This window comes from Shewanella sp. SM55, from assembly GCF_025654025.1.
Classification (GTDB): Bacteria; Pseudomonadota; Gammaproteobacteria; order Enterobacterales; family Shewanellaceae; genus Shewanella; species Shewanella oncorhynchi.
In genome coordinates this window covers 57672-173014 of record NZ_JAKKRS010000003.1, presented here as the reverse complement: position 1 = coordinate 173014, position 115343 = coordinate 57672, and the positions used below count along the sequence as shown (strand labels likewise).

Sequence of the window (115343 nt, the reverse complement as noted above, 5' to 3'; positions counted from 1 at the left end):
CGCACCTCTTCATCCGTCGCGCTCGGGCGACCATAACGTATGTTTTCGACTAATGAATCGTTAAACAACACGGTATCCTGCGGCACTATGGCGATGGCACGCCGGAGCGCATCTTGGGTGAGATGGCGGATATCTTGTCCATCGATTTTAATCGCACCTTGGTCCACATCGTAAAATCGAAATAGCAGTTTAATCAGGGTCGATTTACCTGCGCCACTATCACCTACAACAGCCACCTTTTTACCGGCTTCAACCTTAAAGCTCACGTCCCGCAGAATTTGCCGCTCATCGTAGCTGAAATTAACATTTTCAAATATCAACTCACCCTTAGTGGGTTGAAAATCGAGTGCTTGGGGTAAGTCGACTATCATAGGATGTTTATCGAGCAGGCTAAACATGCGCTCAATATTGGCTAACGCGCCGCGAATTTCGCGATATACAAAACCTAAGAAGTTAAGGGGTAAAAAGAGCTGCATCATAAACGCATTAATCAACACAAAATCACCTAAGGTCATATCGCCATAGGTAACTCGGTAAGCCGCCAGCGCCATCATAGCAGTCATAGCCAAAGCGATAATCACAGCTTGTCCACCATTGAGCGCAAACAAAGATAAGCGGTTTTTACGTTTAGCGACTTCCCACTGTTCAAGCGCTTGGTCATAGCGCTGCGACTCATACTTCTCATTATTAAAATACTTTACCGTTTCATAGTTCAGCAAGCTGTCGATGGCGCGGGTATTCGATAACGAGTCAGCCTTGGCCGCATCACGTACATACTCAGTACGCCATTCGGTCGCGACCACAGAAAAAATAATATAAGCCAGCACAGCAACAAAAGTGATTGCCGCAAACGCAATGCCGTAGTTATAGAAGAAAATGCCAATCACCATGACAATTTCGAGCAAGGTCGGCACTATGTTGAACACCATAAAACGCATGAGGAAACTCACGCCGCTGGTGCCGCGTTCAATATCACGGGAGAGGCCGCCGGTTTTGCGCTCTAGATGAAAATCGAGGTCAAGTCGGTGTAAATGGTCGAATACTGCTAAGCCTAAACGGCGGATCGCCCGCTCGGTTACGCGGCCAAACAAGGTATCGCGGATCTCCCCCGTAATCGCCGTTAGTAAACGTACCGCACCATAGGCCAACACTAATCCTACGGGCACACTGAGGGCTTGCGCGGTTTTATCGGCATCTAAGGTGTCGACCAAATGCTTCAGAATAAAAGGTAGAGCCACGCTGGTCAGCTTAGCGATGATGAGGCATGACATCGCCAGCGCAATACGGCCTTTGTATTCCAATAAGTAAGGCCAAAGCAGTTTCATGACGTGCCAGTTTAATTTATCGACTGGACCTTCAAAATATAACGTTGGGCGCATAAGACATAACCTTGAATGAGTTATGCCAATTGTAACAGTTCACACCGAACATAAGCTAAGCGAAACTAGCAAAGTCTGAATAAAATCAATCAGATTTTCCTGACAGACAAATAGACTTATTCACGACATACTCATCTGCTATTTTGATTGTATTTAAAGCCAAAACATCATACTTACGCATTACACTGGCGTATTCACAATAAATGAATTTATACTAATTTGTGTTCAGGCATGTACCGTTTTACTTAACCTCAGAGCCGTATGTAAGAGGATAAGAGTGCAATGGAAGAAGACTTGGCACAAAGTTGCTGCTGTTGATTATTTTTGCCGTTTTGCCCAAAATGCCATGGAGGCGGTTATACAAATCAATAGAATTTGTTAACCTCTACGCGCTAGATTTTGCGATTCATACGCCCAAGTTCTAGCGAGAACATTAAGACAAACAAATTAAATTAAGATCAAAGGAAGCTTTATGTTGGATTCCGCTAAAGTTCAATACCCGCCATTACCACTGATCCAAACTTGGGTGTGGATGATGATCGAATCAGGCAATCCAGAGATACAAGATAAAGGTAGAAACAACCTTATTGCCGCCTTTGGTAGCTTAGCCAAAGCAAATGAATACATTGTTGAAATAAGCAATAAATAGATAAAACAAAGGCGCCGGGATAGCGCCTTTGTTTTTACTTAACCCGCAATCGTTAACGGCTAACTCAGGTATAGTTGCGGCTTATGTTCGCTCGAGCAGACAATTAAACCTGACGGCGTTCGATAATGCTTTGATTCAAAATGGCTAACAGACGCTCGGTATCATCCCAACCAATACACGCATCGGTAATACTCTGCCCATAGCATAACTCTTGACCTTCAATAAGATCTTGACGACCTTCCACTAAATGGCTTTCTACCATAACACCAAAAATAGCAGTATTTCCCGCCGCCACTTGACCAGCGACATCTTCAGCAACCACTAACTGACGTTGATACTCTTTACTACTATTCGCATGGCTAAAGTCGATCATGATGTTGTCGGCAAGCTTTGCTTTTAACAATTGCTGGCTAATCTCAGTGACATGCGGCGCGCTATAATTAGGCTCGCGGCCACCCCGTAAAATAATGTGGCAATCAGGATTGCCCTTAGTCGAAACGATCGCCGAATGGCCCAACTTAGTCACAGATAAAAAATGGTGTGGTGCATTGGCAGCACCTATCGCATCAATAGCAACTTTGATCGTGCCATCAGTACCATTTTTAAAGCCGACCGGACAAGAAAGACCCGAGGCTAACTCTCTGTGTACCTGAGATTCTGTCGTACGGGCGCCAATGGCTCCCCAGCACATTAAATCAGCCATATATTGTGGGGTGATCATGTCAAGAAACTCACCCGCGGTTGGCATACCGCTGTCGTTCAAATCCACTAATAATTTACGGGCGGTGCGTAAACCATCATTGAGTTTAAAGCTGTTATCCATGTAAGGATCGTTAATCAGCCCCTTCCAACCCACTGTGGTTCTTGGTTTTTCAAAATACACTCGCATCACAATTTCGAGTTGATCTTTATAACGTTCACGCAGTGAGACCAAACGCTGTCCATATTCCAACGCAGCTTTGGGATCGTGGATAGAACAAGGGCCAATCACCACTAAGAGACGATCATCAGACTTAGCCAGAATATTATGGATACTATTACGCGCATTAAACACAGTCGCAGAGGCTTTTTCGGAAGCAGGAAATCGTTCAAGAATCGCGATAGGTGGAAGTAACTCTTTTACTTCTTTAATGCGAACGTCATCATTTTGGTAATACATAATTTTACTGCTCCAACGCTGGTGTTTTAGGCTATTTCTATCGCTGCGATAAGGGATCTCAACTGCAATACTGGGTTCAATTTATCGAGTCTCAGGCGCCAATGCAACCAAGTTGTCTCCATTTCAAAAAATCAAATATAACTTATTGTTTTAATATATTTTAAAAAAATCAAAATTCAAATATGCCAGCTAACTCACAGCCTTGATGAACAAAATCGAATATGGCGGATAAAAAGGAATAAACATATTTGCTGCAAGTGTATTTAGGCGCCCTATGTTAGCAAGCAAAGATGTTTACCCGTAATAAGCTTAATTGATGTATAGAAAAGAGCGGGCAAATGCTAATGCTGTAACATGACTTGTAACTTGCTCTGATAGCGTTGACGCTCTGACTCATCTCGGCTCAAAGCCAAGGCTTTATCCATATTCAGTTTGGCACGCTTTTCGTCCCCCAGCGCCCAGTAGGTTTTAGATAAACCGAAGAAGAACTCATGACGATAATCCGCTTTTGCCAACGCCCTTTGATACCAAGCCAAGGCTTCATCGTATTGATGCTCATCATAGGCTTGCTGCCCCATGTCATAGTAATAATAGGGATTACGTATTCGCGCTAATTCAAGCACTTTATTAATTTCGGCCCATTCATCAAGCCGCCCCTGCTCCCCTAAAATCAAGGCTAAGTTATAAAGCGTTGTCAGATTTTTCGCATCAAACTTGAGTGCATAGCGATAAACCTGTTCGGCCCGCTTTTCATCACCTTTATGCCGGTAAATAATGGCGAGCGTGTTGAGTGAAGGAACAAACTGGCCGACTTTTAAACCCACTTTAATCAAGGCATAGGCCCTGTCTAAATCACCGTTCACCAAAGACTCTGCCGCCATATTGTTGTAAAACATGCTGATTAAGGTCTGCCGATCCACTTGGGTTTTACCGTATCCCCGTAGAGCTCGCTCTGGCATAAAGTCCACTAAAACTGCGGTAGATGACACATAAACTGAATGTGCGTTTTCAGGTGGAAGTAAGCGTAAATTCACATGCCCATTGATTAAATAGAAATCACCTTGCTTATCCCATACGGGTTCTATCGCAATATCTTGATACTCAGCACTCACATTCAATATGTCCGCTAACGCAGAAGTCATGACCACTAAAGACATGCAATTACCCGCCCTTTGGGCATAGGTTTCACGGGCAATTTGGGTCAGATTATCTTTATATCGAAAATCAATGTTAGCGCTATTGGTTTGACTCGCATTGATATAACTAGCTAACCATTCATTGGCTAACATGTTGTTATTGTGTGACAAAGTGTATATTCCATAGCGACGTTTTACGTCTGTTACGACCTCGGGTGGCAGATAAAAAATATCCGCAACAGAAGGAATATCGGCCACAAGGGTAAACAGTGAATCGGCAAGTAACGACTCAAGATCCGACGGATTAGGCTCAATGGTCGTCGAGCTACAAGCAAACAATTGACTGAATACAACGCTCAAGATCGTACTCAAGTATACGGCTCGGAATAGTTTCGACATACGTCCTCCCACACCATTAGCTCCTATTTGAGCTTATTACAAATGGCGAAAAAGACGACATAAAATGGTTACAAAAAATAATAATCGCGATCGATTGAAAATAATTGCAAATAATTTAACGAATTAACTATTGCGAAGGTCGGTCAACTTCTATGTATAACTCACGCTGCTGATAATCATACGGCCGATAGTTATGCTCTCCACAGGTAAAATGTCGATAGGGTTTCATGACCGTAACGCAACCTGAGGGTAAAGCCTGCAGAATTTGGATTTGCTGCTGGCGACGAAGTGACTCCTGCCATTCAAAATCCTTGAGCACTTGATCACGCACGGCAAAGGCATCGACAGGCTCACTTGAGCGATTAACGATCACTTCTCCTGCAAAGGCAGAAACCGATATCCAGCCAGAAATGACGATAAGACTTAGTCGCGAAAATTGACCTATTGTTTTTATATTCAAGCTCATAGAACACTCCTTAATTTATGCAAGAAAACAGAATTGCTCAGTAATTAAGCTTATGACCCTGTGCTAAAACTTCAATCACAGTGATTACCCATAAAAAAGCAGAGCCTAGGCTCTGCTTCACTATCCCTCGATCCAAGCTAAGCATCAAGGTGAATCACGCATTAATGTGCAAGTTTAATCAGCCCGCATTTTTGACCGTAACAAACTCAGGATAGGCATCAATACCGCAGTCAGAAGCATCCATACCGTTGTATTCTTCTTCCTCAGTAACACGGATCCCCATGGTTATCTTAATCACATACCAGACAGCAAATGATGAGCAGAATACCCAAGTGAAAATGATCGCTGCACCCGTCAACTGTCCGGTAATAGTTGCATTGGCATTGGATAATGGCACACACATTAAACCAAGGAAACCAGCCACACCATGTACTGAAATCGCACCGACGGGATCATCGATCTTAATGCGATCTAAGCCCACAATCGAGAAGACCACCACACCGCCCGCCACTAAACCAATCACACCCGCCATTAACAATGAAGGCGAAAGAGGATCTGCCGTAATTGCCACTAATCCAGCCAGAATACCGTTAAGGATCATGGTCAAATCCGCTTTACCCCAAATCATCTTACACACGATAAGCGCAGAGATAGCACCAAAAGCCGCTGCGGTATTGGTATTCACAAACACTTTCGCCACTGAGCTTGCATTCGCCGCATCCGACACCATTAATTGCGATCCGCCGTTAAAGCCAAACCAGCCCATCCACAGAATAAACATACCTAAGGTTGCCATTGGCAAGTTAGAGCCTGGAATAGGATTCACTTGACCATTAGGCCCGTATTTACCCTTACGCGCACCGAGTAATATTACGCCAGCAATCGCCGCGGTCGCCCCCGTCATATGCACAATACCGCTACCAGCAAAGTCTACAAAGCCCAGTTTAGCGATAAAACCTTGGCCCCAAGTCCAATAACCTTCTACTGGATAGATAACCGCTGTCATCACCACAGAAAAGAACAAGAAAGCCCACAACTTCATCCGTTCCGCCACAGCACCAGAGACAATTGACATCGCCGTTGCCACAAATACAACTTGGAAGAAGAAGTCAGATTCTAATGCATGGCTCGCATCTGCTGATTGCGAACCAATTAAGGTGCCAATTGACGGTAACCAGCCACCTTCAGTGTTATCCACATACATGATGTTGTAGCCAACCAACAGATACATCACACAGGCAATCGCGTACAGCACAACGTTCTTAGTTAAAATTTCAGTGGTATTTTTAGAGCGAACTAAACCCGCTTCTAACATAGCGAATCCCGCCGCCATCCACATGACTAAAGCGCCAGAAATCAAAAAGTAAAAGGTATCGAGTGCAAAGCGTAGTTCAATGACTGTGCCGCCTAATTTCGTTAATTCTTCCATTGTCAGCCCCTTATAGCGCTTCAGTATCAAGTTCACCCGTACGGATACGGATAGCATGTTCTAAATCAACGACGAAGATCTTACCGTCACCAATTTTCCCCGTATGGGCCGCAGTGGTAATTGCCTCAATCAACATGTCGAGATTTTCAGCCTTAGTGGCAATTTCTAGTTTTACTTTTGGCAAAAAATCCACCTGATACTCGGCGCCGCGATACAACTCTGTATGCCCTTTCTGACGGCCAAAACCTTTCACTTCGGTCACCGTCATGCCCTCAATACCAATTCCGGCGATAGCTTCACGGACATCATCCAACTTAAACGGCTTGATGATAGCGCTGACTAGTTTCATCCTGACCTCCAAAAAACGCGATTGTTATTAACTTGTATCAAAGGTAATTCAATCATTAGGCCAACAATTTAATCTATTGATTATTATTGGTTTAAATTATTTAACACTATTTTTTAAGGTTAAAAATGCACCATAATCGAGCACTAACTGGTGCGATGCACTCTTTTAGTGAGCAGTTTAAGTGCGACAGCTATTCGACCTTAGGCCTATTGGTAACAAGGTTAAATTAGGGTCTACTGGGGGAAGCGTAAAACGAGATGAAATCTGAGCATCACAACACAAGTTCTTAGACAAAAGCGAAGATCATCACTAAGACAATCATCAAGCGCAGAAGGAAGGCCCGATGTTAAAACCAGAAGAATGTGTTCTCGTTATCGTCGATGTGCAAGGAAAACTTGCACAAATCATGGATAACAGTGACAAGCTGCATCAACAACTACAGACCTTAATCCAAGGCGCACAATTATTTGAAATTCCAATACTGTGGTTAGAACAGCTACCCGATAAACTCGGAGCAACTAGCCCTGAGCTGCAAACTTTACTTGCGAAAACCAGCTCACCCATTGCCAAGCAGCATTTTAGCGGCTGGCACTGTGACGCGTTTGCAAAGGCATTAACTAAGACGAATCGCAAACACGTCATACTCGCGGGTATTGAAACCCATGTGTGTGTTTACCAAACCTGTTGTGACCTTATCGAACAGCAATATTCGGTGCATCTCGTCGCAGATGGCGTCTCGTCACGCAGTGCCGATAATAAAAAACTGGGTATTCAGATGATGACGGCCAGAGGCGCCTTATTAACTAACGTGGAATCGCTATTATTTGAATTACAACATCAAGCCCAAGGCGAGCGCTTTAGGGCATTATTAAAACTGATCAAATAGCGACTTAGCCCGTGGTATTTCTTCAGCCAGCATGACCAACGCCTGACATTACTCGATATTTTTTCCATAAAAAAGCCCCCACTGAGTCAGCGAGGGCTTTTGTTTGCATGAGGGGTTAGCTCATATCGAAAACTCAACCGCGATTGATTAAAACCTACTTATAAGTGGCTTCGCGTTTTTTCGCTTCTTCATCCCACTTAGGTAATATGTCTTTCTTAAATGCTTCTTTCTCAGCATTCATCTTTTTCATGTCCATACCTAAGGCTGCTTGTGCTTTAGCTTTAGTAGAGATATCAGGAATCGCAACAGGATCTGTGATGCCTTTTTTACCGAGTAATTGCGCTAACTTAACACGAGCATCAGCAGCTTTACTTACCGAAGTTCCCAGAATACGCAATGCTTCATCCGGTGCGTGAGCTGCAACACCATGGGAAGCAATCGCTAAATCCCAACGCCATTGTGAGTGGCGAATATCTGTCAGTATGGGTTTCATTTCTTCTTCAGTTGCGCCAGCTTTCCACGCAGCCTCTGCTTCAAAGTGTGCTTTGACTAATTGCTCTTCCGCTTTCAACTTCATTTCTTTGACTTTGGCTTTACGCTCATTAGTCACGCCAACCAAAAACTCTTTAGTCTGGCTATGGCAAGTTGCACAGGTTTCTTCAAAACGGTCGAATGGATTGCCCACTTTATGATCGGTAAACTTCTTACCTTCAGCACTGGTCACTTTTGGCATGTGACAGTCAACGCAACTCACATTATTCATGCCGTGAATACCCATTTTCCACGTTTCATACTCTGGATGCTGGGCTTTTAACATTGGTGTCTTAGAAAGGGCGTGTGTCCAATCAGAAAATTGGATTGAGTCATAGTAGACTTCCATTTTTTCAACTGTTGTACCCATATCCCAAGGGAATTTAACAAAATTCTTTTTGTCGTCAGTTTTCTCAAAATAATACTCAACGTGGCACTGAGCACATACCATTGATTCTTTATCTTGTTTAGACGCTTTGCTGAAAGGTGTACCTATAGCTTCAAAAGCACGGTCTGCATAAGGGCGTGAAATACGTAACTTTGGAGAGCTTTTTTCATGGCAATCACCACAACCAATGGTATTTGTCACTTCAGGGCCACCCTTTGACCACTTACCTTTGAAGTAACCATCTTCGCCTTGCTCTTCAATCAAGCGAGGTACGTCAGGGCTCTTACAGCTCCAACATGCCATCGGCATAGGACCATCTTCCGCATTAGCGGGTGCACCTGTACGTAGCGTGTTGCGTACGTCAGTTACCGCATACATGTGGCCGCGTGGTGCATTATAATCTTTAGCAAAACCATAACCCGCCCATAAGATCACCATATTAGGATCTTGTGCAAGTGCATCCACTAGTTCTTCACTCTTTGCGGTATCATGCCAGCTACTGTATTGATTATTAAATTTATCTTTATAAACTTCGTTGCGAGGCTCTGTTTTATCACTCGCCATTGCGCCCGCTGCCATGAAGCTGGCGGCAACCAGTGCACTCAGTGCAAAGGACTTACCTGTCATCTTCTTCATCATCTCATCTCCGTGTTGCATTATTGTTGTAAATCACGACATCTCCATGGTCAAACTTAGTGATTTAACCCTGCTAAAAATATACCTCTTAGGGGGTATCTAGGTTGAAGTTTGCGCTAGATCAAAATGTAAAGGTGTTGTTGTTCACATTTCTATACTTTTGTTAATGTATTACATTATTTTCTAATGTAAAAACCACTGCAAAGTGCCATAACAGCGGCCATCAAAATGAACAGCGGATTAATGAAACGAGGTAGTCTCACCTCAAAAATCTTAGGATTAATGTTAGTACTTATTCTGCTCTCTAGTAGTTTATCGACTTTTGCTATCATCAATTTGTCCTACAGCTTAGGCGACGCCAAGGCGATTAATGCCTCAGGGTCGCTGAGGATGCAAAGCTATCGGTTAATGTTTTACGCCAACTCAGGCAGTGATGCTGCGCAGGATAAAATCACCGAATTCGAAAATACGCTCTATTCCGACACGTTAAAGCCCTCGGAAAGTTGGTTTAGTCCGCCAGAAATTGCCGCTCAATATCAGCTTGTCATCGATAAATGGCTGGTGATGAAACACTACATAGAACAAGAAAACTCCCGCGATTATGTCGCCTCACTGAAGGACTTTGTTGATACCATAGATTTACTGGTGCTAGAGATGGAGCACTACGCCGCCTTTAAACTCAGGCTCCTTGCCGCCAGCCAAATATTAGGCTTAGGCGTCATGCTCATTATCGCTTTTGTGGCCGTGCGTTTTACAAAGAAGAAAGTGGTGATCCCACTGCAAAAACTGATGGAGTCGGCGAATACCATTTCTAAAGGTAATTTTGAAATTGAAATGCCCGAGACCGAATATATTGAACTCACAGCGCTGACCCATGCCCTACAAAAAACGGCTAAGGAACTCGCGACGCTTTATGGCAACCTAGAATCGCAGGTAGCAGAAAAAACCTTAGCGCTGACAAGGGCCAACAACGAGCTGGCATTCTTATATGATAACCTACTGACATTAAACGCGAATAAACTCGATTATAAGGCGCTCAAGGCGGCGCTGAATCAGTTAAAAGGCTATGAATCACTCGACTACCTAAGACTCATTATCCAGTATCCCGAGCAAGAGCTTGAAGTGATTGAGGCCGATGGCGGCTGGCCAGATATGACTCAAGAGAGCACCCGTTTTCCACTGCAATTTGAGCAGGCTAATTTAGGCTATTTAGAGTTAATTGCCGCTCAAACACCCAATATCGCCTTGTTTAACAATTTCGCAATTATGCTGACGCGCTCAATCGTGATCCACAATGCCACAGAGCAAAGACAGCAACTGGCGCTAATGGAGGAACGTGGCGTAATTGCCCGAGAGCTGCACGACTCTTTAGGTCAAGTGCTATCTTTCCTAAAAATCCAAATTAGCTTATTACGCAAAAACTTAGATTGCAGTTGCCGCAGTCCAATCGTTGAGGCGCAGCTAACCGAAATCAACGAAGGTGTAAGCACTGCCTACGTGCAGCTCAGGGAGTTACTATCCACCTTTAGGCTCACAATTAAAGAACCCGATCTAAAAAGTGCTTTAGAGGCTATGCTTGAGCAACTCAGGACAAAGACGAATATAAAGATAACCTTAGACTATAAACTTGCGCCACAATGGCTAGAGGCAAAGCAACACATCCACATACTGCAGATCACGCGAGAAGCGACGTTAAACGCCATCAAACACGCTGAGGCCAGCCTCATTAACATCCATTGCTATAAGGATGACGAGGGTATGGTCAATATTGATGTTTGTGATAACGGCATAGGTATTGGACATTTAAAAGAACGAGATCAACATTTTGGCATAGGTATAATGCATGAACGAGCCAGTAAGCTTTCAGGTAAAGTCGTGTTCAGCGACAATGATTTAAAGAAATTTAAACCTGCTATGACAACCACGACTGAGCAAGGATGCAATGCACAAGACGACGCACTCAAACCTAACAGCCCATTAAACCTTGTGCACCACAGCAAAGGGTCAAGTGGCACTAGAGTGACGCTTATTTTCCCATCTCAACAGGAGCCTTCAAATGGGTAAACCTTATTCCGTACTGGTGGTCGATGACCATCCCCTCTTGCGCAAAGGCATCTGCCAGCTCATCGCTTCAGATCCTGACTTCAGCCTATTTGGCGAAGCCGGTAGTGGTTTAGACGCATTAACCGCAGTGGTCACCGATGAACCCGACATCATATTACTCGATCTGAATATGAAAGGCATGACAGGCCTAGATACCCTCAACGCCATGCGCCAAGAAGGTGTTACCTCACGCATAGTAATTCTCACCGTTTCCGATGCAAAACAGGATGTTATCCGTTTACTTCGTGCTGGAGCCGACGGCTATTTGCTCAAAGATACTGAGCCAGATTTGCTGCTCGAAAAACTCAAAAATGCCATGCTTGGCCACAGGGTGATCAGCGATGAAGTCGAAGAATACCTTTACGAACTTAAAGATGCGACCGATGAACAAGAATGGATTTCGAGCCTAACCCCAAGGGAGCTGCAAATTCTACAGCAACTGGCGGAAGGCTTAAGTAATCGCATGATTTCAGAGCATTTACACATTAGTGAGGGCACAGTTAAAGTGCACGTGAAAAACCTACTGCGTAAAGCCAATGCTAAATCGAGAACCGAAATGGCGGTGCGCTACCTTAATAATTAAAGATACGAAAATGAGCTTGGTATCGCGAAAACAATAAAGGCAATCCCATGATTGCCTTTATGTTTTTATCAAATAGAGATTAAATAAATGATTACAAACCTTTCTCAATAAATTGCTGCCAACTCAATAGCGCCAGCTCAAAATCCTCTAGGCCACAATAAGCTTCTGACTCAGCATCATAGAGTGACATAGCCTCTTCCAATTCATATTCTTGCTCAAAGCCTAAGGCATTGGCAAAGACTCGGGCCTGTTCACGCTCTAACTCTAAGGTAAAATCATTACCAACAAGACGCCATGAACCTCGTTTATCGGCTTGAATTTCTTTTATCACACCCAACACTTGCTGAATTTTAGCTAACTCAGTCCCTAATTCTTCCGTAAACCATTGCCCAAGCACTTCATGATCCATGCTAAAGCTAGCCAAAAAAGTGCCAGTTAAACTGTTACGCCGAAATTCGTATTCCATTTTATTGTCTCTTTGATCTAAGCCTACTAATGCTAATTTTAACCTATCCTTGGCTAAGTTGCTTGCATCCCTCAGCACATCAAATTTATGTCAATTTACGTTTTTCTCATGTCGTTAAGCATAAGTACTGACTTCATTTTCATGACAAAATCAGTTAGTTTGTTTGGATGATTTTGAAAGTTAAATGGAATGCGATATGCACGAAGGGTTTATCTACAGTTTAGTGCTCAGCGGCGCCCAAGCGGGTTCCACCTTGAGCCTAGAACAGATCGAAAAATGGGATCCTCAGGATGGCCTACTCTGGTTACACCTTCGCTATCGCAATAAAAAGGCACGCCACTGGATACTCAATAGCGGTCTGCCTAAGGTCGAAAGTGATGCCCTACTCGCCCAAGACACTCGCCCCCGCGCTGTGATTACAGGTGAAGGTATATTACTCGCATTACGCGGCGTTAACCTCAACCCCAATTCAGCTCCCGAAGACATGGTGGCCGTGCGTATTTATGCCGATAAACAGCGGATCATTTCCACCTGCGATCGCGAGTTACAGTCGGTCAAAGATGTCGCCGAGCTGATCCTTGAAGGAAATGGGCCTACAACTACGGGGGACTTTATCGTCGCAATCTGCGAGCGACTGACCAATCGTAAAGTCGAGTTTATTGATAAATTGGAAGAACAGCTCTCTGATTTAGAAGAACTAGTCGTCTCAGGCAATGTGAAAGATTTACGTACCGATATCGCCGAACTGCGCCGTCAAACTGTAGCCATTCGCCGCTATTTAGCCCCACAGCGCGAAGCATTCTCGAAAATGATTTCCGAGCAATTCAGCCTATTTAAAGATACTGAGCGACTCAAGCTGAGGGAAACAAACGATAAACTTATCCGCACCATTGAAGATCTCGATGCCCTGCGCGATAGGGCTAATGTAACTCAAGAAGAATTACTCAGTCAGCAATCGGAGCAACTCAACAAACGCTTATATTTCTTATCCTTAGTGTCAGCAATCTTCTTACCGTTGGGCTTTTTAACAGGCTTACTTGGGGTCAATATTGGCGGGATACCGGGCGCGGACAACACTTGGGCCTTCGCCACCTTCTGCGGCATATTAATCTCACTCGTCGCCCTGCAAATGGCGCTGTTTTATCGATTTAAGTGGTTATAGCCACCTTAACACAACAAAGCCAATCAATTAGGATTGGCGTTGTTTTCGTTCATTCTTATAAGCTGAATGTTATGAGCTAATGCTTATGCTCTAAGCGGGCGATTATGTCGTTGGCAACTCAAACACATGAGTCATGACTTTATAAAGCTCTGTTCCTTGGTGCACAGACGCCGAAGCAAAGTGCAAAATCGGCACGCAGTCCTGCGGTAAACTGACCGTCTTTAGCTCATCCGCTGTACCGTATAAATCCATACGCAGTAAATTCACTAAGGGCTGTCCCGCTGCCAGAGGTTCACCCACAGGCGCGAGGTATTCCACTAATCCAGCACTTGGCGCGTGATACTTTTTATAGTCCTTAAGGTAACAACCAAAGCGCTGCATTTTAGCGGGCGCAACGGTTTCAGCTATTACGCCTCGGTGGCTTAAATATGCCAAAATCCCTTGTGCATCAACCCGTGCATCCTCAAGACAGACGCGCTCTTGGCTCGCCAATTCCAAGGTTAACGCTGACACTGTAACCCCTAAATCGCGCCCTTGAGATTTTGCAAAATCACTCAATTGCCACCAAGGACAAAACGCCGCCTCATCCATGGCGCCACCAAAGGCATTGGGGATAATGAGCGTATAAGGGATCGACAAAAACTGCGCAGCAGCTAAGTCATATTCAGGACAATACAAGTGCTTACAAGACTTAGGACCTGTGTGCAGATCGAGCACTATATCCGCGCCATGGGCCATAATCTGCAGGTTAACCGCAAGTCTATGACCCGTGGTGATGCCCCATTCATAACGCAATTTTTGCTGACAAGCTTCAACCAAAGTACTGCGATAGGCTTGGATCAGCTCGCTATCACTCAGCTTGGCATGTTCCCCATACCAAGTCGGCAAATCGATTGCATGATTCAAATACTCACGATTCCAGTTCGCGCCCGTAATAGGATCAAATCGGCCAAGGGTAAACTCACCACTTTTTTGGTTGATCCCGAGTGGATTGGCCAATGGCACTAAAGTGATTTCGCCGCGGATGTCACAGTGTTCAAGCTGCTTCATCAACTGATAAATCACCGCATTACCTTGAACTTCAGCACCGTGGACATTGGCCTGAATATACACTTTGGGGCCATTCGCCTTATCGTCACTCGGTTTGAAATGGTAGATAGGCAAGGTGAGCGCTTGCCCTGCGGCAAGCTCCCCGATTTGCAGAGACGATGTTGTCGGCAACATACTAAACGCCTTCGAACAGATTTTGATGCAGCGATTTAACCACTTGCGCCGCTTCCGCTTCGGCCACTAACACACACAGGTTATGTGGGCTGGCGCCTTGGCAAATCATCCGCACATTGTGTGGCTCTAACACTTCAAACACACGACGACAAATACCCGGCGTCGTCGCGATGCGGTTACCGATAATCGCCACTAAGGCCAATCCATCTTCAACTCGCACACGACAATGCTGTGATAATTCTTGCAGCAATGCCTCACTCAACAGACCTTGACCACTTGAATCTGAACCGGTTTTATCGAGGGTTAGAGACACATTCACTTCTGATGTGGTAATCAAATCCACACTGATCTTATGTCGCGCTAATGTCGCAAAGGTTTCCGCTAAAAAGCCCTGCGCATGCAGCATTTGCAAGCTGTGAAGATTTAACAGGGTTTGATCGCGGCGCAAAGCCACAGCACGGAATAAGGGCGCATCTTCCACTTGATGACGGATCCAAGTCCCGCCTTTTTCAGGCTCTTTACTTGAACCCACAAACACTTGAATTTGCTGACGAACGGCAGGAAGAATAGTCGCAGGATGCAATACCTTGGCACCAAAGGTCGCCATCTCGGCAGCCTCATTGAAACTGATCTCGGCAATCGGAAAGGCATTGGGCGCAAGGCGAGGATCTGTTGTATAAATCCCAGCGACATCGGTCCAAATCTCGACCGCTGAGGCGCGTAACGCTTCGGCTAACAGTGCAGCAGAATAGTCACTACCACCACGACCTAACGTGGTCGTTTGACCGGCTTCATCGGCACCGATAAAGCCTTGCGTGACAATCACTTGTTCCGCTAATAGTGGCTGTAGATAATCACGAGCTAGAGTCGCAATCTGTTCAACCTGAGGTTCAGCGCGGCCAAAGTGGCTGTCAGTACGTAATACTCGGCGCACATCGAAGGCACTTGAGTTGACACCTTTCTCACGGATCACCGCCGAAAACAACGCCGAAGAACATTGCTCACCGAGGGACAACAACTCATCCATAGTCGCTTTGCTGCGTTGTGATGCAAGCGCTTCACTCAATACCGACATACGACTCAATAATTTATCTAATGCGGCGGCCACATCGTTAGGACGACCGAGCTTATCTAAAATCGCATATTGAATTTGGGCAATTTGTTTTAATCGCTGTAATCGGCCATCGTCGTTGATCGATTCTTGGGTCAATTCCACTAACAGATTAGTCACGCCGCTCGAAGCGCTGACCACGACTAAACGGCAATGAGGATTAGCTAACACTATGTCGGCACAGCGATTCATAGCGTTATAGTCGGCAACTGAGGTGCCACCAAATTTTGCGACAACGAGGGACATTAGCGCACCTCCGTGAAACACGTAGGGCAAAAAATAAATGCAGATTGAATAAAATATTGATTAACTAACATGATCACACTCCGAACTGACTTCGTTCGAAGAGCCTGGTGCTCAATGATAACGCACCCCAAAAGAAGGGAAACAGCAATCGTCACCAGAAGCTCTCCACCAATTACAGGTGACAATCGTCAGGATTCAGCCTGAGCGACCGACATAAACATGCAGCAACCATATCTATGCCTCGGCGTTAATCTCCCTCATCAGTCATCGCTGGAGTTTGTGCTCCTCTGACCGACTACCTAGTTAACGCTCCTCTTCTGTTCCTTTCCTAGGAAAGGGACGAAAAAAGTAGCAATAAACCCCTAATGAAGTCAATGCTAATTTCATAACAAATGAACAATTTAAATAAAATCTTTTGAAAACAACTAAATGTTCAAATCGGGTAGCTCGTATACCAGCTGCACATAATCTCTAAATTTGCCTAAACACACTTCATCATGTCCATCCAAGGTGCAAGGCACTAAGCTCACATCCCCTTGTTCGACAACATAAATCGCATATTGATTAAATTTCTTACCCAATTGCAATGCCATCGTTCTATCGATAAACACGGCCCAACTTTTTTCCATGTGGGATAAATCCGGTGCTGCGCCCACTAAAGCACGATAAGGGCTACCGAGTAATTCAATTTCACGGAGAAGTTGGCGATCGAGTAAACGGTTTTGGCTAGGAGAGAGAAGCTTTGAAGCGGGATTATGAGCGGTAATAACAGCAAAGGAAAAATCACAGGATAATGCTTGAGTCAGCAGAAACAACGGCGCTTGGTAACATTGCCACAAATTTTGAGTCGTATTGTCCATTGGTAGTCTAGTCGAAAAATGAACCCAAGCTAGTGTAGCAGAGTGATTGTAAAATCCAAAGAGGCGTGAACTGGCTCACAGGAATAAGAAATACATTAGTTATACTAATCAATAGCTAAAGTAAATATCATGGTAAAAACCCCTGCTCACCTAAAATTTGTTAACATTTCATTTGTTAACAAATGACTAAAACGAGTACAATGTACGTACTGGTGAGTTGAAACAGATTGAGCAAGATGCTTATCGTTCAATACAGTTTGTTACATATATCGCTTAAAGTAACGTGAACTGACCGGGCATCTGTTTAAAATCTGTTCTACATTTGATTTGTCTTTTAAACATTTAAAAAAAACAATAGTTAAGGAACTTATTCTAACTATTGCTTATCGAAGTTGGTACTGATTACGTTTTCTCGTATTACACTTAAACGTGCACTTAATCTACATCCAGATATAGATGTCACCGTAAAGATTTTCCTTTTGAGCACAAAGCAGTTCAAGGAAGTATCAACGCTTTTATGAATATAAGAGCCCGAAGTAAGTTGCTCTTATTGGTTAGTATAAACTGATTAAAATTTAGGTAAATAATATGCAAAATCCGCACATTCTGATCGTTGAAGATGAAGCCGTTACCCGTAACACGCTGAGAAGTATTTTCGAGGCAGAAGGGTATGTGGTAACTGAGGCCAATGATGGCGCAGAAATGCATAAGGCTATGCAGGAAAACAAAATTAACTTGGTCGTTATGGACATTAACTTGCCAGGTAAGAATGGTCTATTGTTGGCACGTGAACTACGTGAAATCAACAACATCGGTCTTATCTTCCTGACAGGTCGTGACAACGAAGTCGACAAAATTCTTGGACTTGAAATTGGCGCGGACGATTATATTACCAAGCCGTTCAACCCACGTGAATTAACGATTCGTGCTCGTAACCTTCTGACTCGTGTCAACAGCGCTGGCGCTGAAGTCGAAGAAAAGAGCTCAGTAGAATACTACCGCTTCAATGATTGGAGCTTAGAGATCAACAGCCGTTCATTAGTGAGCCCACAGGGTGAATCTTACAAACTGCCACGTAGCGAGTTCCGCGCTATGCTGCACTTTGTTGAAAACCCAGGCAAAATTTTGACTCGTGCCGATCTACTGATGAAAATGACTGGCCGTGAACTTAAGCCACACGATCGTACTGTAGACGTGACTATCCGTCGTATCCGTAAGCATTTCGAAAGCTTACCAGATACGCCAGAAATCATCGCGACTATTCACGGTGAAGGCTATCGTTTTTGCGGTAACTTAGAAGGCTAATCGCCCGCTAAGCAACATCCGCATTAATTGGTTTGATAAGAATCGATTCAAAAAAACCAGATCCTAGGATCTGGTTTTTTTATGCCTGCTATTTGGCGTTTTTCAACTGCCTATCGAGGAAATCTGCCAGTGAGCGATATAAGTGATTACGTACTTTCTCGCCACGCATCGAATGTTTAGATCCAGGATAATCGATCATCTGGAATAATTTCCCTTCATCCTGCAACGCCTTATAAACCCGAGTGCTGTTTTCAAACAAGACGTTATCATCGGCCATGCCGTGATACATCAACAGACCCGATTGATAGTTTTTCACATAAGGGAACACGCTGCTGGCTTCATAACCTTTTTCATTCCCCTCAGGATGGGCTAAGTAACGCTCAGTATAATGGGTGTCATATAAGCGCCAGTCGGTTACAGGTGCACCCGAAATCGCGGCTTTAAAGTAATCCGGCGCCTTAAATAAACTCATCAAGGCCATGTAACCGCCGTAGCTGTGGCCGTAAATCGCTACATTATCGGCATCGACAAATGGCAGACTCCGTAAATAGTCCACTCCCACTTTTTGATCCTTGACTTCAGCTTCACCCAAATGACGGTAAATCACTTGCTCAAACTTTGTGCCCCTGTGGGCGCTGCCGCGGTTATCCAACTGGAACACCACATAGCCTTGTTGCACCAGATACTGGGTAAAGTAGTCCTGCTCGGTCCAACTGTTGGTCACTAACTGTGCGTGCGGCCCACCGTAAACCCGCACTACGACAGGGTATTTCTTGCTCGCATAGAAGGGAACAGGTTTGAATAAACGGGTTTGTAACACTTGGCCATCTTCGGCTTTCAGTTCACCAAATTCAGGGATTTGCCACAGACCCGCATAGTCATATAAAGGATGGCCTTGCTTGACTTCATTTTGCTCAACCCAAGCCAGTTGTTGGCCCTTGTCACCGTGTAAACTGATCTGCGGTGGCTGAGATAAGCTATTGAAATAATCCAGATACACACTTTGATTGTCGGCAAACACAGGATCGTGCATGCCCGCTTGCTTGCTTACCCGCTCAACCTTGCCACCCGCTAAAGGCACGCGATAAAGTTGTTTCTCGATTGGCGTATCTTTGCGGCCAGTGAAATATACCCAACCAGCGGTTTCATCTATGTATTCCAACGCATCGACAGCCCACTCGCCCTGAGTCAATTGCGTTTTGAGTTTACCTTTTAAGTCAAACAGATACAGATGATTAAAACCATCACGCTCAGATGCCCAAATAAAAGCCGATTGCTGCTTTAAAAAATGCAGATCGTTATTGAGATTAACCCAAGCGTTACTGCGTTCTTTCACTAAGGTTTTTGGCTTAGTCAGTGAATCTAACGCCACCAGTTGCAAATCTAGCTTATGTTGATCGCGACTCTGCCACTGGAACGACAAATGTTTGCTATCGGGCAGCCAATCGACCCGCGGCAGGTAAATATCTTTGCTATTGTCTTCGCTGTTCTCTTCGCGCAGGGTCACCCAATTGATAGCCTTATCTTTTAACGTGACCACACCGAGGGCGATATCGACGTTGTTTTTGCCGGCATAGGGATAGCGCTGCTCAGTAAGTTTAATACCATCAGCATAGATTTCGTTACGGGTTACTTGCTCGACACCGGACTCATCAATACGGGTAAAGGCGATGGCCGATTCATCGGGCGCCCACCAATAACCTGTCATGCGATCCATTTCCTCCTGAGCGACAAACTCGGCCATGGCATTTTTAATCGCCCCGCCGCCATCGCTCGTCATAGCTTGGAGTTTTTTGGTCGCCAGATCTAACACATACAGATTTTGATCCCGCACGAAAGACACAAAATGTCCCTTGGGCGATAGGCGCGCATCTGTGGCAAACCCTTCGCCAATGGGAAGTTGGCTGACACTGTTATCCACTAATGAAAAATAATACAGATTACCAGCAGCCGGAATTAATAGCGCTTGGCTATCATCGGCCCAGAAGTACTCCATAATGCCTTCACCATAAATACGTTGGCGTTCGCGGCGGGCCTTTTCTTCATCGGATAATTCATTGCTTGCCAACTTATCGGCATTGAGCAATAGGCTAGATTTTCCCGTCTTTACATCCATCTGCCAGAGATCATAAAAGTTTTGATTGTCTTTACGGCCCGCAAGATAAGTGACACGCTGACCATCGGGTGACAATTTCAAACCTCGAGGACTGGTGCCTGCTAAGGCGGGCGAGGCGTTCATTCGCTCAATCGTCAGTGGCTGTTTGCCGCCTTCCATTGCATAAGCTGGGGTAATTGAAAACATAGCTGTCGAAATCATGGCCATTTGGCTCGCTATCAGTAGGGGAACGGCGCGCACCTTAAGTGAGCACGCAGGGAACCAAGTTAACCTATTTTTAATCATTATTATTCCTTGGAAACATAATCGCCTAAGATGTCAGCGATTAAAAACAAGCCGACATTGTGCCAGAGGCAAACCCTAAATAGAAATAGCATGCAATATGCCGATACAAATTAGGCCCTTGCGCCAAGCCCAATCCAAATAATCCCAAAAAGCCCTAATATTCGCTAAAAGCATCAGCAACATCGCTGAAATTGTCGACTAACTGAGTTATCATTCGCGGCAAATAACGAAATTGACCTCATTGTTGAACCTCTAAAGGACATAACATGCAGACTCTGGCCCAGCACCTGACCTCACAGGCAGTGAACGACTCCCTCTCCCACCTAATTTTAACCTTAGCCGACACCTCAAAAGCCATTAGCCATGCCGTTCGCCACGGTGCACTTGCGGGCGTGTTAGGCGCGACTGAGCAAGAAAACGTCCAAGGTGAAACCCAGAAAAAACTGGATATCATCACCAACGACATGCTCAAAGATGCCTTAAAAGCTGACGGTACAGTGCGCGGTTTAGCGTCGGAAGAAGAAGATCATGTGGTTGAAGTCAGCCGAAATGGTCAATATCTGGTGTGTTTCGATCCACTTGATGGTTCATCTAATATCGATATTAACTCATTAGTCGGCACCATTTTCTCCGTCCTGCCCGCCCCTGCTGGCGAGCTGACTGAAACTAGTTTTTTACAATCTGGCCGCGCACAATTAGCCGCAGGTTATGTACTTTATGGTCCATCAACCATGCTGGCATTAACCACAGGCCAAGGCGTGCAACTGTTTACTTTGCACCCAGAAACCAATGAGTTTTTACTGACGAATGCCGCCATGAGCATTAGCCCAGACACAGCCGAATTTGCCATTAACATGTCGAACCAACGTTTTTGGGAAGCGCCAATGCAAACCTATATTGCCGATTTACTGCTCGGTAAAATTGGCCCACGCGAAAAATCATTCAACATGCGCTGGATTGCGGCCATGGTCGGCGATGTACACCGCGTGCTATCACGTGGCGGTATTTTCACCTACCCAACCGACAATAAAGATCCTAAAAAACCGTACAAACTGCGCTTGATGTACGAAGCCAATCCAATGGCTTTCTTAGTCGAACAAGCTGGCGGTAAGGCTTCTACCGGTTATGAAACCATTTTGGATATTCAACCAACACAAATTCACCAACGTGTTGCCGTCATCCTAGGCAGCAGCAACGAAGTCGACGCTTGCCTGAGCTACCACGGTATTGATTACAGCGAAGAGCCAAATATAGAGTAAGCCGAATCGCTTAGATTTTGATTTTTATGATGAAAGCCACTGACCACAGTGGCTTTTTTGTCGCAGAATGCGACATTTGGGTTTTATACGGCTTTACCGCCGGAGTAATTGCGGCCTTACGGCCGAGAAGTTTAACGTCATGGGGCTTCACCCTCAATCAATTGTGATGATTTGTTTGGTGTCTCGCGAACAAAGTTATCGCTGTGAATCGCGATTAATAATTACGGCCTAACGGCCGAGGTGAATCAAAGTCGTGGTTCTTCAACCCACACCCGACCAAGGAGGACTGCTCGTCCTATCCTCCTTGGATTCTCCAAGACGCCCCTAGCGAAGTTACATGCATTGAATACTGGCTTCGTGCTTATTCGAAAATCGCTAACGCTTCCGATGGGGCGTCCCTTCCCCCCGAAAGCTACGCAGACGTCCTGTCTGGGTCACGCGATTTTCTTCAACGCCCTTCAGCAACTTCGCAGGGGAAGGTGAACTTCTGTAACTTCTGTGTTGGCTGTAACTCCCCAAAGATTTGTACTTTCCCATCTTTGAGCTACGTTAACGTTTAGCGATTTTTGTCTTTATCTTTCAATGGCAAAGTGGGTATTATGAGGCTGATTATTATCAAGTTATGAATGGATGCTGTTGATAAATGATTCTAAAAACTAAAACACTTCAAAATTCCCAAACACCACAAACGATTGCGGGTCAAAAACAAGAACAGGATGTTGCCTTCTATTTACGCCGCGCCTTCAAAGATCATCCAGAAGTGTTGGTTATCAATGATTTTCGATTCACCTTTAATGACGAAACCGCGCAAATTGATCATTTAATCATTTACCCCTATGGCTTTGTTTTAATTGAATCTAAAAGCATAAAAGGCCATGTGGATGTGAACCAACAGGGTGAATGGACTCGCAGTCACGGAAGTAAATGGTTTGGTATGCCGTCTCCTATCAAGCAAGTTGAACTACAACAAGCACTGCTTAAAGAAATGCTAAAACAGCATAGAAGTGAAATTCTAGGAAAATTACTTGGTATAAGACAACAAAGTTTTAGTATGCGTTGCTGGAACCATGTGTGCGCGGTCTCAAGTGATGCGGTAATCAACAGAGATACTATGCCAACGACCATTTCTGAGTTGTTAGTTAAAACAGAGTTTTTAGTCGATAAACTTGAAAAAATCATGAATCTTAAAAGTAAGTTCATGCGCATTATAAATGTAAGCGACACCCGCCCCGACTTTAATCAACAAGAACTCAATTCCATTACCAATTTCTTAATCGATCGACATATAGAACCACATAAATCAACCAATGAAATAACGCTCCCGCAGACACAACAAGTCAGAGAGCCTATCGCACACTTTGAAGTTAACAAAGCAGTTGAAGCTCAAACCCAAGCAATAACGCAATCTACTACACACAGCATTCTTAGCTGTAAACATTGCGGAGAATCAACAAACTACACCCCAATGTACGGTAAGTTTGGTTACTACATCAAATGCAACCAATGCACTAAAAACACGCCAATGAAACAAGCCTGCCCACAGTGCCAAAGCAAAAATATCAAAATAAAAAAACGCAATGAGATTTACACTCTAACATGTAAAGATTGCAATCATGACCAGCGAATTATTTAGAAATGATAAATTATTAATGAGACAATAAATAAAGAACTTTTTCAACGCTAAAAATTGCTAAGATTTAACTAAAATCAATTAGGAGTTTTAATAATGAGTCGTTGGCAAGAACAATTTGACATTCATCCATTTCAAAAACTTTGGCTTGAATTAAAAGAAAAGCTCGAGGACATACAAGTTGACGATGAAAGCATTACAACGGATGTGGAAGAGGTGGCTCGATTAAAAAAGGTTGTAAACTACCTTGATCAATTAATTAAAGTAATAGATCAAGAACTTGTACCAACTTCAACATGGACAAACTTCTACAACCAATGTCAACCTTGTGTGATGGAAGTGGCAAATTACTATAACAATAGAAATATTCAACATATTGTCAATGCTAATACTAATGCAGATAATCTACTAACTTATGTTAGACCGTATGTTGTAGAGTCAGGAGAAGCAGCGCAAGCTGCTCATGCTGGATTTCGTAGTTATCAAAAATCCATTTCTGATGGGCTAAAAACATTTAAGCATCAAGCTTTGGAATACCATAGAGAATTTAAGGATGTCTCAGATGAATTTATAGAACAAAAAAATAAATTCGAAAATCAGTTTAAAGAGTTAAAAGCTACACATGAAGATATTGAAACGTTAAGGCAAGAATACTTTGATGGCACTGAATATGAAGAAGCAATTCAAACTAAAATAAATGAGATGGTATCAACTCTAGAAAAATACTACCAACAAATAACTGAATATCACTCAGAACTATTGGAAAACGGCAGCGATTCAATTATATCGCAAGTATCTTTAGCAAAAGAAGATGTTAAAAAGCAAGCTAAAGAAATTGATGAATTACTCCATAATGCTGAAAAACAGCTCTCATATTTAAGTACATTTTATAATGATGTCATAGGAAGAAAAGATAAAGATGGCAATTCTATTGGAGGGTTGAAAAGTGAAATAACATCAAGACAGAAAGACCTAGACGATTTCAAAACTAAACAAGAAGACAGATATTTAGCACTCAATGAGCAAATTGAAGAACTCCTCCCCGGCGCAACCAGTGCAGGCTTAGCGGCTGCATATCGAGCAATGAGGAAATCATTTGCAAAGCCAATAAAGCAATATTCTATATTGTTTTACCTTTCAATCTTAATTCTGTCCATAACAGCTTTTATTTCTACAATTGACAGTCTCTGGACTGCAAACGAAGTAATAAAATTTGTTGATGTTACGGACATTAGAAATTTATTGAGTAACTTCACTCATAAATTACCCATAATTTTACCTGTATTATGGCTTGCACTTTTTGCTTCAAAACGGAGAAGCGAAGCGCAACGACTTCAACAAGAATATGCACATAAAGAAGCCTTAGCAAAATCTTATCAAAGCTTCAAAAATCAAATCGATAGCTTAGGTGAAGAGAGAAAAGAGGAACTACTTCATAAACTACTGAGTGCAGCTATTGATGCAGTTGCTTCAAATGCTTCTGACACTCTGGATAAGAAACACGGTGATAAAACTCCAGCACATGAAGGTTTAGATAAAACAGTCAGTTCATTAGCAAAAATTAAAGAAATATTTAAATAAGGGTTTTAAAGTAAACAAGTGTAAATATATTTACATACTAACGAAAGATGGGACATAACTCTTTTGGGATTAACGGCCAACACCGAGATCACAGAAGTTCACCCTCCCCTCGGAGTTGCCGCAGGGCATTTGCGTTCGTTGCGTGAGCGAGGCATGGATGCCGAGATAGCGTCAGTCGAATCAGGGATGAGCGTCTGACGCGATAGCATAAGGACGCTAAATGCCCAAGGGGCTTTCAACTCCGTTGGGAGCGTCTTGGAGAATCCAAGGAGGATAGGACGAGCAGTCCTCCTTGGTCGGGTGTGGGGTGAAGCCCCACGACTTTGATTCACCTCGGCCATTAGGCCGCAAAGCCAAAATCTACACAATAACCCAAAGATAACCCACTAATTGCTAGCACACAGATTTTGCTGAATCTTCCAACGGCGCTGCATCACAGGAATTGAAAAACCATAACAAAACACCACGATTAGAGGCTGAATTTGAAAGCTCAGCTCGGGCCAGAGCATGAAAGCTGCCACACAGGCTAAGGTGCGCACTATCGCATGCACTATGGCCACCTTTTGCGCAGCTAAAACACCGTGGACTAACCACATTAAACCTGTTTGCACCGCAAGGGCGAAAGGCAAAGCTAGATAATTTTCCATAAAAAAGGGAATACTGATGCTAAAGGTTAAAAAACTCATCCCCATCGCAGCGAGAAACACAGTCTCAAACCAATTACGCTCAGCGCTTTTCTTAAACGAGATATTCTCGCCCGTCAGCCGCGAAATACCCATGGCAAGGTAGATAATAGAACCAGTACCGATAAAGACCGCCATCACCAACTGCGAAGGAGATAATACAAAGCTCAATACAAACAATAAGCTCCACACAATCATGCCGGATAAGGGCATAGCTAAAGCACGTTGTTGACGGTATTCGATTAATTGTTGGTCCAGTGATTTATGTTGCATGATTAAGCCTCCTTGTTTAGATGACTTAAGTATCTGCGTAAAATGTCCATCACGGCAGTGTGAGTTGTCAGCAATCTAGGATGACAAATGTCACCTCCTTCATCAAAGCCCTAAATACCGAGAAAAATGATTATCCATGGCTGAATTTGCTTGGTATTAGGTTGAAAAAAGCGACGATCAGACATATCAAAGGCAGTGCAAATTAAACGATGTGGCGCCACTAACACCCAAATAGGGTTAAATAACTACAGAGGTTACAAAAAAAACACAATAACAGCATATAACTCACGCCCTTGTGATTGGGTAATAGCGCGCATAAAGTGCATTATGTTACTGTTTTAGTCATTAGTGACTCGATTTTTTACCGCATTTTAGATAAAGGGTTTAATGGATTATGGAACAAATATTTGAAAAATTAATGTATGCATCGCGCTGGATTATGGCGCCAATTTATTTGGGACTCAGCTTTGTTTTATTAGGCTTAGGCATTAAATTCTTCCAAGAGATCTTCCATATTCTGCCGATCATTTTTGAGATGACGGAAGTGGATTTAGTGCTGGTGACCCTGTCCTTGATTGATATCACCCTCGTGGGCGGCCTGATTGTGATGGTGATGTTTTCTGGCTACGAGAATTTTGTCTCGCAGCTGGATGTAGGCGAAGACAGTGAGAAGCTAAGTTGGCTGGGTAAATTAGATTCAGGCTCACTGAAAAACAAAGTGGCGGCGTCGATTGTGGCGATTTCGTCGATTCACCTACTGAAAATCTTTATGGATGTGAAAAATATCGATAACGACAAAATCATGTGGTATCTGTTAATACACATCACCTTTGTATTATCAGCGTTTGCCATGGGCTATCTGGATAAAATTACTCGCACTAAGTAATGGGCTAACATAGTTGATGCCAACCTATCAACGCATCAATACCAGCATAGTGAATATAAAAAAAGCCACTGTTTTCAGTGGCTTTTGTTTTTATAAAATACGACTTAATGGCACATTAACTCTTCGCTGACTCAAGCTGATGCACTTTCTCGGTTTGATCCACTATGGTCAACACCGCAGTATCACCAACCACGTTACAGGATGTCAGCACCATATCAATAATCCGATCTAAGGCCGCCACTATGGCAAAGGCTTCTATCGGTAAACCCATTTGATGGATTAACACACCTATCATCACCATGCCGCCACCGGGAACACCACCCGCACCGACAGATAATAGGAAAACACTAAATAACAGCGAAGGCAATTGCTCAGTGGTAATGGGCATGCCAAAGGCGTTGGCGACAAAGAAAATCGCAATAGTGATATAAATCGCCACACCGCCCATGTTCATGGTCGCACCCAGCGGTACGCCAAAACCAGCAACAGCACGGTTCACGCCTAACTTGTCCGTTAAAGTACGCATGGTCACGGGAATAGTCGCATTTGAACTTGCAGTCGAGAGTGAAAACAGCACTTGCTCTTGGGTCTTCTCGCGGAAGGTTTTGGCTGAGATTGGGGTAAATATCCCCACTGCCATAGGATAAACCACAAAAATCCACAGTAGCAGCAGCGCGAGGATCAGCACCATATACTCAACCACACTCATAAACACACCTGCATCTAAGGTCGCGCCGAGTTTAAACATCAAGGCAAATACACCATAGGGCGCAAGACTCATCACCACAGAAATCAGTTTCATCATGATTTTATTGGCGGTTTGAAAACCTTGGACAGCACCCGCAACATGCTCCCCAAGGGACTTAATCACACCGCCAAGCAACAAGGCCATAAAGATCACTTGTAGCATATTGCCCGACATAAAAGCCGTCACAGGATTACGTGGGACTATGTCGACAACTAATGCCATCAGGCTTGGCAATTCAGTAGCGGTAATGGCTACACCATCCGTGCTGCTCATATCTACACCTTTACCGGGTTCGAGTAGCAGTGCCACTAATAATGCGGTCGCAATTGCGACAAAGGTATTGATGATATAAAAACCGAAGGTCTTACCGCCCAAGCGGCCAAAACTTTTAAGATCTTGCAGCTCACAGACACCACAAACGATGCTCACAAACACGAGTGGCACAACCAACATCATGATCATATTGACGAACATAGTGCCAACGCCACCGGCAAGCTCCACTAAATTGCCCGAGAAAAAACCGATATCGTTTAAGAAGTATTGCACTATTGTGCCGAAAATAAGGCCGGCAAACAGACCAATAAAGATCCGCGTCGAAAGTGATTTCATCATGCTTGTGATTTCCCCAGAAAGGTCATTTATTTGTTATTCATCTTCCATGATGAGCACAATTGCCAATCCATTTTTGGCTCAGGCGGGGATAGTGAAACATGCTAGCAGTTAATTCAATGAATAAATTTCATTTTTTCATCTTGAATTAAGTTAACACCATCACAGAAAAATAGTAACAAACTGATTTTAAAGCATAAAAAATTTATAAGCACAATATTTGAGCACTAACAAAATATATTTAAACCAGTATAAATAAACAAAATAAACACCAAATAACATCAAATTAAACATATAAGAAACAATAGCCAGATAAAACTCAGACTTAATAACTGAATTTAAATTTATAACAGGATTTAAAACCAGTTGATTACAGTAAAGCAGAGAGATGAAAGGGATGACAGCTAAATATATGGCACTAACACTAGTTCAAGTCCGTGAGCCAGCAGGTGTTGCTGTTTGATACTAATCTGGTGTTGATTTAGCCAAACGGCTAATTTTTGCCAATGCTTTAACTCGGTATTTTGTAAATACTTAACCTGTTTCGCTTGCTTGTCGAAATCATCAGTAGAATTAATTTGTGCTATTGCCAATAACTCAGCAGGTGCTGTCAGCGCAAGTTGTGGCACAAGGCAATGGGTCACGCCCATTAAAGTATGGGCGATTTGTAACCCTGCGGGATCTAAGTCGGTAAAGGCAATGATCGGTAATTTATTTGCCATCGCTTGCAAAAAATGCCGCACGCCAATCGGGGAATGATGACCGCTACCTCGGTAGATAACCATCACATGAGTTAAATCCTGTGGTAAACGCGCTTGATAGATAACATCAAATACATCCAAATTTTCAACCACTAGGATGGCTGCGACATTGAGTTCATGGCAATGCTTTTGTGCTTCATCCAAAGGAATTCGCAGTGATGTGCGAGTTGAAATCCCAGTTGGTGAAGATTCGAAACCTAGATACTTCATCAAAACGTATTCGGCTTCGGGGCGGATCTTAGCGAGCTTTTCATCGTGACTTTTGGCGGACATCGCCATGCGATCGACATTAAAATCAAGCTGCCTTAAATCAAGCCCCATTAACGCCAACACGCTTTGCCTTAGCAGTTCAAAATCTTTGGGCGCAAAACACAGATACTTTTCGGATCCGTCTAACTCACCCACTTCTAACTCGCGGTAAATAGCGCGCCAGTTAGCCGTGAGCTTAACCTTGGGAGAACGCTTAATAAAAGCGTTCTCCAACAGTTGTAATTGTTGTTGGCCTAGGCGAGCCATAACTCAACATCGCGAATGATAAAGTTGCCGCTATAGATGGGATGCGGTTCGCCCAATGGCTCAAGCTCAAAATACGCTTTGTGCTCATCGGGCAGACCTTCGTAGCCACCAATCACTTGATAAATCCAGCTTTCAGCGTCCCAAGGCAGTGCTTTATCCGCCAGATATTCCAGCGCCGATTGGCGCAGGCCAGACTCAATCACATCGACGAAATACTCATCCACCGCTTGTTTGAGCGGATTATCCGGCACATCAAAGTCTTCACTTTGGGTGATAGAAACGGACACATCATGCTCACGAACCGCCGCAATCACGGGATGACGGCTGATAGCTTTAATGTGCGCGACTATGCCCATCAACTCCAGTTCTTGGCTGGCGTTATGCACATCTACCGCAGCAGGCGCGAGCAAGATTTCAGCGCGATTGAATAGACTCGGGATTTCCTTGTGGGACACATGGTCTGCAGGCCGATAATCCGGATGCAAATCAGTGTAGAGCAACCAGCCCTTGAGTAAACGGGTACGGCCACGGATTTGTCTGAAGCGGCCTAAGAGTTCGAGTAAACGCCCCTGCACTACGCTCAGTTCCTGGGCGCAGTCGCTCATAGTTTCCTGCAAAGTCGTCACTAAGAGCTTGCGCAGTTCACGGATATCGCCAGCAATTTCGCCTAGCTCACTAAACTGGAACATCTCTAAGCCATTAAGCAATTCAGACACTTGGCTTTGAGCTAATTCGTTTTCGCGGATCTTAGCGTTGATCGTACCAACGTAACCGAACTCGTTATTAATGCGGCCCCAGAGCACCCGGATTGAATAACGCAGACTGTCGGCGAAACTATAAACATGCTCGCTTAAATCTGATAAATAGGCCTCGGCCGCGCTGTAATCTGAGCTATGACGCGCCTCTTTGTAATGGTCGGCCAAGGTTTTAATGGTCGCTAAGGCGGAGCCGACATTAGAGTCGATTTGGCGATTGCGCTCGTCACTTAAGCCTTCTTCGAGCAAGGCTCGCACAGAACGCTTAAGCCGCAGCTCCTGATCTGGCTCTGGCCGCCATAAAATCCCCGCCTGTTTAAGCTTTTCGACCACGCTTGGATCGTGCGCATCCTCATTAAGAGAGCCCGCCAAATAGGTGTCCATAATGATGTCAGCATGGCGACCTAACTGCTTGAGCAGTTTCACACCCGCCTGATGTAAGTTACTGCTCATCATGGCCTCCTTGGTCACAGCTTTTACCTAGGTTTAACAGTGCCAACATTAGATTAAGTCCCGCTGGGTCGCTGTTTCCGCCTGCGCTTCTAGGCTTAAACCTTCAGTTTCGTCGATAAACCGAATGACTTCATACAAATAATCCAGCTTGCCCGTGGCGATATAGATTTGCTTCTCCGCATTGGGGCGCACTAAATAGCCGAGTTCGACTAAGCGTTTGAAGACTAATTTGATTTGCGCATCGCTGTTGGTACTAGTCGAGCCAAATAGACGATATTGGCTGAGTTTGGCTAACTGCTCACGGAACGCAGGCGTGTCTTCGATACGGCTTTGCAGCTCGGTTAAACGCACGGGCGCACCTTCGCTCAGCGGCGCATCTTGGCCACTGGCTTCTTGCACTAATACCAACCATTCCACCAGCGGGATCAATGCCTGACAGATATCTTTAAACTGCGATGAAATCACTTTGCGCTCGCTATCGCCGAGCTGCAAATAACCGCAGAAGAACACATCACCTTCGGCGGCAGACGCCACGGTACGGTTGATCTGGTTTAAGTAGGCTTCAACCCGCTCGCGGGTGCTGCTATTTTTAAGGGCGCGCCAGCCTTCTTCATTGGTGGTGCGGCAAATAAACTCGCCCTTGAGTAACAGCTCAATCAAAGCGCCAGTGCCAACTAATACGGTTTGGGTTGCATCACTCATTAGATGGCCTCCTTCGACAAACGCTTGTTCAACATGTCTGCTATTGGGTTGACCTTAGGTTTTACCACCTGCAACTTCTTAGTTTGTTTGTTGATAATGTAACGGTTGGCGAACAAGTTCAGCACCTCAGACTCAGGGTTCGGGAAGGCGCCCAGCACACAAATATTGTTGTTTTCGCAGGCGTCGAAAATCTTCTTCACGTTGGTATGGTGCAAAGTGCCCAACTCATCAATTGGCCAGTGAATGGTCACATCGGCGCGTCCACGCAGCAAGCGCGTGAATGCCAACAAGAACTTACACAAAATCAGATACGCCATACCGTGACTTGAGGATTCGTTAAGCTGTCTGTCGGTGCGGATAATTAAGTCACTGTTACCTTCTTTAAGGCGCAGCTCGATTTCCAGTAACTTAGAGATTCCCCCCGTTAATGCGGCACGGCCGATAATGTCTAAGGCGCGGCGCATGCTGTTGGTGTAATCCTCATCGGGCAAGCCATTAAAACCATCGGCTTTCCAATGTTTAAAGGCTTTGACGAACTGTTCAAGCTCAGGCCAGAACTCTAACTCGCTGATGCGCGAACGAATACGTACAGCCGATTCAGACACGCCATCGAGGAATAACTCTTCGCCCACTTCGCGGGTAATACGCGCACTTTGGGAGGCAATGCGGCGGTCGATATCGGCTAACACATCGTAGAAAGCGGTTAAGTCGACACCAAAAATCCGTCCTTGCTCACGCAGCGCAGTAATCGATTGCGGCACGATCACGTTCAGCAATTGCTCAAGCTGTGGCACTAACTTACGGTAATCCAGCAGACGAATACCTTTATCGTTGATAAAGCTCGATTCTTCGCGGGCACGCTCCCAGGTTTCCGCAAGGCCAGAACCTGACTTGCTGGCGATCACTGAGTCAAAATGCTCCACATATTGCTTCACCGAACCCATCAGGTAATCGCGTTTCAGCAGCAAATCTTCACCTTGGCGCAGACGCTCGCCTAGGCTGCCTTGGGCTTCTTCGTTATTGGTCGGTAACTTAAGCTCGGCGAGTTTACGCATTACGGCACGTAACTTCGTTAAGTTTTCAGAAGCTTCAACCTGCGCCGCATCGGACGCTTTACGCTCGGTTTCAAGTTGTTGACGGCGAGTCTTAACATCCTGAGTTTTCGCCTTAAGCTGTTGATCGATTTCCGATACCGCGCGCTTCACATCGCTAAGCTGAGTTTGCAGTTTAGGTTTGCGCGCAAGCCAAGTGTGCTGATACCAATCGTCGAAGCGCAGTACGTCGCTGCGACGCTGCTCGGCGCGGCTAATTTTAGTTTCTAAATCACGAATTTGTTGCTTGAGTTTGAGGATATTATCCTCATCCACACCGCGGGATTTAAGCTCGTTTTTGTACCAAGTCTCACAGGCTTTCTGCTCGATTTTGGCACTTTCGCGGCGTCCTTCAATGGTCGCTTTAATTTGGCCGAGTTGGTTGTCGAGCGCGCCGATGACTTCCTGCCAATAGGCATTCTTTTCCATGCGCGCTTCTAGCGCTTGCTCTTTTTGATCTTCGAGCCAGAGTTCGTGCTGATGTTTAAGTTGTTTTAGCTCACCATCGAGTTGAGTCAGTCTTTGTCCCGCATGGGCTTTGCGCTCGCTCAATGCTTTGTTGATTTTCTCTTGCTCGCTGCGCTTTTCATCAAATAGGCGACGCAGATCGTCACGGCTATTTTTGTACGCCGTGCGGGCAAAGGTCAGTTCACGGCTGAGATTATCCAACTCGCCATTAATGGCCACCAGCTGAGATTCGGCCTCGGCCTGCATTTCTTGGGCACTAGTGTGGGCTTCTTCGGCTTTGCTTAACCGAATACGCAGCTCTTGTTCGGAGGCGGCATATTCAGGCACATCGATCGCTTTAAGATCTAAATGTACGCCAAAGAATGCTTCGCTCGATTCAGTCACTAAGCTTGGATGTAAATCAGTGCGATGCAGTAGTTCAGGTGCGATCACTTTCCCTAAACTTTGCTCCCAGCCTTGGGATTCTTTACGCAGAAACTCCAATAGGGTGTGGGATTGCGGGAACAGCATGTGGTGCAGTTCATCCAACGCAGTTTGACGCTCGTTCACCCTTAAGGTGGCGATACGCAAGGCTTCGTTGGCTTGGTCACGTTTGGCTCTGAGCTTGCGTTCATCGCTGCTTAAGCGTTCAACCTTGGCATTGCAGCTTTCTTGTTCTTCGTCGGCGCGGTGAATACGTTCGTCGAAAATCGCTAGACTTAGCTTTTCTTCTTCGGTGTAAGTCACACCATCGACACGCAATTTAAGCTCGGCGGCAGTGAGTTTGAATTGGTATTCCTGCTCGCTAAAGCTAGCCTTGCCCGCATCCATTTGGTTGCGCCATTGCAGCTCTAGGGCGTCAATATCGGTGCGCGCCACTTCACGTTGTTTATCGCGGGCTTCACGCTGCTTGTCTTGGTCGGCATGCAAACCTTCAAGCTCGCGGTTTAACTGCTCGCCAATCTTACTGCGACGAGCATTGTAGGCCGCCTCAATGTCTTGGTGCTTCTCGGTTTGCAGCTTATGGCGTTCACTTAGGTTTTCAACATCGGTGCGCCAGTTCGGCAGCATCTCAAGATCGGCCTTGGCTTGCTCTATGTTCGCATCTAAAAAGGCAGCATGCTGATCTTCAATGGCATCGAGCTCATACTCGCACTTTGCCACATCGCCCTTAGCTGCCGATAAATCGAGATTGAGCTCATCGCGCTGCTCTTTCCATTCATCATCGAGCAATCTTAGCTTTAAATTCAGTTCTTTAGATAAGGTTTGCTGAATATCTTGACGATCGGCTTCTAAGGTTTCATCGTTGCGATAACCACGGGATAAACTCGATAAACGCAGTTCGGCGCTAAGTAGTTGGTTAAATTCTTGTTCGAGTTTTTCAAACTCAGGACGAATAACTTCAAAGCCTTGGATAAGTTGGCTCTCACGGATCCACGCCTCAACGCGCTGCGGGTTTAAGCGTGAGCTGGGCGGATTAACCCCGTCCTCCTCTAAAATGGCGGCGATCATGGATTTGACCGTCTCCATCTTGCCTTCTTTGGAGTGCACCGCTTTGGCGAGTTTTTCTATGTGGCGCAGCGAATGCTCGCCCTCACACAGGGCAAATTGGCGTGCATAACCGCGTAGTTCACTGCGGTTGCTGCCCGTGCTTAATAGGGTGCGATCGTTTTGAATAATGGCGCGATATTCACGGGTATTAAGCAAATTAGTGGTGGCGATGCCGGCACGTTTTAAATCACGGCCTAATTCCGCCATGGTGTGGCACAGAATAGTGTCGCCATTTTGCGATTTAATATAATCGCTTAGCTCAAAACCTTTGGCGATAAAGCGATAGTTAACGCCCTTACCATCGCCCGCCGAGGCCAACACGGCTTGATACAGTAAGCCATCGGCCTTTTGATATTCGTAAATGATGTAGCTTGAATCGTGTGGCAAATACCAACGCTCGAAACTGTCGCGGGTCGAAGGCACCACTCGGCTTGGGTATTCGCCATAAAAAACAGGGACTAGACGTTGTAATGTCGTTTTACCCGAGGCGTTAGTACCACAAATGTTGGTATGACCATTGAGGGCGAGTTCCACCACGCCCGGAAGGTGCGTATCAATCAGCACAATACGAATCAAGCTTGCCATTTCATTCCTTATGCAAAAAGGAGAGTCTTATCTAAGCTGCAGAAGCTTCTACACAAATAAGAGAAAACAATCCAAGAGGGCCACTGACGTTAAAATCGTCACTGTAAATAAACACTTTAAAAAAGTGATGTTAAAAATCGTGGCCTAAAAATAGTGCCCCTAAAATAAGGCAATCACAGTGTATTGGCAATTAAGCGGCGATGCACTAATGCCTTGGCTCACATCTCAGCCCATTACTCAGCAAAAACATAACCCTATAGCTAGGCTCAAATCAAACGGCCAATGATACGACAACTTAGCCAAAATAGGCGGCTAACAAAGCGGCAATTAGCGCGATAAAAGGTAAATTCCAGCGGATTTATTCGAGACGCAGGCGTTCGGCGATCCGGCTGTAGATCAGCATCATTTCCGCCAGCGATCCCACTTGCATGCCTTTCATCAAATTGGCACGGTGGATCTCAACCGTGCGCATGGCAATACAGAGACTATCGGCGATCTCTTGGTTCTTCAGTCCTTGGGCAATCAGGTTGAGTATTTCCCGCTCCCTTGGCGTGAGCGCTTGATAAGTCTCAAGATACTGATTGTCTTGATGATGCGCCTTGGTATGTTCCAACGCTTTGACAACCGCTTCGGCTAACTTAGCGCCATCGGCGGGCTTTTGGAAAAAATCCACCGCACCTAATTTAAGCGCATCTACCGCCATTGGCACATCGCCATGGCCGGTGAGATAAATCACCGCTAGCGGACTATTTTTTGCCACTAATTCAAAATGCAACTGCTGACCACTCAAACCCGGCATACGCACATCGACTAGCGCACAACCCGGTAATGTTAAGTCAACTGTGGTAAAAAAGGCTTCGGCGCTATCAAAGTCGGTGATCTTAAGGCCATAACTTTCAAGCATAAAACGCAAAGAACGACGCACTGAGTCATCGTCATCGATTAAATACACAGGTAAGGCAAGACTCATTATTGTGCTCCATTAGGTTCAGGTTTACGCGGTATAGCCACCTGCGCTTGGCAACCGCCACCCATAGCACTTTCTAGGCTAAACGTACCACCATGGCTCTCGGCAATATCACGGCAAATCACTAAGCCTAAACCTAACCCCTCTGATTTAGTGGAATAAAATGCTTGCATCAGCAGACTGGTCTCTTCGGTTAACCCTGTGCCATTATCTGTGACTGTCAGCAAGAGCGTGCATTCTTGATAGCGAAGATCGATATCGATCGTGGGTGTGTATGGCTTTTGCGTGATGCTCTGTTCGGTGCCACTGGATTCAAGCTCTAACCGCTGAACGCAGGCGTCAAAGGCGTTTTTCAGCAAGTTAAGCAACAACTGCTGCATGCCAACTTCATCGAGGGACTGTAAATAGGGTTCACCATTTACATTGACGGCAAGGTTTATCTGATGTTGTTCAAACTCATAGGCGAGCAGTGGCACAGTATCATTGACCAACTCATGCAGATACAAAGGTTGTTTCGACACAGGTCGCTTCTTCAGTAAATTACGTAAGCGACTGATAATATTGTCGGCGCGCGTGACTTCCTGCTGGATCAGCGCCAATACAGATTGCAACTCCTCAGGGCTCGTCCCCCGCTGTAATCGCACTTCGGCGCCATGACAATAATGGCCAATCGCCGCCAAAGGTTGATTGAGTTCATGGGAGAGACTCGCGCCAAGCTCACCCGCGATAGCAATACGTTGGGCATGTTCCAGTAACGCACGGTTTTCATTGAGCTGGCGCTGAGTGTTAATCAACTCACGGCCGCGGCGGCTAAAGCGGTATTCAAGCCAAAAATGATACACATTGAGTAAAACCAAAATCCCCAAAACAAGCCAAGCCCATTGTTGATGTAACTTGATCCACTGCCACGCCCTTTGCCACCATGGTGCCTGCAAAGGATGCATATCGAGATCTTTAAGCAGTTGATCGATCGCAAGCTGACTCACGGCCGTGGTCCAGCCCGCAGAATCAGCAGACTTAGCGGCGAGATGATCTTCAGGCAGCGCTAGCAAAGCTTGAGTCACACTTTTAGCCAGAGACTGGGAGGCGCGATTGGTCTTTGCCATAGACCAGTTGGGATAAAGGTGAGTCGATACTTGGCAATTAAATCCCGCAGGCGCTTGATTATCGAGCACTCGATAATGGGCGATATTAATAAGACCTTCCGTCTGCATCTGCTCAAGCTGACACACAGGCACCACAGCCGCATCCAGTCGATTATCTTTCGCCGCATCATCACCACTTTTTTGATCATCTAACTGATACAACAAATTATCTAGCGGGAACCCCAGCGGAATGATCTCTCCCACAAAGCGAGGCAAATCTATGCCCTTTAGCTGCGCTTCGTACACTAAGGTCAAGTAACCACCAAAGGCATTTTTCGATACGATCCCGAGTCGACGTCCCTTAAGATCACTTAAGGTGTGATAAGGTGAATCGGCGCGCACCACCAGCGCCGAGCCCACTTGCATTGCCGCGCCATTATTTAACGGACTGCGCAGGGTCGCCAACCAAGTGAGGGAATATTGCCGCGCCAGCAACACGGATTGCCCTGGGTTGGTGATCACAAAATCGAGCCCTTGGGTTTCAACGCCCTTAGCTAGCTCATCGAGGGTGAGAGGGTGTAACCTAAAGTAACTGTTGGGAATTTGAGTTTCGAGCCACCCCATCAAAGGTTGCCAGCGGTTGATGGTTGCCTTATAACCGCGGATGGCTAACACGCCAACATCGACCACTTGATAACTGGGCTCTTCGATAGCAACTTGAGCAACAACCTCAGGGTCAGTTAATCCCGAATGCGCACTTTGATTCAGTGGCTCCGCAGCAAACACCTTAACCGAAGCCAGCAAGCATAGGAATAACACTGCGTTCCTTGGCTTTTTTCTCGGTATTGCCACGGAATGTGGAGTGCTCAGAATCGATAACGGCCACTTGACCGATACAGCTAAGCGAAACACAGTTTTCATCATCCTCAATAACATGAAGTGCAATCCTTTATCCCCAGTCACTCACACTAAAATCAAGTTCAACTCAAGCTAAGAAAAGGCCAAACTCAAGTAACAAAAAATAAAACCCTAGCATTTTGAAGGCTATTCTAACGGATATTTGTTGCGCTAGATCAAGTCCACACCCGATATGTGGAAAACCACTATAGTTATGCCGCCTCCCCTTTTACAGAATGCCTGTAAACCTCGCCATAAACCTTAACTCTAGGTCTATGAGCCAGTTTATTCGCCATCTGCAAGTAGTGAAGGAAATCTGTATGGACAAGAGTAAACGTCAGTTTCTCGGCAAAATGGCCAGCGTCAGTGTTGGCGCCGCACTCATCCCTGTCGTGCAAGTGTATGCACAGGATGATAAGCGCAGCCCTCAAATGCACAGTGCCAGCGAAGGCCAAGTGGGTAAACGTTACGGTATGGTAATTGACTTGCGCCGCTGTGTGGGCTGCCAAGCCTGTACCGTCGCTTGCACTATCGAGAATCAACCACCCCTCGGGCAATTTCGCACCACAGTGCAGCAGTATGAAGTCTCGCAGCAGGAAGATACCACTCCGCCTGCGTTTTTAATGCTGCCAAGACTTTGTAATCACTGCGAAAACCCGCCCTGCATCCCAGTTTGTCCTACGGGCGCGACCTTCCAGCGCAAGGACGGCATAGTGGTCGTCAACAATGAATGGTGTGTTGGCTGTGGCTACTGTGTACAAGCCTGCCCCTATGATGCGCGCTTTATCAACCACGACACCAATACCGCCGACAAATGTACCTTCTGCGCCCACAGATTGGATGCAGGATTACTGCCTGCCTGTGTCGAAACCTGCGTAGGAGAAGCCCGTGTGATTGGCGATCTGAATAATCCCAACAGCCAGATAAGCCAACTGCTCGCCGCCAACAAAACCGATATCAAGGTGCTCAAACCGACGGCCAACACTGCGCCACGGGTGTTCTACATCGGCATGAGCAGCGCTTTTGAGGACAAGATTAGCGGCCAAGCCCCCGTTAGAACCTTACTTACCGATACTGGCGAGGAGATCCACCATGGTCATTAAAGAAATCTTTACCCCAGATATCGCTATTACTTGGCTACCTTGGGCAGTGCAATACTTTTTTATGATGGGGCTCGCCTACGCCAGCGTATGGGTAGCGACAATACATTTGTTTAGCCAACCCAAACCCGATGACAGATTGCTGAAGCTCTGCGCCTGTTTAATGTTAACCGCAGGCATAGTCGCTCCTATCGCCTTACTCGCCGATTTACACCAACCGCTGCGGGCTTGGCATTTTTATGCGCAAGTTCGCCCTGATTCTTGGATGTGGTATGGCGCCTTTTTACTGCCCGTATTCTCGGGCACCAGCGCAGTGTTTGCTTGGCTGCTACTGCGTCAATATCTGCCTAAGCGCACCACGAATCAAGACTCAGATTGGGTGAATAAAATAGGCCAATTACTGAGATTCGGTGATTGGAACAGTGACAAATTCATCAAGCCGATCGCACTGATCACGGCCCTGAGTGCCTGCAGTATCGCCCTCTACACTGGCATGGAAACCATGGCCATTAAGGCGCGGCCACTGTGGCATACCTATTGGCTGCCACCTTTGATGGCAATGAGCGCCCTGCTCGCCGCCTGCGGCACTTTGGTGGTATTGAATCGACTATTAAAGGGCTACCAACAGCGCACCCAAGACAGCCTATTACTCTGGGTAAGAGCCAGCTTTGGTCTGTTCGCCCTATGCCTTATCGGCTGGGCGTTATTCGATAAGGGCTCGGCCCCCGAAGCCGCATTATTGCTTGAAACCAGCCCAAGCTGGCAACTGGCCGCGATTTGGGTGCTAATCACACTCGCCGTGCTGGCACTGATGCTCGCCATTCGTCACTTACCCAATGTGGCAATGCTAATCGTCAGCCTCACGGCCATTCACCTTGCGTGGGGATTTCGCTGGATAGTGCTAATTCAAGCGCAAACCGATCCTAAATACGGCGCGGGGACTTATCTCTATCAACTGCCTTGGGGACCTGAAGGGCTATTAGGAATAGCTGGTACCTTCGGCCTCTGGTTAGCATTAATGGCGCTGGTCTCCGAACTTATTCGCCAAACGCCTGCGGCAAAACTTGCTCGCTGAGCACCCAAATAGTTTACAGAATTAAGGAGTCCATCATGGATAAGAGTAAACGTCGTTTTATCAAAGGGGCCGCTGTAACGGGTGGTGTGGGATTATTTGCCGCGGGTTATAGCCATACATTAGCGCAAATAGGTAAAGGTGTCGTCAATGGTACCTCAGGAAAACCAACCCAAGATCCGCTGCACGGCAATTCCTTAGCACCTGAATACAAAGTCGATTTACAGTCAGGCCAGTTAATCAGCAATGACGATCAACGCATCGCCAATACTATGTGCTTAGGTTGCTGGACCAAATGCGGCGTGCGCGCTCGTATCGATCAAAAAACCGATAAAATCATCCGTATCAGCGGTAATCCTTATCATCCGTTGTCATCGCGGGAACATATCGATTTCGATACGCCTATCAAAACCGCCTTTGTTGGGCTTAGCGCCTTTCAAGAACAAGGGCTGCAAGGACGTTCCACCGCCTGCGCCCGCGGTAATGCCATGCTAGAACAATTAGATAGCCCACACCGCGTTACCCAATGCCTTAAACGCGTGGGTAAGCGCGGCAGTGGCCAATGGCAGAGCATTAGCTTTGAGCAATTGCTGAATGAAGTCGTCGAAGGTGGTGATTTATTTGGTGAGGGCCAAGTCGAAGGCTTAAGAGCGATTCGTGATATCGCCACGCCGCTCGATACCAATAATCCAGAATACGGCCCTAAGGCCAACCAGTTACTGGTCTCAAACGCATCAGATGAAGGCCGCGATGCCATTATCAAACGCTTCACCTTCAACAGCTTTGGCACGCGCAACTTTGCCAACCACGGCGCTTACTGTGGATTTACCTACCGTGCTGGAGCGGGCGCTTTATTGGATGATTTGAAAAAATACGCCCACTTAAAACCCGATTGGGACCATAGTGAATTTTTACTATTTATCGGCACTTCACCGCAGCAATCGGGCAATCCCTTTAAACGCCAAGCAAGACAATTGGCTAACGCGCGGGTGAATAACACCAATTTCAGTTATGTGGTGGTGTCGCCCATGCTACCCAATACCTCGAATCAACCTTGCGCGGGTAACAATACTTGGCTGCCGATCCGCCCCGCCACCGACTCGGCACTCGCCATGGGCATGTTGCGCTGGATTATTGATAATCAGCGCTACGCCGCCGATTTTTTGAGTGCGCCCAATGTCGATGCAGCAAAAGCATCAGGTTACCGTGGTTTTAGTAACGCAGGCTTCTTGATCGTCAGCGAACCTACCCATCCAAGATATGGCCAATATCTCTTTGCCAGCGATCTTGGCTTACCTTTCGACGGCAAAGCCTACGGCGAGCAAGACTCGCAGTTGGTTGTCGATGCCGCGAGTGGCAAGATAGTTTTGGCGAGCCAAAGCCTGAAAGCCAAGCTCGACGTTGACCAAAACGTCGACACACCTAAGGGGATGATTGCGGTTAAATCTAGCTTCCAACTGTTAAGTGAAGCGGCGCAGAGCTTCGAGATGGCACACTATGCCAAGGAGTGCGATATCAGCGAGGCGCAAATTATCGCCCTCGCGGATAAATTTACCAGCCATGGCACTAAGGCTGCGGTGATCTCCCACGGCGGCACAATGAGCGCCAATGGTTTTTATAGCGCGTGGGCAATCATGATGCTCAACGCCATGATAGGTAATATCAATTTAAAAGGTGGCGCATTAGCTTCCGGCGGTTCCTTTCCCGCCTTTGGTAAAGGCCCAAGGTATAATCTGCTGGAGTTTGACGGCATGGTCGAGCCTAAGGGCGTATTCCTATCGCGATCTAAATTCCCCTACGAGAAAACCTCAGAGTATCGCCGTAAAGTCGAAGCGGGCGAATCGCCTTATCCTGCAAAGGAGCCTTGGTTTCCGATTTCATCGCCCTTGCTTGGCGAACATTTAACGGCGGCGGTGCACGGTTATCCCTATCGACTCAAAGCATGGATTAACCACATGGGCAATCCGATTTATGGTCAAGCGGGCCTAGGTGAAGCCATTGGTGAACAACTGAAAGATCCCAAAGTGCTGCCACTGTTTATCAGTATCGACAGCTTTATTAACGAAACATCGGCGCTATCGGATTATATCGTGCCCGACACATTAACTTACGAGTCATGGGGTTGGAGCCCTTCTTGGCATGGGACTCTGACGAAAGAAACGACAGGTCGCTGGCCGATTGTCGAACCAAGGGTCACAAAGATGGCCAGTGGTGATGTGGTGTGCATGGAGTCTTTCTTGAGCCAAGTGGCGATAAAACTGCAACTACCTGGCTTTGGCGAAAATGCCGTTAAGGCAGCAGATGGCAGCTTACATCCGTTAACGCGCGCAGCGGATTACTCACTCTATGGTGCCGCCAACGTGGCCTATTTGGGTAAAGCCATCGCCGATATCAACGCTGAGGACATGTATCTTAGCGGTGTGAGTCGTATCCAAAGTGAGCTCAACGCCAGACTCAAGCCAGATGAAGTCAAAAAAGTTAGCTACTTATTTGCCCGCGGCGGCCGCTTTGAAAATATGAGCGGTGCACGGGATGAAGTAGGGAATCCAACCAAGGTTTGGCCAAAACCTATGATGCTGTGGAATCCCGAAGTGGGCAGTCGCCGTAACAGTCTCACAGGGGAATTTATGAGTGGCTGCCCACGCTTATATCAACCCGCATTAGCCAATGGCACCCCGCTCGATAAGGCGTTTAATAAATCACAATGGCCTTTGCTGATCAGTAGTTACAAATCCCACACCATGAGCTCTATGAGTATTGGCTCGGATCGTTTGCGCCAAGTGCACCCTAATAATCCAGTACGACTGAACGAGAAGACCGCCAGTCGACTTGGGATCAGCACAGGTGACACGGTCAAGATCAGCACGCCCAACGGCAGCGTGATTGCCTTAGTAGAATGTGTTGCCGGAGTGCACCCTGACTGCATCGCTATCGAACACGGTTATGGTCATAAGGAACTCGGCGCGCGGGACGTAGTGATCGACAACCTTAAAATCGCCGCCAATCCGCTGATCCGAGTCGGCATCAATATGAACGACTTGAATCTGTTTGATCCGAGTCGCCACGGCCGCTACCCGCTGGTAGATTGGGCAAGTGGCGCTTCGGCCAGACAAGGGCTACCAGCTAAGATTGAAAAACTAAGCTAACCGCCGAGCATAGATGACACTTAAGAAGCTGCCCTTTGGCAGCTTTTTCTTTAGCGTTAATTCAATCTGATTAAGCCTAATCGCATCATTAATGCTTTCTAGCTATGCCTATTCGTGAATAAACCGAGGAATAGTGATCTTTTTTACTCAATTTAGGTATATAGATCCCGATCACGCGTTTCATAGAAATAAACCACATATTAAAATCACAGCTATATTTATCAGTATATCTAGCTCGAAATATCGAGCTTTCAATAAAGAACTGCAGTTTTTGAGTCAGTTAGACTCATCAGGAGTATCTCAGTGTTCAACTCTTCATTACGTAAAAGCCTAGAAGTGAGCGAAAGTAAACGCCAAGAGGCGGAGTCGATCATCGACTCGATTAAGCACAGTATTGCCACAGTAGAATTTACGCCTGATGGGATAATTCTCGATGCTAATACGTTGTTTTTAAAAACGGTAGGTTATTCACTTAATGAAGTCGTAGGCCAACATCACAAACTATTTTGCTCAGCGGCTTATGGTAATTCTGCTACCTACCAGCAATTTTGGAGCAATCTAAAAGCAGGTCATCCACAGGAAGGCAATTTTGCACGAGTGAATAAAAATGGCCAAGAGATCTGGCTTAGAGCCACTTACTTCCCCATAAAACAGGCAGGTAAAGTCGTTAAAATAATGAAAACAGCCGTTGATATCACCCAAGATAAGCACCAACTTGACGACCAAGCGGCCATTTTTAATGCCTTGAATCGCTCGCAAGCCATTATTGAATTCACTACCGATGGCACGATTTTGAAAGCCAATACTAACTTCTTAAAGACAATGGGCTTTAGCAAAGAGCAGATTATTGGTAAACACCATCGTATTTTCTGTTTTGATGAGTTTTATCGACAAAATCCACACTTTTGGGACGATCTAAAGCAAGGTCGATATAGCAGCGGTCTCTTTGAACGTAAAAATGCTTATGGCGATTCGATTTGGTTAGAAGCAGCATACAATCCTATTATGGATGAGCAAGGTAAAGTGGTTAAAGTGATTAAATTTGCGAGCGATATCAGCAAACGGATCGAGCAAAGCCACGCTGTACGTGAAGCCGCCAATATTGCACTGACCACGTCACAACGTACCGTCGAGCAAGCAGAACAAGGCGTACATTTACTCAATGCGACCGTAAATACCTCTAATGCTATTGCCGAGCAAACCCATAAAGCGACCTTGGCGATAACTCAACTCAATGAACAATCTCAAAGTATTCAAGCGATAGTCGCAACCATTAGTTCGATTGCCGATCAAACTAATTTACTAGCATTAAATGCCGCAATTGAGGCCGCACGAGCGGGGGAACAAGGCCGAGGTTTTGCCGTTGTCGCCGATGAAGTAAGGCAGCTTGCTTCCAGAACCAGTAAATCAACCAGTGAGATTGCCGCCGTCGTCACTAAAAATACACAACTCACCACAAGTGCAACTAGCATGATGAACGAAGTTGAAGGTATTGCACTGGAAGGAAAACAACAGTTAGCGGAGGTAACATTGGTGATGGGAGAAATACGTAGCGGCGCGGAAAACGTCTCAGCAATCGTGTCGCAGCTATCAGTCAATAACAATTAATTGCTAGCATTTAATCGCGCTATCAAGGATTGCATGGCGCTTTATCTAAAAGACAAAACGCCAACCTATTGCTTTTACGTCAATCAATAATCAGTTTTACGACCTTCATAGGTGGCGCGCATTTGCTGTACAAGAACCTCATCGTAAGCACGTAATCCACTCATCACTAAGGTTTTGATACCTGTGCCAACTAAAGTGTCGCCACTGTGTAATTCAAAGTGCAATGTCACATCGCCACGTTTACCATCGATTTTTAAATCTTGGCCAACGAGTGATAAGGTCACTTGCACAAAATCGAGGGTGGTTAAGTCAAACGACATACTTTCGTAAATCACTAAAGGCCGTTCTGGGTTGATCATCACTTGATGTTGTTTCATCAAAGGGATCAGGATATCGATAAAATTATGCCCAGAGAAAGCAACATATTGACGAATAAAGGATTCGGTCTGCGCATCGCAGCAACTCACATCGCCATGACGGCTGACATTAAGATAGGTTTTTTCACGACTATCGCGAATCGAAAAACTCTCGCTCACTTGTTCAGGGAATTGCAGTTCGACGCTATCCCCCACCATACCCGCAAAGCTAAACTTCATGCTCTGGCTCAAACCATATTGAGTCAATACTAGGGCAAACAGTAAATCTCCCGGTACGCAAAAGCGTTTTGCCCCCACATCGTGGATAGGATTAAAGTCCTGCGCAATTTTCTTCGCGAAGTCACTGGCTTGTTGTGCTGAAACGGAAATAGCTTGATTTTGCTTAGAAAAATAAGGCGCTAGAAACATATAAACTCTATTTGTAATAACTCAATACAGGGATGGATAACAAAATTATCACGAGTTTACCTTAAATTAGGTATTTAACTCACCCGATGACTTGACCCACGTAAGGCGTACAAAGTAACACCCTGCCCACATTTGTAAAGCCAAACAAATGACAGGGGTATCAGGATCTGTTGACGTTTCAGGTTCATTCTGCAGATATTAGGCGGAATTTTATGCAAGATAGAGCCTTTATGGCGTGATGACGCGACATATAACAGCCGATAATGCCGCAGAAATGTTAGCTAAATAAGGCCGTTTTCATCACTCGTGACTCATTTAAAATAACTCAACATCATTTATCGTTTGGCGAGCAATACCTTGTCAGAACAAATAACATCTAAAACGTAAGTATTGCCTAGCCACCGATAAGCCAAGGAATAAATCGTTAGACCTTTTTAAATTCACGCTTTAACTGAAAACCATCGTCAGTGGCTAACTGCTCTAGCACTTCGATACGCTGACGAAGGATGGCTAACTCGGTCTGAAAAGCTTGGTTTTCGGCCACTTGCTCACGCGTCGACACACCTTGTTTGTTGCGGATTTTCATTATAGCGACCACATATCCACCAACAATTGCGAGTATTGGGATAAGTAAAGCGAGGGCACCAGTGTTCATAGTCATTTCCTTTATCTATTGGCGTTATCGTTATCAAGCTCAACATTTAGATCTGCTTATGACGCTTAATCAATGTCAAAGTCAGAACATGGAAATAAGTATGCGCAAGACAAACGCAATCAACCAGTGACAAAAGTCATGAGATTTAGCGAAAAAGTGTCATTCCTTATCAAAACTATCCACAACAATAGCGCCCATAGAGGCTGGCATAGTGATCACTATGATCCGTTTTATAGAGGTTAGTGGATCCTCAAAAAATGGCACTTTATCGAGGCAAAGCAGCACGAGGAAAACCACGAGGGCTGTGAGCAAATACGCCACCACGATACGAAAAATAAACACAGGAACGCGGGAAGCAATATTCTGTTGGAACACGCTGTGATAGGTGAATACCCCAAGAAAGAGCAGCGATAAACTAAAAAGCATACCGATATTCAATAAAGGTAAAGTCTCACCGAGATGCCACGCTTCCTCAGAAAATGCAACGGGGACCGCAAGGGCAAAAGCCCCTACGCAAACTTGACTCGCATCTTCGGTGTTAAAACTAAATTTCATGCTGATCGCTCCCTAATCTTCCAATCTATTTGATTAGTCGAAAATAACGTTCGGTGAAGATGCGCTTATTACTGGGGTATTAAGTGCGATACAGCACTTTAACCACATGCCAGCCAAACTTGGTTTTCACTATATGTGGCACCAGTAATTCACCTGAAAATGCAACCTTATCGAACTGTGGCACCATTTGGCCTTTTTTGAACTCGCCTAAATCGCCACCTTTTTTGGCCGAGGGGCAAGAGGAAAAACGCTTAGCGAGCACAGCAAAATTAGCACCATTATTCAGCTGCTTAACAATATCCTCAGCCTGTTCTTTGTGTTTAACTAAAATATGCACAGCGGCAGCGGTTTTAAACATGTCATTTCTCACTTTGGATTAACGTCCCGTGCAAAGGGAAGATTGGCGCCCCGAGTTTGTCCTCGATCACACCACTTCCATCGGCACAGGTTCTACTGACTAAAAGGTTTTAGATCCAACGCATAAGTGCGTTATTGGCCCATTATCGACCCTATTAACCTAGAAAATTTTCTGCCACCACTGCAAAGGGTCGCCGCAGTTATTCACAGGACGATAGGTCGCAGCTAATGCCGGAAGCGCATCAACATTGCTGCAAGTGGATTCCTTAGCCACACCTGTATCTCGGTCAAAAAAGCCCTTCACTACGCCGTTCACAGGGATTGAGCGCAGACTAATAGGTGGACGTTCCTTTAAGAAGGCAAGATACACGGCCATGGCGCCACTACTACCATACAAGCTGGTTTTACCGTTATCGTCACGACCAACCCAAATGGCGGCGACATTACGCTCATCAAAGCCCGCAAACCAAGAGTCGCGGCTGTCGTTACTGGTGCCAGTCTTACCCGCAAGTCCAACACCAGGGAAGGCATTACCTAAACGTGTCGCCGTTCCCGTATTCACCACTTGCTGCATAGCAAATTGAATTAAGAAATCTGTCTCAGGAGCTATAGCTTGCTCTTTAGGCAATCGCGTCACTGGCAATGGGTTCTTATCAGAATCTAGCACAGCGGTCACTGTGGTTAACTTACGGTAAACACCGCTATCAGCTAAGGTTTGGTACACTTGCGCTACCATTAATGGCGAGCCATTGACGGCGCCGAGTAACATGGAGGGATACTCGTTTAACGGCTCCTGCCAACCCGATTTAGCCAATGTTGTGGCGACCGCATCCACACCCACAGCAATTCCAAGATTTACCGTCGGTACGTTCATCGACTTTTTCAATGCCGTTAACAAAGGCACCTGACCACTGAACTTCTTATCAAAGTTTTGTGGTGACCATGTCTTACCTTGCTCACTTTTCAAGGTAATAGGTTGATCTTTAAGAGGTGTCGCTAAGGTAAATTGGCTATTAGGTGCCAGAGCCGTAGCATACACAAAAGGCTTAATTAACGAGCCAATAGGACGACGAATTTCAACCGCGCGGTTAAAGCCATCAAATCCTGGGGTTTTATCGCCGACCATAGCCGCAATACCGCCCGTGTATTTGTCGGTCACGACCATACCAATCTGCAATGATTTATTGCTCTTATCTAAGCTTTTGAGGGTTTGAGTCACCGCAATTTCGGCGGCTTCTTGGGCCATAGGATCGAGCGTGGTATAGATTTTCACCCCAGATTGCTTCAATAGCGCATCGCCATAACGCTCGTTCACTTCCTGTTTTACCAGAGCGAAGAAGGACGGCAATTTCTGGTGTGCTGGTTTATTGAGATTACGGATCCCTAAGGGGGACTCTACCGCCACCTTGTACTCAGCCGTGGTTAAATCCCCCGCATCCATGAGTAAACGCAATACTAGATCACGGCGTTCTTGAATACGATCCGGATATTTCCATGGATTGTAGTAAGACGGTCCCTTAATCGCAGCCACTAAGAATGCCTGCTGGGAAATAGTCAACTCACTGATAGGACGGCCGAAATAGAAACGTGAGGCCAACCCCATACCATGGACGGCGCGGGATTTATCCTGCCCCATATACACTTCGTTAAGATACGCTTCGAGGATTTCGTCTTTGCTGTAACGAAAATCAATAATGACCGCCATTAAGGCTTCGCGCACCTTACGCAGCAAGGAACGCTCACTCGAAAGGAAAAAGTTTTTCGCTAACTGCTGAGTTAACGTCGAGCCACCTTGCACAGTGCGACCGGCGCTGATGTTCACAAAAGCCGCGCGCGCAATCGCGAATGGATTCACACCATGGTGTTCATAAAAACTACGGTCTTCCACCAGCAGTAACGCCTGCACGATCGACTTTGGCATTTCTTCGGTCGGCACAAACAGCCTGTCTTCACCGTCGCCAGTAATAATGCGGTCGAGCAATACTGGCTCAAGGTGGAATATGGCGAGTTGACGCTTGTCTGAGACTCGAGTGACCGAACTGATGCCATTGCTGTCGAAGCTGATCATGACTCTTTGTTCGACTTGATCGCCTTCTGGATGCAAAAACGGTCGACGCCACAATTCAATACGAGTGCTCGAAGCCGAAAACTCTCCCACTTGGTGCGGGTTAGCGACTTTGCGATAGCCGAGCAACTTAAGCTCAGCCATCATTTGCGGATGGCTGACTGCCGCACCAGGGTACAGCGCCATAGAACGACTAAACACCTGTGCTGGCAAATGCCATTTTTGGCCTTCAAATTTTTGCGCAATAATTTGATCAAGATAAATGCTGTAAAAAGTCACTACAGCTAATCCAGCCAAGCCTAATTTCCAACTGATAGACCAAATTCGTCGAAATAAACCGCGGCCATGATTAGCCCGACGGGAAGCGGGTGATTTTTTTGTCGTCTTAGTTGTCATATCTACTTCATCATTCATGCATTTAAAGACATCAGCCATAGGCACAAAGCTAACGTGGTGCGAATCAAAGTGTTTCATAACAAAATGTTATAAAACCAGCGGCATGGTGCTAGGGCTGAGCTAAACCCAAGGTTTTCTTCTTGGTAAATTTTGTCGGCAGTGTATTCACAGGATCGTCTGGCCACAGATGTTTTGGATATCGACCGCGCATTTCCTTTTTCACTTCCACATAAGGTCCCTGCCAAAAGCTGGCTAAATCTGCCGTCAAGGCTAATGGACGCTGGGCTGGAGAGAGTAATTCCATCGTCACCTTTAGTTTGCCCTGCGCCAACATAGGACTCTGCGCCATGCCAAAGGTTTCTTGCAGACGCACACGCAGCAGCGCACGCCCAGACTCGTCGTATACTATTGGCGCAGAGGTACCGGTGACTAACGGCCAGGAAGTTGGCAATAACTCGTCAAGACGCTGTTTCTGCTGCCAGCTCAAACAGTTTGCCACAAAACCAAAGCAATCGAGCTTAACTAATTGCTGCAGATTATTCACATTTTCGAGGTAAGGCGCCAGCCAAGTTTCTAGGCTCGCTAATAATGCTTCATCATCAACCTTGGGCCAGTCACTGCCCACGTCGAACTCAGTTGCCAATTTGAGCCTGTGTTGAAACTGTTCTAAGTTAGCGTTCCAATTGAGGATTTGTAATCCTTGCTGGCGAATATAGCCCAGTAAGGCCGCGACAATCTGCTTACGTTCAGGCTTAGCAATCGTCTCGGTTTTTACTAAAATTTGTCCGACCTTGTATTGGCGCTGCGCAATTACTCGACCTTTAGCTTCATCCCAGCCACAGATCTCATGAATATCCAGTAAACCTTTTAGCTCGCGGTCGAACAAGCTTGGCTGAAGCTGACTCGCTAAGTAAATCCGCCCAGCGTTTCTGCCTTCAGTTTCTTGAAAATCCGCCACCACCATCCACGGCGTTTGCGCCAATGCATCATCGGCTGCGAGCACGACGCCAGTACCATTGGCTAATTGGTAGCCCTCAACACCGCGAGCTTTAGCAATACGATCCGGATACGCAAGTGCTAATAACAACCCCACATCGCTGTGGTGTGCATGGGTCGCTATCTTAGACAAATCCGCCGCTAATCCTAGCTTTTTCTGCCACTGTTTTGCCTGTTGCCCAGCTTGTCCATGACAGGCAAAGTGCAGGTAATTCATGATATCGGCGCCCTTTTTAGGCAAACCGCGCGCCTCTAAAACCCCCGACAACAAGCAGGCCAAACTGCCCAATTGCGTTGCTTGTTCGTTAGCATTATTGACTCCCCCATTGTTTGCGCCCAAACTTTTTGCGCCCAATAACATATGAGCAAGCCTTGGGTGACACCCTAGCTCGTAGGCCGCTTTACCATGGGGAGTGAGTTTATTTTGAGTATCGACCATGCCTAAATCTTGTAACAGTTTCCACGCCAGCGCCTCATGCACACTAGGTGGCGGCGTTAACAACATCAAGTCGCTAAAGGATTTTGCGCCCCAGTAAGCACAATCGTGGGCCATAGCCACCAGATCCGCTTGGCTGATCTCGGGTTCATCGGCCCTGAGCATGCGGCCATGTTCTTCTTGGCTCCACAGGCGAACGCACACACCCGCTGATAAACGCCCGGCGCGACCACTACGCTGAGTTGCGGAGGCTTGGCTTATACGTTTCAAGCCTAAGCGGGTGACACCGGTTTTAGGGTTAAAACTCGCTTGTCGTTTATAGCCACTGTCGATGACAAACCCTATTTCTTCAATAGTTAAACTCGATTCCGCCACGTTAGTGGCTAGCACAATTTTGCGCCTGCCATCTATAGTTGCAGCGATCGCGCTATCTTGCTCGGCACCTGAAAGTTCACCATAAAGAGGGCAAATCAAAAAGGCATCGTCCGCTAAGCGCTCACGCAAAAACTGCTGTAATCGTAAGATCTCCCCTTTACCGGGTAAAAACACGAGCACGGCATTATTGGCAGCAGTTTTATCAACACCGGCACTGCTGCTGGCCGAGACCAGTTCGAGCACGCAGCGGCCGAGGTGATCGATCCAATGCTGCTGAGTTGGCACAGGGCGATATTCGATGTCGACAGGAAAACTCCGGCCTTCGCTGTGCAAGGTCACCGCTTCTGGCATGAGTTCAGCTAAGGCAAGACCAGATAGAGTCGCTGACATAGCTAATATCTTTAAATCGTCCCGCAGTGAAGCTTGCACTTCGAGCGCTAGGGCAAGACCTAAATCAGTGGTGAGGTGACGTTCATGAATTTCATCGAAGATGATCATTCCAATCCCAGTTAACTCGGGATCTTGTTGGATCATTCGCGTCAGAATGCCTTCGGTGACAATTTCTAAACGGGTATTGGCACTGATTTTAGCTTCACCGCGGACGCGATAGCCGACTTCTTGCCCCACCTTTTGCTGGCGACAGCTGGCAATATAGTGCGCCACACTACGCGCCGCGACACGCCGCGGTTCGAGCATTAAAATGCGTCCGCTGATTTCTGGCCAATCCAACATAGCCAAAGGTAACGCCGTTGATTTACCCGCACCTGTCGGTGCCTCGAGGATCACTTGAGCGTGACGAGAAAAAGCCGCGCGCAGCGGTGCTAATAAGCTATGAATAGGTAGAGAGTTCAAGAAAAAGACATCAGCGGCCAAGACAGGGCGTCAGTGTACTAACAATCGGCTTTGAGTACCATTTCGCAGCAAACATTATCAAGTCAGTGCTGACATAAGTAACAGCTCAAGGCTGCCATGCCCAAGATTACAGCTGTGGATAGGGAGCAAAAATCTCACGCTTTTCGAGCCAAGGTTGACTGAGCCCTGACTGTAGTTCAGCTAAGCGTATCGGTTTATTGATGGCGTAACCTTGAGCATAGTCGACGCCTAAGGCTTGCAATTTCCACCCTATTTCTTGGGATTCGACAAATTCAGCAACCACATCAAACCCCATATCTTGACCAAGTTGGCAGATGGATTTTACGATCGCCTGATCCGCAGAGTCTTCGCAAATATTGACGACAAATTGGCCATCAACCTTTACAAAATCCACATTGAGGCGCTTAAGGTAAGCAAAGCTAGAAAAGCCTGCACCAAAATCATCGAGGGCTAATTTACAATTGAGTGGACGAAGTATCTCGAGTAACTTTGTCGCTTGATCAAGCTGACTCACAGCCGCGGTTTCAGTGATCTCGATGCAAAGCTTATCCACCAGCTCAGGTTCGGCCATCAAACGCATTTCTAGCCAATTCATAAACTCATGATCGCCCAAAGAAGTTGCCGACAGATTCACAGACACTAGATCCAATTGCTGCCAAATATCTAAATGACTACCACCCCACTTGAGCAAATTATCGATCACCCAAAGATCAACCTTAGAAGCCAAGTTGTATCGCTCGGCGGCGGGTAAGAAGATAGCTGGAGACACTATAGTGCCGTTAGTCTGCACCATACGCAGTAGGATCTCTAAATGTAAGCCAGTTTCCTCGCGGTTTAACGGCACTATGCTTTGAAAATAAAGCTCGAATTGGTTTAATGCGAGTGCGCCGACGATATCTACAGAGGCCATCATCTCGGTGTAGAGACGGTTCATTTTAGGATCGCTCGCACTGTATAAATGCCAGCCATTTCGGCCTTGATCCTTCGCCAATCGACAAGCAGCATCAGCTTGACTCATGACGGTATAAATATCGGCGGATTTTTTATCTAGCCTAGCAATCCCCATACTGACACTGACATTGTGACTACGACTTTCCCAAATAAACTCATGATTTGCTAACTGGGTACAAATCCGCTTAGCAATCTGTTTCGCAGAGTCCACATTGCAGTAATGCATCAGGATACCAAACTCATCGCCCCCTAAACGGGCAACAATATCGCCTTTACGTACGAGCTGTTTCAAACGTAATGCGACTTGGCAAAGCAGCTTATCCCCAGCCTGATGGCCACTGATATTGTTAATGACTTGGAATTGGTCTAAATCGAGAAACGCCACGCAAATAGGCATATCATCGTGGGCATGTAGTAGGTTTTCTAATAGGGCTTCGAAATGTAACCGATTGGGCAATCCTGTGAGCGCATCATAATTGGCATGGAACGACAGCTCATCGGCTAAGCGGTACTTTTCACTGACATCTTCGGCAATCATGACTAAAGTATCTTTATCGCCGCTAATCTGGCTAAAACTCAGTTTCAACCAAGTTAATTGATGAATTGATTTTAAAGGTAATTCACACCAAGCTTGACCGAGCACACCTTCTCGTACCACATGTAAGGTATCAGTTAGCATGGCGTGTTCTTCCTCACGCACCATGTCGAATAAATCATAGCCATGTTGAATTGGCAGGGTTTGCAGAGCGACTTTATTCAGCATAGTCAATTGATCATGCTTATCTAACAAGGCGCAAGCTAAGGGCAACTGGTTGAATACTTCACAGTATTTATGTTCACTGGCAAGCATGCTTAAAGCAATACGCGTCAATTCCATCGCAGAGCCAATCATCACAGCGGCGTGATTAAACTCACTTATAAACTCTTCGCTCCATTCACAACATTCTGAGCAATTAACGGCCCCCAAGGCAATACGGGTTTCGCCAAACACGACTGGCGGCAATACTAATAGACTCTTGACGTCCCAATCCCTTAATAAAGCTCGCTCAGCCTGAGCATCGGCAGGTAAGGTATTCACATCAGCCAGATTTAATAGACGCGGAGTACGGACAAGAGAGCGAAAAAATGGCATTCGTGCCAAGGGCCAGACTCGGGTTTGTTGGCCTTGGGCAAATTGAGGTTTTAAATACAGATTACGCGTGCGTAAACGATCCAGTGACTGGCTTCCGGTTAATACAAATACCCCGTCACAATGCAGTTGCAAAGTAATAGTCTCAAGCGCTCTGTCAACATTCTGCTCTAAGGTTTCTAGCGGGGATTCACTAAAAATACTGACCAAAGCCTGTTGGAGTGGATTAGCTAAACCTACTGACATGAAAAGTCTCTTCCTTACCTAAAAATCCATTTAAGGTATTATCGACGTGCATTAAGTATAGGCTCACAGTGAATTAAACGTCTGCTTGAGTCACAAATTAGCTGATAAATTCAACAGCTAGATTAACGCTCAAATGCGCTTAACGTCAAAGTGTTCGCTGAGATAATCCATATTAAGCCCTCCAAAAGGATGATAAACCGATGCAACAAAGGCTATTCCTCGGCTTCGCTCCCACAGATAGTCAAAGGGTATATCTAAGTGAATTGCAGCAGCAATTGATATGCCATCTTAATCTTGAGGCGAAAGCGGTGAGTGTCAGCAATCTGCATTTAACGCTCTGCTTTATGGGTCAAGCTAACAACGAGCAAAAAATCGCCCTCCTTGATGCGGTTGACCGCTTAGTGAAGCCAAGATTTAGCGTTCGGCTTAACCAGCTCGATGTATGGCCTAATGCGCAAGTATGTTGCTTGAAAGGCGATGATATTGAGCCTCCGTTAGCGCAATTCGCTAAACAGACGCAAGAAATTGCTGACCGACTGCAATTGCATCGGAATGAGCACAACTTTTGCCCGCACATCAGTTTATTTAGAAAAGCAAAACAATGGACACTAGATGAGTCGGCTTTATTGCAACTCAAAGGTATGAATACGCTGACGTTAACGCCCGATAATTTGCATTTATACCATTCAAAAAGCACAAGCACGGGTGTCGAATATCACATCCTAGATTCTTGGGCGCTCGGTGAGCCTTAAATCAAAAACAAAAAGCCCGAGTATCCACTCAGGCTTTATTTTTCAATTTATGAATCAATCCATTAATCAATACTAGAATAAAAATAGCAGTTAACTAAGAGAGCTATGATGAAGAAAGCCCTATTCGAGTAAACGTAAGGTTTCGCGATAGGCACGCTTTTGCTCGTAGGTTTGTAACCGCAGCATAAACTCATCAGTCTTAGTCATTTCAGCATTCATTTTCAACGCTTCGATCGCTTTCTGCTGCGTCGAAATAGCAGCACCAAAATCACCTAACTCCGCATAAGCCGCGGCTAAATTATCAAGATTTGTAGGATCGTTTTCATTCACTTTGAGTAATTTTAAGGACAACTCGACCGCTTTATTGCCATCACGATATTCTGCTTCGGGGCAAGTTGCTAAAATCCACGCCACATTACCCAAAGCAACATCATCACCCACTTGGGAAAATTGCTCGACCGCTTTACCGCAGTTGCGCTGCACACCGTCACCGCCAGACGCATAAATAAAGCCTAAACGGAATTGAGCCCAACGACTACCCTGCTCACTCAACGCTTTATACCAATGCTCAGCGACTGACAAGTCACGCTTGATCAATTGGCCTTCAAATGACAGATCCGCTAAGGTTTGCTGCGCTTTTTCATGTTGTTGTTCGGCGGCAAGTGAAATCCAGTGCAATCCAGTCGGCACTTCTTGCGACACAAAACGTCCGGAGAGATACATTAATCCCAGCAAAAATTGGGCATCGGCATCACCTTGCTCTGCCGTCACTTGAATATGCACAAACTTACTGGCCGCAAGTTCAGCTGCTGGCTGCGGGATAGAAAATGCGTGCGCCGCAGAGCTCAGCCCTATTGTTAAGCTTAAACCTGCACCTAAAACCCATAATCTGTATTTCACTTGCTTACCTCTCTTAAAAACAACTGCCCTCAAAGTTAGCCAGAATTAACCCCATAAGTCGAGCCTAAATACACACAAACCTCAGGATAATGGGGGAAGCTAAGCCAAATGGAATGTCAAATTTAAAAAGTGAAACATGTTATTGTGTAATTTAGTGGCATATTTTATTCATAATCTATAATAAAACTGCTGAAATAGACTGGTAAGATGTGATTAACTCGACAGAGTTAAGTGAATCCAGCGAGTTTCATATCGATTTAGTTGACTTAAATCACTAAAGTAGCAAAATAAGCTCTAATTTTAGATGGTTAATTGCATTTATTCACTTATTCTAAACTAAGACTTCCATCAAGTTTTTGTGAGTTTAATTGACGTAAAATGCTTATTTAGAATACTCTTACTTTCGTTTTAATCAATCGAGGAACACCAACATGGCTCTGATTGGTAAGCCAAAACCTGATCCAACTTTGGAATGGTTTTTATCACACTGTCACATTCATAAGTACCCTGCAAAGAGCACTCTTATCCATGCTGGTGAAGACTCAGATACCCTTTATTACATAGTAAAAGGTTCTGTAGCGGTATTGATTAAAGATGAAGAAGGTAAGGAGATGATCCTTTCTTATCTGAATCAAGGTGACTTTATCGGTGAACTAGGTTTGTTTGAAGAACAAGCCGAACGTACCGCTTGGGTTCGTGCTAAGCAAGCTTGTGAAATCGCTGAGATTTCATATAAGAAATTCAGACAGTTAATTCAAGTTAACCCTGAAATTCTGATGAAGCTGTCTGCACAAATGGCCTATCGCCTACAAAGTACCAGCCAGAAAGTGGGTAACCTTGCATTTTTAGACGTTGCAGGCCGTATTGCTCAAACTCTATTGCATCTGGCTAAACAACCTGATGCTATGACACACCCTGATGGCATGCAGATTAAGATCACTCGTCAAGAAATAGGTCAAATTGTTGGCTGTTCACGGGAAACTGTGGGTCGTATCTTGAAGATGTTAGAAGAACAGAATTTGATCCAAGCTCATGGTAAGACAATCGTGGTATACGGTACCCGTTAAGTTAGTCTTCAGCTTGATTTAAGCCTGCCTTATTAAAGTGGCCTAGAATAAATTCTAGGCCATTTTTTATTGGGGAGCTCAAATGAAACGGCTGTTTTTAATCTGTTTTTTCAGCCTATTCACGCTGGTGCATCCAATAATCTTGCATGCCGAACCTATTGAATTAGAACATTATCAAGCCAAGGCGTTAGTTAACTCTGGGCAAATATTGTCCTTAAACGGTACACTCGCCGTAGTGAACCAATTTTGCCAAGGTGAACTAATTGATGCTCATCTCTATCAAGAAGATCATAAATGGCGCTATGATTTGCAAATCAAAGTTCAGCGTGGCCAAATCGTTAATCTCAGTATTGATGCAACTAATGGTCAAGCCGATCAATCAATAGCACTACCGAGCGAATGTCGAAAACATGAAACTGTTACTCGTTGAAGATAACCCAATGCTAGTCACCGAGCTGGAGAAACAACTCAAACTCGCTGGCTATGTAACCGATATTACAGACAAAGCGCTTGAAGCCGATTATCTGATCAAAGAAACCCAATACGATTGCGTAATCTTAGACATAGGTTTGCCCGATGGCAACGGCCTCGAACTGCTCGAAGGCTGGCGAAATCAAGGGATCAGCACTCCAGTTATCATGCTGACGGCCCGCAGCCAATGGCATGAAAAAGTAGAAGGTTTTAATGCTGGCGCCGACGATTACTTAGGTAAACCTTTCCACGCACAGGAATTATTGGCCCGAATCCAAGCTTTAATCCACCGTGCACATGGTCGTCTAAACACCTCAAGTAAACAATTGAGTTATGGTGGCGTGGTTTTAGATGAAGCAGAACAAACGGTAAAAGTGGCCGAGCAACTGTATGAACTCACAGCAATGGAATTCAGGCTGTTAAAAATCTTCCTCATGTCACCTAAGAAGCTGCTATCTAAGACGCAGCTAACTGATAAGCTCTATCAGTTTGACGATGAAAAAGAGAGCAATGTGGTCGAGGTTTATGTCACCCATCTACGCAAGAAACTGGGTAAAACCACGATCGAAACCCGTCGCGGCCAAGGTTACATCTTCCACGGCATTATTGAATGATCTCGATCCGCACTAAGCTCAGTTTATGGTTAACTGGCTTACTCGTGTTAGGTACTGTAATTGGACTGATACTGTTTGAGTCCATGCTACGTCAGGCCTTCCACGACTCTATTATCAATCGCTTAGAAGAAGATCTCGAACATATCATGCTGGCAACCCATATCCATGATGGGGAGATCAGCATAGATCAAAGCCAGCTTTCCAGTTTCTACAAGCCCGCCTATTCAGGCCGTTATTTTCAGCTTAACCTGCCAAATGAAGTGATTCGCTCACGCTCCCTGTGGGATATGCAGTTAGATATCGAGCCACTAGCACCGAATCAAACCCGCGTCTGGCAAGCTAAAGGGCCAAAAAATAACGATATGCAGTTGTTATCATTAGGGTTAAATTCCAGCAGTGCCAATGTCAGCGCTACCTTAACCGTTGCGCAAGATTTGAGTATCGGTAGACGCGTGTTTAGCGAGGTTTATGGCACTAAGCTTGGTGTCAATCTGGCGATGTTAGTTGCTATGATCGCGGGGATATTCTTGATCCTACGTCAATCATTTAAGCCAGTTAAGCACATACAGCACGCACTTTCTCGGCTAAGACAAGGGGAAATTAACGCGCTGGAGCTCAATAATATTCCTCCCGAAGTACAACCATTAGCAAAAACCTATAATGAACTACTTGAGTACACAGCCAAGCAAATTGAACGTAGCCGCAATAACTTAGGTAATTTGAGCCATGGGCTCAAAACGCCACTTGCCGTGATGCAGCAACAGGTTGAAGCTCTTGGCCTCAAAGATCCTGAAACTGCCATTGCCCTGCAGCAGCAACTTGATTCGATTCACAAGATGGTCGAGCGTAAACTGGCTGCGGCGAGGATCACTGGCGACATGCTCCCCGCTGCGCAATTGGTGATCCCTAGGGATTTACATAGCCTAGCCAACACGCTAAATAAGGTTCACCGCAACAAGTCCATTGAATGTGATTTCGAACTCGATCCCAATATTCTCAGACTGCCTATTCACAGGGAAGATGGCATGGAGCTCTTAGGCAACCTGCTAGACAACGCCTTTAAATGGGCCCAGAGCCGAGTCAGCATTCAGCTATCGCGTCAACAAGAGCGTCTCTGCCTTTGTATTGATGATGATGGTCCAGGGGTTGCTGATGATGAGCTAGATAAGCTCACACAAAGAGGAACAAGGCTTGATGAGTCTGTGATGGGTCACGGTTTAGGATTATCAATAGTGAAAGAAATTGCCGAGCAATACGAGATTGAGCTGCAGTTTAATCATAGCACTCGCTTAGGTGGATTGAGGATCGAGCTGACCTTTAGCTAGCCCCAGAGTATGCCAATCGTATTAAATGCCTTGTTTGAAATATCCATAAAAAACGCCATCGAATTGATGGCGTTTTTTATGCAGAAAGCAATTTGAGGACGTTAGGCTTTATTCACATTGGTGCTTTCAAAAATCTTGTCGGCAGACGCCGCCACAAAGCCTGTGTAGAGCTCGCCATTAGCCATAGGATAACGTAGCGCAAACTCATAGAAACAGCTTGGGATTTCCACTGTCGCGTCAGTAAATTCAACACCAATCTTATCAGCCATAGTCGAAGACTGTTCTAACAAGACTTCTGGCGAACCTTTGATCTCACCACCTGAACTATTGAGCACAAAGCCCGCTTGCTTCAGTGCTTCATTCACTGACTCTAAAGTCTCAAAACCGTCGAGGTGATTGATAGACACAGTGAAATGGTTAGCGCGGTAACCAAAAGCCGCTACCCAAGCTGCATATTCACTCTCAGTTAATAAGTCCTGATAGGTTTTAGCATCTAAAGACCAATGACGGCCTGAGTAAATAAAGTTGTCCGCCGTTGTCGCTGCTGCATCCACTTGGGCGATTAAGCCTTGAATAGTTTTTTGCAACGCAGGGCTAAATTCTTCAACCAACAGCTCAGAGATAAACACTTTAGGCTGAGTCGAGTCTGGATGTTCAAAATGCTTAGCGATCAGTTTTTTCTGTTCAAACTTATAATCACCGCAAGGTACATAACCTAGCGAAGTGAAATGCTTAGCCAGCACGTCCAAATTCACCTTAGCGATATTGAAAGTACGCAGGGCAATATGGTCGTTGATGATCGGTTTACCATGACCCAACAACGCGTGCACTTTTGCCGCTGAAGGGGTCATTTGAATATAGTCTTGCCACAGAGCGGCAAATAACGCGTTGATGTCGGTATGCATAAAAACTCCTTTTATTGTGCTGCGGTTATTGCTGTTATTTTGCCGCAAACACTAAATGTAACGACCTAAATGCTACTGTTGTAGCGTCTACACATACCCACAGTAGAAACTCAAGTAACGTTACTGCTTGTTATTAAAAAGGAAGAACATTAGTCCTTCCTCCTCTTTCCCACATATTCTTTACCGCATAAAAGTCAAATCTCTACCCGCTTACAAGCTCAAACCTGGGCTTAATGTCGCGGGTAAACTCACGGCATCAGCCTCGACCGAAGCGACAGGATAAGCACAGTAATCGGCGGCATAGAAAGCACTCGCTCTGTGGTTACCCGAAGCCCCTACGCCACCAAAAGGTGCCGCGCCAGATGCGCCAGTGATTTGTTTGTTCCAGTTAACAATGCCAGCACGAATACGCGCGAGGAAATAGTCATAATCTTCACGGCTATCGGCAAGTAATCCCGCAGACAAGCCGTAACGCGTTTGGTTAGCCAATTTGATCGCTTGATCGAAATCACTGTAACGCACCAGCTGCAGTAGAGGTCCAAAGTATTCTTCATCCGGCAATGCATCGATCGCTGTCACATCGATAAGGCCAGGAGACACTAAGCCTGTACCCGCTTCTAGATGGGTCAACTCGACCAAAGACACACCGCCCAAGTTCAGCAAATTCGCCTGCGCCGCAACCATACCCTTAGCGGCAGTTTCAGAAATCATTGAGCCCATAAAAGGTTGTGGCTGCGCATTCCAAGGACCGACTTTAATCTGTTTAACCGCATCGACTAACATGGCAATCAGGGCATCACCCTGCTCGCCTTGCTCGACATATAAACGGCGCGCACAAGTGCAACGTTGACCCGATGAGATATAAGCCGACTGCAAAATATCATGCACTGCGGCCTTAATATCCTGCACACCTTTGATGATCAGTGGGTTATTACCTCCCATCTCAAGTGCTAAAATTTTGCCCGGATGACCCGCATATTGTTGATGCAATACATGACCCGTGCGTGAGCTACCGGTAAAGAACAGACCATCGAGCTGCGGGTGAGAAGCCAGTGCCTTACCCGTATCAACCTCACCTTGGACTAAGTTAAGCACGCCAGCAGGCAGACCCGCTTTATCCCATAGGCTGACCATCAGCTCAGCGACTTTAGGCGTGAGCTCTGAAGGTTTGAAAATCACCGTATTCCCAGCCAGCAGCGCAGGGACTATGTGGCCATTCGGCAAATGACCAGGGAAGTTGTAAGGACCGAACACCGCCACAACACCGTGGGGCTTATGGCGGATAACCGCACGTCCTGCTGGCGTATCGTTGGCTTCTGTGCCCGTACGTTTATTGTAAGCCGCAGCCGATAAAGCAATTTTGCCTATCATGGCGCCGACTTCGGTCGCGGTTTCCCACTGAGGTTTACCCGTTTCTTGGGCAATCGTTTCAGCCAGTTCCGCTTTATTGGCTTCGAGTTGGGTGCGATACGCTTCAACTATGGCTAAACGCGCATCGAAACCTAACATAAACCAATCAAACTGTGCGGCGCGCGCGGCATCAACGGCGGCATTAACTTGTTCTGCAGTGGCCGTTTTACCGGTCCAAATAGATTGTGCATTGGCAGGGTTAATTGAGGTCACGTCATGACCTTTGCCAGCATGCCACTGGCCTTGAATATAATGTGTCATTGGTTATTCCTACATTGCCAAAATACGGATTTGATCGCCTTTTGCGAGTAGCAAACCCGCAGCCAGCTCAGGGCTAATGATGATATGTTCGGATTTGTCGTCCACGGCCAGTGCAGCAGACGTCGCTCGGTAATTGGCTAATTGGGTATTTGAGATAATAAATTGAGTGTCGGCTTCGACCATGTCACCAATATCGACGGTCAATAAACGACTTTCACGCACGCCGCGAATGTCCGATAAACGACACTCTACAGTTGGACCACCATCAAAAATATCCACGTAACCGCGGCATCTAAAACCTTCGGCCTGCAGCAGACTTAATGCCGGACGGGTATTGGTATGCACTTCGCCAATCACTTTCTGCGCTTCTTCCGGCAACAGACATACGTAGACAGGATTTCGTGGCATCATTTCGGCCATAAATGCCTTTTTACCTAAGCCAGAAAGATAATCCGCCTGAATAAAATCTATGCCTAAAAAGTGTTTTTGCAACCAACCATAAAAAGGTGAATGCCCCTCAGCGTCGCTTACACCGCGCATTTCGGCAATCACAGTTTCGCCAAAACGCTTCGCATGTTGAGCTAAAAACAGAAAGCGACTGCGGGATAACATGCGGCCATTGTTGCCCTTGCGATATGCTTCACGCAAAAACAGCGTGCACATCTCAGCAGCACCAGTGTAGTCATGGCAAAGGGTGAGTGTTTCGACCTCGTTACGCACGTCAATTTGCTCAGAATGATAGACTTCGGTACCAAGTCGATAATGGTAGAACGCATCTTCCATTCCCACCGCCGCTTCGATGGCGCACGTTCCCACCACTTCACGGGTATCGGTATCTTCCAGCACCATTAGATAACCTTCATCGAAGGGAGTCTCTACGGCTTTGACGAATGAAGCTTCTGCTCGAGCAATTTTATGTCTGAGCAGATCCGCATTCACAGGTAATGACGTAAAACCATGACCAGACTCTTCGGCAATTTGATATAAGGCCTCAAAATCACCAGCCTGAATAGGACGTATGATTAACATCTTAGTGTCTCCTCACTTTGGCTTACCGTGCATCAAGGCACCTCTCTTTAAAAAGACAGGCAGTGATGCAGGTAAGTATTCCCTGACAAAAAAGGAGTGCGAATAAATTCAGCACTCCTTTGGTCATTTAGGCGGCAGCTATGCTCGCCACAGCACGTTCAAAACGAGCTAGACCTTCAGCAATATCTGCCTCAGGGATCACCAGAGAAGGAGCAAAACGCACCACGTTAGCACCCGCCATCAGGCTCATTAAGCCTTCAGCGACAGAGGCCACCAAAAAGTCGCGTGAACGACCTTGGTATTGTTCATTAAGAACGGCCCCTAAGAGTAAACCTTTACCGCGTACTTCTGAAAAAACATGATATTTTTCATTGATTTTGTTCAAACCATCACGCAATAACTGCTCGCGATGTTTTACGCCATCTAACACTTCAGGTGTGTTCACTACATCTAACACTGCATTACCGATAGCGCAGGCTAATGGGTTACCACCGTAGGTAGAACCGTGAGTGCCCACTTTTAAATGCTCGGCAATCTCAGCCGTTGTCAGCATAGCTGCGATAGGGAAACCACCACCGAGCGCTTTAGCTGTGGTTAAGATGTCAGGCACGATTTCAGTACCCATGTAAGCGTAAAGTTCACCAGTACGGCCCACACCCGTTTGGACTTCATCAAAAATCACTAGTGCATTGTGCTTATTAGCCAATTCACGCACGGCTTTTAGGAATGCAGGATCGGCATCGATAATACCGCCCTCGCCTTGCAGCGGCTCAAGCATGATGGCGCAAGTCTTATCCGTTACTGCGGCTTCTAAGGCGGCAACATCGTTAAATGGCAGGTGAGTAATGCTCTGCGGCTTAGGACCAAAGCCATCGGAATAGGCAGCTTGTCCACCGACACTGACAGTGAAGAATGTACGGCCGTGGAAAGCTTTATCGAACGCTATGATTTCATCTTTCTCAACGCCATGTTTTTCTAAGGCATAACGACGGGCAAGTTTTAATGCGGCTTCGTTGGCTTCGGCGCCAGAGTTGGCAAAATACACTTTGTCGGCAAACGTGCTATTAACTAATTTAGTCGCTAATGCCAAGGCAGGCTCATTCGTCATTACGTTTGACAAATGCCATAATTTTTCACCTTGTGTCTTAAGAGCATTCACAAGGGCTGGATGACAGTGACCTAAGCAATTTACCGCAATACCGCCAGCAAAATCGATAAACTCGTTGCCCTCTTGGTCCCAAACTCGGCTTCCTTCGCCACGAACAGGGATCACGGCAGCAGGCGCATAATTAGGCACCATCACTGCGTCAAACTGGGCACGGTCCAACTTCATATCAACGCTCATTCTTCTTCGTCCTTTGTGTTTGTTTAACGGCGCCTTGCACCGTCAGAGTCCCATAGGTATCTTTATCTAGAGTTAGTGATACTGGGATTGCTTGTGTCTATTAATAACCATTATTAGCGAAAATGTGATCAAAATACCAGTTTTTCACAAACATCAATCCACGCACTTCCACCCAAAGTGCATAAAGATTGCAGTTTAAGAACTATACAAGCGGTTAAGCCCATGGCTTGCAGCATAATTAGTCAGAAAAAAAGTTATTTGCCCCTCATTTTGCTAGCTATTCACTGAATGTGAATAACTACACCATTTTAACGAATCAAGTGTGAAAGCACAAAATGGCCAATTTTCGACCTCACTTCAAGGGCTTCGGGCAATAAATTGAACAAGGGAAACACATGGGGCATGTTAGGGTAAAAACAGCCCGTTATCTCACCACCACAGGCTTTTATTTGGGCGACTAAACGTTCAGAATCCTGTAATAATAGCTCCCGCGTACCCGCAATCACTAAGATGGGCGGCAGGTCTGCCAAGTTCCCCTGTAAGGGGGAAACTTTTGCCGACATAGGATCGGCCCCCGCAAGATAAGCGCCACGTAAGCGCAGCAATGCCTCTATGGTGAAGAAGGGATCGTCGGCTGCGAGTATCAACTCAGTATCCCCCGTAAGTGCTAAGTCTAACGCGGGCGATAGTAAGATACAGGCGGTCGGTAAAGGCAGGCCTAAACGCTTTAATTCCAGCAACAAACTCAGGGCTAAATTGCCGCCCGCCGAGTCACCCATGAGGATCAAATTCTCCGTGCCTTTCAGCTCAATTAACCGCCTATAGGCTTCAAGCACATCATCAAATGGTGCGGGGAAAGGATGCTCAGGAGAGAGACGATAATCAGGAATATAAGCATCTAATTGACAACGCTGGCAGATATCTGCGACTAATCTTGCATGGGCATGGGGCGTTTTAAAACAGAAGCCTCCGCCACGGATATAAAACAGACTTCCAAGGCGAGAAGGTTCGTTGAGAAGCACATAATGTAACAAGTTTGAGTGTTGTAAGGGGATGGTAGCGCTGACTAACTTATCCGGCCAAGGGAGCCAACGTCTATCAAGCTCAAGCAACTTTTCACGCACTTGCGCTAAGGGCATTTTGGCCTGTCCACGACTGATGGATGGCCTAGCGACATAGGATAAAATGGTATTTAGTACAGATGCTTGCCAGCTTGGCATATCCCTTCCTCTACTTAAACGCCGCAATCATGGCGCTACGTAGCAGACCGAGGATTACAGCAGATCTAACTTCCTATAGTTTTGTGCTTTTAGGCGCAGTACTTCTTGCTCAGTTAACTCATAATAATCAAACATTAAGCGCTTTTCTTGGGGATCGATTTGACGCATTTCTTCGAGTAATACCACCTTAGCATAACAGTTTGCCCGCGCGACTAATGCCGACTGAGGCGACAATTCTCGATAACTTAAGGTTTGGTCTAACTCCTTTAACAACCGAGTTAAGGGACTCGCTTCAAACTTAAGTAACTCTAATAATTGCCAATTAAGTTTGAGGCCATGGCTTAACACTTGTTCAAACACGGCCTTAGCAGGAAACTCAGTGGCAATCACCGCATCATACACTTCCTTATCACGGCTGCTACTGGCTTCTCTTATCCAAGATCCCCATGTTTGGTCGAATAAACGGGCACTTAAACTCAATACAACGGATGTGCCTAACTGATTAAGTAAGGCACTACTATAAACCAAGGCTGAGTCAGTATTATGAAGCTGAGCTAAAGCATTTGCCGCTATGCCACTGACTATGCTGTAGCGCCATAATTTACGGGTAGTCCATAACAACTTAGCATTGCCACTAGGAAGCCAATTTCGCAAACAAAAGTAAGGGATAATGGTGCGAAGGTTTTCGATACCGATGTAATTCATCACTAATTTGATATCAGTGACCCGCACATCTGAACTCTGAGACCGGCGAGCGCGAAAAGATGGGCTGTTGACCATGTTGGTTAAGTCGCGGCACAACCAATTTAAGCTACTGATCAATGGTCTTAATCGCGTTGCATCGAGATTTTTTGCCAGCAATAATTCCAACAAGAGGATTTGCGACTCATTGATATCTGACTTAGCCAGAACAGATTCAGGGGACGCGAGTTGATGCTCGATGGCGTTAATGACAGTTTCATGCAACTGGCTCGATACGGCTTCAAACACTTCTTTAGCTTTAATTTGTTTCATCAAACGCACCAAAATCGCTTCGCGTTCAACATCTAACTTATTTGCATCGGCCTCTAATTCAAGGTCGAGTTCATCCAAAAGAGTCGGGCTCGCTTTTTGCTTTCCGAGGATCAATTGTTGATAGAGCCTATGTTCTATCTCTATAATTTTGCCGGGTCTTACACCGCCCGCAACCGAAATCGCCACTATAAATCTTTCCTATATCGCTAATGCCCGAGTGACGTCAACACAATCAAACTCTCAAAATCATTACAATTTCAGCACATACACTTAATCTTAGCAATAATGCAAAGTCGCAGAACGCAAACAAAGAGTTATATCGGATATTTCCTAGTCAGTTACCCAATAAAAAGGCCTCGACTAGGAGACCTTTAAAAGAAATCGAACTGAATTATTTAAGTTCTTGTTCAAATAACTTATAGATGCGGCGGTATTCATCTAACCAGCTAGAAGGTTGACGGAAACCATGGGGCTCAACAGGATAAATCGCCATTTCAAAGGTTGGTTTTTCCAGTTCAATGAGGCGCTGTACCATACGCACACTGTCTTGGAAGAAAACGTTGTCGTCCATTACGCCACTCATGATAAGCAGTGGTTTAGTTAATCCTTGGGCATGCTCAATAGGAGAGCTGCGCTCATAGGCGATAGGATCGACATCAGGCGTATTTAAGATATTAGAGGTATAAGGCGCATTATAATGTGCCCAGTCCGCCACAGGACGCAATGCAGCTCCAGCTTGGAACAAGTCCGGCGCGGTAAACAAAGACATAAAGGTTAAGAATCCACCGTAAGAGCCACCATAAGTCCCGACACGCTTAGTATCGACATGGGTATGAGTCGCCATCCACGTTACGCCATCCTTTAAGTCTTCCACTTCTGGATGACCCATATTGCGATAAATAGCAGTGCGCCAATCTCGGCCGTAACCTTTAGAGCCACGGTAATCCATGTCCATCACAACATAACCTTGTTGAGTCAGCAGGTTGTGGAACATAAACTCGCGAAAATAACCGCTAAAACCATAATCGGCATTCTGCAGATAACCTGCGCCGTGATTGAAAATCACCGCAGGATATTTCTCAGCGCGGGACTTATCATAGCCTTGCGGCAGATAAACTCGAGCGTACACATTGCCAGCACCATGATTTGAATGTACAGCTACCACTTCTGGCGCTTGCCATGGGTAATTTTTGAAGGCATCACTGGTATAAGACGTCAGCTGCTTTAACTCGCCGCCAATGGGTTGAACATAGAGTTCATTAGGCTGTGTGCGGCGTGAGGCATTGAGTAATAGCTGAGTGCCATCGGGGCTTAAGCTGTAATCTAAGTTGCCATCCCACTGGGTTAGTTGCTCATTTTTACCTGTGGCAAGATTCACGCGGTGAACATTATAAATACCGGGGTGACTCTGGTTCGCTTTGTAATAGATGTAATTGGCATCCGGTGACAGCGTAATATCACTCACGACAAACTTGCCTTGGGTTAACGCACGCGGTTTTTCGCCTTGAGCTTTAATATAAAGCTGCGAATAACCGGACTCTTCTGACAAGTAATACAAGGTATCCGTATCCGGTAACCAACCGAATTGGTTGTAATCGTAATTCACCCATGCATCATCATGTAAACGATGTTCGGTAATGAATTTACCCTTAGCAAGATCGACACTGGCGATCCAGCGATCTTTATTATCAGTTGCTTCTAGCATCAGGGCTAATTTATTTTCCGACTCATGCCATTGAATCGCACTCTGAGTCCAGCCCCAATCCTGCATCAACTGAATTTTACGTGGCGATTTAGTGCTTTGATAAGTTTCGCCTTTCGCTTTAGCATTTTCAGCTTTCACTTTGGCTAGCACATCCTCATCAAAACCAGTAAGGCCCTCGATGGTGATATCGACATTTTTATGTTGGTTTAAATCAAGCACCACAAAACGTTGCCCTGGTGGCGTATCTTCAGCCACGCGCGCGCGCACTGGCACTGGGTCGATATAACCTTCACTACCTAAGTAATTAGGCATGATGTCGTGTTCGCTGCTACCTGTGTAATTTTTATCTGTAAGAGTGACTAAAATATAGCGGCCATCGGGTGATAAACTCAGCTCTGACACCACTTCGCTATCGCCTAAATACCAAGTGCTGGCGGCGAGCGTTGGATCGTTTTTTTGTAATTCATCTTGATACTGCGCTTTAGTTTTAGCATTTTCTTGCTGCAGCGCCACATACTGAATCAATCTGTGCTGTTGTTTCGTAATATAAGACGTCGGCTCTTTTACCGCTTCTGGTGCTTTCGCCATTTTAATTTCAGCAAGTTGCTCGACTAAGCCAGAATCTTGATGGATCTGGAAAACATTGTCGCCCTGCCAATAGGCGATATCGCCATTATTGAGATAACGCACACCATCGATGGCGCTACGCTGGCGAGTCAGTTGGCTGATTTTACCCGTGCTTAATTGCTTAACAAAAATGTTGCCTTGATATAGGTAAGCCTTGTGGGACTTAGTGCGATCAAACACGCCAAACTGCTGATCTGCGGCATGTAACTTATCGAGAGCTAGCTCGACGGCGCGGCTGTCATTGATGCCTTGCTGATAATAGCTACGCAGAGGTGAAGTACTCGCTTGGCGGGCAAACAGCACGCTTTGGCTATCGTCGCTCCAGTAAGCCTCTTTGGCAAAGATCCCCATCCAATCAGGATTTGCCATAATTTGATTAAGCGTAAGCGCCTGTGAAACTTGTGGCGGTTGGGCTAAGGGAACTTGGAATGCTGGCGGAGCTATTACGGGAGTTGCAGTTTCAGTCGATGTCGCTGCGCACCCAGCCAATACGGCAACCGCTAACGCACTAAAACCCAAATTTCGCATTACGCTTCTCATTTATCCTTCCTTTTATTGTTATCGCAATGGCTAAATGACCCAGTCTACTTATCTGCTGGTTTCGCCTATTCGCGTAGTTTTGCGGCAGTTATAGCATAGTTAATCGCTAAACTTGCTTAAAAGAAGGATAAATCTTGTAACAGAAATTGATAGTGTGGAGAGTTTTTAAGGCGAGGAAATTATACGGGAACAGCCGGTTGCGCTAAAAAATTGGCTAACAGTTCGAGACCTTGCTCGGTGAGAATTGATTCGGGATGAAATTGCACCCCATAAAGCGGTAAGTCTTGATGGCTCATGGCCATGATTTCTCGGCCGTGAATTGCATCGTCAAACCAAGCATCGAGTACAAAACCTTCAGGCACTGCATCAACCAGTAACGAGTGATAACGTGTCACGGTTAAAGGCTGATTTAATCCCTTAAATAACCGCTGTCCAGTGTGCGTAATTGCACTGACCTTGCCGTGCATCACCCGTTCGGCACGCACGACATTGGCACCAAAAACCTGCGCCATCGCTTGATGTCCTAAACAGACACCTAGGATCGGCATGCACGTGGCAAAATGCTCAATCGCCGCGAGGGAGATCCCCGCCTCATTAGGTGTGCAAGGTCCGGGCGAAATCACTAGATGAGTCGGCGCAAGCGCCTCGATGTCGGCTAGGCTAATTTCATCATTACGTTTAACCACTATCTCTTGCCCTAGCTGCTGAAAATACTGCACTAAGTTAAAGGTGAAAGAGTCGTAATTATCGATCATTAGCAACATACAAGATCCATTGGTCTAAATGGGTAAAGGTAACGCATATCTAACGGATGAATGCGGGCGCAAATGCTATCACACCTTGTACTTAAGGTTTAACCAATTACGGCGATAAAATACAGCGACAAAAAAGCCAGTCATTAGACTGGCTTAGTTTTTAAACGACTTGGGCATTTCACCACAGTTATTTAACCACAGTTAAATGACTGCGACGTTTAGGGGGCTCATCTGTCGGTTCAAACGCTTTATCTGTTGTTTCAACAACGGATAAAGATGAATCGACTTCATCGTCCATCAGGTAAGCATCTTCAATATCGAAGACAGTGCCAGCACCGTTTTCACGGGCATAAATAGCGACAATCGACGCCATTGGCAACATCACCTGCTGGGGAACACCACCGAAACGCGCATTGAACTCCACACACTCATTGCTAATTTGCAAATTGCCCACTGCGCCAGCAGCAATATTCAACACTATCTGGCCATCCTTCACGTATTGCTGCGGTACTTGAGTGCCTTCAACAAAGGCATCAACCACAACGTGAGGAGTCAATTGGTTGTCCATCAACCAATCATAGTAAGCCCTTAGTAAATAAGGACGATTTGGAGTCAAAGGTTTCATTACATACCCATGCGCATTTCGCGTTCGGCTTCAGTTAAAGAAGCTTTAAACGATTCACGCTCAAAAATACGTGTCATATACGCTTTGATATCTTTAGCTACACGGCTATCTAGCTCAATACCTAATACAGGTAAACGCCACAACAATGGGCCAAGGTAGCAATCCGCTAGACCAAATTCTTCGCTCATGAAGTAAGGCACTTCACCGAAGATAGGCGCAATTGCGATCAGGCTTTCAGTCAACTCTTTACGAGCCGCTTCAACACGATCACCTTTACGGATACGGTCAACGAGCGAATACCAGTCAGTATCGATGCGATGCATCATCAAACGGCTTTGGCCGCGAGACACTGGATAAACTGGCATCAAAGGCGGATGAGGAAAACGCTCATCCAAATATTCCATGATAATGCGTGATTCGTATAAAACGAGTTCACGGTCTACCAAAGTTGGCACTGAGTTATATGGATTTACTTCGAGCAAATCCTCAGGCATTTCGTTAGGGTCGACCTGTAAAACATCAACAGTAACCCCTTTCTCAGCTAACACGATACGTACTTGATGGCTATACAGATCATCAGCACCTGAAAACAGTGTCATGATAGAGCGTTTGTTGGCAGCAACAGCCATTGATACCCTCCAGAATCGAAATAAAACAAAAGTAAACGAGGGGCAAAGCCCCCCGTTTACACTATGCGGATATTACATTTTACCCGTTATTGGTGCCTAGTGTACATCTTTCCAATACTCTTTCTTCAAGAGGTAGGCCACAATAAAGAATATAAATAGGAATCCGAGTACCCACCAGCCCATAGCTTGACGCTCTAGCTTAACAGGTTCAGCCGAATAAACTAAGAAGCCAGTGATATCACGTACTGCTTGGTCGTATTCTTCCGCATTCAATTTACCGCCAGTCACCACAATAGTGCCATCTTCTTGTTTAACTGGTGTGCCTTGTAACTCTTCGAGTACATGTGGCATGCCAACAGATGGGAATACTGTGTTATTCACACCAAATGGGCGACTTGGATCTTTATAGAAGCCTTTCAGATAGGAATAAACCCAATCTTCACCACGCACGCGAGCAACTAAAGTTAAGTCTGGCGGTGTAGCACCAAACCATTTAGCAGCATCTTTAGGTGGAATAGCGTTTTGCATCAATTCACCAATTTTAGCATCGGTGAACATATACTTATTACGCATATCATCCGCAGAGATACCGATATCGGTCGCTACACGTTCATAACGTTGATACTGAGTGCTGTGGCAACCAGAACAGTAATGTTGGAACAGGTCCACACCACGCTCTAAAGAAGCTTTATCATGCAGATCAACATTGGCATCTTCTAAATGAATTTTATGTCCGCTCGCAGCCATAGCCAACGTCGGCAACAAGGTAACTAATGCAATCAATAATTTTTTCATTAGTGTGTCAACCTCGCTGGAACAGGTTTAGTTTTTTCATTCTTGCTGTATACCCACAGCGCCACAAAGAAACCAAAGTAAGTGAAAGTAAACACCTGTGCAACTATCGTCAGCGTCGGCGTGGCAGGCACTACCCCTAAATAACCCAATACTATGAAAGATATAGCAAATTGAGCAATGTTCAGCTTATGTAGCGTACTACGGTAGCGAACTGACTTCACTTTACAGCGATCTAACCAAGGCAATACGAACAGTACTGCAATCGACAGACCCATCATTATCACGCCACCCAATTTATCAGGCACTGCACGTAAAATGGCGTAAAAAGGAGTGAAGTACCAAACGGGTGCAATGTGTTCAGGTGTCTTCATCGAGTTAGCCGCTTCAAAGTTTGGCTTTTCAAGGAAGTAACCACCGCCTTCAGGAATAAAGAACAACACATAGCAGAACACTATCAGGAAGCCCGCGACGCCCATGATGTCTTTTACAGTGTAATATGGGTGGAATGGAATACCGTCAACTGGCCAGCCATTTTCGTCTTTGTTCTTCTTGATTTCGATACCGTCAGGGTTGTTAGAACCCACTTCATGCAGCGCAATTAAGTGTAAAAACACGAGTACGACTAATACTAGCGGCAGAGCAATAACGTGCAGCGCAAAGAAACGGTTCAGCGTTGCGCCAGAGATCACGTAGTCACCACGGATCCACAGGGTTAAGTCGTCACCAATAACTGGAATCGCACCGAACAGAGAGATAATTACCTGCGCGCCCCAATATGACATTTGACCCCATGGCAGCAAATAACCCATAAAGGCTTCGGCCATCAGCACGAGGAAAATTAACATACCGAACAGCCACAGTAGTTCTCTAGGCTTCTGATATGAACCGTAAATTAAACCACGGAACATGTGCAGATAGATCACAACGAAGAAGGCTGATGCACCCGTTGAGTGCATATAACGCAGTAACCAACCGTATTCAACATCACGCATTATGTATTCAACAGAGGCAAATGCGCCTTCTGCTGTTGGTACATAGTTCATCGTCAACCAGATACCTGTCAGTAATTGGTTAACCAATACCAACATCGCTAGCGAACCGAAAAAATACCAAAAGTTAAAGTTAGTTGGCGTAGCGTACTGGCCCACGTGACGGTTATAAGTCGCCGTCATTGGGATACGCGCATCAATCCAATTAATTAAATTCTTAACCATTACGCCACTCCTTTATCTACACCGATAATCACGGTGCCATCATCAACGTATTGATGTGGAGGGATAACTAGGTTCAATGGAGCAGGTACGCCTTGGAAAACGCGACCAGCCATATCGAACTTAGAGCCATGACATGGACAGAAGAAACCAGAAGTGACACCTTCAACTTGCTCACCAAATGAATCTGGCAAATAAGTAGGTGAACATCCGAGGTGGGTACAAATACCGACAGCAATAAAATACTCTGGCTTGATTGAGCGCAAAGGATTTGTTGCATAATCAGGCTGCTGCATCTCAGCAGAAGCAGGATCTCTTAACTTATCATCATGTGTTGGCAGTTCATTGATCACAGCATCTGTGCGACGGACAACCCATACAGGTTTTCCACGCCACTCAACACGGATCAGCTGACCTGGCTCTACTTTACTGATATTTACTTCGACCGGTGCACCTGCAGCTTTCGCTTTGGCACTCGGATTCCATGACTTGATGAAAGGAACCGCTACAGCGACGGCACCAGCACCACCTACTACGGCGGTTGCGGCTGTCAGGAATCTGCGACGTCCGGTATCGACTGGCGCATTGCTCATCCACTTATCTCCCAGAGGGTGTTGGAATTTTTATATTTCAAAGACTTTCAGCCCTTAGTCATCACTAGGGTCAAAAATCGAAGTTTGAAGCGGGGCTCATTATAGCTAAAAATTAGAAGCAGATCATAGTGAAAACACGCAAGTAAGTTAGGGAGATTGCGTGTTTTTTAAAAAAAGCCTAAAAAAGACCCAACTATTAACCCATTTTAATTCATTTGGATCATATTTTAAGCTTCTTGTCTGTGATATCGGCATAAAGCATGCATCGCTAATATAAATTAGCCCAGACTTTTCAAACTAAGTTAACAATTGCCAGATAAAAAAATAGGCCCTGAGTAACAGGACCTATTAAATCAATACTTTTAATGCATTACTTCTTGGGTGCAGTGCTCTTCATATACTTGAAGAACTCGCTATCAGGCTCTAACACCATAATATCGGACTTGCCTGAGAAGCTGGCTCGATAAGCCTCTAAGCTACGAACAAAACCGAAGAACTCAGCATCTTTGTTGTAAGCATCAGAATATATCTTCGCTGCTAACGCATCTCCTTCACCTCGAATGGTTAAGGCTTTACGTTCAGCTTCGGCAATCTTCACCGTCACATTGGCATCTATCGTTGCACGAATAATTTCAGACTGTTCTTTACCTTGCGCTCTATGCTCTTTTGCCACAGCTTGACGCTCTGCACGCATACGCTGGTAAATACTGTTACTGACGTTAGCCGGTAGATTGATTTGCTTTACACGCACATCAACAACTTCAATACCTAAGTCTTTTGCACTTTCTGAGGCATTGGATAACGCATCATTTTGCAGTTCATCACGCTTACCAGAAACAATCTCTCTAATAGTGCGACGACCAAACTCTGTGCGTAAATCGTTGTTGATCTTACGTTGTAATAGCGATTCTGCATTCGACTTAATACCACCGTTTGTAGACAGGTAATATTTTTCGAAATCCATAATGCGCCACTTCACATAGGAATCGACCATAAGGTCTTTCTTCTCTGAAGTTACAAAACGATCAGCTGCACCATCAAGTGTTTGAATACGAGCATCGAGTAATTTTACTTTATCGATCACAGGCACTTTCATGTGCAGGCCTGGGCCGTAGACGCGGGTGACTTGCTTACCGTCAACGTCGTCTTTTAAAATTTCACCGAAACGCGCCACAATAGCGCGCTCGCCTTCATTCACCACCATTAAAGATGACAAACCAATACCTAAGAGCACGGCGATAAGAATAACGCTTAATCTACCCATGGATTACTCCCTCCCTTGGCGAGTACGATCATCGCGGGATGGACGTCCACTCAAAGGCTCATTCGCGCGAGTCGTTGATACAGATGAAGAATTAACATTTTGCTGTGGCTTAGCTTCCAGCTCATTTGTCGCAGGCTTCTGCTGAATTAACTTATCTAGCGGTAGGTACATTAAGTTGCCGTTGTTCTTAGCATCAATCAGCACTTTATTCGTATCTGTCATCACTTGCTGCATTGTATCAAGATACAAACGCTTCCGAGTCACTTCAGGCGCAGCTTGATACTCTGGTAATAACAACTCAAAACGAGCCACTTTACCGCGAGCTTCTAAGACTTCACGCTCTTTGTAAGCATTCGCTTGTTGCGCCATACGTTCAACTTCACCACGAGCTTTTGGTTCAATTTCACGGGCATAAGCTTCAGCTTCACGAATAAAACGTTGTTCATCTTCTTGGGCAGAAATCGCATCATCGAAGGCGTCTTTCACTTCTTCTGGCGGACGTGCCGGTAAGAAGTTAACGTCAACAACAGCAAGACCCAATTTGTACGGTTCAAGAATGCGCTCTAACTCTTTCCACGTATCGCGACGAATAGCATCACGGCCAGTAGTCAGAATATCATCCATCTTGTTATGTCCAATGACATAACGCAGTGCACTGTCAGTCGCTTCACGCAAACTGGCGTTCGCATCGACGGCACTAAATAGATATGAGTAAGCATCTAAAATACGATACTGAACATCAAGCTCAACTTTCACGACGTTTTCATCGGATGTCAGCATGCTACCAGACGCAGGAATAGAGCGAACCGATTGAATGTCGACGGGATAAATTTGGTCGATAAATGTGGCTTTCCAATGAAGTCCAGGACCAATTTCGCCAGCGTGTTTACCAAATCGCAGTGCCACACCACGCTCAGCTTCTTTAATTGTATAAAAACCCGAAAGTCCCCAAACAACTACAGCAACAGCAAGAATGATGATTAGGCTAAACGAACTAAAAGACTGGCCTGAGCCATTTCCTTTGCCGCCAAAGCGCTTTGAAAGATTACGAAAAACCTCGTCAAGGTCCGGTGGTCCTTTGTCGTTACCACCTTTATTTCCCCAAGGATCATTACCCTTGTTACCGGGCTCGTTCCAAGCCATTTAGCACTCCATAAGTGGATGAAATAAATTAGATTATTAACAAACAACTTCATCTATCGAATCTTCGAAGATGAAGGTTTCTAACTCACCCTGACTCTGTTTTGTTAATCGGCGCCAATCGGCGTCCGATAAACGAACAGACAAAATACAGTTCCCCAGATCGTCGTACTCTTTCTGCTGTATCGCATCCAGTCGATAAAACTGGCCAAGATAATGTCCAGCAGTTGCCGGAATTCTAAGTGTTAGCTCTTTAATCACCTCACCAATAAGCTCAGTGATGGCTTTCAATAGCAAATCAAATCCTAAACGCTTCTGTGCTGAAACCCAAACTCGAACGGGTTTGCCTATGTCGTTATATTCAATTCTTGGCGTCACATCTTCGAGTAAATCGATTTTGTTACAGACCACGAGTTGCATGACTTCATCGGCTTGGATGTCTTTCAGTACAGATTGAACCTGATCAAAATTATCCGCCATGTTTTCATCTGCACAATCAACTATGTGTAGTAATAACTCAGCTTGCCTTGTCTCTTGTAAGGTTGCCTTAAATGCAGCAACGAGATCATGGGGCAAATGACGAATGAACCCTACAGTATCCGCTAATATCACGGCACCATCAGGTAAATCTAACTTTCTTAGCGTAGGATCGAGTGTGGCAAATAGCTGATCTGCAGCATAAACATCAGATGATGTTAGGGCATTAAACAGCGTTGATTTACCCGCGTTAGTGTAGCCGACTAGTGAAACTGTCGACAAATCACTACGCTTACGTGCACGTCGACTCTGTTCACGTTGCTTATCAACTCGCTCTAAGCGTTTGTTGATATTTTTAATCCGTCCTCTGAGCAAACGTCTATCGGTTTCGAGCTGGGTTTCCCCTGGACCACGTAAACCAATACCGCCCTTTTGCCTTTCAAGATGCGTCCAACCACGGATCAGGCGAGTCGACATATGGCGCAATTGCGCTAGCTCCACCTGTAACTTACCTTCGTGAGTTCGCGCTCTTTGGGCAAAAATATCGAGAATAAGTGTCGTACGGTCGAGCACACGACACTGACACACTTGCTCAAGATTACGCTCTTGGGCTGGACTCAATGCATGATTAAAAATCACCACATTGGCTTCAGTCGCCGCCACTAATGCAGCTAACTCTTCGGCTTTACCAGAACCCACAAAAAATTTGCGATCCGGTGAACGTCGACTTCCAGTAATCACCCCGACTGATCTTGCCCCAGCTGATTCTACTAATAGCTGCAGCTCGACTAAATCTTCTCGGCGTTCCTCATCGGAAAAGTCGATATGGACAAGAACCGCAGTTTCTCCCGCCTCATAACGATCAAACAAGAAGCAAACTCCTCAGATAATACTTATTCGCCACTAGGCGCATCATCTTGAGCACCATATCCGCCTTGGGCATTTTGGTGACCAGTAACGTTGAATGGGCGTGCTGGCACGACAGTAGAAATAGCGTGTTTATAAACCATTTGGCTCACTGTATTTTTCAACAGAATGACAAATTGATCAAACGACTCTACCTGTCCTTGGAGTTTAATGCCGTTAACCAAGTAAATTGATACAGGAACGCGCTCGCGACGCAATGCGTTCAAAAATGGGTCTTGTAAAGATTGCCCCTTAGCCATTTTATTATTTCCTTTTTAATTTATATAAAATAAATCGATATCAGTGATAGTTTTTTGTTTAGTTTTAGTATTATACAGCAAGGGCTAATAAGCTAGCGGCATTGACGCATAAGTATAACTAAATTCCCCTCAGCACCACTTTCAAGCCAATTCAACTCTGGCCAACTCCGCAACCATGTTAATTGACGCTTAGCTAATTGCCTAGTAGCAGCAACCGCTTTTTCGACCATAGTATCATAGTCAAACTCACCATCTAGGTATTGCCAGCACTGTCGGTAACCGACACAACGCATTGAAGGCAAGTCTAAATGCAAGTCTCCACGGGCTTTTAGCTCTGTGACTTCCTCAATAAAGCCCTGTTTGAGCATAATCGCAAAACGTTGCGCTATTAAGTCATGTAACACTTTGCGCTCGCGCGGTGCAATAGCAAACTGCACTACGTCATAAGGCAAGGGAGCAGACTTGGTCTGAGTCAACTTAGTCATGCTCTTGCCGCTTATTCTATAGACTTCCAGCGCTCTTGAAAGTCTTTGTGGATCATTAGGATGAATTCTTTCTGCCGACACGGGATCTATCTCCCTTAATTGGTCATGCAGTGCTTCCCATCCCTTTTCATCCGCCTCCGCTTGGATCTCGGCCCTAATGGCCTCGTCCGCACTCGGCAAAGGTGACAAACCTTCGAGTAACGCTTTGAAATACATCATGGTTCCGCCAACTAATACTGGCGTTTTCCCCATGCTAATAATCTGTTCTATCTCGGCTATTGCATCGGCTCTAAAGTCGGCTGCCGAATAGCTTTCACTGGGATCACGAATATCAATTAATCTGTGTGGCCCGCGAGCCAGTTCGTCTGCTGAAGGCTTAGCACTGCCAATGTCCATACCGCGATAAATTAATGCTGAATCAACCGAAATGATTTCACAGTTATGCTTTTCGGCCAATTCTAATGCTAAAGCTGTCTTACCTGAGGCCGTTGGCCCCATCAAAAATAACACTTTAGGCTGTAATTCTTTATTCACTTGCTTGCTCTTCTAGCCACGATTGCCAAGGTAAGAATATCGCTTTGTTGGCAATAAGCTGTTTTTTCTCTTCAGCTAACTGCGAAAATGCTGACCAGACTTCTGGTGCTGAAACGAATCCCGTTAAACTGTGTTTTGCCAACCAAAACGCCAATGCGCTCGGCGCAGGAGTTTCAAAACGTAGCGATTGTAGCCACTCAGGGATCACTTTGGCTAACTGGCTCTCTCTGATATATGGGGGCACTTTTTTAATAATCAACTGCTGGTAACGAATTGTTAGTTCTAAACCTAATTGGCGGATCAGCGTGTCGTGTTCAGTGAGCACAGCCTGCCAATCCGCATCAGCCGCGACAGACACTGGCATTAATAAAGGCTGACCAATTAGCCCAGTCGCTAGTTTAGCTTCAACCTCTTGGCATCGCGTCGCCAATGCTACTGATTTTATTGATAATAGACTGAGTTTATCTTCCGACGTCATCACCCAATATTGCCCATCTAATATCGATGGCATAGGTAACACAGACTGATAATCTTGATCTTTTACACTGTAAGAAGGGGTTTGCAGTAAAGCACCATAACTTGCTATTGCCGCCTTTGACGGTAATTCAGTACGTTGCCGAGATTCACCTGCAGAATAACTGCCACGGCTGCTGTCTCTTGGTGTTGTCATGCTGCCAAAAGCATTCGTTTGAGTGCCAAAACTGGCGCCTTCTCGTCCTGCGCCTAGAGACTTTACTTGAACGGCAGGGGCAACTGTATCTTGAGCAGACTCAAGTGTATCAGCTTGCGCATTAACTTGAGCTGAATCAGCGCCAAGTACAAAAGGGGCTGAGATTTCAGTGGCGCTTATCGGGGCATCCACAAACACATCTTCAACCTCACACAAAGAGCTAGAGTGAACGAAGTTGAGCTCTCCTGCTTCTTCCAGCGCCGATTGCAATGCTTGCAGAATATAATCATGCACATAGCGACTCTGATGGAATCGCACCTCATGCTTAGCGGGATGCACGTTAACATCCACTTGATGGGGATCGATATCCAACATCAGCACGTAGCCGGGTTGTTCAAGTTCTGCTTTTTGAGCAAAGGCTTGACGCACTGCATGATTGACCAAGCGATCACGGATAAGGCGTCCATTGACATAAAAGTAATGGGTATCGCTGATAACCAGTGACCAAGGTGACTGCAAATAGCCACTGAGGCGCAAATCATCGTGTTGGCATTCAATCTTAAGCGCTTGCTCGGCAAATGGACGGCCACACACTTGCGTCAAACGCTGTAAATACTGGGTTTCATTCACGGCGGGACGATAATTACGTACTATCTTACCGTTATGCGTCAGCGTGAAATGGATATCCCCACGCACTAATGCAATGCGCTTTAACCATTCATCGATATGGGTAAATTCGGTTTTGTCACTCTTTAAAAAGCGTCTGCGAGCCGGTGTATTAAAGAATAAATCCACCACTTCAATCGTCGAACCAACTGGATGCGCGGCGGGCATCACTTTAACTGCCATGTCGGCACCTTCAGCATGGGCTTGCCACGCTTCGGTTTGCTCAGCCGTGCGTGAAGTTAAAGTTAAACGTGAGACTGAGCTGATACTGGCTAGCGCTTCACCACGGAAACCAAAACTAAGGATTGCTTCAAGATCGTCTAAAGTGTGCAGCTTTGAGGTCGCATGGCGCGATAAGGCTAGCGCGAGTTCATCTTTAGGTATGCCAGATCCGTTATCGCGAATTTTAATCAGCTTGCTACCGCCTTTGTCGATTTCAATATCGACTCGGCTCGCTCCTGCGTCGAGGCTATTCTCGACCAATTCTTTGACTACGGAAGCGGGTCTCTCAACCACTTCCCCCGCCGCAATTTGGTTGGCTAATTGCGGAGGCAGGATCTGAATGCCCATCATGCTTTCCTATTTAACTCTGGGGTATGACTAGCGTTTGCCCTAACTGCACCACATCGGACTTCATTCCATTCGCTTGTTTGATGCTGGACATTGGCACACTGTAACGTTGCGCGATTGCAGATAAAGATTCTCCGCGACGGACCTTATGTTTAACCTTTGTCGATACCGCATCGCCAACATAGGCTGTAGGTGTTCTTTCAGTTGGCGTTCTTTCTGCTGATGCTTTTGCTGTGGTTTTGGCCGGCTTAGCACTGCTAGAGCTTCCTCCCCTTCTTTGGGCAAGCAAAGTATCTGCTGGCGGATTGTTGTGATAGTAACGGCTCACACCCTTATAAATAGCATTGGCAATGCTCTCTTGATGACGACTACTCGACAGTAAACGCTCTTCTTTAGGGTTTGAAATAAAGCCCGTTTCAACCAAGATTGAAGGAATATCAGGTGACTTCAGCACGGCTAAACTCGCGGACTCAGGGCGACTTTTATGCAATTGAGTCACACCACCTAAATCTTTTAAAATATCCCCCGCAACAGAATGGCCAATTGCCATCGAACTGTTCATTGACATATCGAGCAGCGTCATAGCCAAATACTGTTCATTATCCGTGTTTTGGATAATCTCACCCGCGCCGCCCAGCAACTCAGAATGCTTCTCTTTTTGCTCTAACCAACGACCAATTTCACTATTAGCACGACGCATTGATAGCACCCATACGGAGGCGCCACGTGGATTGGGCGAGGTAAAGGCATCCGCATGGATAGAAATCAGCAGATCTGCCTTACTGTTGCGCGCCAGTTCAGAGCGTTTATTTAAATTCACAAAATAATCACCAGTACGGATCATCACAGCACGCATGCCTGGCGTGTCATTGATTTTGCTGGAAACACGTCTGGCGATTTCTAGGGCGACCTTTTTTTCATAAACACCAGAAGGACCAATGGAGCCAGGATCGTCGCCACCATGACCTGCATCAATAGCAATGACAATATCGCGGGATGATTGCGCCGCTTGGGTGACAGTTTTGACGGGTGTAGATGACACGATAGCCGTTGCCGTAGTTAACGTTTTATCTTCTAAATCAACCACTAGACGATTGCCATAGGGCGCAGTAACAGGCAAAGAAAACAAGCTTGCATTCAATGGCTTTACGAGATCGATCACTAAGCGCAAATCACCTTTAGTGGGTGACTTACTGATCCGCACGCCCTTAACTAACTTACTGTTGTTTTCAAGATTTTTAAGCACAACTTTAGCAGTAGTCTTTTTTAAATCCACCACTAAACGATTAGGGCCATCTAAAGAGAAATAGGTGTAATCAGGCACTCCACTCAAGTCAAATACGATTCGAGTTGACTCAGGCGCAGCCCAAATACGTACGCTTTCTAACTGATTAGCAGCATGGGCCACCACAGAGAAAAAAGAACATAAAGAAAGAATAATAATTTGAAAATACGGGTTATTTTTTATCATTTTAGTTTTTATTTTATCGCTTTTAATAACTTTTCACCTGGCTCAGACAAGGCCTCTATGCGTATTTCTCGCCCACTATTTTGATAACTTAAATGCATATGGACATCGGCAGCGGGCAGTAAACCCTCTCCCTTATCTGGCCATTCAACAATGCACAGACTCTTATCCGTAAAGTAATCACGGATCCCCATAAACTCGAGTTCTTCTGGATCGTTTAAACGATACAAATCAAAATGATAAACTTCGACACCTTCTAACTCATAAGGTTCAACTAAAGTGTAAGTCGGGCTTTTAACGGCACCTTTATGACCCAATCCCTGAATTAAGCCACGACTCAGCGTCGTTTTACCGGCTCCTAAATCACCCGTAAGATACAGAGTCAAAGGCGCTTGGACATAGCGGGCTAATTTTTGCCCAACCGCAATAGTGTCGTCTTCGTTGTCTAAGAAAAAAGTTAACTCTGTCATATCCGCTTATATCACTGCTGTTATTGATGGAGAAGCGACTCAATCCTAAAAAGGCACAGGGCACATAACAAAGTCCAGCCCCGCTTGAGTCTCACATTCCGCCTAGAGTAAATCACTATTCACTAATTGGCGAATAAAAGGCATTAAATCGCTCGCTAACATACCCCGTTCTCCCTGTATTGCCGCAAGATCAGCGGCGCAACCATGTACGACTACGCCAAGCACAGTTGCCTGCATATTATCCATTCCCTGAGCCATGAGCGCGCCTATAATACCAGATAACACATCGCCACACCCACCACTGGCAAGCCCAGGGTTGCCGACTGGTGCAACTACCATTTGCTGACCATCAAAAATGACCGTTCCTGCGCCCTTTAGCAATACAACACCGCCGTACTTTTGCTGTATCGCGCGAACAGCGGCAAATCTGTCCTGTTCAATATCGGCCACGGTACAACCAAGTAAACGCGCCGCCTCACCCGGATGTGGTGTTAATACCCAATTCGTTTGGCGCCTTGGTTCATTACTGAGCAGATTCAATGCATCGGCATCTAAAACACAAGGCTTATCGCTCAAGCCCACGGCTTTAAACAAATTATACCCCCAGTCATGCTTACCTAAACCAGGGCCAAGCACGATAACCTGCGCCCAACCAAGGCGCAGATACACTTCCATATCGACTAAATCACAGCCCCAAAACATCAGTTCAGGACGGGAGACATTCACCGTCAGTTGATGCTCAGGTCGACTGATCACAGTGACTAATCCCGCGCCTGCACGTAGGCAAGCCTCACTTGCCAGTCTCACAGCCCCTGCCATGCCTATATCACCGCCGATGACAGTGACTTTACCCGATTGGCCTTTATGGCTATCCCGTGCTCGGGCGGCAAAATAGTCCTTAAGAGTCTCTCTTCCTACTCTTTGTGCGCTCGCTTCAGCAAAGAAAGGCGTTAATCCTAAATCTGCAAATTCAAGCTCACCACTGTAATGCCGTGCCTTACCCGTTAAAACACCTTGCTTTAAACCACCAAAACATAAGGTGATATCCGCCATCACAGCAACACCTACTACGGCGCCTGTATCAGCAATGACTCCAGAGGGTAAATCAAGACTCAATACCCAAGCCGAATTGTCATTGATGGCACGGATATATTTAGCCATATCGTCGCGTACAGCATCATGTACCCCCGTACCTAACAGACCATCGACTATGATTTTCGCTGCGAGAATAGGTTCAACCTCTAACGGCAGTAATTTTCCACCTTCAGCAAGATAATGGGTCAATGCTTGCTGACACTCAGGCGTGCCTTCCGCTAACGTCATCATCACAGAAACGTCCATACCACTGGCACGGGCTAGACGGGCGCACACTAAAGCATCGGCACCATTGTTACCGCTGCCAGCAAGGATTAACACAGGTAAGACTTTGGAGCTATGTTTCGCTAAACACTCAAAAGCCGCCGCGCCAGCACGCTCGACCAATGCATAGAGACTAGATACTCCCTGAGACACTGCACTCAGTTCAGCTTCGCGAACTTGTGTTTGGGTGTATAGAGCTTTGGGAAATTGCGATAGATCTTGTGCCATGAAGGATCTCCTTAGACACCAATGACTCCATTTCACAATGAGTAATCTCACCATAGAAGTCTTGGCAGAATTGAGCAAGGCCAATAAAAATCAGCCAATAGATCAAGAAAGTAGCAAAAAAAGCAGCGAGAAATTATGACGTAAATCAGTTCTGGCGCAGAAACCCGCCCAAATGGAGCAAAGTAGAGTAAAAGTGGCCTATACAAAGTCGACATAAAAACCAAAGCCAGCACTGGGCTGGCTTTGAGATTCGAGAAGAAATGACGGTTTAGATATCGTCCATCCGAATCGTACTATGGACTAAACGTTGCTGCTGAGTTTTCTCTACTCGGATCAAATTGGCTAACGCATTACGCGCATCTTCCGCCGTGGTTGAGTTAACTGTTTTTTCTAACAAACCAATCAGACGATTCTCTAGGTCTAAATGTAAGTTGAGCACATCATCTTCATTCATGTTTGCGGGCAACATAGTATCTTGGCAACGCTTAGTAAAGTCTTCAAAAGTGAAGTCTTTATACCAAGTATCAAGAATACGATGTGGTGCTTCATCCATATAATCACGCAGTTTTTCTGCCATGGTTTTTTGGTGTGATTCAAAATACTCCAACATCATTTTCACACGAGCCGAGTCAGCTTGATTGTTGAGTCGGCCATAGAGTTGCGCCATATCTAAGCGGCAATTTGCCACATACTCGAGTAGATCACGTAATTGTTGAATACGCATATAATGCACTCCATTGTCAGGCCAACTACTTGGCGCTATTAATTTTGTCTAATTCCATTATGTGAGTAAAAGCGTTACGAATATTTGAACAAGGTCATAATTTAACTTTCACGCAGCTATCTAATTTAGGAAAACTTGAAGAAACACGCTATAGATCACGCATCTTAATCCTATCACACTGTTTTGTATAAAAGAGAAAAGCCAAAAGAGATCTCAACGCACTTTTCCCAAAGGGTATTCGTAAGTCTTTGGTTGTGCATGGTGAATCTGAGATAGAGTGCTTGAAGTAGATGGCAGTGAATCAAGACAAATATAGATGAGCCAATTGAGGGAATGACACGAAAAAGTCATTGTTAGAGAGTTTAACGGAAGTACAGCGAAATGATTTTGATAGGGAGAGATTCGAGCAATGATCTATGCCTTAGTCAACGGCTAAGCATTGTAAGTAATAGCAATATGAGCTACACGATTGAAATGATCTTAGCTAAAGTAGTTTTGGGGGGATTTATTGAAATTGGAGCGACATGATTTTGATCAAGAGCGGTTTGAACCGATAACCTATACCTTGGCAAAAAAGAAGGTATCGCCATATCAAGTCCGCAACTGAGCTAATCCCAATTGAGTAATCTGATAGTGGAATATTTAGGAAATTGGAGCGACATGATTTTGTTCAAGAGCGGTTCGAACCGATGACCTATACCTTGGCAAAAAAGAAGGTATAGCCATATCAAGTCCGCAACTGAGCTAATGTCAATTGAGTAATGTGATAGTGGAATATTTAGGAAATTGGAGCGACATATCGGGTTCGAACCGATGACCTATACCTTGGCAAGGTATCGCTCTACCAACTGAGCTAATGTCGCATAATCTGTATTAATGATTTGGTAAATCACTAAGTTTTAATTTGGAGCGACATATCGGGTTCGAACCGATGACCTATACCTTGGCAAGGTATCGCTCTACCAACTGAGCTAATGTCGCATAATCTGTATTAATGATTTGGYAAATCACTAARTTTTAATTTGGAGCGACATATCGGGTTCGAACCGATGACCTATACCTTGGCAAGGTATCGCTCTACCAACTGAGCTAATGTCGCTTTTTGCATCGCTGCTACATTTACCTTCAACATTAACAAAGGTATCGCCTTTAACCTTTATCAACTGAGCTAATGTCGCATTCAATCTAAATGACCGTACATCTCTGTTCGCATCAAAAAGTTGAGGCCGCATTATATGAAAAATTCATGCGGCTGCAACCCCTTCTTGCATATTTATCTACTGATCGGTCAAATTTTAAATACTTTGCTGCGATAATACTGCAATTCAGCGATCGACTCTTGGATATCCTGCAGTGCTTGGTGAGTGTTTTGCTTCTTAAAGCCCGCCATAGTTTCTGGGCTCCAACGCTTCACTAGCTCTTTAATCGTACTGACATCCACATTGCGGTAGTGGAAATAATCTTCCAGCTCGCGCATATAACGATTTAAGAAGCGTCTATCTTGCCCAATACTGTTACCACACATTGGAGAAGCACCCTTAGGAACATACTGTTCTAAGAAGGCAATAGTCTTAGCCACGGCTTGCGCTTCGGTTTCTTGGCTAGCACGAACGCGATCAATCAACCCAGACTCACCATGATGCTTTTGATTCCAATCGTCCATGGCGGCCAGCACATCATCTGACTGATGAATCGCGATAACCGGACCTTGACCGATAATATTGAGTTCTTGATCTGTCACTAAAGTGGCAATTTCAATGATCCTGTCGACGTCGGGCTCTAACCCTGTCATTTCCAAATCGATCCAAATGAGATTATTTACATCTGCCGTCATAAATCAGCCTTATCGTGTCAGTTAGCCTAAATTCAGGCTTTTTTATTCAAGAGCGTGTATCATACTGCTTTTTTCCAACACAAAAAATCACCTAATTGACGAAGACGAATCAGTGAGTAAAAAGAAACCCCTAAGCCAAGGTCAATTACGCCGTATGCGCGCTAATCACGAGAAGCGACTCAATCGTGATAGTGGCGATAAAAATACGCCAGAGTTACAGGATAGTTCATTGGGGCAAGAACAGCCCGGTACTGTGATTTCACGTTTTGGCCAACATGCCGACATAGAAACTGAAAGCGGCCAAATTGTGCGCTGTAATATTCGCCGTGCCGTCACAAGTTTAGTGACTGGCGATAAAGTGATCGTACGCTTAGCCATTGAGAGCCAAGCCAATAGCGGCATCGCAGGCATTGTTGAAGCCGTTCATCCACGTCGCTCATCACTTACACGCCCAGATTTATACGATGGCGTGAAAATCATCGCCTCGAATATCGACCAGATTTTGATTGTCTCCTCGGTATTACCCAGCTTTACCACCCAGATCATCGACCGTTATTTAGTGGCTGCCGAAGATACCGATATTCCGCCTATCATCATTTTGAATAAAATTGACTTGCTCAATCCCGATGAAGCGCAGGCAATCGATGAAGCGCTACAGCGCTACAAAGACATTGGCTATCCGGTTTATAAGGTCAGCAGCAAGCTCGGTGATGGTATCGATACCATCAAAGGTATACTCAAAGATAAAGTCAGCGTGTTTGCTGGCCAATCTGGTGTGGGTAAATCATCAATAATCAATGCATTACTACCCGATGCAGAGCTTATTATCGGTGATGTTTCCGATAACTCAGGTTTAGGTCAACACACCACCACCACAGCCAAACTGTTGCACTTGCCTAGTGGCGGCGATTTGATTGACTCCCCAGGCGTGCGCGAGTTTGCCCTATGGCATCTTCCTGCACAACGTGTCGGCTGGTGCTTTATCGAGTTTCGCGAGTATCTTGGCGCATGTAAATTCCGCGATTGTAAACACGGTGACGATCCCGGCTGTGCACTTCAAGAAGCCCTGAGCCAAGGTAAGATCAGCGCAGATCGCTTTAATAATTACCATAAAATTATCGCCAGCTTAGATGAACAACGTCATGCCCGCCATTTCCGCGCGGCCACTGACGAATAACGACTTATTGATAAATAACAACAGTCTCAGCAAAGATTGAGCAGTAAGAAAAGGAATTGAAATTGGATAAAGTCAAAATAGCGCTGCAGTACATGCTGCCAAAACACTTGTTATCTCGTTTAGTGGGTAAACTCGCTGCAGCCGAAGCTGGCGCCTTGACCACTGCCGCTATCAAGTGGTTTATCAAACAATATAAAATCGACATGAGCGAAGCGGCGCAGAGTGAGCCTGAAGCCTATAAAAGCTTTAATGCCTTTTTTACCCGCGCCCTTAAACCCGGTATTCGTCCGTTAGATATGGACGCCGATATAATGGTGCATCCCGTCGATGGTGCGGTAAGTCAATTAGGCCCAATCAAAAACGGTCGCATCTTCCAAGCTAAGGGTCATCACTATTCATCGTTAACCCTGCTTGGCGATCAAGCCGAAGATGCTAAACGCTTCGAAGGCGGTGATTTTGCGACTATCTATCTGGCGCCTAAAGACTATCACCGTATCCACATGCCGATTAAAGGCACGTTATCAAAAATGACCTATGTACCTGGCGAACTGTTTTCGGTAAATCCGTTAACGGCGAGACACGTACCCGGTCTGTTTGCCCGTAACGAACGTGTGGTGGCGATTTTTGAAACCGAATTAGGTCCATTGGCCATGGTATTGGTTGGCGCAACGATTGTTGCCAGTATTGAAACCGTATGGGCTGGCACAGTCACGCCGCCGACAGGTAAGCAAGTCTTCACTTGGGAATATCCAACCCAAGGCCCAGATGCCATCACCTTAGACAAAGGCGAAGAAATGGGTCGCTTCAAGTTAGGCAGTACTGTAGTGATGTTGTTTGCTAAAGATGCTATCGCGACCTTTGCTGAAGGTGTCGAAGCCGAAGCAGTAACTCGTATGGGACAAGCCTTCGCTAACCTGAAAGACGTTAAGCAAGCGGATTAAGTTTTCTTGAGTTCTGCTAAACCTTCGGGATTAATTGAATTACATCTGGCTGTGCTGCTATTTGGTGGCACAGCTTTGTTTTCTAAATTAATCCCACTCAGTGCCCTCGACATCACCTTTCTACGCTGTATCGTCGCCGCCACTGTGTTAGGTTTGCTAGTCAAATTCAACCGCAAACGTTTAACGCTGGCAAGCAAACAAGATTATCTAGTCGCCATCGGGCTTGGGGTTATCGTCAGCCTGCATTGGGTGACTTATTTTGCGGCCATGCAACTCTCGTCGGTCGCCATTGGCATGATTGCGTTTTTCACCTATCCGGTGATGACAGTGATTGCCGAGCCGTTGCTGACAGGTAATAAGATAAAATTACACGATATGATCAGCGGTGTATTAGTGCTTATTGGGGTGATATTACTGATCCCTGAGGCAAATTTAGGTAACGACACTACGCTGGGCATTGCCATCGGCATAGTGTCTGCCATCTTGTTCACCACCCGTAACTTATTGCACAAACGCTACTTTTCCCAGTACAGCGGCCCCCATGCCATGTTCTATCAAACTTTGGTCGCCGTGGTGTTCTTGATGCCGTGGCACCAAACGGAACTGGGCAGTATCACATTAGAAGTGTGGGGATTAATTATTTTACTCGGCGTCGTCTTTACCGCAGCGCCACATGCGCTATTTACTTCTGCGCTGAGGCAACTCAGCGCCAAAACGGTTGGGCTAGTCTCTTGCTTACAACCCTTTTATGGCGCCATGTTAGCGCTGATCATTTTAGGTGAAGAGCTCAATCTCAACACTCTAATTGGTGGCACTATCATAGTCGCTACCGCCATCTTCGAAACCCATCAATCGCACCAATCACAGCGGCGAAAAAAGAACGCCTGAAACATACCAATCTCAACGCAATTTGGCTAATATGGAGCGTCTTTCGCCCCTAAATGTCTTTAGCCTATATGCCACGTATTTTATTGTTCATTATTGCTTTTTTCACATTTTCCGCACTTGCCAATTCGCCTTTGCAATTGGACAAACGTCTTGGCATGAACAAGCAAGATCAGCAACAAAATCTCAGCATTGACGAACAAATTAACGAACTAAAAATTAACATAGAAAAACTCGCCACCAACGCAGCCAGTTTCCAACAAGCGCAGATTGATTTTGAGCAACATAAGAAGCGCACTAACCAAGCGCTGAAAGACGCCTATAAGCCTTTATCACTAGAAAAAGGTACTGACCTCAGCCAGCAGGCTTCCATGGCCTATATTCGCTTGTCTGAACTTAAAGAAAGCGAATCCACCCTTGGCCGACAAGTTAACGATTTATTGCTACGTCACAATGACTTACCTACAGTTATCGCCAGCGCGAGGCAAACTGTCGCCCAAAACAAAAAAGCAGAACTCGCCCCGCTAGATACCCCAACGGGAGAGTTACAGCAAACTCAACGACTTTTCTTTGAACAAAGCCTTGCCACCGATGAAGCAGAACTTGCCAGCAGCCAAAAACGCATTGAACTGACGCAATTACAATTACAACTAGTCCGCCAACAACTGGTGCAGCAAGAAGCCTTGATCGAAACCATCAACAAGGCAATCAATAAACAACGTCAGCAACAAACGGATGCTACCCTAGCCAAAAACTTAGTTAATACCGAAAAAGTCATCGATCCTATCACCCGTAATATTGCCGACACCAACCAGATTTACGGCCAAAAGCTGCAAACGTTAACTCTGCAGATCAATAATGTGGTCGAACAGCAGGAACAGGCTGAAACCCAATATCAATCCCAAGCCAAACAACTGGCAAACATCCAAGAGCAGATCACTTGGGTCAAAATGAACTCCGCCTTTGGTGAGCGCTTTTTGCAGATGTTGCAATCACTGCCTAAACCACCGAATCACGAAAAACTGCAAACGCTGATCGCCGATGCGCGCTTAGACAGATACCATTTAGAGCAGCAACAAGCCCTCAATGAGCAAGAATTAGAACAACCCGGCTTATACAATGAGCAGCAGATTAAACTCTTACACTCGCAACAGAGTTTGATCTCGCAATTGATGCAAAGCTATGACCAATACTTAAGTGAATTAGGCAAGCTGAAGGTCAATTACCAACAACTGAGTCAACAGAATCTCACCCTAAAAAATACCCTTAACGAACATTTATTCTGGGTGCCTAACGCTGCAAGTATCAGTAAGTTATGGCTTACGGATCTTGAGCGCAGCACGGTTTGGCTTGTGCAACAAGCACAGTGGGATGAACTGGGAAAAGCCTGGGATGAACAAAACGATTATTGGTCTTGGTGGATCATATTGCTGGTACTGTGTTTAGTCGTACAAGACTTGATCACGCCTAAATTCAATCGCTTGCTAAATCATTACACCACTTATGTGGGCAATGTGACCCAAGATAAATTCATTTACACTCTCAAAGCGCTCGCCTGCAGTATCAGCTATGCGTTGATAAAACCTTTCCCAGTGATCATGGCGGGATTGATTTTCTATCATTCCGATCGCAATTTTGTGCAAGCAGTGGGTATGGGCATACTGGCGATTGGTTTAGTGTATCTCTTATATCGCTTTATCTTTATTCTGACACTCGACAAAGGCGTACTCGTGGGCCATTTCAAACGCCCCTCAAAACTCATCCAAGCGGGACAATCACGGCTCAGACACTTTGTGCTGATTGCTAGCCCATTATTGGGTCTGATGGGCTTTACCGAAGTGCTCGACACATCACTGGTGCGTAATAGCATAGGCCGCGGCGCATTCATTATTTTCTGTATCGTTTTATTCTTGTTATACAAAGATATTTTAATCCTCAGCCGTAAAAACTCAGATGCCAAGAAAGACGGTAAAAACAAAAAACTCATTCAGAAAATGCTCTGGACCTTGCTGATTTCTGTGCCGCTTTTAAGCGCAGTGTTAGCCTTTAGGGGTTACTACTTCACCGCTTTCCAAATGCTGTTACAACTGCAATTATCTATCGTGCTGGGTCTGGGTTTCTTGCTCTTATACCAATTGATCAAACGGTGGATGTTAATCGAACGCCGCCGTATCGCCTTCGATCGCGCGAAAGCAAAACGTGCAGAGCGCTTAGCACAAAGGGAAAAAGGCGAAACGCATCACCCTTCCGTCGATGGACTCGATACCTACGAAGAACCCGTAGTCGATCTCGAAACCATTTCGAGCCAATCCCTTGGCCTAGTGCGTTCACTCTTGTTATTGGCCTTTTTAGCCAGTTTGATTGGTCTGTGGACTCAAACCCATACGGCGCTGTTTTCCTTCCTCGATGGCATTACGCTGTGGACGACCAATACCAGTGTGAATGGCTTAGAGCAACAATTACCCATTACCATGAAGTCACTGATGTTTGGGCTGATAGTGGTGGGTTTCTCGTTAATGATTGCCACCAATTTACCCGGCCTACTTGAGCTAATGATCCTGCAAAGGCTTGATCTCTCGCCTGGAACGGGTTTTGCGATCACAACCGTCAGTCGTTATCTGGTGGTTTTCCTCGGACTATTAATCGGCTTCTCTAATCTCGGGATGGAGTGGTCTAAGTTACAATGGCTGATTGCCGCACTGTCGCTCGGTTTAGGTTTTGGTTTGCAAGAAATTTTCGCCAACTTTATCTCAGGTTTGATCATTTTGTTTGAGAAACCCGTGCGGATTGGCGACACAGTGACAATTCGTGATTTAACAGGGACAGTCAGTAAAATCCAAATTCGGGCGACCACCATTATTGACTGGGATAGAAAGGAAATTATCATCCCGAACAAGGCCTTTATCACAGAGCAGCTGATCAACTGGTCCTTGTCAGATCCTATTACTCGGGTCATTGTTTATGTGTCGGTGGCGCGGGATTCAGACCCTGCCAAAGTTGAAGCGACCCTGTATCAAGCGGTGCAAGAGTGTGAAGATGCACTTGCCAGCCCAGAACCTGAGGTCTGGTTTGCCGGCTTTGGTAAACATACCCAAGATTATGAAGTGCGCGCCTATGCAAAAGATATGTCGGCACGCTGGCCACTGCGCCATGATTTACATAAACGAGTGACTAAAAAACTCAAAGAAAACAATCTCGAACTCGCCTACCCGCAGATGGAAATCCATATTAAGAATGGTCAAAATCGCGAGCAACAAGGCATTATTAGAAGCTAATAGGATCGTAGACCATGCTTATTTTTGCTCACCGCGGCGCCAGCGGTTATCAGGCCGAAAATACCTTAGCCGCCATAGCTAAAGCGTTAGAATTGGGTGCGCAAGCCGTCGAACTCGATGTACATAATGTCGAAGGTGAGTTAGTCGTGTTTCACGACAGACGACTCGATAATAAAAGCTCGGGCACAGGCGTCATTCACTTAGCGAGCAAGGACTATCTAGCAAGCATCAATGTGAAAGGTGAATCCATTCCGACGCTATGGCAAGTACTTGAACTGATTGCGGGGCGCTGCATAGTCAATATAGAGTTAAAAGGCATTAATACCGTCACGCCGTTAATCGACTTATACCCAAAGGCTATGAGTCAGCTTGGGTTTACGAAGGAGCAGTTACTGATCTCTTCCTTTAATCACCCCTATCTGCATGAACTTAAACAGGTGTTGCCGGATGCGTTAGTCGCACCACTGCTTGCCAGTATTCCACTCGATGGGGCTGGCGTGGTAAGCGAACTGAATGCCTATTCATTGCATTTAGATGTGAGTTTTATCAACCAAGCACTAGTAGATGACGCCCATAACCGAGGTGCCAAGGTTTATGTTTATACTGTCGATCATATTGATGATATTCATGCGCTTAAGCAGATTGGCGTCGATGGCGTGTTCAGCAATTACCCCGATCGCGCCATGCAAGCCTTAACTCAAAAGGCAATGGCCGATTACTCTGGCTACTTTGAGTAACGGCAAAAATAATAACGATATTAAGCTTGGCTATTTCGCTGAGCCCAATAACCGATAAAAATAAACATGGCCACAATTAACAGAAACATCCAATGGGATGGCATAGCCACTATGTGTCTTGCCACCCAAGGCGTGGCTTTCACGATCAATAGGCCATAGCCAAAGGCATTCACAATAATAAAAACAAATGTTCGCAGCACAAAAGAATGCCCCAACAAATGACGCCTTAAGATACGATTGACATCCGCTGAAAAAACCAAAATAAGACACACCACCATAGCAGTAGCAATATCGAAGGCCCAAGGGCGAAGCATATTACCTAACTGGGCAATAATGGCGACTAATTGATCAAACATAGACTTAACCTAAAAAGATGCAGCGCAATCCATCAGAGTGGCCGCGACAGCGTATTGAAAAATAACAATAACCAAGCATAAAGGGAGACGCCATGGGGCACAAGTTACTCTTGCTAACAAAGGCAAATCAACAGTACCGCGACTTGATTGAGGCGCAGAGTCTCCCTGATTTAACGTTACTCGACGATAATCCAGCGAGCATAATTGATGCAGATATTTGGTTAGCCGAACCTAAACTCGCCGCGCCCCTATTGCCCCATGCTAAAAATCTGCAATGGCTACAATCAAGCTTTGCTGGCATAGATGCCCTGATAAGCCCAAGGGGCAGAAAAGACTATCAACTCACCAATATTAAAGGCATTTTCGGCCCGCTGATGAGCGAGTATCTATTCGGCTATTTACTCGCGCATGTCCGCGGCCATCGTTTTTATCGCCAGCAACAAGGACAAAAACAGTGGCTGATTCAACCCCAGCAGCGCCATTCAAGCCTACAGGAAATGCGATTACTCTTACTCGGTACTGGCTCAATTGCCCAGCATCTCGCGAAGACGGCAAAGCACTTTGGCATGCATGTCACTGGGATCAATCGAAGTGCTAATACCGTAGAAGGTTTTGATGCCATTGAAGCGATGGCCAATTTAGGCCAAGTGTTAACACAGGCCGATGTGGTTGCAAATCTACTGCCAAGCACTCCTGCAACACATAATCTTCTCAATGCTGACATGTTAGCTATGTTAAAAACGGATGCAGTGCTGTTTAATGTTGGCCGCGGTGATGCACTCGATCTCGATGCACTCAATATCCAACTTATCGCTAATCCTAGTCAGCAAGCGATCCTCGATGTATTTGCTCAGGAACCTTTGCCCAATAGCCATCCTATTTGGGAACGGGAAAATGTCGTGATCACGCCGCATATTTCGGCGCCAAGCCATCCTGCACAAATAGTCGATATCTTTAGCCAAAACTATCACCGCTACATCATGGGTGAGCCACTGCAGAATCGAGTCGACTTTAGTAAAGGTTATTAGATCAAAGATAAGAAATTGAGTTAGAAATCAGTAAAAGAAAAGACAATAGTCAGACTATTGCCTTTTTTATCTTAAATTTTAGTCAGTTAAATCCTAAAGCTGCGCTTTAAGAATTGCTCGACTAATACCGAGTGAGAATCCATCTCGCGAGTCACTTCGTCATTCAAGCCGACCATTTCACTGCCGAGTTGATGGCTAGAATGGGTAAATTGCGACACATTCACCACGCTGCGATTCATCTCATTTGCCACACTCGATTGCTCTTCTACCGCGCTGGCAATATGGTGCGTCATATCGGTAATGGTCGAAATGGCCTCACGAATCGTACGTAATGCCGTACCCGCTAAATCCGCCGTTGAAATACATTCGGAAGCGGCAACCACTCCTTGCTGCATGCTGATAACAGCTTTATTCGTCCCCTGCTGCAACAGATTAATCATACTGTGGATTTCTTTGGTGGCATCGTGAGTACGCTGTGCCAGCGCCCGTACTTCATCGGCAACGACAGCGAAGCCACGACCTTGCTCACCCGCTCGAGCCGCTTCAATTGCTGCATTCAATGCCAGCAAATTCGTCTGCCCCGCAATACTCTGAATCACATCGAGCACTGTGCCAATATCTTTACTGTGGGCTTCTAACTCAGTAATAACTTTTGACGTTTGTTGCAGTTGCTCCGCCATAGCTTGAATCGAGCGAATAGTACTCGACACCGTTTTATCACCATTGATAGTTTCAGCGGATGCCATTTGTGTGGCACTCGCCGCATCGGCACAATTGGAGGACATATCGCCTAATGTGGCGGTCATTTCCTGCATCGCTGTAGCAACTTGTTCTATTTCAGATAGTTGAGCCTGACTGGTACTCTGGATTTGTTTGCCCTTGGCGGCAGATATTTTGGCCTGTTCTGACACGTTATAACAGGAATCCGATGCACGCCCAAGAATCGACTTAAGCTCTGAATTTTGCATTTGCAGTGCTAAATCAATCGCGCCAAGATCATCACTGCTTCCACTATAAATATGCGCCATCAAGGGGTTATCGTAGATATGCTTTGCCTTAGCCACTATCGCGTAATAGCGACTCAGCACCAGATTGCCGCCCACCAGCAATACTAGGACACTTATCGCTAGGGCAATAAAGCCCATTAAGCCAATTTGCAGAGCAAGGTAAAGCATAGGTAGCATGGCAACCAATGCGAGTAACAGCAATTTAACTGGCATATCCAAGGTACGTTTTAACGCGCTGACGCTGCCCTTTTTGTTCAACTCCGCATAGGCTATTTCTGCACGCTTAACCTGATCGCGTGTGGGTTTAGTGCGTACAGATTGAAACTCGACGACTTTGCCATTAACTGAAATCGGTGAGACATAGGCATCGACCCAATAGTGATCGCCATTGGCGCAGCGGTTTTTCACTATCCCTTTCCAAGGCTCGCTTTTTTGATGCATCGCCACAGATCTTCAAACGCTTGCGGAGGCATATCTGGATGACGCACCATGTTGTGGGGCTTGCCTAGCATGGCATCGAGGTCGTAACCGGCAACGGTACAGAAAGATTGATTGGCGTAAGTGATATGACTTTGAGTATCCGTAGTCGACAATAAAATCCAATCCGCTGGATAATCATATTCTCGCTGTGTAACTGGTAGATTAGTTCTCATGAAACCTTATGGATCTTTGATTAATTCTTCGTTATTCATCCATGAGTTATCCATCCGTAAGGCATCATCACCCTGACTCTGTATTCCTAAACCTACTTCTAAAACTGCCTAGCTTTTTAGTGCTAAAACACACCTAGCATAGACGATAAAACGTGCGCCATGTAACAAAAGCGTTAAAGTATGAAAATCACCCAAAAACATGATTGCATTTGATAAGCGTTTTCATTTAGAATTAGCGCAATTCGATTGGAGACTAATATATGTACGTTTGTCTTTGCCATGCGATCACTGATACGCAAATTAAAAACGCAGTAAGCCAGGGCGATAGCTCGCTTGCTGACGTAAAAAAGCGCTTAGGTGTTGCCGATCAATGTGGTAAATGCGCCAGAATGGCGGTGCAGATCATTCAGAATCAACTAGAGCTTGAGCCTAATTATTACGAAGTCGCATAGAGTTCATCGCGAATAGCATGGTAAAGGGTAATTCACTCACGAACAAACTTCCGACAAGTTAAATACACGCTGACTCAAGCAAACTTAATCCAGCTCAAGCAAACTCAATCCAAAAAAGTCCCGCGACAACAAAGCCTTCTATCCGCCACTTCGTCTTAAATAATCTTGCCAGCCTAATCTTTAGATATGATGTTTTAATGACAAGCCCCACTGAACTCCAAGCTCGAAAGCCGCGAATAATTCAATGGGGTTACAGATCCAACTTCCGAGTCAAGCCTACTTACGTTTCAACAAATAGGCCGCTTCATTAAGCCAAGGCACGGCTTTCTTAATAAAACGGGGATTGTCGGCCAACACATCTTGCGACGCTAATACTTCAATATCAAAATCCTCACTCAGATGCTGCTCTACCCAAGTAGGGGATACAGCAAAAGGTGGGCCGATAAGGGATTCTTGCGGATAATCTAAAGTCACTAATAAACCGACACTGCCGCTAGGTAATAAGCTCGCTAACTGCTTGGCATATTGTGCACGCATACTTTCTGGCCATGCGATCAAAGCCGCGCGATCGTAAAAAGCCGTCACCGCTTGGGTGATAGTCTTAGGTAGGGTGAAAATATCGCCTTGATACAAGCTGATCTGTTCGGTTTGATAGTGCTGGTGTTCACCCACGGCCGTTTGCGTCATCTCGAGTTGGTTATCGCTAAAAAATTGCTGTACTGCCAATTCATTCAACTCACAACCTATGACCTGATGCCCCTGTTCTGCGAGGAAACACATGTCTAGCGACTTACCACATAAGGGCACAAAAACCTTAGTATCTGCGGGTAATGCAAGCTGCTGCCAATACTTAACGAGGAAAGGATTGATGTCTTGCTGATGAAAACCTATCTGTTGCTGCTGCCACTTTTCATGCCAAAAACCGGGTTCCATGGGTTTATCTCTATTCGCTAATGTTGTCCTTACTCTAATGACATTTTAAAGTGGATGCAAAGCCTCCTGCCATTCGGCAAACTCAGCAATGTAAAGACTAACTTACTGATCTAACGTGGCTTGCACTTTACGCAGCCAAACACAGTTATCGCATTGGCATTGACGGCGTGATAAATGATGTGGGCTTAAAGATGAGTCGATAAAGTCCACGGCGATCAACAACTGCTGTTTTAACTCGGCAATCGATTTTTCGTTCACGGCCACCAGCTCGTCATTCTGGTTCATCCAGATACATTCCATGCCCTGATGACACGTTAAACATTGCTCGTCTCTATCATTAAAAAATACCGCATGCGGGCAATGGGTCACTTCCATTGACTGTAAAATACGCTTACGCGGATATTCCAAAAGTTCGATCAACAAGGCTTTATATTGGGTGGGCATACGCCCTCCTTAGCTGCACTTTGTCTGTGGGTTAATTAACAAAAATTGATTCCATCTAATGCCCCAAAGATTACCTATAGTCGCGAAGATTTAATTTGATGTAAGTCAAAGTCAGTGACGAAATGATCGTATAGGTAATCCGCGCCTGACGCTGATCATCAATGCCATTCAAAATACTAAAATAAAGCCACCCGCTATTTGATTATCTCCCCCGCTTACTGGTTAAATGAACAAAACAAGGAGCACAATTTGCAAACACCTCAGCTGCAGCATTTTTATATTTCTGAAGAGCAATCTATTTACTTGCTCAAAGCCAATGATGCCCGTAAACACAAGGCGTGGATCCGCCGCTGTAAACAACAGCTGAGCAAATTAGGTTATACCGATATCGAATTGGTCGGCAAAGGCGCCTACGGTTTCGTGTTTGCGGGTATCAATCAAGCGGGCGATGCCCATGTGTTTAAGTTTTCACGGATTAATTTGCCACAACACATTCAAGATCGGCTCGAAGAAGAAGCCTTTATGCTCTCCTTACTCAAGCACCCTAATGTGCCGGGGGCGATCAAATTTGAGCGAGTAGGTAAACAAGGCATACTCGTGATGGAACGAGCAAAAGGGGAAGATCTCGACCAACTTTGCCGCCGCATGGGCGCCCTACCGACCGCTATGGTCATGAGCATCGCCCGCCAACTCGCCGATATCTTGTATTACCTGCGCACGGGCAAGCCTTTAGTGCACGGCGATATCAAACCTTCAAATCTGGTTTACGATATTGAACAACAACACTTATCGTTAATCGATTGGGGCTCAGCGGTATTTGCGCAGCGGGATGAACATAACAAACCCGTCGAAGACAATGTGATGGCGTTAATGTCTAGCGATCAACAACATACCAACGCCCGCATGGGTGATGTGTATTTTATCGGCGAAGAGCAACTCAATGGAGCACTCTCCAGCCCGCGCTTTGACGAGCAAGGAGTTGCCGCGACTCTGTATGCCCTCGCCTCTGGGCAAGCAAGCCGCTTCGGTGCACAAGTGATCTCGCCCACCAGCATTGGCTTACCGATAGAATTAGCCCGTACCTTAGAGGGCATGCTCAGCACTGATCCGCAGCAGCGTAATATCGCCGGCGATTATTTTTTAAAAAGTATGCGCCACAGCCACAGACTGCACTTACCTGAACTGCCCAAAGCTGATTTACAGGGTGAAATTCCTGTTTGGGTACAATCCCGCGACAAAGATGTTGAAACCGTCAGCTACAGTTCGCGTAAATCCTTTTTAAAGGAACACAACGCCCAAGATCCCATCGCTAAGATGGATGATATTCAGCTCGAAAAATATTACCGCAACTTCCTCGCGGGCATGGGTGATACCGAAAAAGGCTTTATCGCCGCAGTGGGTCGTTTAGCGCAATATCCGATCGTGGGTGGTCTGGCTATTCATTGGCAGGAAACCGGCGTGTTTATCGACTCCAATCTTGCGATTTACGATGCAAAACAAAAAAGTGCGTTAATCATTGCAGTCAACAATATGGTGGATCTCGCGCGGGGAATTAAACGTATAGGGGTGTTTAAGGCCTGTTTCTTTAACGCCAAAGACACACTGCATATCGAACGAGCTGACACCAGCGAGCCTTTTGTCGCCAGTGCCGCACTGCAGTTGCCCTTCGAAGTCGGTGACGTACCCACCTTAGAAGATAAGTCACGATTGCACTCTTATTTTGAAGACGGTAAAGATCCCGATGAAAACCTCGAATTACCCCATGAAATCATGGAAGAACTAGCCCGCATCAACCAAATTCACCACACAGGCTGCATCATTTTTGAGGCGCTGCCGAATCACTTAAAAATTCACAGTTACTTGAAGCTGCTCAATCCGCGTAAGCAAGCGGCGTTTCGCGCGAGCCTCGATCGCATCTTGCACCATGTCGGAAAAATACAAGGTCACGGCGTATCGGGCTTTATGAAACTGCCCTACAAAAACACCCGCCGCTTTACTCATCTAGAGCGTAAAGCCGATCACTTTTATCCGAAAAATCCAAAAGAAATAGGCGCCTAATGGCGCCTATGTTCATCAGATTAAATCGGTGATCCCGGCGGTAGGGTTAACGGCTTAGGAATAAGCTTAACCTTAGCATCGGTCAAACCCGCAGCCAGACCCTGTTGCAACCAAGTATAGTGCGCCGCAAGACTCACATTCGCTCGATTCGACTTCGCTTTCAATTGCTTAATCACAAACTGAGCGCGATCGTTGATCGCAGCCCTCACCTCTGGTGAGGTTTGAGGATCGTGCAGCGTTGCCAGCACTTCATCAATCACCACAGCGTTAACTCGCATCCATACGCCTTCGACCAGCGCGAGCTTGTCCTCTTGATACAAGGTCGCCGCAAATAACTTATCCAGTAATGTTGCCACCGATAACTGCTCACTATCTGCCATGGATGCTTGGCTGACACGATTCAAGCGTTTAGGCATCAATAGCAAGCTCACGGTATGACGGCTAAACACTTCAGCCATACCGAGAGGGTCGTTAATTGCACCTAGACCTGAATCGAAGGATTCCCGCGTAACATGATAATTCCCCGCCTTTGGCACTAAACTGTCGAGCAAGGTTTGCGGCACAGTTAAACTCGCCGCATCGAGTGTGTTAAGTAGCGCGTCTAAGCCCGTTAACTGCAACTGCGGCGCAATATAGCTCCAGCGGCTGCCTTCACCAATAGATTGATAGTTATAGTCAGTGCCGCCAATAAACTTAGCGACCGCATCGATTTGATAACGCGTCAGCAAATAAATTGGCGCAAAGGCATCGGCTAGCTCGCCCAGTGGCTCATTGGGTAACAAGGCCGCACTGGAGAAATCCGCAATCGCCTTAGTGCGAATTTTATTTAACTTACCCAGCTGATCGATCGGATCGTCACCACTATCCCACAAACTGGCATAGGCCTGACTCGCATCCTTTTGGCGGGAATCGGCCTCACCGATATAACGTAAGCCACGTTTGGCTACATCGGCCAGTAAGTCGACTTGCAGCGCTTGTTGGGTGCGAGCATCGCCTTGATCGCTATAGCCATAGGCGATAGCAAAATCATCCCAAGGACCAACACCTGTAGTGTAAGGTGCGGAAATATCAATATCATTGCCCTTTAGCTGGATTTTCGGATGGGGATAATCCATCACAGAGGAATCCTGATTGGTCGAAGCAGCAAAGTTATGATCGAGCCCTAAGGTATGGCCGACTTCATGGGCAGCCAGTTGGCGAATACGCGCCAGCGACAAGGCTGTCGCCGCTTTCTCGGCAGCCACTCTATCCTGCCAGCCTGCGGTTAAGCCTTTAGCAATCAAGTAATCCTGACGCACACGCAAACTGCCGAGCGTGACTTGACCCTTGATGATTTCACCGGTGCGAGGATCGGTCAGTGCGGCGCCATAGGACCAACCCCGCGTCGCCCTGTGCACCCATTGGATCATGTTGTAGCGAATATCCTGCGGATCGGCATCTACAGGTAATAACTCAACTTTAAAGCCGTTGATAAATCCCGCCCGAGTAAAAGCCGTCTCCCACCAGCGCGCGCCATCGAGCAACGCCGATCGTATAGGTTCTGGCACACCAGGATCGAGATAATAAGTAATAGGTTTAACGACTTCGCTTGGCGCTGGGCCTGGATGCACTTTCTGTAAACGGTGGCGCAGGATAAAACGCTGCACTAAAGGTTGGTCAAAGGGCATGGCATAATCGCGATACTCATCGGACAAATAACCGCTCATAGGATGATAAGCCCGCGGCTGATAGTCGGTATCAGGCAGCTCAACAAAGGAATAACGCATCCGCACCGACATTAAGGTGCCATCGGGTGTTACCTGTGCGACCTGCGCACCAGCAACATCGCCTTTGAACGTCAGTTGCACATCCACATCGGCGTTTTTCTCAAAGGATTTAATCCCTTTGGGTAAGATGACAGAACGGCTCAAATCGAGCTGATAATTGCCCTGCTCTGTTTGTTGCAATACGGAAGACACGCCGTGTAAATCATTGAGCACCAGATCGTTGATCGCTACCAAATCTGGCTTGCCCTCAATCACTTTGCCTTGCCATAACACAGAATCGGCAAAGGCTTCTTCAACCGCTCTTTGCTCGGCGGCATCAGAGGTATTCGCACGATATTGAGTATTGAGTTGCTTGAGTAAAACATAGGGACCTTGGCGCTCAAACTGCACCATACGGGTCTGACCCAGTTGGCCACGATCGAGACCAATGTCGTTTGAGCCTACGCCCTGTGGCAGGCTAGTAACTAAGATAAAAGGTTGATTTAAACGATTGACCTCAAGATATAACTCTCCCTCAGACTCCTCGTAATAGAGATTAAGAAACCCTTTCGCCTCTTGGCCCTGCTTAATGATCTTGGCGCTAGGTGCGGCTGCCGCGACCGTAACGGTGGGAAATCCTAACAGCGCTATAAATAAGGCTAAGGCTACACTTTGGGGTTTCATCTTTCCTCCTGATTCGGCTGGCTGCGTTATTTACCTTATAAGTCATTGGCATCTTTGATGACTGCTTATCTCAAGCGATTGATTTAAAGTAAATAATGCGAGGCCATCACTGGCCCCGAGCAAATAAATTAACGATTCTGATGCTGGTTCTTGTGTTTGATCCAGTGATTTAATGTTTCAAATAATTCGTTGAGCACTATGGGTTTAGTGATGTGGGCATTCATCCCTGCTGCTAAACTCTTTTCCCTGTCACCCGACATTGCATGGGCTGTCATGGCAATGATAGGCAGTTCATCGGCACTAAAACGCTCACGCAATGCCCTTGCGGCCGTTAACCCGTCCATCACTGGCATTTGAATATCCATCAACACAGCATCAAACGGCCGCGAGTCGATAGTATCCAGCGCCACTTGACCATTGTCGGCCAGCACCACTTCGTAGCCAGCGCTCTTAAGAAGTTCAGTGGCCACTTGCTGGTTGATAAAGTTATCCTCCACCAGTAACACTAGACCTGTGTGCTCTCCTTCCTCAACTTGAACTTCAACCATAGGCTGAACCACATTCAATCTCGGTTCATCGGCAAAGGCAGCAATGATCTCATCGAACAGACTCGATGCCTTAAACGGTTTTTGCAGTACGGCAAACACATTGGCACTATCGACTTCATGCTGCAAGGGCTCTGCCGCATAGGCCGTCATCATGATAATCACAGGCCGTTTAGCTAAGCGGCCTTCGGCGACCATAGTATCTATGGCACTGACCACATCGCTACCGTCCATTTCTGGCATCATCCAGTCGAGCAATAACAGATCGATTGGTGCCCGCGACAGTTTGTAAAGCGCTTCGGCACCACTGGCGGCGGTATCAACTTCGAAGTGGAAATCTCGCATCAAGGTCGAATAAATTTGCAGTGCCGTCGGGTTATCGTCAACGACTAAGGTGCGTAGACTATTAAGTTTTTCCGGCACGACCAAAGGTTCAATCTTAGCGGCTTCGGCAATTTCAAAACTGATGGTGAAGCTAAAGGTACTACCGACCCCAAGCTCACTCTGCACTTGCATCTTGCCGCCCATCATAGACACCAGATGCTTACTGATCGACAAACCTAAGCCAGTGCCACCGTATTTACGAGTGGTCGAACCGTCGGCTTGGGCGAAGGCATCAAACAGCTTATCCTGTTGATCTTTACCTATGCCGATCCCCGTATCGCGCACCCAGAACTTCAAGGTAATCCGATGATCCCGCTCGCCGACATCTTCACAGCCGAGCTCAATCTCGCCAGATTGGGTAAATTTCACCGCATTCGATAACAGGTTAATCAGCACTTGGCCTAAACGTAGCGGATCGCCCTTAAGAATGAGTCCCGCCGTCACTGGTGCATATAAGAGTAACTCGACGCCCTGTTCCTGTGCCTTAAGCGCATTGAGATCCAGAGCGTGATCGAGCACTTTATCCAGCGGGAACGGCACCCGCTCAAGCTCCAACTTACCCGCCTCAATTTTAGAGAAGTCGAGAATATCGTTGATGATCCTCAGCAGCGATTGCGCCGAGAAACCGGCTTTTTCGAGGTAATCTTTCTGCTGCGCCGTTAACGAAGTGCGCTGTGCCAACTGCAACATACCGATAATGGCGTTCATCGGCGTGCGGATCTCATGGCTCATGTTGGCCAAGAATTCACTCTTGTAGAGGTTAGCGAGTTCGGCGTCTTGCTTGGCTTCAAGCAACGCCACTTCGTTACTCTTATGGCGGGTAATATCCTTATGGGTACCGAGCATACGCTTAGGCTGACCTTCGGCGGTGAACTCCACCACACGGCCACGGGATAACACCCAGTGATAGCCGCCATTTTTACCTAACATACGGAATTCAATTTCGAAAGCACCGACGGGATCAGCAAGATACTGAGCACGGTATTCCTCGACGCGAATACGATCGTCGGGGTGGGATAATTCATCAATTGTCGATACTAAAGCTGGGAATTCATTGGTTTTATAACCCAACATAGAATAATAGGCTGGGTTACAAATGATCTGTTCAGAGTCTAAATACCAGTCCCACAGGCCATCTTCCACCGCATCCATAGCTAAGTGATAACGCTCTTCGGACAGGCGTAATTGTTCGGCGGATTCGTATTCCCGCGTCACATCACGCCACACGGCAATCAATCCCTGCAGTTCGCCGCGGCGATTGTAGAAAGGCAGTTTGAGGGTATCGAGCAGCACAGGTTTGCCCGCAAGCTCGACCTTTTCTTGGTAGCGCAGCGGCGTGCGATCTTTTAAGACTTGTTCGTCTTCGGCGCGGATACGTATGCCCATTTCAGGCGAGGTCAGATCCTCAGATGATAAACCTATCATCTCGCTCTCTGTGTAACCCAGCATGCGTTCAGCCGCCTTGTTACAACCTAAATAGTTGCCTTCTTTATCTTTAAAGACAATCGCTTCAGGAATTGAGTCAAGCAGGGATCGCAGTAGCGCATATTCGCGCTCACGCCGCTCTGTAGTGTCTTTTAAGCGTTCAGTACGCCGCGCCACTAGCTTATCGAGCCGCTTATTCTGTTCGGCTAGATGGTGGGTATATTGTTTGTTTTCCTCAAAAATCCGACTCACCAGCAAGAACCAAGGTTCCCAGCCGCGAGTGATTTTCTCCGGTGGCTTACGCGGCTCTTGGGAGCAGCCCTCAAGGTGCGACAGTAGTCGCGAGGCTGGACTCACAAAAGAGCGGCGCGTCTGCCAATGCACTATGGTCACCAACACTGACAGGGCGATAACCACTAAAATAAACGTCAGCTGCAGTTTTTCCCACGAGTCTTGGAATAGGTCGTCTTCATCCTGCAAATACAGTAAACGCCAAGGCGCGTTATGCAGGGCAACCGAGTGGATGTAATAGCCGTTACGAATGATGCCGTCGTGGGCATCGAACAATTCCGACTCAGGTAAAGAATGCAGCTCAGAGGGAATACGTTGGCTGATGTGATAGACCCGATTGATATCTGAGCTATCAAAATCGCTGTGGGATAAAATATTGTTCTGTTGGTCGAGCAAAATCACTGTGCCTGGCATCTTAAAGTAGACCCGAATTTGCCGTGCTAACGAGGCAAGCGTCATGTCTAAGTTGATTGAGCCAATGAACTCATCATCCAAATAAATGGGCACACCTAAAGTGGTCAATAAGCCTTTGCCCGTGGAGTCAACATAGGCTTCACTCCAAAATACACTGCGCTGCGGGTTCATTGCTGGGGTGGCGTATTGGAACTGTTTCTTGTTGAGTAATTCGTCCCTAAAACGTTGATCGTCATTCGACCAAGGGAAGTAGGACATGATCCTACGTTTCGACAGGTAATAAATCGCCGAGGCTTTCGGGGCGGCTTCTTTGGCGACGGGGAATGACAATGACAGCTCAAACAACATCTCAAGTTCTTGATAGAACTTGTCGCCGCGGCCGTCGAGGGAACCCGCACCAGTAATCCTACCCATGTTGGTAAAAGGCTCACCGCTCTGGGCGTAGCTAGGTTCTAAGGTAAAATACTGGCCGCTTTCGTTGAATTTACCGTATTGGGGTAAGCGTTCTTTACGTACGAGTTCGCCCAAACGTAAATGATCCACAGCAACGTTGCGTAAGCTTTTTACCGCTCTAATGCTCGACTCAAGTAGCAGATCGATTTGCAATACATGGCGCTGAACCTGCTCTTCACGCTGTTCCATCTGCTGTGCTTTTTGGCGGTCGAAAAACATCCATGCGGTCAACAAAGACATGACGATAACGCCGATGTACGTATAAAAAACGGCACGGTTGTAGTTCTTCTGGATCGGCGATTTTAGTTGGAGATCCGGCTCACTCGATTTCATCCACTACCCTTGATTGCAGCGCTTAATTTCAGCCTACGGCGGCAAAAACTATGAGCTCCATATAGTAGCAGGAAGGAACTGCCAATCACATAAAATAATTGTCAGATAAAGCCTACTCATACCACTGATAAGTCGATTAAAAATCTACTACTCCATAAAATTAAGGCCTCCATATCTGAGGCCTTAGTCATTACCCTAAATTAAACTGACCTGCTTTACAGATGCTCTTCAGCGTATTCCGCTAAGCGTGAACGCACCACGCCATTCAGATACACGTTGGCACTGCCTTCAAAGTCTTTAAAACGTTCGACAATATAGGTTAAACCAGAGGTAACAGCAGTTAAGTAGTTAGAGTCGATTTGCGCTAAGTTACCGCAACAAATCAGTTTTGTGCCTTCGCCCATACGGGTGATCATAGTTTTGATCTGCGAGGCCGTGAGGTTTTGGCATTCATCTAATAGCACTATAGAGTTTTGGATCGAACGCCCGCGCATAAAGTTTATCGACTTAAACTGAATGTTAGCCTTCTCCATGATGTAATTCATGCTGCCCGTGGGATTCACATCATTCTTATGCAGTACTTCGAGCGTATCAGTAATGGCGGCCAGCCACGGCATCATCTTCTCCTCTTCCGTGCCGGGCAAGAAGCCGATAGATTCGGCGATTTCAGGGGTGTTACGGGTGACAATCACTTTGTCGTAGCGATTACGCTCGACCACCAGTTCCAACGCCGCCGCCATGGCGAGCAAGGTTTTACCGCAACCCGCTGGGCCGGTTAAGATCACCAGATCGATATCGGGATCGAGCAGCGCCTGCAATGCCATGCCTTGATAGACGTTTTTAGGTTTAACACCCCATGCCTCGAGGTTTTTCACCCGCTCACGGCCTAAATCTAAAATATGTAAATGGGTGTCTGTGCGCTCGATAACACGACCGCAAAAATCAGACTCTGTGTCGATAAGATATTGGTTGATATAAAAATTATCATTTTCGAGGTCTTTGAGCGGTACTTCATGCACTGTATGTCTACCGTGGCGCTCGGTGGAGACCTTGTTCAAGTGCTCCCAAAAATTACCTTCGAACTGGTAAAAGCCTTTACTGAGGAAGCGGATATCATCGATCAACTGGTCAGTTCGATAATCTTCAACCAATTGAATACCCGCACCTTTGGCTTTAAGGCGCATATTGATATCTTTGGTGACTAAGACAACGGTACGGGGATGATGTAGGTTTTGTAGATGTAGCGCGGTATTGATAATGCGATTATCGTTTCCATCTCCTGGCAGTGCGCCTAAGGTAAAATCGACAAGGTGATCAGGGAAAATTGAGAGCGAACCGACGGCATCGGCATGACCCTCTCGGCTGGGTAAAGGGACGCCATTGATAATCTGCTCAGGGGTAGTTTCACCGCCTAGGGTATCTTCCAATGCCCTGATAGCAACCCGAGCATCACGACTCACATCACTCTTTCGATCTTTAATCTGGTCCAACTCTTCTAGCACTGTCATCGGAATGACCACATCGTGCTCTTTAAACGAATAGATCGCCAAAGGTTCATGTAGTAACACATTGGTATCCAGTACAAACAACTTTCTGTAGTCTTGTTCCATGGCGCCTCCAGAGTGCTTCATTAAAGTTTAAACACACTTTTGAGTCTCAATAAAAGTTATACGGCTCCTATTACTGGCTAAACATATGGCAAAGAATGATCATAAGGTTCAAGTTGATAGCACTTTACTCGCACTTAAACCTTAAGTTGATATTGGCACCAAACTCACAAGATAACAATACAGCAACCATTGTTTACCTTACAGACTCGAAGCAGTGTATAACCGCGGATGTGACATTAGCGTGACAGTTTCATGTACTGCCACGACAATTTTGTCGCTTGTACAATTTGTAATCTAGCACTCTGGGAATTAGGCTCTAACGGGTGAGAGGGCGATTTAAATATCACGAGTATTGGTATAACATACGCGCCCTTTGTTAGAGTCCGCCTAGAAATGAGAATTTAAGATGCCGTTCGCCTTAGGTCAACGTTGGATAAGTGATACCGAGTCAGAGCTTGGTTTAGGAACTGTGGTTCAAGTAGAAGGCCGTATGGTCACTGTATTATTCCCTGCCACGGGTGAGAACCGCATGTTCTCCCGAGCAGAAGCCCCTCTGACACGCGTTATATACAATCCCGGCGATTCGGTTGAAAGCCATGAAGGCTGGAGCCTTGCGGTCAGTGAATTGACCGAGAAAGACGGGATAGTGATCTATCACGGCATTCACAGTGAGACAGGCGAGCAAGCTACACTGCGTGAAACCCTGCTGAACCACAATATTCGTTTCAACAAACCCCAAGACCGTTTATTCGCCGGCCAAATCGATCGCCTCGACCGTTTTGGTGTGCGCTATCAATGCCAAATGTTGCGCCACAAACTGGCATCATCGGATTTGCTGGGTCTGCAAGGTCCACGTGTTGGACTTATTCCGCATCAAATGTGGATTGCCCATGAAGTCGGCCGTCGCTATGCACCGCGTGTACTGTTAGCCGATGAAGTGGGTTTAGGTAAAACCATTGAAGCAGGTCTGATTATTCACCAACAACTGCTAACCGGCCGCGCCGAACGCATTCTGATTATCGTGCCCGATACTCTGCGCCATCAGTGGTTAGTGGAAATGCTGCGCCGCTTTAATCTGCGCTTTTCGGTATTCGATGAAGACCGTTGTGTAGAAGCCTATGCCGATCACGACAATCCTTTCTACACAGAACAGTTAGTGATTTGTTCACTCGAATTACTGCGTAAGAAAAAACGTCTTGATCAAGCCCTAGATGCCGATTGGGATCTGTTAGTCATTGACGAAGCGCACCACTTAGAATGGACTGAAGAAGCGCCAAGCCGCGCCTATCAAGTGGTTGAAGCATTAAGCGAAGTCATCCCAGGCGTTTTGCTGTTAACCGCAACGCCGGATCAACTCGGCCATGAGAGTCACTTCGCCCGTTTGCGTCTGCTCGATCCGGATCGTTTCTACGATTACGATGCTTTCTTAGCTGAAGAAGACAGTTATAAAGACGTCGCCATTGCCGCCGAAGCCTTGGCTGGTAACGCTAAATTACCCGATGCCGCCATCAACAGCTTGACCGAATTACTGGGCGAGAAAGATATCAGCCCAAGTATTCGTTTAATCCAAGCCGAGGGTATTGATGCCGAAGTACAACAGGCCGCCCGCAGCGAATTACTGCAAGAATTACTCGACCGTCACGGTACTGGCCGCGTGTTATACCGTAACAGCCGCGCCTCGGTAAAAGGCTTTCCAAAGCGTTTCTTTAACGCTTATCCCCATGCCATGCCAGATCAATATCAAACTGCCGCACGTGTCAGCGGCATGATGGGCGGACACAAGTCATTAGAGGCGAAAGCGGCGCAAGCCCTAAGCCCTGAAAAACTGTATCAAGAATTTGAAGATAACAGCGCCAGTTGGTGGAAGTTCGATCCCCGTGTGGATTGGTTAATCGAGTTCTTAAAATCCCACCGTAGCAAAAAAGTGCTGATCATCGCCAGCCAAGCGGAAACCGCCCTGAGCTTAGAAGAAGCCCTGCGTACCCGCGAAGGGATTCAAGCAACGGTATTCCACGAAGGTATGTCGATTATCGAGCGCGATAAAGCCGGCGCTTACTTTGCCCAAGAGGAAGGCGGCGCACAGGCGCTGATCTGTTCTGAAATTGGTTCTGAAGGCCGTAACTTCCAGTTTGCCAGCCACTTAGTCCTGTTCGATCTGCCGCTAAACCCCGATCTATTGGAACAGCGAATCGGTCGTTTAGACCGTATCGGCCAGAAAAATGATATCCAAATTCACTTGCCATACCTTGAAGATACCGCCCAAGAACGTTTGATGCAGTGGTATCACCAAGGGCTAAATGCCTTTGAACTCACTTGCCCTAGTGGCCATGTGCTTTACAGTGAATTTGCCGAAGATCTGCTAAACGTGCTTGTGGGTGACGACAGCGATGAGCTGACAAACCTACTCAATCACACCCAGAGCCGTTATAAAGAACTCAAGCACGCCATGGAGCAAGGCCGCGACAAGCTGCTGGAAATCAACTCACACGGCGGCGAGAAGGCACTGGCAATCGTCAACCGCCTTGCCCAAAGTGACGGTGATACTCATTTAATCGGCTCAGTGATCCGTCTGTGGGATATTATCGGTGTTGATCAAGAAGATAAGGGTGAAAACTCGATTATTCTGCGCCCGAGTGAGCACATGATGTTCCCAACTTATCCTGGCTTGCCAGAAGATGGCGTAACAGTGACCTTTGATCGTGACACAGCGTTATCTCGCGATGATATTGCGCTGATCACCCAAGAGCATCCGCTAGTGCAAACGGGGCTCGATCTGATCACAGGTTCTGAAACTGGCACCACCAGCGTCGCAATTCTAAAGAATAAAGCCCTGCCAGCAGGCACCTTATTCTTAGAACTCATCTACATGGCCGATGCTTCTGCACCTAAGTCGAGCCAGTTGTACCGTTATTTACCGCCTACCCCCATTCGTGTGTTGCTGGATAAAAACGGTAACGACCTGTCGGCTAAAGTGGATTACGCCAGTTTCGATAAGCAATTAAGCGCGGTGAATCGTCACATTGGCGGCAAGTTAGTCACGGCATCTCAGCCTATTTTGCATCCGTTATTTGCTAAGGGTGAAGAATATGCTCAAGTGGTTGTCGATGAAATGGTCGCCCAAGCCAGAGAGAAAATGACTCAGCAACTGAGCGCAGAGCTTGATCGTTTAGAGTCACTTAAGTCGGTGAACCCCAATATCCGTGAGGAAGAATTGGAATACCTGCGCAATCAGATGCAAGAGTTAAACACTTATCTGGATGCCAGCCAGTTACAACTCGATGCGATCCGTATGGTCCTCGTTAGCCACGTATAGACCCAAGCGGAACAGCAGGTTTCAATCAATTAGCCCAGCCTCAGCGTTGGGCTTTTTTATACCCTGTGGCTTTCGATTCCAAGTAGCCTTTTATACTAAATGACAGGTGCAATTCTTTGGCGAGGAAAATTCACTTTTTGGTAATTGTTCAGGTTATACTCAAACACTGATGAATTTATGAGACTACACAGGTGGTTATCAATTCTATGCCGCGCATTCTTTCACTCCTCTTTTGCCTCATTCTCGGCATCACAACCATCGCTACCTACGCGGCAGACACGACAACAACTCCGCCAACATCTGCGCCAGCCGAAATCAGTGCCAAAAAGTCGAATCACAGCTATCTACCCACAAATGAAATTAAACAAATCACGATTGATAATCAGCCCTACGATTTGTTAGTGCGACCATGGGAAGGTAAAAAGAAACTTGGTGCGGCGATAATCCTGCCCGCCACCAATGGTACCGCAGACGCGCCTGGATTGATGGCGTTTGTACGCCGCAATATCAATCCTGCTGGTTGGGCCAGCTTAAGTTTAACTCCGCCAACTGAAATGCCCGCAGCTAACTTTGCCACCGCCGCCACTGAAGTGACCTCGCCTGGCGCCGCGCAATTAAGCTCACCGTCCAACAAACCAAGCCCTAAAATCAAGCCCGAAGATAACAGCAAGCACCAGCAAGAGCAGGAAGCTTTTCTCGTCAAAAGCATGTCACAGTTAGATGCCGTCGGTGCAGATTATGCGGGAAAACGTATTTTGATCACCGCCGACCAAAGTGCAGGATTATTGATTAGCCTATTAAGCCAGAAGAAGATTGCAGATCCTGATGTGCTGATTGTCATCAATCCCTATCGTGAGGACGAACAGCGTAATCAAGCACTCGCAGAACAACTAGCAAAACTTACGCTGCCCATTTTAGATATTCAATCGCCAGACGGTCACCCAGCCTCATTGGAGACGGCCGACAATCGCAAAAAACTCGCGGTGACCTTAGAAAGCCCTAACTATCGCCAAACTACCCTAGCGCTCAATTTAGATAACGAGAGCGCATGGCAGAATTGCTTAAATGCGATTAAAGGCTTTTCTGCCCGAATGAGCGGCGCGCAGTAAAAACGGCGATTCAAGCTAATTCAGACAAAATAGCATTACCAACCCGATTGGCGATCCCGATAGGGTTTCTGCGGATCTTTCAGCTGACGCGTCGCCGCTATCTTGCTATTTTTGCCTAACAATAACCGAATCTGACTAATAGACTCGCGGCACAGCAGGCTACGGATAGAAGCAGTCCAACTGCGATTAATGCTAAGTTTGATGGCCGCAGCTGCATCCGGTGAGGTTTGCATCAGTTGCCGCGCCAATTGCTCAGCGGCTTCCATGGGCGTCTCACTCACTTGTGTCACGAGTCCTAAGGCCAGCGCTTCATGACTCTCAAGCACTTTTGCCGTCAGGCTAAGTAACATGGCTTGATCCTTAGGCATAATTTGCCTTAATGCGACTAAACCCGCCATATCTGGCACGAGTCCCCATTTCGCTTCCATGATAGATAACTTACTGTCGTGGCTAGCAATACGCACATCTGCGCCTAAAGCGATCTGCATACCGCCGCCATAGCAACAGCCCTCAAGCACGGCAATCACTGGCACAGGCAAGGTTTGCCAACCTAGTGACACCCGCTGTGCCAAATTCGCATTCCCCGGTAAGCCCTTAAGCAGTAACTTAACTGCCTGCATCGGTGCCGACATGACGCTTTTAACATCGAGCCCAGAGCTAAAATGCCCACCCGCTCCCGAGAGGATCACGGCTCGCACCGCACGATTGGATTTAATACTTTTAATCGCGCAGTCAAGCTCACTAAACATTAAATAGTTAATAGCATTCATTTTTTCAGGACGATTAAGCAACACATAGGCAATGCCATCATCGATTTTAACTTGTACACTTTGGCCACTCATGAAATATTCCGTTACTGGTCAGTCCAGAATAAATGTTAACACGTTTGGCATAATTCACTAAAAGATATAACATGAGCCTGTTTTTTGACTTGAGTCAAAATATTGCCAATTCCATCAGGGATTGAAGGCAACTTATGTTAGGCTGTCATCACTACGTGCAGTAATCCTAATGTATTTTTCGATTAGATAGCCTTAGCAAGCTCAATAATTAAGCGTATTTAACCGCTAGCTATTTAACTGCTAATAATCGACACCAGTATCGCAATGCTACCTACTGCGAAGGATGATTGGGCAGCAATATATGGATTC

88 protein-coding genes, 3 tRNA genes, 1 pseudogene and 1 riboswitch (1 of these 93 only partly in view) are annotated in these 115343 nt (G+C 46.0%); of the genes and pseudogenes, 29 read left to right on the top strand and 63 right to left on the bottom strand.

Annotation, left to right across the window (positions count from 1 at the left end; translation table 11 throughout):
* Nucleotides 1-1379, bottom strand: the 5' portion of a protein-coding gene (locus L5L91_RS06120; RefSeq protein WP_263182490.1) for an ABCB family ABC transporter ATP-binding protein/permease. It extends 418 nt beyond the left edge of the window; 1379 of the gene's 1797 nt are visible here — the first part of the coding sequence; its start codon is at nucleotides 1377-1379; its stop codon lies off the left edge, out of view.
* 472 nt (nucleotides 1380-1851) lie between these two features.
* On the opposite strand from L5L91_RS06120, the gene L5L91_RS06115 reads away from it, so the two are divergent.
* Complete coding sequence (locus L5L91_RS06115; RefSeq protein WP_105250227.1) at nucleotides 1852-2028, top strand: hypothetical protein; 177 nt, start codon at nucleotides 1852-1854, stop codon at nucleotides 2026-2028.
* Nucleotides 2029-2131: 103 nt separating this feature from the next.
* Here the strand turns inward: L5L91_RS06115 and aroG are convergent, their stop codons facing one another.
* The 5 genes from aroG to L5L91_RS06090 form a co-directional block, all read right to left on the bottom strand.
* On the bottom strand, nucleotides 2132-3187 hold the full coding sequence (aroG, locus tag L5L91_RS06110) for a 3-deoxy-7-phosphoheptulonate synthase AroG (protein ID WP_131525191.1): 1056 nt from the start codon (nucleotides 3185-3187) through the stop codon (nucleotides 2132-2134).
* Nucleotides 3188-3528: 341 nt separating this feature from the next.
* Nucleotides 3529-4722: a tetratricopeptide repeat protein gene (locus tag L5L91_RS06105; RefSeq protein WP_263235905.1), complete on the bottom strand. Its 1194-nt coding sequence runs from the start codon at nucleotides 4720-4722 to the stop codon at nucleotides 3529-3531.
* Between the two features lie 127 nt (nucleotides 4723-4849).
* Nucleotides 4850-5188 carry a hypothetical protein gene (locus L5L91_RS06100; protein WP_168824642.1) on the bottom strand — a complete coding sequence of 113 codons (339 nt, stop codon included), beginning with the start codon at nucleotides 5186-5188 and terminating at the stop codon, nucleotides 4850-4852.
* A gap of 178 nt (nucleotides 5189-5366) precedes the next feature.
* Nucleotides 5367-6617 carry an ammonium transporter gene (locus L5L91_RS06095; RefSeq protein WP_263235904.1) on the bottom strand — a complete coding sequence of 417 codons (1251 nt, stop codon included), beginning with the start codon at nucleotides 6615-6617 and terminating at the stop codon, nucleotides 5367-5369.
* A 10-nt stretch (nucleotides 6618-6627) separates the two neighbouring features.
* Complete coding sequence (locus L5L91_RS06090) at nucleotides 6628-6966, bottom strand: P-II family nitrogen regulator (protein WP_028761800.1); 339 nt, start codon at nucleotides 6964-6966, stop codon at nucleotides 6628-6630.
* Nucleotides 6967-7309: 343 nt separating this feature from the next.
* Between L5L91_RS06090 and L5L91_RS06085 the strand changes: the two genes are divergently transcribed.
* Nucleotides 7310-7852, top strand: a complete 543-nt coding sequence (locus L5L91_RS06085) for a hydrolase (protein ID WP_168824640.1) — start codon at nucleotides 7310-7312, stop codon at nucleotides 7850-7852.
* 154 nt (nucleotides 7853-8006) lie between these two features.
* Here the strand turns inward: L5L91_RS06085 and nrfA are convergent, their stop codons facing one another.
* The gene (gene nrfA, locus L5L91_RS06080; protein ID WP_263235902.1) at nucleotides 8007-9410 is read right to left on the bottom strand and encodes an ammonia-forming nitrite reductase cytochrome c552 subunit; all 1404 of its coding nucleotides are present in this window, start codon (nucleotides 9408-9410) and stop codon (nucleotides 8007-8009) included.
* Nucleotides 9411-9635: 225 nt separating this feature from the next.
* Between nrfA and narQ the strand changes: the two genes are divergently transcribed.
* Complete coding sequence (narQ, locus tag L5L91_RS06075) at nucleotides 9636-11471, top strand: nitrate/nitrite two-component system sensor histidine kinase NarQ (RefSeq protein WP_263139712.1); 1836 nt, start codon at nucleotides 9636-9638, stop codon at nucleotides 11469-11471.
* The gene (locus tag L5L91_RS06070; RefSeq protein ID WP_105250232.1) at nucleotides 11464-12093 is read left to right on the top strand and encodes a response regulator; all 630 of its coding nucleotides are present in this window, start codon (nucleotides 11464-11466) and stop codon (nucleotides 12091-12093) included. The genes narQ and L5L91_RS06070 overlap by 8 nt, the downstream gene beginning before the upstream one ends.
* Nucleotides 12094-12184: 91 nt before the next feature.
* On the opposite strand, the gene L5L91_RS06065 is transcribed toward L5L91_RS06070, so the two are convergent.
* Nucleotides 12185-12559 (bottom strand): YacL family protein, encoded by a 375-nt coding sequence (locus L5L91_RS06065; protein WP_263139714.1) that lies wholly within the window; start codon nucleotides 12557-12559, stop codon nucleotides 12185-12187.
* A 196-nt stretch (nucleotides 12560-12755) separates the two neighbouring features.
* Here L5L91_RS06065 and L5L91_RS06060 point away from each other — a divergent pair, with 196 nt between their 5' ends.
* Complete coding sequence (locus L5L91_RS06060; RefSeq protein WP_131525184.1) at nucleotides 12756-13721, top strand: zinc transporter ZntB; 966 nt, start codon at nucleotides 12756-12758, stop codon at nucleotides 13719-13721.
* A gap of 102 nt (nucleotides 13722-13823) precedes the next feature.
* Here L5L91_RS06060 and L5L91_RS06055 read toward each other — a convergent pair whose 3' ends face one another.
* The 3 genes from L5L91_RS06055 to L5L91_RS06045 form a co-directional block, all read right to left on the bottom strand.
* Entirely contained in the window at nucleotides 13824-14945 is a 1122-nt protein-coding gene (locus L5L91_RS06055; RefSeq protein ID WP_263184480.1) for a succinylglutamate desuccinylase/aspartoacylase family protein, read from the bottom strand.
* 1 nt (nucleotide 14946) lies between these two features.
* Nucleotides 14947-16302, bottom strand: a complete 1356-nt coding sequence (gene lysC, locus L5L91_RS06050) for a lysine-sensitive aspartokinase 3 (protein ID WP_263235900.1) — start codon at nucleotides 16300-16302, stop codon at nucleotides 14947-14949.
* Nucleotides 16303-16452: 150 nt separating this feature from the next.
* Nucleotides 16453-16627: riboswitch (Lysine riboswitch) on the bottom strand.
* 100 nt (nucleotides 16628-16727) lie between these two features.
* Entirely contained in the window at nucleotides 16728-17162 is a 435-nt protein-coding gene (locus tag L5L91_RS06045) for a DUF3293 domain-containing protein (protein WP_173247481.1), read from the bottom strand.
* Between the two features lie 588 nt (nucleotides 17163-17750).
* Here L5L91_RS06045 and arcA point away from each other — a divergent pair.
* Complete coding sequence (arcA, locus tag L5L91_RS06040; protein WP_006080127.1) at nucleotides 17751-18467, top strand: two-component system response regulator ArcA; 717 nt, start codon at nucleotides 17751-17753, stop codon at nucleotides 18465-18467.
* A gap of 88 nt (nucleotides 18468-18555) precedes the next feature.
* Here arcA and L5L91_RS06035 read toward each other — a convergent pair whose 3' ends face one another.
* Nucleotides 18556-20868 (bottom strand): S9 family peptidase, encoded by a 2313-nt coding sequence (locus tag L5L91_RS06035; protein ID WP_263235899.1) that lies wholly within the window; start codon nucleotides 20866-20868, stop codon nucleotides 18556-18558.
* A 266-nt stretch (nucleotides 20869-21134) separates the two neighbouring features.
* Between L5L91_RS06035 and L5L91_RS06030 the strand changes: the two genes are divergently transcribed.
* The 3 genes from L5L91_RS06030 to L5L91_RS06020 all read left to right on the top strand — a co-directional run bounded on the left by L5L91_RS06030 (nucleotide 21135) and on the right by L5L91_RS06020 (nucleotide 25338).
* Nucleotides 21135-22127 carry a class 1 fructose-bisphosphatase gene (locus L5L91_RS06030; RefSeq protein WP_263145585.1) on the top strand — a complete coding sequence of 331 codons (993 nt, stop codon included), beginning with the start codon at nucleotides 21135-21137 and terminating at the stop codon, nucleotides 22125-22127.
* Nucleotides 22128-22770: 643 nt separating this feature from the next.
* Nucleotides 22771-23760: a nuclease-related domain-containing protein gene (locus tag L5L91_RS06025; RefSeq protein WP_263184484.1), complete on the top strand. Its 990-nt coding sequence runs from the start codon at nucleotides 22771-22773 to the stop codon at nucleotides 23758-23760.
* 93 nt (nucleotides 23761-23853) lie between these two features.
* Nucleotides 23854-25338, top strand: a complete 1485-nt coding sequence (locus L5L91_RS06020) for a hypothetical protein (RefSeq protein ID WP_263235897.1) — start codon at nucleotides 23854-23856, stop codon at nucleotides 25336-25338.
* A gap of 386 nt (nucleotides 25339-25724) precedes the next feature.
* Here L5L91_RS06020 and L5L91_RS06015 read toward each other — a convergent pair whose 3' ends face one another.
* On the bottom strand, nucleotides 25725-26294 hold the full coding sequence (locus L5L91_RS06015; RefSeq protein WP_263184485.1) for a DUF7010 family protein: 570 nt from the start codon (nucleotides 26292-26294) through the stop codon (nucleotides 25725-25727).
* A gap of 394 nt (nucleotides 26295-26688) precedes the next feature.
* On the opposite strand from L5L91_RS06015, the gene L5L91_RS06010 reads away from it, so the two are divergent.
* Entirely contained in the window at nucleotides 26689-27180 is a 492-nt protein-coding gene (locus L5L91_RS06010) for a TIGR00645 family protein (RefSeq protein ID WP_105250244.1), read from the top strand.
* A 115-nt stretch (nucleotides 27181-27295) separates the two neighbouring features.
* Here the strand turns inward: L5L91_RS06010 and L5L91_RS06005 are convergent, their stop codons facing one another.
* From L5L91_RS06005 to L5L91_RS05975, 7 genes are all read right to left on the bottom strand, one after another.
* Nucleotides 27296-28540, bottom strand: a complete 1245-nt coding sequence (locus L5L91_RS06005) for a dicarboxylate/amino acid:cation symporter (RefSeq protein WP_263163601.1) — start codon at nucleotides 28538-28540, stop codon at nucleotides 27296-27298.
* A 401-nt stretch (nucleotides 28541-28941) separates the two neighbouring features.
* Nucleotides 28942-29814, bottom strand: a complete 873-nt coding sequence (locus L5L91_RS06000; RefSeq protein ID WP_263163602.1) for a hypothetical protein — start codon at nucleotides 29812-29814, stop codon at nucleotides 28942-28944.
* Entirely contained in the window at nucleotides 29802-31022 is a 1221-nt protein-coding gene (locus L5L91_RS05995; protein WP_131525493.1) for a phosphoenolpyruvate carboxylase, read from the bottom strand. The genes L5L91_RS06000 and L5L91_RS05995 overlap by 13 nt, the downstream gene beginning before the upstream one ends.
* 48 nt (nucleotides 31023-31070) lie before the next feature.
* Nucleotides 31071-31724 (bottom strand): hypothetical protein, encoded by a 654-nt coding sequence (locus L5L91_RS05990; protein ID WP_006080105.1) that lies wholly within the window; start codon nucleotides 31722-31724, stop codon nucleotides 31071-31073.
* Entirely contained in the window at nucleotides 31724-35398 is a 3675-nt protein-coding gene (locus L5L91_RS05985) for an ATP-binding protein (RefSeq protein ID WP_113939125.1), read from the bottom strand. Before L5L91_RS05985 ends, L5L91_RS05990 begins: the two co-directional genes overlap by 1 nt.
* A 358-nt stretch (nucleotides 35399-35756) precedes the next feature.
* Nucleotides 35757-36368 (bottom strand): response regulator transcription factor, encoded by a 612-nt coding sequence (locus tag L5L91_RS05980; RefSeq protein WP_263235895.1) that lies wholly within the window; start codon nucleotides 36366-36368, stop codon nucleotides 35757-35759.
* Nucleotides 36368-38386 (bottom strand): sensor histidine kinase, encoded by a 2019-nt coding sequence (locus tag L5L91_RS05975; RefSeq protein ID WP_263235893.1) that lies wholly within the window; start codon nucleotides 38384-38386, stop codon nucleotides 36368-36370. The genes L5L91_RS05980 and L5L91_RS05975 overlap by 1 nt, the downstream gene beginning before the upstream one ends.
* A 281-nt stretch (nucleotides 38387-38667) precedes the next feature.
* Here L5L91_RS05975 and dsrO point away from each other — a divergent pair, with 281 nt between their 5' ends.
* From dsrO to L5L91_RS22680, 4 genes are all read left to right on the top strand, one after another.
* Nucleotides 38668-39450 carry a sulfate reduction electron transfer complex DsrMKJOP subunit DsrO gene (dsrO, locus tag L5L91_RS05970; protein ID WP_011790755.1) on the top strand — a complete coding sequence of 261 codons (783 nt, stop codon included), beginning with the start codon at nucleotides 38668-38670 and terminating at the stop codon, nucleotides 39448-39450.
* Nucleotides 39440-40522 carry an NrfD/PsrC family molybdoenzyme membrane anchor subunit gene (nrfD, locus tag L5L91_RS05965; RefSeq protein ID WP_263235891.1) on the top strand — a complete coding sequence of 361 codons (1083 nt, stop codon included), beginning with the start codon at nucleotides 39440-39442 and terminating at the stop codon, nucleotides 40520-40522. Before dsrO ends, nrfD begins: the two co-directional genes overlap by 11 nt.
* Nucleotides 40523-40557: 35 nt before the next feature.
* Nucleotides 40558-43665 carry a tetrathionate reductase subunit A gene (locus L5L91_RS05960; protein WP_263235889.1) on the top strand — a complete coding sequence of 1036 codons (3108 nt, stop codon included), beginning with the start codon at nucleotides 40558-40560 and terminating at the stop codon, nucleotides 43663-43665.
* 303 nt (nucleotides 43666-43968) lie between these two features.
* Nucleotides 43969-45273, top strand: a complete 1305-nt coding sequence (locus L5L91_RS22680) for a PAS domain-containing methyl-accepting chemotaxis protein (protein ID WP_317630138.1) — start codon at nucleotides 43969-43971, stop codon at nucleotides 45271-45273.
* Nucleotides 45274-45356: 83 nt separating this feature from the next.
* On the opposite strand, the gene L5L91_RS05945 is transcribed toward L5L91_RS22680, so the two are convergent.
* From L5L91_RS05945 to L5L91_RS05915, 7 genes are all read right to left on the bottom strand, one after another.
* Nucleotides 45357-46058, bottom strand: coding sequence for a DUF3581 domain-containing protein (locus L5L91_RS05945; RefSeq protein ID WP_131525486.1), 702 nt, complete (start codon nucleotides 46056-46058; stop codon nucleotides 45357-45359).
* 424 nt (nucleotides 46059-46482) lie between these two features.
* Nucleotides 46483-46713, bottom strand: a complete 231-nt coding sequence (locus L5L91_RS05940) for a hypothetical protein (protein ID WP_113939132.1) — start codon at nucleotides 46711-46713, stop codon at nucleotides 46483-46485.
* Between the two features lie 159 nt (nucleotides 46714-46872).
* Nucleotides 46873-47268 carry a DUF2391 family protein gene (locus L5L91_RS05935; protein WP_105250257.1) on the bottom strand — a complete coding sequence of 132 codons (396 nt, stop codon included), beginning with the start codon at nucleotides 47266-47268 and terminating at the stop codon, nucleotides 46873-46875.
* Nucleotides 47269-47347: 79 nt separating this feature from the next.
* The gene (locus tag L5L91_RS05930) at nucleotides 47348-47626 is read right to left on the bottom strand and encodes a peptidylprolyl isomerase (RefSeq protein ID WP_006084190.1); all 279 of its coding nucleotides are present in this window, start codon (nucleotides 47624-47626) and stop codon (nucleotides 47348-47350) included.
* Between the two features lie 159 nt (nucleotides 47627-47785).
* A complete protein-coding gene (gene mrcB, locus L5L91_RS05925) occupies nucleotides 47786-50104 on the bottom strand; it encodes a penicillin-binding protein 1B (RefSeq protein WP_219251092.1) in 2319 nt (772 codons plus the stop codon).
* A 91-nt stretch (nucleotides 50105-50195) separates the two neighbouring features.
* Nucleotides 50196-52745, bottom strand: a complete 2550-nt coding sequence (hrpB, locus tag L5L91_RS05920; protein WP_219251063.1) for an ATP-dependent helicase HrpB — start codon at nucleotides 52743-52745, stop codon at nucleotides 50196-50198.
* Between the two features lie 127 nt (nucleotides 52746-52872).
* Complete coding sequence (locus L5L91_RS05915) at nucleotides 52873-55092, bottom strand: putative bifunctional diguanylate cyclase/phosphodiesterase (protein ID WP_198571945.1); 2220 nt, start codon at nucleotides 55090-55092, stop codon at nucleotides 52873-52875.
* A 200-nt stretch (nucleotides 55093-55292) separates the two neighbouring features.
* Here L5L91_RS05915 and thpR point away from each other — a divergent pair, with 200 nt between their 5' ends.
* Nucleotides 55293-55844: an RNA 2',3'-cyclic phosphodiesterase gene (thpR, locus tag L5L91_RS05910; protein ID WP_263235886.1), complete on the top strand. Its 552-nt coding sequence runs from the start codon at nucleotides 55293-55295 to the stop codon at nucleotides 55842-55844.
* 120 nt (nucleotides 55845-55964) lie between these two features.
* Here the strand turns inward: thpR and L5L91_RS05905 are convergent, their stop codons facing one another.
* Nucleotides 55965-56744: a tetratricopeptide repeat protein gene (locus L5L91_RS05905; protein ID WP_105250260.1), complete on the bottom strand. Its 780-nt coding sequence runs from the start codon at nucleotides 56742-56744 to the stop codon at nucleotides 55965-55967.
* Nucleotides 56745-57175: 431 nt separating this feature from the next.
* On the opposite strand from L5L91_RS05905, the gene crp reads away from it, so the two are divergent.
* The 4 genes from crp (at nucleotide 57176) to L5L91_RS05885 (ending at nucleotide 60221) form a co-directional block, all read left to right on the top strand.
* Nucleotides 57176-57811: a cAMP-activated global transcriptional regulator CRP gene (gene crp / locus L5L91_RS05900; RefSeq protein WP_006080082.1), complete on the top strand. Its 636-nt coding sequence runs from the start codon at nucleotides 57176-57178 to the stop codon at nucleotides 57809-57811.
* 82 nt (nucleotides 57812-57893) lie between these two features.
* Complete coding sequence (locus L5L91_RS05895) at nucleotides 57894-58241, top strand: PepSY domain-containing protein (RefSeq protein ID WP_105250261.1); 348 nt, start codon at nucleotides 57894-57896, stop codon at nucleotides 58239-58241.
* Nucleotides 58222-58896, top strand: coding sequence for a response regulator transcription factor (locus tag L5L91_RS05890; protein ID WP_131523983.1), 675 nt, complete (start codon nucleotides 58222-58224; stop codon nucleotides 58894-58896). Before L5L91_RS05895 ends, L5L91_RS05890 begins: the two co-directional genes overlap by 20 nt.
* Nucleotides 58893-60221: an ATP-binding protein gene (locus L5L91_RS05885; RefSeq protein ID WP_131523982.1), complete on the top strand. Its 1329-nt coding sequence runs from the start codon at nucleotides 58893-58895 to the stop codon at nucleotides 60219-60221. Before L5L91_RS05890 ends, L5L91_RS05885 begins: the two co-directional genes overlap by 4 nt.
* A 101-nt stretch (nucleotides 60222-60322) precedes the next feature.
* Here L5L91_RS05885 and L5L91_RS05880 read toward each other — a convergent pair whose 3' ends face one another.
* From L5L91_RS05880 to orn, 27 genes are all read right to left on the bottom strand, one after another.
* Nucleotides 60323-61126 carry a DUF1338 domain-containing protein gene (locus tag L5L91_RS05880; protein ID WP_212599655.1) on the bottom strand — a complete coding sequence of 268 codons (804 nt, stop codon included), beginning with the start codon at nucleotides 61124-61126 and terminating at the stop codon, nucleotides 60323-60325.
* Nucleotides 61127-61336: 210 nt separating this feature from the next.
* Nucleotides 61337-62797: a succinylglutamate-semialdehyde dehydrogenase gene (astD, locus tag L5L91_RS05875; RefSeq protein ID WP_263200978.1), complete on the bottom strand. Its 1461-nt coding sequence runs from the start codon at nucleotides 62795-62797 to the stop codon at nucleotides 61337-61339.
* Nucleotides 62798-62806: 9 nt separating this feature from the next.
* Entirely contained in the window at nucleotides 62807-63826 is a 1020-nt protein-coding gene (gene astA / locus L5L91_RS05870) for an arginine N-succinyltransferase (protein ID WP_105250266.1), read from the bottom strand.
* Between the two features lie 127 nt (nucleotides 63827-63953).
* Nucleotides 63954-65171 (bottom strand): aspartate aminotransferase family protein, encoded by a 1218-nt coding sequence (locus L5L91_RS05865; protein ID WP_105250267.1) that lies wholly within the window; start codon nucleotides 65169-65171, stop codon nucleotides 63954-63956.
* Between the two features lie 308 nt (nucleotides 65172-65479).
* Complete coding sequence (locus L5L91_RS05860; protein WP_263235884.1) at nucleotides 65480-66391, bottom strand: alpha/beta hydrolase; 912 nt, start codon at nucleotides 66389-66391, stop codon at nucleotides 65480-65482.
* A gap of 54 nt (nucleotides 66392-66445) precedes the next feature.
* Nucleotides 66446-67591, bottom strand: coding sequence for an HDOD domain-containing protein (locus L5L91_RS05855; RefSeq protein ID WP_263163622.1), 1146 nt, complete (start codon nucleotides 67589-67591; stop codon nucleotides 66446-66448).
* Between the two features lie 205 nt (nucleotides 67592-67796).
* A complete protein-coding gene (locus tag L5L91_RS05850) occupies nucleotides 67797-70277 on the bottom strand; it encodes a S9 family peptidase (RefSeq protein WP_263163623.1) in 2481 nt (826 codons plus the stop codon).
* Between the two features lie 179 nt (nucleotides 70278-70456).
* Nucleotides 70457-71041 (bottom strand): anthranilate synthase component II, encoded by a 585-nt coding sequence (locus L5L91_RS05845; RefSeq protein ID WP_263163625.1) that lies wholly within the window; start codon nucleotides 71039-71041, stop codon nucleotides 70457-70459.
* A 178-nt stretch (nucleotides 71042-71219) separates the two neighbouring features.
* A complete protein-coding gene (locus tag L5L91_RS05840) occupies nucleotides 71220-71657 on the bottom strand; it encodes a ClpXP protease specificity-enhancing factor (RefSeq protein WP_105250272.1) in 438 nt (145 codons plus the stop codon).
* Nucleotides 71657-72286 carry a stringent starvation protein SspA gene (gene sspA, locus L5L91_RS05835; RefSeq protein ID WP_006080065.1) on the bottom strand — a complete coding sequence of 210 codons (630 nt, stop codon included), beginning with the start codon at nucleotides 72284-72286 and terminating at the stop codon, nucleotides 71657-71659. Before sspA ends, L5L91_RS05840 begins: the two co-directional genes overlap by 1 nt.
* 96 nt (nucleotides 72287-72382) lie before the next feature.
* Nucleotides 72383-73081 carry a cytochrome c1 gene (locus L5L91_RS05830; RefSeq protein ID WP_105250273.1) on the bottom strand — a complete coding sequence of 233 codons (699 nt, stop codon included), beginning with the start codon at nucleotides 73079-73081 and terminating at the stop codon, nucleotides 72383-72385.
* Nucleotides 73081-74295 carry a cytochrome b gene (locus tag L5L91_RS05825; RefSeq protein ID WP_105250274.1) on the bottom strand — a complete coding sequence of 405 codons (1215 nt, stop codon included), beginning with the start codon at nucleotides 74293-74295 and terminating at the stop codon, nucleotides 73081-73083. The genes L5L91_RS05830 and L5L91_RS05825 overlap by 1 nt, the downstream gene beginning before the upstream one ends.
* On the bottom strand, nucleotides 74295-74885 hold the full coding sequence (gene petA, locus L5L91_RS05820; RefSeq protein ID WP_006080059.1) for a ubiquinol-cytochrome c reductase iron-sulfur subunit: 591 nt from the start codon (nucleotides 74883-74885) through the stop codon (nucleotides 74295-74297). The genes L5L91_RS05825 and petA overlap by 1 nt, the downstream gene beginning before the upstream one ends.
* A 370-nt stretch (nucleotides 74886-75255) precedes the next feature.
* The gene (gene hflC, locus L5L91_RS05815; protein WP_113939145.1) at nucleotides 75256-76149 is read right to left on the bottom strand and encodes a protease modulator HflC; all 894 of its coding nucleotides are present in this window, start codon (nucleotides 76147-76149) and stop codon (nucleotides 75256-75258) included.
* 3 nt (nucleotides 76150-76152) lie between these two features.
* Complete coding sequence (hflK, locus tag L5L91_RS05810; RefSeq protein ID WP_028761770.1) at nucleotides 76153-77292, bottom strand: FtsH protease activity modulator HflK; 1140 nt, start codon at nucleotides 77290-77292, stop codon at nucleotides 76153-76155.
* A 36-nt stretch (nucleotides 77293-77328) separates the two neighbouring features.
* Nucleotides 77329-78636: a ribosome rescue GTPase HflX gene (gene hflX, locus L5L91_RS05805; RefSeq protein WP_263192084.1), complete on the bottom strand. Its 1308-nt coding sequence runs from the start codon at nucleotides 78634-78636 to the stop codon at nucleotides 77329-77331.
* Between the two features lie 23 nt (nucleotides 78637-78659).
* Nucleotides 78660-78932 (bottom strand): RNA chaperone Hfq, encoded by a 273-nt coding sequence (gene hfq / locus L5L91_RS05800; protein ID WP_006084207.1) that lies wholly within the window; start codon nucleotides 78930-78932, stop codon nucleotides 78660-78662.
* 92 nt (nucleotides 78933-79024) lie between these two features.
* A complete protein-coding gene (gene miaA / locus L5L91_RS05795; RefSeq protein WP_263235883.1) occupies nucleotides 79025-79951 on the bottom strand; it encodes a tRNA (adenosine(37)-N6)-dimethylallyltransferase MiaA in 927 nt (308 codons plus the stop codon).
* A complete protein-coding gene (mutL, locus tag L5L91_RS05790) occupies nucleotides 79944-81857 on the bottom strand; it encodes a DNA mismatch repair endonuclease MutL (protein WP_411568903.1) in 1914 nt (637 codons plus the stop codon). The genes miaA and mutL overlap by 8 nt, the downstream gene beginning before the upstream one ends.
* 13 nt (nucleotides 81858-81870) lie before the next feature.
* Complete coding sequence (locus tag L5L91_RS05785; RefSeq protein WP_028761765.1) at nucleotides 81871-83328, bottom strand: N-acetylmuramoyl-L-alanine amidase; 1458 nt, start codon at nucleotides 83326-83328, stop codon at nucleotides 81871-81873.
* Nucleotides 83329-83336: 8 nt separating this feature from the next.
* Nucleotides 83337-83795, bottom strand: a complete 459-nt coding sequence (tsaE, locus tag L5L91_RS05780; RefSeq protein ID WP_263235879.1) for a tRNA (adenosine(37)-N6)-threonylcarbamoyltransferase complex ATPase subunit type 1 TsaE — start codon at nucleotides 83793-83795, stop codon at nucleotides 83337-83339.
* 102 nt (nucleotides 83796-83897) lie between these two features.
* A complete protein-coding gene (locus tag L5L91_RS05775; protein WP_263235877.1) occupies nucleotides 83898-85382 on the bottom strand; it encodes an NAD(P)H-hydrate dehydratase in 1485 nt (494 codons plus the stop codon).
* A 268-nt stretch (nucleotides 85383-85650) separates the two neighbouring features.
* Nucleotides 85651-86106, bottom strand: coding sequence for a hypothetical protein (locus L5L91_RS05770; protein ID WP_028761762.1), 456 nt, complete (start codon nucleotides 86104-86106; stop codon nucleotides 85651-85653).
* Nucleotides 86107-86893: 787 nt separating this feature from the next.
* A tRNA-Gly gene (locus L5L91_RS05765) sits at nucleotides 86894-86969 on the bottom strand.
* A gap of 42 nt (nucleotides 86970-87011) precedes the next feature.
* Nucleotides 87012-87087: transfer RNA gene (locus tag L5L91_RS05760), tRNA-Gly, on the bottom strand.
* A 42-nt stretch (nucleotides 87088-87129) separates the two neighbouring features.
* Nucleotides 87130-87205, bottom strand: a tRNA-Gly gene (locus L5L91_RS05755).
* Between the two features lie 189 nt (nucleotides 87206-87394).
* Nucleotides 87395-87940, bottom strand: a complete 546-nt coding sequence (orn, locus tag L5L91_RS05750; protein ID WP_006080044.1) for an oligoribonuclease — start codon at nucleotides 87938-87940, stop codon at nucleotides 87395-87397.
* Between the two features lie 112 nt (nucleotides 87941-88052).
* Here orn and rsgA point away from each other — a divergent pair, with 112 nt between their 5' ends.
* The 5 genes from rsgA (at nucleotide 88053) to L5L91_RS05725 (ending at nucleotide 94955) form a co-directional block, all read left to right on the top strand.
* Complete coding sequence (rsgA, locus tag L5L91_RS05745; protein ID WP_105250279.1) at nucleotides 88053-89117, top strand: small ribosomal subunit biogenesis GTPase RsgA; 1065 nt, start codon at nucleotides 88053-88055, stop codon at nucleotides 89115-89117.
* A 62-nt stretch (nucleotides 89118-89179) separates the two neighbouring features.
* Nucleotides 89180-90058, top strand: a complete 879-nt coding sequence (asd, locus tag L5L91_RS05740; protein ID WP_028761759.1) for an archaetidylserine decarboxylase — start codon at nucleotides 89180-89182, stop codon at nucleotides 90056-90058.
* A gap of 6 nt (nucleotides 90059-90064) precedes the next feature.
* Nucleotides 90065-90946, top strand: coding sequence for a DMT family transporter (locus tag L5L91_RS05735; RefSeq protein WP_263182548.1), 882 nt, complete (start codon nucleotides 90065-90067; stop codon nucleotides 90944-90946).
* Between the two features lie 68 nt (nucleotides 90947-91014).
* Nucleotides 91015-94218, top strand: coding sequence for a mechanosensitive ion channel domain-containing protein (locus L5L91_RS05730; RefSeq protein ID WP_212599676.1), 3204 nt, complete (start codon nucleotides 91015-91017; stop codon nucleotides 94216-94218).
* A 14-nt stretch (nucleotides 94219-94232) separates the two neighbouring features.
* Nucleotides 94233-94955 carry a glycerophosphodiester phosphodiesterase gene (locus L5L91_RS05725; RefSeq protein WP_263235876.1) on the top strand — a complete coding sequence of 241 codons (723 nt, stop codon included), beginning with the start codon at nucleotides 94233-94235 and terminating at the stop codon, nucleotides 94953-94955.
* A 20-nt stretch (nucleotides 94956-94975) separates the two neighbouring features.
* On the opposite strand, the gene L5L91_RS05720 is transcribed toward L5L91_RS05725, so the two are convergent.
* Entirely contained in the window at nucleotides 94976-95311 is a 336-nt protein-coding gene (locus tag L5L91_RS05720; protein WP_113939153.1) for a DUF3392 domain-containing protein, read from the bottom strand.
* Nucleotides 95312-95403: 92 nt separating this feature from the next.
* Between L5L91_RS05720 and L5L91_RS05715 the strand changes: the two genes are divergently transcribed.
* Nucleotides 95404-96339: a D-2-hydroxyacid dehydrogenase gene (locus L5L91_RS05715; RefSeq protein WP_263235874.1), complete on the top strand. Its 936-nt coding sequence runs from the start codon at nucleotides 95404-95406 to the stop codon at nucleotides 96337-96339.
* Between the two features lie 86 nt (nucleotides 96340-96425).
* On the opposite strand, the pseudogene L5L91_RS05710 reads toward L5L91_RS05715, so the two are convergent.
* Nucleotides 96426-97999, bottom strand: a pseudogene (locus tag L5L91_RS05710) (PAS domain-containing methyl-accepting chemotaxis protein).
* 260 nt (nucleotides 98000-98259) lie between these two features.
* Here L5L91_RS05710 and L5L91_RS05705 point away from each other — a divergent pair.
* Complete coding sequence (locus L5L91_RS05705) at nucleotides 98260-98451, top strand: bacterioferritin-associated ferredoxin (RefSeq protein ID WP_076498521.1); 192 nt, start codon at nucleotides 98260-98262, stop codon at nucleotides 98449-98451.
* Nucleotides 98452-98727: 276 nt separating this feature from the next.
* On the opposite strand, the gene L5L91_RS05700 is transcribed toward L5L91_RS05705, so the two are convergent.
* Together L5L91_RS05700 and L5L91_RS05695 are read right to left on the bottom strand one after the other, a co-directional pair.
* Complete coding sequence (locus L5L91_RS05700; protein WP_173247576.1) at nucleotides 98728-99384, bottom strand: thiopurine S-methyltransferase; 657 nt, start codon at nucleotides 99382-99384, stop codon at nucleotides 98728-98730.
* A gap of 102 nt (nucleotides 99385-99486) precedes the next feature.
* Nucleotides 99487-99828 (bottom strand): hypothetical protein, encoded by a 342-nt coding sequence (locus L5L91_RS05695; RefSeq protein WP_105250285.1) that lies wholly within the window; start codon nucleotides 99826-99828, stop codon nucleotides 99487-99489.
* 249 nt (nucleotides 99829-100077) lie between these two features.
* Here L5L91_RS05695 and L5L91_RS05690 point away from each other — a divergent pair, with 249 nt between their 5' ends.
* Nucleotides 100078-101886, top strand: a complete 1809-nt coding sequence (locus L5L91_RS05690; protein ID WP_263235871.1) for a protein kinase domain-containing protein — start codon at nucleotides 100078-100080, stop codon at nucleotides 101884-101886.
* Nucleotides 101887-101906: 20 nt separating this feature from the next.
* Here the strand turns inward: L5L91_RS05690 and L5L91_RS05685 are convergent, their stop codons facing one another.
* The 3 genes from L5L91_RS05685 to L5L91_RS05675 all read right to left on the bottom strand — a co-directional run bounded on the left by L5L91_RS05685 (nucleotide 101907) and on the right by L5L91_RS05675 (nucleotide 109770).
* Nucleotides 101907-104315 (bottom strand): zinc-dependent metalloprotease, encoded by a 2409-nt coding sequence (locus L5L91_RS05685; protein WP_263235869.1) that lies wholly within the window; start codon nucleotides 104313-104315, stop codon nucleotides 101907-101909.
* Nucleotides 104316-104443: 128 nt separating this feature from the next.
* The gene (locus L5L91_RS05680) at nucleotides 104444-108160 is read right to left on the bottom strand and encodes a response regulator (RefSeq protein ID WP_263235867.1); all 3717 of its coding nucleotides are present in this window, start codon (nucleotides 108158-108160) and stop codon (nucleotides 104444-104446) included.
* Between the two features lie 215 nt (nucleotides 108161-108375).
* Nucleotides 108376-109770 (bottom strand): PhoH family protein, encoded by a 1395-nt coding sequence (locus tag L5L91_RS05675; protein ID WP_263235865.1) that lies wholly within the window; start codon nucleotides 109768-109770, stop codon nucleotides 108376-108378.
* 406 nt (nucleotides 109771-110176) lie between these two features.
* Here L5L91_RS05675 and rapA point away from each other — a divergent pair, with 406 nt between their 5' ends.
* On the top strand, nucleotides 110177-113083 hold the full coding sequence (rapA, locus tag L5L91_RS05670) for an RNA polymerase-associated protein RapA (protein ID WP_263235863.1): 2907 nt from the start codon (nucleotides 110177-110179) through the stop codon (nucleotides 113081-113083).
* A 206-nt stretch (nucleotides 113084-113289) separates the two neighbouring features.
* On the top strand, nucleotides 113290-114192 hold the full coding sequence (locus tag L5L91_RS05665; protein WP_263235862.1) for an alpha/beta hydrolase family protein: 903 nt from the start codon (nucleotides 113290-113292) through the stop codon (nucleotides 114190-114192).
* Nucleotides 114193-114227: 35 nt separating this feature from the next.
* On the opposite strand, the gene L5L91_RS05660 is transcribed toward L5L91_RS05665, so the two are convergent.
* The gene (locus L5L91_RS05660; protein ID WP_263235861.1) at nucleotides 114228-115034 is read right to left on the bottom strand and encodes a crotonase/enoyl-CoA hydratase family protein; all 807 of its coding nucleotides are present in this window, start codon (nucleotides 115032-115034) and stop codon (nucleotides 114228-114230) included.
* Nucleotides 115035-115343 lie beyond the last annotated feature (309 nt).

Bases quoted from the DNA above. Each gene is read 5' to 3' on its own strand.
- L5L91_RS06030 (WP_263145585.1), top strand. From the start codon at position 21,135: ATGCAGACTCTGGCCCAGCACCTGACCTCACAGGCAGTGAACGACTCC.
- crp (WP_006080082.1), top strand. From the start codon at position 57,176: ATGGCTCTGATTGGTAAGCCAAAACCTGATCCAACTTTGGAATGGTTT.
- mutL (WP_411568903.1), bottom strand. From the start codon at position 81,857: ATGGGCATTCAGATCCTGCCTCCGCAATTAGCCAACCAAATTGCGGCG.
- L5L91_RS05695 (WP_105250285.1), bottom strand. From the start codon at position 99,828: ATGCCCACCCAATATAAAGCCTTGTTGATCGAACTTTTGGAATATCCG.
- L5L91_RS05945 (WP_131525486.1), bottom strand. From the start codon at position 46,058: ATGTTTCTAGCGCCTTATTTTTCTAAGCAAAATCAAGCTATTTCCGTT.
- L5L91_RS06020 (WP_263235897.1), top strand. From the start codon at position 23,854: ATGAGTCGTTGGCAAGAACAATTTGACATTCATCCATTTCAAAAACTT.
- nrfA (WP_263235902.1), bottom strand. From the start codon at position 9,410: ATGATGAAGAAGATGACAGGTAAGTCCTTTGCACTGAGTGCACTGGTT.
- L5L91_RS05680 (WP_263235867.1), bottom strand. From the start codon at position 108,160: ATGAAATCGAGTGAGCCGGATCTCCAACTAAAATCGCCGATCCAGAAG.
- L5L91_RS06065 (WP_263139714.1), bottom strand. From the start codon at position 12,559: ATGGAATACGAATTTCGGCGTAACAGTTTAACTGGCACTTTTTTGGCT.
- tsaE (WP_263235879.1), bottom strand. From the start codon at position 83,795: ATGACAGAGTTAACTTTTTTCTTAGACAACGAAGACGACACTATTGCG.
- L5L91_RS05700 (WP_173247576.1), bottom strand. From the start codon at position 99,384: ATGGAACCCGGTTTTTGGCATGAAAAGTGGCAGCAGCAACAGATAGGT.
- thpR (WP_263235886.1), top strand. From the start codon at position 55,293: ATGCAACAAAGGCTATTCCTCGGCTTCGCTCCCACAGATAGTCAAAGG.
- L5L91_RS05660 (WP_263235861.1), bottom strand. From the start codon at position 115,034: ATGAGTGGCCAAAGTGTACAAGTTAAAATCGATGATGGCATTGCCTAT.
- hflC (WP_113939145.1), bottom strand. From the start codon at position 76,149: ATGGGTAGATTAAGCGTTATTCTTATCGCCGTGCTCTTAGGTATTGGT.
- L5L91_RS06000 (WP_263163602.1), bottom strand. From the start codon at position 29,814: ATGGCTCGCCTAGGCCAACAACAATTACAACTGTTGGAGAACGCTTTT.
- L5L91_RS06010 (WP_105250244.1), top strand. From the start codon at position 26,689: ATGGAACAAATATTTGAAAAATTAATGTATGCATCGCGCTGGATTATG.
- rapA (WP_263235863.1), top strand. From the start codon at position 110,177: ATGCCGTTCGCCTTAGGTCAACGTTGGATAAGTGATACCGAGTCAGAG.
- L5L91_RS05830 (WP_105250273.1), bottom strand. From the start codon at position 73,081: ATGAAAAAATTATTGATTGCATTAGTTACCTTGTTGCCGACGTTGGCT.
- L5L91_RS05705 (WP_076498521.1), top strand. From the start codon at position 98,260: ATGTACGTTTGTCTTTGCCATGCGATCACTGATACGCAAATTAAAAAC.
- L5L91_RS05685 (WP_263235869.1), bottom strand. From the start codon at position 104,315: ATGAAACCCCAAAGTGTAGCCTTAGCCTTATTTATAGCGCTGTTAGGA.
- L5L91_RS06025 (WP_263184484.1), top strand. From the start codon at position 22,771: ATGATTCTAAAAACTAAAACACTTCAAAATTCCCAAACACCACAAACG.
- L5L91_RS05990 (WP_006080105.1), bottom strand. From the start codon at position 31,724: ATGAGTGATGCAACCCAAACCGTATTAGTTGGCACTGGCGCTTTGATT.
- L5L91_RS05895 (WP_105250261.1), top strand. From the start codon at position 57,894: ATGAAACGGCTGTTTTTAATCTGTTTTTTCAGCCTATTCACGCTGGTG.
- L5L91_RS05675 (WP_263235865.1), bottom strand. From the start codon at position 109,770: ATGGAACAAGACTACAGAAAGTTGTTTGTACTGGATACCAATGTGTTA.
- L5L91_RS05935 (WP_105250257.1), bottom strand. From the start codon at position 47,268: ATGAAATTTAGTTTTAACACCGAAGATGCGAGTCAAGTTTGCGTAGGG.
- L5L91_RS05850 (WP_263163623.1), bottom strand. From the start codon at position 70,277: ATGAGAAGCGTAATGCGAAATTTGGGTTTTAGTGCGTTAGCGGTTGCC.
- hfq (WP_006084207.1), bottom strand. From the start codon at position 78,932: ATGGCTAAGGGGCAATCTTTACAAGACCCATTTTTGAACGCATTGCGT.
- L5L91_RS06055 (WP_263184480.1), bottom strand. From the start codon at position 14,945: ATGTTGCCGACAACATCGTCTCTGCAAATCGGGGAGCTTGCCGCAGGG.
- L5L91_RS06090 (WP_028761800.1), bottom strand. From the start codon at position 6,966: ATGAAACTAGTCAGCGCTATCATCAAGCCGTTTAAGTTGGATGATGTC.
- astA (WP_105250266.1), bottom strand. From the start codon at position 63,826: ATGTTAATCATACGTCCTATTCAGGCTGGTGATTTTGAGGCCTTATAT.
- L5L91_RS05730 (WP_212599676.1), top strand. From the start codon at position 91,015: ATGCCACGTATTTTATTGTTCATTATTGCTTTTTTCACATTTTCCGCA.
- L5L91_RS05725 (WP_263235876.1), top strand. From the start codon at position 94,233: ATGCTTATTTTTGCTCACCGCGGCGCCAGCGGTTATCAGGCCGAAAAT.
- L5L91_RS05985 (WP_113939125.1), bottom strand. From the start codon at position 35,398: ATGGCAAGCTTGATTCGTATTGTGCTGATTGATACGCACCTTCCGGGC.
- sspA (WP_006080065.1), bottom strand. From the start codon at position 72,286: ATGGCTGTTGCTGCCAACAAACGCTCTATCATGACACTGTTTTCAGGT.
- lysC (WP_263235900.1), bottom strand. From the start codon at position 16,302: ATGTCCCTCGTTGTCGCAAAATTTGGTGGCACCTCAGTTGCCGACTAT.
- L5L91_RS06100 (WP_168824642.1), bottom strand. From the start codon at position 5,188: ATGAGCTTGAATATAAAAACAATAGGTCAATTTTCGCGACTAAGTCTT.
- L5L91_RS05980 (WP_263235895.1), bottom strand. From the start codon at position 36,368: ATGAGTCTTGCCTTACCTGTGTATTTAATCGATGACGATGACTCAGTG.
- dsrO (WP_011790755.1), top strand. From the start codon at position 38,668: ATGGACAAGAGTAAACGTCAGTTTCTCGGCAAAATGGCCAGCGTCAGT.
- L5L91_RS06105 (WP_263235905.1), bottom strand. From the start codon at position 4,722: ATGTCGAAACTATTCCGAGCCGTATACTTGAGTACGATCTTGAGCGTT.
- arcA (WP_006080127.1), top strand. From the start codon at position 17,751: ATGCAAAATCCGCACATTCTGATCGTTGAAGATGAAGCCGTTACCCGT.
- L5L91_RS06060 (WP_131525184.1), top strand. From the start codon at position 12,756: ATGCACGAAGGGTTTATCTACAGTTTAGTGCTCAGCGGCGCCCAAGCG.
- L5L91_RS05665 (WP_263235862.1), top strand. From the start codon at position 113,290: ATGCCGCGCATTCTTTCACTCCTCTTTTGCCTCATTCTCGGCATCACA.
- L5L91_RS05860 (WP_263235884.1), bottom strand. From the start codon at position 66,391: ATGCCAAGCTGGCAAGCATCTGTACTAAATACCATTTTATCCTATGTC.
- astD (WP_263200978.1), bottom strand. From the start codon at position 62,797: ATGACACATTATATTCAAGGCCAGTGGCATGCTGGCAAAGGTCATGAC.
- aroG (WP_131525191.1), bottom strand. From the start codon at position 3,187: ATGTATTACCAAAATGATGACGTTCGCATTAAAGAAGTAAAAGAGTTA.
- L5L91_RS06005 (WP_263163601.1), bottom strand. From the start codon at position 28,540: ATGATGAAATCACTTTCGACGCGGATCTTTATTGGTCTGTTTGCCGGC.
- L5L91_RS06045 (WP_173247481.1), bottom strand. From the start codon at position 17,162: ATGGACAATACGACTCAAAATTTGTGGCAATGTTACCAAGCGCCGTTG.
- L5L91_RS06095 (WP_263235904.1), bottom strand. From the start codon at position 6,617: ATGGAAGAATTAACGAAATTAGGCGGCACAGTCATTGAACTACGCTTT.
- L5L91_RS05775 (WP_263235877.1), bottom strand. From the start codon at position 85,382: ATGGCACAAGATCTATCGCAATTTCCCAAAGCTCTATACACCCAAACA.
- L5L91_RS05865 (WP_105250267.1), bottom strand. From the start codon at position 65,171: ATGAGCGTTGATATGAAGTTGGACCGTGCCCAGTTTGACGCAGTGATG.
- L5L91_RS05975 (WP_263235893.1), bottom strand. From the start codon at position 38,386: ATGTTATTGAGGATGATGAAAACTGTGTTTCGCTTAGCTGTATCGGTC.
- L5L91_RS05770 (WP_028761762.1), bottom strand. From the start codon at position 86,106: ATGCGTATTCAACAATTACGTGATCTACTCGAGTATGTGGCAAATTGC.
- L5L91_RS06035 (WP_263235899.1), bottom strand. From the start codon at position 20,868: ATGATTAAAAATAGGTTAACTTGGTTCCCTGCGTGCTCACTTAAGGTG.
- L5L91_RS06115 (WP_105250227.1), top strand. From the start codon at position 1,852: ATGTTGGATTCCGCTAAAGTTCAATACCCGCCATTACCACTGATCCAA.
- mrcB (WP_219251092.1), bottom strand. From the start codon at position 50,104: ATGAATGATGAAGTAGATATGACAACTAAGACGACAAAAAAATCACCC.
- L5L91_RS05960 (WP_263235889.1), top strand. From the start codon at position 40,558: ATGGATAAGAGTAAACGTCGTTTTATCAAAGGGGCCGCTGTAACGGGT.
- L5L91_RS05940 (WP_113939132.1), bottom strand. From the start codon at position 46,713: ATGAACACTGGTGCCCTCGCTTTACTTATCCCAATACTCGCAATTGTT.
- hflK (WP_028761770.1), bottom strand. From the start codon at position 77,292: ATGGCTTGGAACGAGCCCGGTAACAAGGGTAATGATCCTTGGGGAAAT.
- L5L91_RS05825 (WP_105250274.1), bottom strand. From the start codon at position 74,295: ATGGTTAAGAATTTAATTAATTGGATTGATGCGCGTATCCCAATGACG.
- L5L91_RS05715 (WP_263235874.1), top strand. From the start codon at position 95,404: ATGGGGCACAAGTTACTCTTGCTAACAAAGGCAAATCAACAGTACCGC.
- L5L91_RS05880 (WP_212599655.1), bottom strand. From the start codon at position 61,126: ATGCATACCGACATCAACGCGTTATTTGCCGCTCTGTGGCAAGACTAT.
- L5L91_RS05930 (WP_006084190.1), bottom strand. From the start codon at position 47,626: ATGTTTAAAACCGCTGCCGCTGTGCATATTTTAGTTAAACACAAAGAA.
- L5L91_RS05720 (WP_113939153.1), bottom strand. From the start codon at position 95,311: ATGTTTGATCAATTAGTCGCCATTATTGCCCAGTTAGGTAATATGCTT.
- L5L91_RS05890 (WP_131523983.1), top strand. From the start codon at position 58,222: ATGAAACTGTTACTCGTTGAAGATAACCCAATGCTAGTCACCGAGCTG.
- L5L91_RS06015 (WP_263184485.1), bottom strand. From the start codon at position 26,294: ATGCAACATAAATCACTGGACCAACAATTAATCGAATACCGTCAACAA.
- petA (WP_006080059.1), bottom strand. From the start codon at position 74,885: ATGAGCAATGCGCCAGTCGATACCGGACGTCGCAGATTCCTGACAGCC.
- L5L91_RS05885 (WP_131523982.1), top strand. From the start codon at position 58,893: ATGATCTCGATCCGCACTAAGCTCAGTTTATGGTTAACTGGCTTACTC.
- L5L91_RS06085 (WP_168824640.1), top strand. From the start codon at position 7,310: ATGTTAAAACCAGAAGAATGTGTTCTCGTTATCGTCGATGTGCAAGGA.
- L5L91_RS05845 (WP_263163625.1), bottom strand. From the start codon at position 71,041: ATGTTGCTAATGATCGATAATTACGACTCTTTCACCTTTAACTTAGTG.
- L5L91_RS05840 (WP_105250272.1), bottom strand. From the start codon at position 71,657: ATGAAACCTTTGACTCCAAATCGTCCTTATTTACTAAGGGCTTACTAT.
- L5L91_RS05995 (WP_131525493.1), bottom strand. From the start codon at position 31,022: ATGAGCAGTAACTTACATCAGGCGGGTGTGAAACTGCTCAAGCAGTTA.
- nrfD (WP_263235891.1), top strand. From the start codon at position 39,440: ATGGTCATTAAAGAAATCTTTACCCCAGATATCGCTATTACTTGGCTA.
- L5L91_RS05915 (WP_198571945.1), bottom strand. From the start codon at position 55,092: ATGTCAGTAGGTTTAGCTAATCCACTCCAACAGGCTTTGGTCAGTATT.
- L5L91_RS06070 (WP_105250232.1), top strand. From the start codon at position 11,464: ATGGGTAAACCTTATTCCGTACTGGTGGTCGATGACCATCCCCTCTTG.
- L5L91_RS05785 (WP_028761765.1), bottom strand. From the start codon at position 83,328: ATGATAAAAAATAACCCGTATTTTCAAATTATTATTCTTTCTTTATGT.
- orn (WP_006080044.1), bottom strand. From the start codon at position 87,940: ATGACGGCAGATGTAAATAATCTCATTTGGATCGATTTGGAAATGACA.
- narQ (WP_263139712.1), top strand. From the start codon at position 9,636: ATGAACAGCGGATTAATGAAACGAGGTAGTCTCACCTCAAAAATCTTA.